The sequence below is a fragment of the Pseudonocardia benzenivorans CB1190 genome (assembly GCF_000196675.2).
Lineage (GTDB): Bacteria > Actinomycetota > Actinomycetes > Mycobacteriales > Pseudonocardiaceae > Pseudonocardia > Pseudonocardia benzenivorans.
This window is the reverse complement of record NC_015312.1, coordinates 286,908-400,716: the sequence shown is the minus strand read 5'-3', so window position 1 is coordinate 400,716 and position 113,809 is coordinate 286,908. Positions and strand designations below refer to the sequence as shown.

At 73.2% G+C, this 113,809-nt stretch carries 105 protein-coding genes, 2 tRNA genes, 1 other RNA gene and 1 riboswitch (1 of these 109 running past the window's edge); of the genes, 53 read left to right on the top strand and 55 right to left on the bottom strand.

Features of this window, described 5'->3' with window-relative positions; genetic code table 11:
- The first annotated feature begins 303 nt into the window (after positions 1-303).
- Complete coding sequence (locus PSED_RS01855) at positions 304-486, top strand: hypothetical protein (RefSeq protein WP_013672570.1); 183 nt, start codon at positions 304-306, stop codon at positions 484-486.
- 151 nt (positions 487-637) lie between these two features.
- Positions 638-871 carry a hypothetical protein gene (locus PSED_RS01850; RefSeq protein WP_013672569.1) on the top strand — a complete coding sequence of 78 codons (234 nt, stop codon included), beginning with the start codon at positions 638-640 and terminating at the stop codon, positions 869-871.
- Positions 872-899: 28 nt separating this feature from the next.
- On the opposite strand, the gene recR is transcribed toward PSED_RS01850, so the two are convergent.
- Both recR and PSED_RS01840 read right to left on the bottom strand, forming a co-directional pair.
- Positions 900-1,517, bottom strand: a complete 618-nt coding sequence (gene recR, locus PSED_RS01845) for a recombination mediator RecR (protein WP_013672568.1) — start codon at positions 1,515-1,517, stop codon at positions 900-902.
- Positions 1,518-1,521: 4 nt separating this feature from the next.
- Positions 1,522-1,842 (bottom strand): YbaB/EbfC family nucleoid-associated protein, encoded by a 321-nt coding sequence (locus tag PSED_RS01840; RefSeq protein ID WP_407692844.1) that lies wholly within the window; start codon positions 1,840-1,842, stop codon positions 1,522-1,524.
- Positions 1,843-1,944: 102 nt separating this feature from the next.
- Here PSED_RS01840 and PSED_RS01835 point away from each other — a divergent pair, with 102 nt between their 5' ends.
- Positions 1,945-2,775, top strand: a complete 831-nt coding sequence (locus tag PSED_RS01835; RefSeq protein ID WP_013672566.1) for an N-acetylmuramoyl-L-alanine amidase — start codon at positions 1,945-1,947, stop codon at positions 2,773-2,775.
- A gap of 20 nt (positions 2,776-2,795) precedes the next feature.
- Here the strand turns inward: PSED_RS01835 and PSED_RS01830 are convergent, their stop codons facing one another.
- On the bottom strand, positions 2,796-3,659 hold the full coding sequence (locus PSED_RS01830; RefSeq protein ID WP_013672565.1) for a LysR family transcriptional regulator: 864 nt from the start codon (positions 3,657-3,659) through the stop codon (positions 2,796-2,798).
- A gap of 58 nt (positions 3,660-3,717) precedes the next feature.
- Here PSED_RS01830 and PSED_RS01825 point away from each other — a divergent pair, with 58 nt between their 5' ends.
- Positions 3,718-4,740, top strand: a complete 1,023-nt coding sequence (locus PSED_RS01825; RefSeq protein ID WP_013672564.1) for a bile acid:sodium symporter family protein — start codon at positions 3,718-3,720, stop codon at positions 4,738-4,740.
- 24 nt (positions 4,741-4,764) lie between these two features.
- Here the strand turns inward: PSED_RS01825 and PSED_RS01820 are convergent, their stop codons facing one another.
- The 3 genes from PSED_RS01820 to ffs all read right to left on the bottom strand — a co-directional run bounded on the left by PSED_RS01820 (position 4,765) and on the right by ffs (position 9,851).
- The gene (locus PSED_RS01820) at positions 4,765-7,143 is read right to left on the bottom strand and encodes an HAD-IC family P-type ATPase (protein ID WP_013672563.1); all 2,379 of its coding nucleotides are present in this window, start codon (positions 7,141-7,143) and stop codon (positions 4,765-4,767) included.
- Positions 7,144-7,231: 88 nt separating this feature from the next.
- The gene (locus PSED_RS01815; RefSeq protein ID WP_049803586.1) at positions 7,232-9,691 is read right to left on the bottom strand and encodes a DNA polymerase III subunit gamma and tau; all 2,460 of its coding nucleotides are present in this window, start codon (positions 9,689-9,691) and stop codon (positions 7,232-7,234) included.
- Between the two features lie 65 nt (positions 9,692-9,756).
- An RNA gene (gene ffs, locus PSED_RS01810) (signal recognition particle sRNA small type) lies at positions 9,757-9,851 on the bottom strand.
- A gap of 73 nt (positions 9,852-9,924) precedes the next feature.
- On the opposite strand from ffs, the gene PSED_RS01805 reads away from it, so the two are divergent.
- A tRNA-Ser gene (locus PSED_RS01805) sits at positions 9,925-10,012 on the top strand.
- 239 nt (positions 10,013-10,251) lie between these two features.
- Complete coding sequence (locus PSED_RS01800) at positions 10,252-10,974, top strand: dienelactone hydrolase family protein (RefSeq protein WP_013672561.1); 723 nt, start codon at positions 10,252-10,254, stop codon at positions 10,972-10,974.
- Positions 10,975-10,977: 3 nt separating this feature from the next.
- Here the strand turns inward: PSED_RS01800 and PSED_RS01795 are convergent, their stop codons facing one another.
- Entirely contained in the window at positions 10,978-11,640 is a 663-nt protein-coding gene (locus tag PSED_RS01795; protein WP_013672560.1) for a FadR/GntR family transcriptional regulator, read from the bottom strand.
- Positions 11,641-11,796: 156 nt separating this feature from the next.
- Here PSED_RS01795 and PSED_RS01790 point away from each other — a divergent pair, with 156 nt between their 5' ends.
- The 3 genes from PSED_RS01790 to PSED_RS01780 are packed head-to-tail and all read left to right on the top strand — an operon-like array spanning position 11,797 to position 14,801.
- Positions 11,797-12,687, top strand: coding sequence for a fumarylacetoacetate hydrolase family protein (locus tag PSED_RS01790; RefSeq protein ID WP_013672559.1), 891 nt, complete (start codon positions 11,797-11,799; stop codon positions 12,685-12,687).
- 30 nt (positions 12,688-12,717) lie between these two features.
- Positions 12,718-13,479, top strand: a complete 762-nt coding sequence (locus PSED_RS01785) for an alpha/beta fold hydrolase (RefSeq protein ID WP_013672558.1) — start codon at positions 12,718-12,720, stop codon at positions 13,477-13,479.
- Positions 13,480-13,511: 32 nt separating this feature from the next.
- A complete protein-coding gene (locus tag PSED_RS01780; protein ID WP_013672557.1) occupies positions 13,512-14,801 on the top strand; it encodes a metal-dependent hydrolase family protein in 1,290 nt (429 codons plus the stop codon).
- A 59-nt stretch (positions 14,802-14,860) separates the two neighbouring features.
- Here PSED_RS01780 and PSED_RS01775 read toward each other — a convergent pair whose 3' ends face one another.
- From PSED_RS01775 to PSED_RS01755, 5 genes are all read right to left on the bottom strand, one after another.
- Complete coding sequence (locus PSED_RS01775) at positions 14,861-15,229, bottom strand: hypothetical protein (protein ID WP_041759181.1); 369 nt, start codon at positions 15,227-15,229, stop codon at positions 14,861-14,863.
- Positions 15,230-15,258: 29 nt separating this feature from the next.
- Positions 15,259-16,371 carry a class I SAM-dependent methyltransferase gene (locus PSED_RS01770; protein ID WP_041759179.1) on the bottom strand — a complete coding sequence of 371 codons (1,113 nt, stop codon included), beginning with the start codon at positions 16,369-16,371 and terminating at the stop codon, positions 15,259-15,261.
- 25 nt (positions 16,372-16,396) lie between these two features.
- Positions 16,397-16,981, bottom strand: a complete 585-nt coding sequence (locus tag PSED_RS01765; RefSeq protein ID WP_013672554.1) for a hypothetical protein — start codon at positions 16,979-16,981, stop codon at positions 16,397-16,399.
- Between the two features lie 112 nt (positions 16,982-17,093).
- Positions 17,094-18,464, bottom strand: a complete 1,371-nt coding sequence (locus PSED_RS01760) for a multidrug effflux MFS transporter (protein WP_013672553.1) — start codon at positions 18,462-18,464, stop codon at positions 17,094-17,096.
- Between the two features lie 187 nt (positions 18,465-18,651).
- Complete coding sequence (locus PSED_RS01755) at positions 18,652-19,362, bottom strand: rhodanese-like domain-containing protein (protein WP_041759178.1); 711 nt, start codon at positions 19,360-19,362, stop codon at positions 18,652-18,654.
- Between the two features lie 114 nt (positions 19,363-19,476).
- A riboswitch (guanidine-III (ykkC-III) riboswitch) is annotated at positions 19,477-19,541 on the top strand.
- Between the two features lie 12 nt (positions 19,542-19,553).
- On the opposite strand from PSED_RS01755, the gene PSED_RS01750 reads away from it, so the two are divergent.
- On the top strand, positions 19,554-19,868 hold the full coding sequence (locus PSED_RS01750) for a DMT family transporter (protein WP_013672551.1): 315 nt from the start codon (positions 19,554-19,556) through the stop codon (positions 19,866-19,868).
- Positions 19,869-19,936: 68 nt separating this feature from the next.
- Here PSED_RS01750 and PSED_RS01745 read toward each other — a convergent pair.
- The 4 genes from PSED_RS01745 to PSED_RS01730 all read right to left on the bottom strand — a co-directional run bounded on the left by PSED_RS01745 (position 19,937) and on the right by PSED_RS01730 (position 21,539).
- A tRNA-Ser gene (locus PSED_RS01745) sits at positions 19,937-20,026 on the bottom strand.
- 10 nt (positions 20,027-20,036) lie between these two features.
- Entirely contained in the window at positions 20,037-20,504 is a 468-nt protein-coding gene (locus PSED_RS01740; protein WP_233899271.1) for an NUDIX domain-containing protein, read from the bottom strand.
- Positions 20,505-20,541: 37 nt separating this feature from the next.
- Positions 20,542-21,003, bottom strand: coding sequence for a nucleoside deaminase (locus PSED_RS01735; RefSeq protein ID WP_013672549.1), 462 nt, complete (start codon positions 21,001-21,003; stop codon positions 20,542-20,544).
- Positions 21,004-21,026: 23 nt separating this feature from the next.
- The gene (locus PSED_RS01730) at positions 21,027-21,539 is read right to left on the bottom strand and encodes a tRNA adenosine deaminase-associated protein (RefSeq protein WP_013672548.1); all 513 of its coding nucleotides are present in this window, start codon (positions 21,537-21,539) and stop codon (positions 21,027-21,029) included.
- Between the two features lie 104 nt (positions 21,540-21,643).
- Between PSED_RS01730 and PSED_RS01725 the strand changes: the two genes are divergently transcribed.
- The 3 genes from PSED_RS01725 to PSED_RS01715 are packed head-to-tail and all read left to right on the top strand — an operon-like array spanning position 21,644 to position 25,231.
- On the top strand, positions 21,644-22,864 hold the full coding sequence (locus tag PSED_RS01725; RefSeq protein ID WP_013672547.1) for a M20 metallopeptidase family protein: 1,221 nt from the start codon (positions 21,644-21,646) through the stop codon (positions 22,862-22,864).
- 46 nt (positions 22,865-22,910) lie between these two features.
- Positions 22,911-24,239 carry an amidase gene (locus PSED_RS01720; protein ID WP_013672546.1) on the top strand — a complete coding sequence of 443 codons (1,329 nt, stop codon included), beginning with the start codon at positions 22,911-22,913 and terminating at the stop codon, positions 24,237-24,239.
- A 44-nt stretch (positions 24,240-24,283) separates the two neighbouring features.
- Positions 24,284-25,231: a prephenate dehydrogenase gene (locus tag PSED_RS01715; protein WP_013672545.1), complete on the top strand. Its 948-nt coding sequence runs from the start codon at positions 24,284-24,286 to the stop codon at positions 25,229-25,231.
- A gap of 25 nt (positions 25,232-25,256) precedes the next feature.
- Here PSED_RS01715 and PSED_RS01710 read toward each other — a convergent pair whose 3' ends face one another.
- The 3 genes from PSED_RS01710 to PSED_RS01700 form a co-directional block, all read right to left on the bottom strand.
- A complete protein-coding gene (locus PSED_RS01710) occupies positions 25,257-25,850 on the bottom strand; it encodes a putative glycolipid-binding domain-containing protein (protein ID WP_013672544.1) in 594 nt (197 codons plus the stop codon).
- 162 nt (positions 25,851-26,012) lie between these two features.
- Entirely contained in the window at positions 26,013-26,201 is a 189-nt protein-coding gene (locus PSED_RS01705; RefSeq protein WP_013672543.1) for an antitoxin, read from the bottom strand.
- Positions 26,202-26,277: 76 nt separating this feature from the next.
- Positions 26,278-27,201 carry an ATP-dependent DNA ligase gene (locus tag PSED_RS01700; protein ID WP_143770747.1) on the bottom strand — a complete coding sequence of 308 codons (924 nt, stop codon included), beginning with the start codon at positions 27,199-27,201 and terminating at the stop codon, positions 26,278-26,280.
- Positions 27,202-27,307: 106 nt separating this feature from the next.
- On the opposite strand from PSED_RS01700, the gene ku reads away from it, so the two are divergent.
- On the top strand, positions 27,308-28,300 hold the full coding sequence (gene ku / locus PSED_RS01695; protein ID WP_013672541.1) for a non-homologous end joining protein Ku: 993 nt from the start codon (positions 27,308-27,310) through the stop codon (positions 28,298-28,300).
- 36 nt (positions 28,301-28,336) lie between these two features.
- Here ku and PSED_RS01690 read toward each other — a convergent pair whose 3' ends face one another.
- On the bottom strand, positions 28,337-29,371 hold the full coding sequence (locus PSED_RS01690; protein ID WP_013672540.1) for an LCP family protein: 1,035 nt from the start codon (positions 29,369-29,371) through the stop codon (positions 28,337-28,339).
- A gap of 272 nt (positions 29,372-29,643) precedes the next feature.
- A complete protein-coding gene (locus tag PSED_RS01685; RefSeq protein ID WP_041760303.1) occupies positions 29,644-30,159 on the bottom strand; it encodes a VOC family protein in 516 nt (171 codons plus the stop codon).
- Between the two features lie 107 nt (positions 30,160-30,266).
- On the opposite strand from PSED_RS01685, the gene PSED_RS01680 reads away from it, so the two are divergent.
- Positions 30,267-31,031: a nucleoside phosphorylase gene (locus PSED_RS01680; RefSeq protein ID WP_013672538.1), complete on the top strand. Its 765-nt coding sequence runs from the start codon at positions 30,267-30,269 to the stop codon at positions 31,029-31,031.
- A 54-nt stretch (positions 31,032-31,085) separates the two neighbouring features.
- On the opposite strand, the gene PSED_RS01675 is transcribed toward PSED_RS01680, so the two are convergent.
- Both PSED_RS01675 and PSED_RS01670 read right to left on the bottom strand, forming a co-directional pair.
- On the bottom strand, positions 31,086-31,883 hold the full coding sequence (locus PSED_RS01675; RefSeq protein WP_013672537.1) for an ABC transporter permease: 798 nt from the start codon (positions 31,881-31,883) through the stop codon (positions 31,086-31,088).
- The gene (locus PSED_RS01670; protein WP_013672536.1) at positions 31,883-32,842 is read right to left on the bottom strand and encodes an ATP-binding cassette domain-containing protein; all 960 of its coding nucleotides are present in this window, start codon (positions 32,840-32,842) and stop codon (positions 31,883-31,885) included. Before PSED_RS01670 ends, PSED_RS01675 begins: the two co-directional genes overlap by 1 nt.
- An 88-nt stretch (positions 32,843-32,930) precedes the next feature.
- On the opposite strand from PSED_RS01670, the gene PSED_RS01665 reads away from it, so the two are divergent.
- On the top strand, positions 32,931-33,686 hold the full coding sequence (locus PSED_RS01665; RefSeq protein WP_013672535.1) for a TetR/AcrR family transcriptional regulator: 756 nt from the start codon (positions 32,931-32,933) through the stop codon (positions 33,684-33,686).
- On the top strand, positions 33,683-34,297 hold the full coding sequence (locus PSED_RS01660; RefSeq protein ID WP_013672534.1) for a hypothetical protein: 615 nt from the start codon (positions 33,683-33,685) through the stop codon (positions 34,295-34,297). The genes PSED_RS01665 and PSED_RS01660 overlap by 4 nt, the downstream gene beginning before the upstream one ends.
- A gap of 9 nt (positions 34,298-34,306) precedes the next feature.
- On the opposite strand, the gene PSED_RS01655 is transcribed toward PSED_RS01660, so the two are convergent.
- Positions 34,307-34,546 (bottom strand): hypothetical protein, encoded by a 240-nt coding sequence (locus PSED_RS01655; protein ID WP_013672533.1) that lies wholly within the window; start codon positions 34,544-34,546, stop codon positions 34,307-34,309.
- 150 nt (positions 34,547-34,696) lie between these two features.
- Here PSED_RS01655 and PSED_RS01650 point away from each other — a divergent pair, with 150 nt between their 5' ends.
- From PSED_RS01650 to PSED_RS01640, 3 genes are read left to right on the top strand one after another with little or no spacing between them, the layout of a single operon-like run.
- Positions 34,697-35,248: a hypothetical protein gene (locus PSED_RS01650; RefSeq protein WP_041759174.1), complete on the top strand. Its 552-nt coding sequence runs from the start codon at positions 34,697-34,699 to the stop codon at positions 35,246-35,248.
- Positions 35,245-36,366 carry a sensor histidine kinase gene (locus PSED_RS01645; RefSeq protein WP_013672531.1) on the top strand — a complete coding sequence of 374 codons (1,122 nt, stop codon included), beginning with the start codon at positions 35,245-35,247 and terminating at the stop codon, positions 36,364-36,366. The genes PSED_RS01650 and PSED_RS01645 overlap by 4 nt, the downstream gene beginning before the upstream one ends.
- Positions 36,318-37,025: a response regulator gene (locus tag PSED_RS01640; RefSeq protein WP_013672530.1), complete on the top strand. Its 708-nt coding sequence runs from the start codon at positions 36,318-36,320 to the stop codon at positions 37,023-37,025. The genes PSED_RS01645 and PSED_RS01640 overlap by 49 nt, the downstream gene beginning before the upstream one ends.
- 23 nt (positions 37,026-37,048) lie before the next feature.
- On the opposite strand, the gene PSED_RS01635 is transcribed toward PSED_RS01640, so the two are convergent.
- A complete protein-coding gene (locus PSED_RS01635; RefSeq protein WP_013672529.1) occupies positions 37,049-37,837 on the bottom strand; it encodes a VldE C-terminal domain-containing protein in 789 nt (262 codons plus the stop codon).
- Between the two features lie 188 nt (positions 37,838-38,025).
- On the opposite strand from PSED_RS01635, the gene PSED_RS01630 reads away from it, so the two are divergent.
- The 6 genes from PSED_RS01630 to PSED_RS01605 all read left to right on the top strand — a co-directional run bounded on the left by PSED_RS01630 (position 38,026) and on the right by PSED_RS01605 (position 44,499).
- Positions 38,026-38,745, top strand: a complete 720-nt coding sequence (locus PSED_RS01630) for a TIGR03086 family metal-binding protein (protein WP_013672528.1) — start codon at positions 38,026-38,028, stop codon at positions 38,743-38,745.
- Between the two features lie 131 nt (positions 38,746-38,876).
- Entirely contained in the window at positions 38,877-39,284 is a 408-nt protein-coding gene (locus PSED_RS01625) for a VOC family protein (protein ID WP_013672527.1), read from the top strand.
- A gap of 305 nt (positions 39,285-39,589) precedes the next feature.
- The gene (locus PSED_RS01620; protein WP_013672526.1) at positions 39,590-40,009 is read left to right on the top strand and encodes an STAS domain-containing protein; all 420 of its coding nucleotides are present in this window, start codon (positions 39,590-39,592) and stop codon (positions 40,007-40,009) included.
- 68 nt (positions 40,010-40,077) lie between these two features.
- The gene (locus PSED_RS01615; protein WP_202946342.1) at positions 40,078-40,758 is read left to right on the top strand and encodes a TetR/AcrR family transcriptional regulator; all 681 of its coding nucleotides are present in this window, start codon (positions 40,078-40,080) and stop codon (positions 40,756-40,758) included.
- A gap of 4 nt (positions 40,759-40,762) precedes the next feature.
- Positions 40,763-42,496, top strand: a complete 1,734-nt coding sequence (locus PSED_RS01610) for an ABC transporter ATP-binding protein (protein WP_013672524.1) — start codon at positions 40,763-40,765, stop codon at positions 42,494-42,496.
- Positions 42,493-44,499, top strand: a complete 2,007-nt coding sequence (locus tag PSED_RS01605) for an ABC transporter ATP-binding protein (RefSeq protein WP_013672523.1) — start codon at positions 42,493-42,495, stop codon at positions 44,497-44,499. Before PSED_RS01610 ends, PSED_RS01605 begins: the two co-directional genes overlap by 4 nt.
- 132 nt (positions 44,500-44,631) lie before the next feature.
- On the opposite strand, the gene PSED_RS01600 is transcribed toward PSED_RS01605, so the two are convergent.
- From PSED_RS01600 to PSED_RS01590, 3 genes are read right to left on the bottom strand one after another with little or no spacing between them, the layout of a single operon-like run.
- Positions 44,632-46,572 carry an ABC1 kinase family protein gene (locus PSED_RS01600; protein WP_013672522.1) on the bottom strand — a complete coding sequence of 647 codons (1,941 nt, stop codon included), beginning with the start codon at positions 46,570-46,572 and terminating at the stop codon, positions 44,632-44,634.
- A gap of 43 nt (positions 46,573-46,615) precedes the next feature.
- Positions 46,616-47,776: a MalY/PatB family protein gene (locus tag PSED_RS01595; protein WP_013672521.1), complete on the bottom strand. Its 1,161-nt coding sequence runs from the start codon at positions 47,774-47,776 to the stop codon at positions 46,616-46,618.
- Positions 47,773-49,161, bottom strand: a complete 1,389-nt coding sequence (locus PSED_RS01590; RefSeq protein WP_013672520.1) for an aspartate aminotransferase family protein — start codon at positions 49,159-49,161, stop codon at positions 47,773-47,775. Before PSED_RS01590 ends, PSED_RS01595 begins: the two co-directional genes overlap by 4 nt.
- 185 nt (positions 49,162-49,346) lie before the next feature.
- Between PSED_RS01590 and PSED_RS01585 the strand changes: the two genes are divergently transcribed.
- On the top strand, positions 49,347-51,374 hold the full coding sequence (locus PSED_RS01585) for a hypothetical protein (protein ID WP_049803275.1): 2,028 nt from the start codon (positions 49,347-49,349) through the stop codon (positions 51,372-51,374).
- Between the two features lie 198 nt (positions 51,375-51,572).
- On the opposite strand, the gene PSED_RS01580 is transcribed toward PSED_RS01585, so the two are convergent.
- The gene (locus tag PSED_RS01580; RefSeq protein WP_013672518.1) at positions 51,573-52,817 is read right to left on the bottom strand and encodes an IS256 family transposase; all 1,245 of its coding nucleotides are present in this window, start codon (positions 52,815-52,817) and stop codon (positions 51,573-51,575) included.
- Positions 52,818-53,001: 184 nt separating this feature from the next.
- Between PSED_RS01580 and PSED_RS01575 the strand changes: the two genes are divergently transcribed.
- Both PSED_RS01575 and PSED_RS01570 read left to right on the top strand, forming a co-directional pair.
- The gene (locus tag PSED_RS01575; RefSeq protein ID WP_013672517.1) at positions 53,002-53,979 is read left to right on the top strand and encodes a DNA polymerase domain-containing protein; all 978 of its coding nucleotides are present in this window, start codon (positions 53,002-53,004) and stop codon (positions 53,977-53,979) included.
- On the top strand, positions 53,976-54,653 hold the full coding sequence (locus PSED_RS01570) for an HAD-IA family hydrolase (protein WP_013672516.1): 678 nt from the start codon (positions 53,976-53,978) through the stop codon (positions 54,651-54,653). The genes PSED_RS01575 and PSED_RS01570 overlap by 4 nt, the downstream gene beginning before the upstream one ends.
- On the opposite strand, the gene PSED_RS01565 is transcribed toward PSED_RS01570, so the two are convergent.
- The gene (locus PSED_RS01565) at positions 54,625-55,800 is read right to left on the bottom strand and encodes an iron-containing alcohol dehydrogenase (protein ID WP_013672515.1); all 1,176 of its coding nucleotides are present in this window, start codon (positions 55,798-55,800) and stop codon (positions 54,625-54,627) included. The two genes, PSED_RS01570 and PSED_RS01565, sit on opposite strands and share 29 nt — an antisense overlap.
- Positions 55,801-55,918: 118 nt before the next feature.
- On the opposite strand from PSED_RS01565, the gene PSED_RS01560 reads away from it, so the two are divergent.
- The 3 genes from PSED_RS01560 to PSED_RS01550 all read left to right on the top strand — a co-directional run bounded on the left by PSED_RS01560 (position 55,919) and on the right by PSED_RS01550 (position 58,081).
- Positions 55,919-56,908 carry an aldo/keto reductase gene (locus tag PSED_RS01560; protein ID WP_041760296.1) on the top strand — a complete coding sequence of 330 codons (990 nt, stop codon included), beginning with the start codon at positions 55,919-55,921 and terminating at the stop codon, positions 56,906-56,908.
- Positions 56,905-57,303: a PPOX class F420-dependent oxidoreductase gene (locus PSED_RS01555; RefSeq protein WP_013672513.1), complete on the top strand. Its 399-nt coding sequence runs from the start codon at positions 56,905-56,907 to the stop codon at positions 57,301-57,303. The genes PSED_RS01560 and PSED_RS01555 overlap by 4 nt, the downstream gene beginning before the upstream one ends.
- Positions 57,304-57,397: 94 nt before the next feature.
- Complete coding sequence (locus PSED_RS01550; protein WP_013672512.1) at positions 57,398-58,081, top strand: 2OG-Fe(II) oxygenase; 684 nt, start codon at positions 57,398-57,400, stop codon at positions 58,079-58,081.
- 10 nt (positions 58,082-58,091) lie between these two features.
- On the opposite strand, the gene PSED_RS01545 is transcribed toward PSED_RS01550, so the two are convergent.
- Positions 58,092-58,238, bottom strand: a complete 147-nt coding sequence (locus tag PSED_RS01545; protein ID WP_013672511.1) for a ClpX C4-type zinc finger protein — start codon at positions 58,236-58,238, stop codon at positions 58,092-58,094.
- A 220-nt stretch (positions 58,239-58,458) separates the two neighbouring features.
- On the opposite strand from PSED_RS01545, the gene PSED_RS01540 reads away from it, so the two are divergent.
- The 7 genes from PSED_RS01540 (at position 58,459) to PSED_RS01510 (ending at position 64,490) form a co-directional block, all read left to right on the top strand.
- Entirely contained in the window at positions 58,459-59,682 is a 1,224-nt protein-coding gene (locus PSED_RS01540) for a CaiB/BaiF CoA transferase family protein (protein ID WP_202946341.1), read from the top strand.
- Complete coding sequence (locus tag PSED_RS01535) at positions 59,682-60,458, top strand: enoyl-CoA hydratase-related protein (protein ID WP_013672509.1); 777 nt, start codon at positions 59,682-59,684, stop codon at positions 60,456-60,458. Before PSED_RS01540 ends, PSED_RS01535 begins: the two co-directional genes overlap by 1 nt.
- 66 nt (positions 60,459-60,524) lie before the next feature.
- Positions 60,525-60,863: a VOC family protein gene (locus tag PSED_RS01530; protein WP_049803274.1), complete on the top strand. Its 339-nt coding sequence runs from the start codon at positions 60,525-60,527 to the stop codon at positions 60,861-60,863.
- Entirely contained in the window at positions 60,860-62,248 is a 1,389-nt protein-coding gene (locus tag PSED_RS01525) for an acyl-CoA synthetase (RefSeq protein WP_013672508.1), read from the top strand. The genes PSED_RS01530 and PSED_RS01525 overlap by 4 nt, the downstream gene beginning before the upstream one ends.
- A gap of 9 nt (positions 62,249-62,257) precedes the next feature.
- A complete protein-coding gene (locus PSED_RS01520) occupies positions 62,258-63,106 on the top strand; it encodes an alpha/beta fold hydrolase (protein WP_013672507.1) in 849 nt (282 codons plus the stop codon).
- A gap of 38 nt (positions 63,107-63,144) precedes the next feature.
- Positions 63,145-63,756 (top strand): RNA polymerase sigma factor, encoded by a 612-nt coding sequence (locus PSED_RS01515; RefSeq protein ID WP_013672506.1) that lies wholly within the window; start codon positions 63,145-63,147, stop codon positions 63,754-63,756.
- Positions 63,753-64,490: a methylated-DNA--[protein]-cysteine S-methyltransferase gene (locus PSED_RS01510; protein WP_013672505.1), complete on the top strand. Its 738-nt coding sequence runs from the start codon at positions 63,753-63,755 to the stop codon at positions 64,488-64,490. The genes PSED_RS01515 and PSED_RS01510 overlap by 4 nt, the downstream gene beginning before the upstream one ends.
- 16 nt (positions 64,491-64,506) lie before the next feature.
- Here the strand turns inward: PSED_RS01510 and PSED_RS01505 are convergent, their stop codons facing one another.
- From PSED_RS01505 to PSED_RS01485, 5 genes are all read right to left on the bottom strand, one after another.
- The gene (locus tag PSED_RS01505) at positions 64,507-65,157 is read right to left on the bottom strand and encodes a GPR1/FUN34/YaaH family transporter (protein WP_013672504.1); all 651 of its coding nucleotides are present in this window, start codon (positions 65,155-65,157) and stop codon (positions 64,507-64,509) included.
- Positions 65,158-65,293: 136 nt separating this feature from the next.
- The gene (locus tag PSED_RS01500) at positions 65,294-66,340 is read right to left on the bottom strand and encodes an alcohol dehydrogenase catalytic domain-containing protein (RefSeq protein ID WP_013672503.1); all 1,047 of its coding nucleotides are present in this window, start codon (positions 66,338-66,340) and stop codon (positions 65,294-65,296) included.
- A gap of 283 nt (positions 66,341-66,623) precedes the next feature.
- Complete coding sequence (locus PSED_RS01495; protein ID WP_013672502.1) at positions 66,624-67,220, bottom strand: dihydrofolate reductase family protein; 597 nt, start codon at positions 67,218-67,220, stop codon at positions 66,624-66,626.
- Positions 67,221-67,231: 11 nt separating this feature from the next.
- On the bottom strand, positions 67,232-68,179 hold the full coding sequence (locus PSED_RS01490) for an NAD-dependent epimerase/dehydratase family protein (protein WP_041759171.1): 948 nt from the start codon (positions 68,177-68,179) through the stop codon (positions 67,232-67,234).
- A gap of 2 nt (positions 68,180-68,181) precedes the next feature.
- A complete protein-coding gene (locus PSED_RS01485; RefSeq protein ID WP_063821884.1) occupies positions 68,182-69,036 on the bottom strand; it encodes an AraC family transcriptional regulator in 855 nt (284 codons plus the stop codon).
- A gap of 433 nt (positions 69,037-69,469) precedes the next feature.
- Between PSED_RS01485 and PSED_RS01480 the strand changes: the two genes are divergently transcribed.
- Positions 69,470-69,871 (top strand): pyridoxamine 5'-phosphate oxidase family protein, encoded by a 402-nt coding sequence (locus PSED_RS01480; protein ID WP_041759169.1) that lies wholly within the window; start codon positions 69,470-69,472, stop codon positions 69,869-69,871.
- Between the two features lie 4 nt (positions 69,872-69,875).
- On the opposite strand, the gene PSED_RS01475 is transcribed toward PSED_RS01480, so the two are convergent.
- Positions 69,876-70,295, bottom strand: a complete 420-nt coding sequence (locus PSED_RS01475; RefSeq protein WP_013672498.1) for a VOC family protein — start codon at positions 70,293-70,295, stop codon at positions 69,876-69,878.
- A gap of 154 nt (positions 70,296-70,449) precedes the next feature.
- Between PSED_RS01475 and PSED_RS01470 the strand changes: the two genes are divergently transcribed.
- Both PSED_RS01470 and PSED_RS01465 read left to right on the top strand, forming a co-directional pair.
- Positions 70,450-71,733, top strand: coding sequence for an alpha/beta hydrolase (locus PSED_RS01470; protein WP_013672497.1), 1,284 nt, complete (start codon positions 70,450-70,452; stop codon positions 71,731-71,733).
- Positions 71,734-71,746: 13 nt separating this feature from the next.
- Positions 71,747-73,888: a bifunctional lysylphosphatidylglycerol flippase/synthetase MprF gene (locus PSED_RS01465; RefSeq protein ID WP_013672496.1), complete on the top strand. Its 2,142-nt coding sequence runs from the start codon at positions 71,747-71,749 to the stop codon at positions 73,886-73,888.
- Between the two features lie 192 nt (positions 73,889-74,080).
- Here PSED_RS01465 and PSED_RS01460 read toward each other — a convergent pair whose 3' ends face one another.
- From PSED_RS01460 to PSED_RS01440, 5 genes are all read right to left on the bottom strand, one after another.
- On the bottom strand, positions 74,081-75,472 hold the full coding sequence (locus tag PSED_RS01460; protein WP_013672495.1) for an alanine--tRNA ligase-related protein: 1,392 nt from the start codon (positions 75,470-75,472) through the stop codon (positions 74,081-74,083).
- Between the two features lie 291 nt (positions 75,473-75,763).
- Positions 75,764-76,273, bottom strand: coding sequence for a nuclear transport factor 2 family protein (locus PSED_RS01455; RefSeq protein WP_041759167.1), 510 nt, complete (start codon positions 76,271-76,273; stop codon positions 75,764-75,766).
- Between the two features lie 108 nt (positions 76,274-76,381).
- Complete coding sequence (locus tag PSED_RS01450; protein WP_013672494.1) at positions 76,382-76,867, bottom strand: peroxiredoxin; 486 nt, start codon at positions 76,865-76,867, stop codon at positions 76,382-76,384.
- A gap of 109 nt (positions 76,868-76,976) precedes the next feature.
- Positions 76,977-78,638 carry an FAD-dependent monooxygenase gene (locus PSED_RS01445; protein ID WP_013672493.1) on the bottom strand — a complete coding sequence of 554 codons (1,662 nt, stop codon included), beginning with the start codon at positions 78,636-78,638 and terminating at the stop codon, positions 76,977-76,979.
- Positions 78,639-78,739: 101 nt separating this feature from the next.
- Positions 78,740-80,167 carry an MFS transporter gene (locus PSED_RS01440; RefSeq protein WP_013672492.1) on the bottom strand — a complete coding sequence of 476 codons (1,428 nt, stop codon included), beginning with the start codon at positions 80,165-80,167 and terminating at the stop codon, positions 78,740-78,742.
- 87 nt (positions 80,168-80,254) lie between these two features.
- On the opposite strand from PSED_RS01440, the gene PSED_RS01435 reads away from it, so the two are divergent.
- Positions 80,255-81,340 carry a lactonase family protein gene (locus PSED_RS01435; protein ID WP_013672491.1) on the top strand — a complete coding sequence of 362 codons (1,086 nt, stop codon included), beginning with the start codon at positions 80,255-80,257 and terminating at the stop codon, positions 81,338-81,340.
- On the opposite strand, the gene PSED_RS01430 is transcribed toward PSED_RS01435, so the two are convergent.
- From PSED_RS01430 to PSED_RS01420, 3 genes are all read right to left on the bottom strand, one after another.
- Positions 81,337-81,837, bottom strand: coding sequence for a nuclear transport factor 2 family protein (locus PSED_RS01430; RefSeq protein WP_013672490.1), 501 nt, complete (start codon positions 81,835-81,837; stop codon positions 81,337-81,339). The two genes, PSED_RS01435 and PSED_RS01430, sit on opposite strands and share 4 nt — an antisense overlap.
- Before the next feature lie 69 nt (positions 81,838-81,906).
- Positions 81,907-82,521, bottom strand: coding sequence for a DUF6328 family protein (locus tag PSED_RS01425; protein WP_013672489.1), 615 nt, complete (start codon positions 82,519-82,521; stop codon positions 81,907-81,909).
- 68 nt (positions 82,522-82,589) lie between these two features.
- Positions 82,590-83,360 (bottom strand): hypothetical protein, encoded by a 771-nt coding sequence (locus PSED_RS01420; protein WP_013672488.1) that lies wholly within the window; start codon positions 83,358-83,360, stop codon positions 82,590-82,592.
- Between the two features lie 519 nt (positions 83,361-83,879).
- On the opposite strand from PSED_RS01420, the gene PSED_RS01415 reads away from it, so the two are divergent.
- Positions 83,880-84,134 (top strand): hypothetical protein, encoded by a 255-nt coding sequence (locus tag PSED_RS01415; protein WP_013672487.1) that lies wholly within the window; start codon positions 83,880-83,882, stop codon positions 84,132-84,134.
- A 90-nt stretch (positions 84,135-84,224) separates the two neighbouring features.
- On the opposite strand, the gene PSED_RS01410 is transcribed toward PSED_RS01415, so the two are convergent.
- The 4 genes from PSED_RS01410 to PSED_RS01395 all read right to left on the bottom strand — a co-directional run bounded on the left by PSED_RS01410 (position 84,225) and on the right by PSED_RS01395 (position 88,919).
- Entirely contained in the window at positions 84,225-84,506 is a 282-nt protein-coding gene (locus PSED_RS01410) for a hypothetical protein (protein WP_143770320.1), read from the bottom strand.
- On the bottom strand, positions 84,503-84,973 hold the full coding sequence (locus PSED_RS01405; protein WP_013672485.1) for a (2Fe-2S)-binding protein: 471 nt from the start codon (positions 84,971-84,973) through the stop codon (positions 84,503-84,505). Before PSED_RS01405 ends, PSED_RS01410 begins: the two co-directional genes overlap by 4 nt.
- A gap of 16 nt (positions 84,974-84,989) precedes the next feature.
- Positions 84,990-87,326 (bottom strand): molybdopterin cofactor-binding domain-containing protein, encoded by a 2,337-nt coding sequence (locus PSED_RS01400; RefSeq protein ID WP_013672484.1) that lies wholly within the window; start codon positions 87,324-87,326, stop codon positions 84,990-84,992.
- A 231-nt stretch (positions 87,327-87,557) separates the two neighbouring features.
- Entirely contained in the window at positions 87,558-88,919 is a 1,362-nt protein-coding gene (locus PSED_RS01395) for an LLM class flavin-dependent oxidoreductase (protein ID WP_013672483.1), read from the bottom strand.
- Between the two features lie 190 nt (positions 88,920-89,109).
- On the opposite strand from PSED_RS01395, the gene PSED_RS01390 reads away from it, so the two are divergent.
- The 3 genes from PSED_RS01390 to PSED_RS01380 are packed head-to-tail and all read left to right on the top strand — an operon-like array spanning position 89,110 to position 91,266.
- Positions 89,110-89,400, top strand: coding sequence for a YciI family protein (locus tag PSED_RS01390; RefSeq protein WP_013672482.1), 291 nt, complete (start codon positions 89,110-89,112; stop codon positions 89,398-89,400).
- Entirely contained in the window at positions 89,397-90,464 is a 1,068-nt protein-coding gene (locus tag PSED_RS01385; protein WP_013672481.1) for a YncE family protein, read from the top strand. The genes PSED_RS01390 and PSED_RS01385 overlap by 4 nt, the downstream gene beginning before the upstream one ends.
- A 1-nt stretch (position 90,465) precedes the next feature.
- Positions 90,466-91,266: a sugar phosphate isomerase/epimerase family protein gene (locus tag PSED_RS01380; protein WP_013672480.1), complete on the top strand. Its 801-nt coding sequence runs from the start codon at positions 90,466-90,468 to the stop codon at positions 91,264-91,266.
- Here the strand turns inward: PSED_RS01380 and PSED_RS01375 are convergent.
- A complete protein-coding gene (locus PSED_RS01375) occupies positions 91,263-91,976 on the bottom strand; it encodes an IclR family transcriptional regulator (RefSeq protein ID WP_143770318.1) in 714 nt (237 codons plus the stop codon). The genes PSED_RS01380 and PSED_RS01375 overlap by 4 nt on opposite strands.
- 146 nt (positions 91,977-92,122) lie before the next feature.
- Here PSED_RS01375 and PSED_RS01370 point away from each other — a divergent pair, with 146 nt between their 5' ends.
- The 3 genes from PSED_RS01370 to PSED_RS01360 are packed head-to-tail and all read left to right on the top strand — an operon-like array spanning position 92,123 to position 95,093.
- Entirely contained in the window at positions 92,123-93,337 is a 1,215-nt protein-coding gene (locus tag PSED_RS01370) for a CaiB/BaiF CoA transferase family protein (protein ID WP_013672478.1), read from the top strand.
- Positions 93,337-93,909, top strand: coding sequence for a carboxymuconolactone decarboxylase family protein (locus tag PSED_RS01365; protein ID WP_013672477.1), 573 nt, complete (start codon positions 93,337-93,339; stop codon positions 93,907-93,909). The genes PSED_RS01370 and PSED_RS01365 overlap by 1 nt, the downstream gene beginning before the upstream one ends.
- A gap of 29 nt (positions 93,910-93,938) precedes the next feature.
- Complete coding sequence (locus PSED_RS01360) at positions 93,939-95,093, top strand: thiolase family protein (RefSeq protein WP_013672476.1); 1,155 nt, start codon at positions 93,939-93,941, stop codon at positions 95,091-95,093.
- Positions 95,094-95,128: 35 nt separating this feature from the next.
- Here PSED_RS01360 and PSED_RS01355 read toward each other — a convergent pair whose 3' ends face one another.
- Positions 95,129-96,190 (bottom strand): methyltransferase, encoded by a 1,062-nt coding sequence (locus PSED_RS01355; RefSeq protein ID WP_013672475.1) that lies wholly within the window; start codon positions 96,188-96,190, stop codon positions 95,129-95,131.
- A gap of 542 nt (positions 96,191-96,732) precedes the next feature.
- On the opposite strand from PSED_RS01355, the gene PSED_RS01350 reads away from it, so the two are divergent.
- Positions 96,733-98,355, top strand: coding sequence for an ABC transporter substrate-binding protein (locus PSED_RS01350; protein WP_013672474.1), 1,623 nt, complete (start codon positions 96,733-96,735; stop codon positions 98,353-98,355).
- 70 nt (positions 98,356-98,425) lie between these two features.
- Here the strand turns inward: PSED_RS01350 and PSED_RS01345 are convergent, their stop codons facing one another.
- On the bottom strand, positions 98,426-99,544 hold the full coding sequence (locus PSED_RS01345) for a winged helix DNA-binding domain-containing protein (protein ID WP_013672473.1): 1,119 nt from the start codon (positions 99,542-99,544) through the stop codon (positions 98,426-98,428).
- Positions 99,545-99,696: 152 nt separating this feature from the next.
- Here PSED_RS01345 and PSED_RS01340 point away from each other — a divergent pair, with 152 nt between their 5' ends.
- Entirely contained in the window at positions 99,697-100,500 is an 804-nt protein-coding gene (locus tag PSED_RS01340) for an MOSC domain-containing protein (RefSeq protein ID WP_173400030.1), read from the top strand.
- Positions 100,501-100,524: 24 nt separating this feature from the next.
- On the opposite strand, the gene PSED_RS01335 is transcribed toward PSED_RS01340, so the two are convergent.
- Positions 100,525-101,463 carry an RNA polymerase sigma-70 factor gene (locus tag PSED_RS01335; RefSeq protein WP_013672471.1) on the bottom strand — a complete coding sequence of 313 codons (939 nt, stop codon included), beginning with the start codon at positions 101,461-101,463 and terminating at the stop codon, positions 100,525-100,527.
- Between the two features lie 100 nt (positions 101,464-101,563).
- On the opposite strand from PSED_RS01335, the gene PSED_RS01330 reads away from it, so the two are divergent.
- Positions 101,564-102,049 (top strand): carboxymuconolactone decarboxylase family protein, encoded by a 486-nt coding sequence (locus PSED_RS01330; protein WP_013672470.1) that lies wholly within the window; start codon positions 101,564-101,566, stop codon positions 102,047-102,049.
- A 62-nt stretch (positions 102,050-102,111) separates the two neighbouring features.
- Here PSED_RS01330 and rox read toward each other — a convergent pair whose 3' ends face one another.
- Positions 102,112-103,539 carry a rifampin monooxygenase gene (gene rox, locus PSED_RS01325; protein WP_013672469.1) on the bottom strand — a complete coding sequence of 476 codons (1,428 nt, stop codon included), beginning with the start codon at positions 103,537-103,539 and terminating at the stop codon, positions 102,112-102,114.
- Between the two features lie 171 nt (positions 103,540-103,710).
- A protein-coding gene (locus PSED_RS01320; RefSeq protein WP_013672468.1) for a non-ribosomal peptide synthase/polyketide synthase crosses the window boundary here: on the bottom strand, positions 103,711-113,809 show its 3' end. The gene runs 13,640 nt beyond the window's last position; the window shows 10,099 of its 23,739 coding nt (coding positions 13,641-23,739); its start codon lies beyond the right edge, outside the window; it ends in the stop codon at positions 103,711-103,713.

The following is a 113,809-nucleotide window of genomic DNA, read 5'->3' as shown; positions in this document are numbered from 1 at the left end:
CTCAGTACGTCGGCACGATTCGCCCCCGCATCAACGGAGGCGGTGCCGACCAGGAGGGAGGCTCCGATGCGCGACACGAGCGACACCGCGACGGCCTCCCCGGACGCGCTCCTCCAGCCTTCGGGAGCCACGCCCGCGAACCGGGCGTTCCGGCTGCCGCACCCGTCCCGGCCCACGCCGGGAGCACCGACCTCCCGGCGACCGGCCGGGTCAGGAGATCACGGGAAGGGGCTACACGATGAAGAAGGCACACCCGGCTGACCGCACGGTTCCCGCCGTTCCGCGCCGCGGCAGGTGGTCGCCATGATCACGATGTTGCTGATCGGCTTCGCCGCCCTCGTCGCGATCGCGGTGATCGTGGGCATCGTCGACGCCGCTCGCTCCGCCGACCGGCGCTTCACCGCCTCCGAGCGCCGCATGGCCTGGGAACGTCGCCAGCAGTACCAGTCCGCGACGGGCTCGGCCCGGGCGGACGAGGACGACTGATCGGGTCGGGTGCCGGCGGGGGGTCGGCACCACGACGGGCCGCCGAGCATCCGCCCGGCGGCCCCTCCCTCCGCGGCCGGTCGCCGCGGGTCCCCGAACGGGTCGTCGTCGACGGGCCGGGTGACCGGTCCGCTCCCGGGAGGTGGTCACGATGAGCATCCTTCTCGCCGTGTCGATCGCCGCGATGGCGGTCGTGTCGGCACTGATCGGCCGCATGATCGCGAAGGAAGAGGTCGAGGCACAGCGCGAGCGCCAGGCCCGCAAGCAGTGGGATCTCTACCGCTGGGAGCAGGAGCTGATCAACACCGCGGAGCTGCGCGGCTGCCCCTCCTGCTCGCTGCTGCGGCGTCGCGCCGACCTGCAGGGCCACGCACCCGAGGGCTGACGCCACGGGAGCGCAGCGGGAGGACGCGTCAGAGTGCGCGGCGGCCGGAGAGCGCCCGTCCGAGCGTGAGCTCGTCGGCGAACTCCAGGTCGCCGCCCATCGGCAGCCCCGCCGCGGGCCGCGACACCGTCAGCCCGGGGAAGTCGCGCAGCAGCCGGACCAGGTACGTGGCCGTCGCCTCCCCCTCGGTGTTGGGGTCGGTCGCGATGATGACCTCGGCGATCTCGGTCTCGTCGGACGCCGGGCCCGTCCCGCCGAGCCGGGCGAGCAGCTCTCGGATCTTCAGCGAGTCGGGGCCGATGCCCCCCAACGGATCCAGCGCCCCGCCCAGGACGTGGTAGCGGCCCTTGAACTCGCGGGTGCGTTCCACGGCGAGGACGTCCTTGGGCTCCTCGACGACGCACACCACCGTCGGGTCCCGCCGCGCGTCGGTGCAGAAGCGGCAGCGTTCGTTCTCCGAGACGTTGCTGCAGACCTCGCAGAACCGCACACCCTGCTTGACCCGCTGGAGCACCTCCTGCAGCCGGGAGACGTCGGCCGGGTCGGCCGCCAGCAGGTGGAACGCGATCCGCTGCGCACTCTTGGGCCCGACGCCCGGCAGCCGGCCCAGCTCGTCGATCAGGTCCTGGACCGGTCCCTCGAACATCGCGTCAGAAGCCGGGCAGGCCCAGGCCGCCCGCGCCGCCGCCGAGACCGCCCGCGAGCGGCCCCATCTTCTGTGCCTGCTCCTGCTGCGCGGCCGCGCTCGCGTCCTGGAACGCGCCGACGAGCAGGTCCTGCAGGGTCTCCACGTCGTCGGGGTCGACGATCTTGGGGTCGATCTTGACGTTGCGGATCTCGCCCGCCGCCGTCATGATGATCTCGACGAGGCCGTTGCCCGCCTGGCCCGTCACCTCGGTCACCTGCAGCTCCTGCTGCGCCGCGACGAGCTGCTCCTGCATCTTCTGGGCCTGCTGCAGGATCATCGACATATCTGGCTGACCCGGTTGCACCAGCGCTCTCCCGTCATTCTCGCCGCGTGTCCGCTGCGGACGACGCCCGGTCGCCAGGGTAGCCGTGCGAAGCTGTCGGCCGTGTCCGCCCCGAGCCGCGCCGTCGTCGTCCTGCTCGCGGGCGTCCTCCTGGCCGGGTGCGGTGCGGCCGCGTCGGCCCCGACCGCCTCGACCGCTTCACCCGCGCCGGTGTCCGTGTCCGACGCCGTTCCCGTCTCCACGGCCGTGCCGGTTCCCGCGCCCGCGGCACCGCCCGCCCCGAGGGCGCGGCACGTCGTCGTCCTCGACCCGGGCCACAACGGCGGGAACGCCCGCGACCGCGCCGCCGTCAACGCCCCCGTTCCCGACGGGCGGGGCGGCACGAAGCCCTGCAACACCACCGGCACCCAGACCGACGCCGGGTACCCCGAGCACGCGTTCAACTGGGACCTGGCGCTGCGGGTGCGGGACGCCCTCACGGCCAAGGGCGTCACCGTCGTCATGACGCGCGACGACGACACCGGCGTCGGTCCGTGCGTCGACGTCCGTGGCGCGGCCGGGGAGCAGGCGGACGCGGACGCGGTCGTCTCCCTGCACGCCGACGGATCGGCGCCCGGCAACAGGGGCTTCCACGTCGCCTACTCCGATCCGCCGCTCAACGCCGCCCAGTCCGGCCCGGCACACCAACTGTCGGCGGACCTGCGCGACGCGCTGCGCGCGGGCGGGTTCGCGGTCTCGGACTACGTCGGCACGGACGGTCTCTCACCCCGCAGGGACCTGGCCGGACTGAACCTCTCGACGCGCCCCGCCGCCCTCGTGGAGTGCGCGAACATGCGCAACGCGGCGGAGGCGGCCCTGGTCGGCTCCCCGGCGGGGCGCGCCCGGTACGCCGCCGCGATCGCCGCCGGCATCGAGGCGTTCCTGAACCGCTGACCGGCGCCGGCTCGTCCGGCTCAGCCGGGCGAACCGGACCGCAGCGATCCTGCGGAGTCGTGGATCGCCCGCGTCATCGCCTCGACCGCGTCGGAGACCTGCCCGGTCGCCCGGCGGGAGGTCTGCAACGTGAACTCGAAGTCGTCGAGCGGCGGCAGCCCCGGCACCCGCACCAGGCCGTCGGGCACGAGCGTCTCCGCGTGCGCCACGACCCCCAGCCCCGCGAGCGCCGCCGCACGCAGCCCCGAGAGCGACGCGCTCGTGCACGAGAGCCGCCACGACAGCCCGGCCGACTCCAGCGCCGCGATCGCCGACGCCCGCGACAGGCTCGGCCGCGGATAGGCCACCAGCGGCACCGGTCCGCCGTCGAGCCGGAACCCCGGTGCCGACACCCAGACGAAGCGGTCGCGCCACACGGTCGTTCCCCGGGGGCGGCCGGGCGAGCGCTTGGCGAAGATCAGGTCGAGGTCGCCCGTGTCGAGAGCGGACTCGAGGTTCTCGCTGAGGCCGACCGTCAGCACCAGGTCGACGGCCGGGTGCCGGCGCCGGAACCCGTCGAGGATCGACGCCATCCGGGTGAGGACGAGGTCCTCCGAGACCCCGAGCCGCAGCCGCCCACGCACCTGCACGCCGCGGAAGTGCGCCACCGCGCGCTCCTGCGTGTCGAGGATCGTGTCGGCGAACTCGACCATCGCCTCGCCGTCGGACGTGAGGGCGACGGAGTGGGTGTCGCGCACGAACAACGTGCGGCCGACGACGTCCTCGAGCCTGCGGACGTGCTGGCTCACCGTGCTCTGCCGGACGCCGAGGGCCTCCGCGGCGCGAGTGAAGCTCAGCGCGCGCGCCACCGCGACGAAGGAGCGGAGCAGGACGGGATCGAGCACGCGGTCATCATAGATTCCGATGGCAGACAGCTCGGCGTGCCCGTTTCCGAATGACCGGATGCCGTCGACCCTGGACGACGTGCTCGCCCGCCTCCGCCGCGTCCGGATCGACGTCTTCATCGTGCTGCTCCTCCTCGTCATCGGGATCGCGGCGCTCGTCCCGGCCCGCGGTGGCGTCGCCACCGGCTTCGGCCACGCGACGACGGTCGCCATCGGCCTGCTGTTCTTCCTCTACGGCGCGCGGCTCTCGACGCGCGAAGCGCTCGACGGGCTGCGCCACTGGCGGCTGCACGGCACGGTCCTCCTCGCGACCTTCGTGCTGTTCCCGCTGCTCGGTCTCGCGGTCTCGCTGCTCCCGGCGAGCGTGCTGCCGCGCGAGCTCGCCGTCGGCGTGCTGTTCCTGTGCTGCCTGCCCTCGACGGTGCAGTCGTCGATCGCGTTCACCTCGCTGGCACGCGGCAACGTGTCCGCGGCGGTCTGCGCCGCGTCGCTGTCGAACCTGCTGGGCATCGTCGTGACGCCGCTGCTCGCCGGCCTGCTGCTCGCCTCGCACGGCGGCATCTCCGGCGGCGCGGTGGCCGACGTCGCCCTGCAGTTGCTCGCGCCGTTCGTCCTCGGCCAGCTCGCCCGGCGCTGGATCGGCGGCTGGGTCGCGCGGCACAAGAAGCACCTGGTGCTCGTCGACCGCGGATCGATCCTGCTGGTCGTCTACGTCGCGTTCAGCGAGGGCATGGCCGAGGGGATCTGGGGGACGCTGTCGGTGCCCGCGCTGCTCACCCTGGTCGCGATCTGCCTCGTCCTGCTGGCCGCCGTCCTGCTGCTGACCTGGTACGGACCGCGCGGCTTCACCCACGCCGACCGCATCACGATCATGTTCTGCGGCTCGAAGAAGAGCCTGGCGACCGGCCTGCCCATGGCCGGCGTGCTCTTCGCGGGCGCCCAGGTCGGGGCGATCGTCCTGCCGATCATGCTGTTCCACATGATCCAGCTGATGGCCTGCGCCGCGATCGCCGGCCGGCTCGCCCGCCGCGCCGAGGCCGCCGAGTCGGGACATGTCGTCAGCGCGGTCTCCTCACGCTGACGACACGCTCGCGGGCCGCCGGCCTCAGTCCGAGGCCGGGGCGGGGGTGGCGCGGGCGAGCCGACGGGTGATCACCAGGTTCGCGACCTCCACCAGCACGATGCCGACGATCGCGACGACCAGCCCGACCAGCATCGTCGCGGTGTTGCCCGCGTCGAGCTGCCAGAACTCCCGGCCGAACGGCAGCGGCGAGAGCAGGGCGTGCGCGAACGCGGCGAGCGAGGCCACGACCAGCACGGCCTTCCACCACACGAACGGCCGGGCGACGACGACGAGCACGCCCGTCGCGATCAGGTACAGCGTCAGCACGGCCGCCGTGCTCTGCTGGATGCTCGTGGCCGTCGGGTCGGTGCGCACGATCAGGTACGTCACGACGGTCCCGGCGCCCGCGATGATCCCCGACGGCGCGGCCAGCCGCAGGACCCGCTTGACGAAGCCCGTCCGGGCCCGCTCGGTGTTGGGGGCCAGTGCCAGGAAGAACGCCGGGATACCGATCGTGAGCGAGCCGATGAGCGTCAGGTGCCGCGGCAGGAACGGGAACGGCACGCCGATGGCGCCGATCGCGATGGCCAGCAGCACCGAGTAGACGGTCTTGGTCAGGAACAGGTTGGCGACGCGCTCGATGTTGCCGATCACCCGCCGGCCCTCGGCGACGACGTGCGGCAAGGTCGCGAAGGAGTCGTCGAGCAGGACGATCTGGGCGACAGCGCGCGTCGCGGGGCTGCCCGAGCCCATCGCGACGCCGATGTCGGCGTCCTTGAGCGCGAGGACGTCGTTGACGCCGTCGCCGGTCATGGCGACCGTGTGCCCGCGCGACTGCAGCGCGCCGACCATGGAGCGCTTCTGTGCGGGGGTGACGCGGCCGAAGACGGTGCCGGCGTCGACCTCGTCGGCGAGCGACTCCTTCGCCTCGGGCAGCTCGCGGGCGTCGACGGGCGCGTGCGCGCCGGTCAGTCCCAGCGACGACGCCACGGCCGCGACGGACACCGCGTTGTCGCCGGAGATGACCTTGACGTCGACGTTCTGCTCCGCGAAGTACGCGAGGGTGTCGGCCGCCTCCGGACGCACCTTCTGCTCCAGCACGACGAGGGCCACGGCCTCGACGTCACCCGGTCCGGCCGGGTCGTCGACGACGCGGGAACCGCGGCCGAGCAGCAGCACGCGCAGGCCGTCGGCGCCGACGCGCTCGGCCTCGGCGCGCTCGGCGCTGTCCTCGGGGAGCAGCACGTCCGGCGCACCGAGCACCCAGTTGCCGTGCTCGGCGAAGCTCGCCCCGCTCCACTTGCGCGCCGACGAGAACGGCTGGGTGGTGACGACGGTCCACTGCGGCGGCGGGCACGCCTCGGCGATCGCGGCAAGGCTCGCGTTGGGCCGCTTGTCGGCGACGCCGAGCGCCCCGAGCACATCGCGGGCGTCGGCCTCCGCGTGCCCGCCGAGCGCGTCGACGCGGGACAGCCGCATGCCGTTCTCGGTGAGCGTGCCGGTCTTGTCCGCGCAGACGGTGTCGACGCGCGCGAGGCCCTCGATCGCGGGCAGCTCCTGGACCAGGCAGTTGCGCTTGCCGAGCCGGATGACCCCGACCGCGAACGCGATGCTCGTCAGCAGCACGAGCCCCTCGGGAACCATCGGCACGAGGGCGGCGACCATGCCGCGCAACGCCTCCGGCAGGTCGTTGCCCACGGTGCGGAACTGGCTCCAGATGATCAGCGCCGCCGCCGGGACGAGCAGGTAGGTGATGATCTTCAGGATGCGGTTGATCCCCGACCGCAGCTCGGAGTTGACCAGCGTGAACTTGCTGGCCTCCTCGGCGAGCCGCGCCGCGTAGGCCTCGCGCCCGACCTTCGTCGCCTGGTGCGCGCCGCCGCCCGCGGCCACGAAGCTGCCCGAGAGCACCTGGTCGCCGGGCAGCTTGTGCACGGGATCGGACTCGCCGGTGAGCAGGGACTCGTCCACCTCGAGCCCGTCCGCGGCCAGCACGACGCCGTCGACGACGATCTTGTCGCCCGGCCCCAGCTCGATCACGTCGCCGAGGACCACCTCGCCGGGCGAGAGCTCGGCCGTCGTCCCGTCGCGACGGACCCGGGGCCGGGCCTCCCCGACGATCGCGAGCCGCTCCAGGGTCCGCTTGGCGCGCAGCTCCTGGAAGATCCCGATGCCCGTGTTGATCAGGATGACGAAGCCGAACAGGCCGTCCTGGATGGGGCCGATCACCAGGATGATCGCGAACAGCACGCCGACGATGGCGTTGAACCGGGTGAAGACGTTCGCCCGGACGATCTCGCCGACGGTCCGGCTGGCCCGGGAGGGGACGTCGTTGGTCTGTCCCGCGGCGACGCGTTCGGCGACCTCGGCGGCCGTCAGCCCCGTCGTGACATCGGTGGTCGGCGACTCGATGGTGGACACGTCGGCGGAGCCTACGCAGGTCGGAGGCCCGGGACGCGGGTGCCAGCACCCCTGTTCCGTCCGATTCACCCTTTTCCGCGGTCAGCGGTCAGGGCCGGTCGATCGCCTTCGCCCCGAGCTCCGCCGCGAGCAGCTCGATCGCCGCCTCCTCGGGGTCGCGGCGCTCGACCGGACCGTTGCCCGAGTCGGCCGCGGCCTCGGCCATCATCGCCTCCTCGTCGTCCTCCGGCGGAGCCTCGTCGGACGGCGGCTCGGGCGGGAGCGGGATGCCGTCGTCGGGGGCGCTGCGCCGGCGCGGGGGCGCGCCGCGCTCGGCGCTCGGCCGACCCTGGTCGCGACGGCCGGGCGGGACGGCGGGTTCGCGGCGCTGCGGGGCGGCCTGGGCTGGCGGGGCCGCGTCGCCGAACTCGCACCGCACCCGCCAGCGGACGCCGAGGACCGCGTTGAGGGCATCGGCGATGATGTCGAGGTTGCTCTGCTCCGACAGCAGGCGGGCCAGCGCGGCAGTGCCCGCGGCGAGGACGAGGGTGTCGTCGGCGACGGTCCGGACGGTGGCCGTGACCAGCAGCGCGTGCGTGCGCATCTTGCGCTGCTTCGTCGCCGAGAGGATCTCCGGCCAGACGCGGCGGACCGCGGCGGCGTCGATCCCGCGGGACATCGGCGCGGGCGGCTCCGAGCCGGTCGGCGCAGGCGCGGGCGGCTCCGAGCCGGTCGGCGCAGGGGCGGTCGGCGCCTGGGCAGTTGGCCCGGGGCCGGGCGGCTCCGAGCCGGCCGGCCCAGGAGAGGTCGACACAGGAGCGGTCTGTTCGGGCGCCTCACGGACCGGTGGCACAGCCGGCTCGGCGCGCTCCGTGCGCTGCTGCGCGGCGGGGCGTTGCTGATCGGGCCGCTGATCGGGCCGCAGATCGGGCCGGGCCGGGGCCGTCGGCGTCCCGGCGGCCGCGGCTGCCGCCTCCGAGGCCCGCTCGGCGGCCGGGTGGTCGCCGCGGGGCGGTTCGGCCGGGGGCCGGCCCGGGCCGGCGGGTGCGGGGCGGTCGGCGGGTGGCACCTCCGCCTGCGGCCGGGCGGGCGCCCGCTCCTCGTCCGCATCGGCTCCCCCGGCCGCCGCGACGGCGCGATCGGGCTCCGCGGGGCGGGCGGACCGTCCCGGTTCCTCGGTGAGGTCGTGCGACGCCTGCGGCACGGCGGGCCCGGGAACCGGCGCAGGCTCCGGAGCCCGGGCCGAAACGGCCGCCGTCGGGCGTGGTTCGGGGGCGGCGGCCTGCTCCGCGGCCGTGGGCGGCTGCGCCGGGGCGTCGGTCCGGCGCTGGGACGGGCGCGCGAACTGCCGCTTCCCTGCGGCAGGGCCCTCGCCCTCGGACGACGCCCCCGGCTCCGGCGGCCCCTCGATCGAGGCCCGGCGCTCCAGCCGCTCGAGCCGTTCGAGCAGCGCGGCGTCGGACGTGGTGGCCGCCGGCAGCAGCATCCGCGCACAGAGCAGCTCCAGGAGCAGCCGCGGAGCCGTCGCGCCACGCATCTCGGTGAGCCCGGTGTGGACGATGTCGCCGTAGCGGGCCAGCGTCGCGGGGCCGATCTTGCCGGCCTGTTCCATCATCCGCGAGATCTCGTCGTCGGCGGCCTCGACGATGCCCTGGCCCGCGGCATCGGGCACCGCCTGCAGGAGCATGAGGTCGCGCAGGCGTTGCATGAGGTCGGCGGCGAACCGGCGCGGATCGTGCCCGGCCTCCACGAGCCGGTCGACCGCCTCGTACACCGCTGCCGAGTCACCCGCGGCGAGCCCGTCGACGACGTCGTCGACCAGCGCGACGTCGGTGACCCCGAGCAGCGCGACCGCGCGCTCGTAGGTGACACCCTCCTCCCCCGCGCCGGCCAGCAGCTGGTCGAGCACGGAGAGGGTGTCGCGCGCCGATCCCCCGCCCGCGCGGATGACCAACGGGTACACCGCAGGCGCGACGGTGACGCCCTCCTCGGCGCAGATCCGCTCGAGCAGCGCGCGCAGCGTGCCGGGCGGGATCAGCCGGAACGGGTAGTGGTGGGTGCGCGACCGGATGGTCGGCAGCACCTTCTCGGGCTCGGTCGTCGCGAAGATGAAGACGAGGTGGTCCGGCGGCTCCTCGACGATCTTGAGCAGGGCGTTGAAGCCCTGCGTCGTGACCATGTGCGCCTCGTCGACGATGAACACCCGGTACCGCGACTCGGCCGGCGCGTAGAAGGCGCGGTCGCGCAGCTCGCGGGCGTCGTCGACACCGCCGTGCGACGCCGCGTCGAGCTCGACGACGTCGATCGAGCCGGGACCCTCCGGCGCCAGGGCGATGCAGGACGGGCAGACGCCGCAGGGGTCGGGCGTCGGGCCCAGCTCGCAGTTCAGCGATCGCGCGAGGATCCGTGCCGACGACGTCTTGCCGCAGCCGCGCGGCCCGGAGAACAGGTACGCGTGGTTGATCCTGCCGGCCGTGAGGGCGACCCCGAGCGGCTCGGTGACGTGCTCCTGGCCCACCACCTCGGCGAACTTGGCCGGGCGGTACTTCCGGTACAGAGCCAGCGCCACGCCCGCGAGGCTACCCACCGGTGCCGACACCGGGGAGGGCGGGCGCCGACCGCGCGGACCGGACACAAAGGGGACTCCGCGCACCCGGCAGAGCCCGTTGACCCTTGCTGCCTTCCGGCCCTGGGGGAGTTCACAGGATGCGCGCCGCGCGGAGTCCGTGGTCGAGTGTAGCGGCTCCCCGCGCGGCGGTCCCGCCGCGGGGGCCACGACGAGCGGTCGCTATGCTCCGACGCGGAGGATTCGCCTAGTGGCCTAGGGCGCACGCTTGGAAAGCGTGTTGGGAGCAATCCCTCAGGGGTTCGAATCCCCTATCCTCCGCCACCCGGAACAGCGACGACGCCGGGCCGCCCGAACAGGGCGGGCCGGCGTTCGTCGTTCGATGGCGGCGCGCGGAAATCCGTGGAGCGCAACGGCGACGACTGCTAACTTGCCGACGACCGTGCGCCGGCCCGAGGAGGTGGTACCCGTGAACGTTTCGACGTGGGTGCTCTCCTCAGGGGTCACGGTCGGGCGGTAGGTCGCCCGGGAGCGCCGTTCCAGCACTCCCGAAGGGCACGACCATGGACCTGAACTTCACCGAAGAGACGCTTCTCGACGACGGCGTCCGCGAACGCGGCTTCCTGCTCGGCGACATCCCTGGCACCCTGTGGTCGCCGGGGTCCGAGAGGGCGCCGCTCGTCCTGCTCGGCCACCCCGGCGACCTGCGACGGATGCACCCAAGGCTCGCGGCGCGGGCCCGGTACGCGGTCGCGCGGGGCTTCGCGGCGGCCACGATCGAGAACCCGGGAAGCGGCGACCGCCCGCGCACCCCCGCGCTCGACGACGCCCGCGCCGACCTGCGGCGGGCGGTGCAGACCGGCGAGAGGGTCCCCGACGACGTCGTCGACGGGCTGGTCCTCCCGCTCGTCGACCAGGCGGTTCCGGAGTGGCAGGCACTCCTCGACGCGCTGCCCGGGATCGACGGCCGGGTCGCCTACACGGGCGGGATCATCAGCATCGGCGTGCGCCTCGCGCGGGTCGAGCCGCGGATCGCGGCAGCCGTGCTGTTCGCCGGGAGCTGGGTGCCGCGCGCCGTCGTCGAGGAGGCCCGGGAGGTCACCGTCCCGGTGCACGTCCTGCTGCAGTGGGACGACGAGGGCAACGACCGGCAGCAGGCCCTCGACCTGTTCGATGCCCTCGGCTCGCCGGAGAAGTCGTTGCACGCCAACATGGGTGGGCACACCGGGGTCCCGGAGCACGCGGGCGAGGACGCCGACCGCTTCCTGGAGCGGCACCTGCGGTAGCGCTCAGCCCCTGCCGAGCAGGTTGTCCGACACGTGCTGCAGGTGCGCGCGCATCGCGGCGCCCGCGGCGTCGGGATCGCGGTCGCGCAGCGCGTCGACGACGGCGGTGTGCTCCTCGTGGTAGCACCGCCGTCGTTCGGGGCTCGACGTCCGGCGCTTGAGCGAGCCCCACACCGGTAGCGCCCGCGCGGTGTTGAGGACGTCGAACATGTTCATCAGCAGACCGTTGTGCGCGGCCTTCGCGATGGCGCGGTGCAGCCGGGCGTCCCACGACTCGAAACCCTCGAAGTCGTCGGACGCGCCGCCGGCGGCGAGGCACTCCCCGATCCGGTCGAGGTCGGCCTGGGTGGCCACCCGGGCGGCCAGCGTGGCCACCTGGGGTTCGAGCAGCAGCCGGACCTGCATGATCTCGGCGGGGCTGGTGTCGGCGGGCGCCCCGTCGACCTGCTGGACGGCGACCTCGGTGAGGAACGTGCCGCGTCCGACGTGCCGGATCACCACGCCGTCGCGTTCGAGGATCTCCAGCGCCCGGCGGATCGCGCTGCGCGGCGCGGCCAGCCGCTCGACCAGTTCGCGCTCGGTGGGCAGCTTCGACCCCGGGCGCAGCGTGCCGTCCTGGGTGCCCTCGGTCAGCAGGGCCCGCAGGGTCTGCTCGACCGTCTGCATGCCCGCCACCCTATCCCCGATGCACCGCGTCGATACCAATTCGGACCAATGATCTCGGCCACCACCAGCGCTCGACCTCCAGCACTCGACAGCCCTCCGAGCGCGGCGTACGGTCGGGTCGACCGAATTGGTTTCATTGGTTCAGATTGGTTGCACATGAAGCTGGTGACCTTCACCGACGCGACCGGCGCTGCGCCGCGCGTGGGGGTGGCCGATGACGGGACCGGCGAGGTCCGCGACGTCAGCGAGCTGCTGCCGGCCGGCGCCGGCGTGCTCGAGGTGATCGAGGACTGGTCGACGCTCGGGCCCGTCCTCGCCGAGCGCGCGCCGTCGCTCGCGGCCCGGCCGCTGGACTCCGTGCGGCTGCTCGCACCGATCCCGCGCCCCCGGCGCAACGTCTTCTGCGTCGGCAAGAACTACCGCGCCCACGTCGCGGAGTTCGGCCGCAGCGGCTACGACAGGCCCGACCGGTCGGAGGACCTGCCGGAGCACCCCGTCGTCTTCTCCAAGGCGACGACGGCGGTCACCGGACCGTTCGACGACGTCCTCGCCCACGCCGGCGTCACCTCGGAGCTCGACTACGAGGCCGAGCTCGCGGTGATCATCGGACGGGGTGGCCGCGGCATCTCCCGCGAGGCCGCGTTCGAGCACGTGTGGGGCTACACGATCGTCGACGACGTCACCGCCCGCGACCTGCAGCGCAGGCACTCGCAGTGGCTGCTGGGCAAGTCGCTGGACACGCACTGCCCGATGGGGCCCTACGCCGTCTCGGCCGACGAGATCGCCGACGTCTCGGCCCTGCAGGTCGAGAGCAGCGTCAACGGCGAGCCCCGGCAGTCCGCGCCGGTGAAGGACCTGATCTTCGACATCCCGGAGCTCGTCGCCACCATCTCGGCCGGCATCACGCTGGAGCCGGGCGACGTCATCGCCACGGGTACGCCCGCCGGCGTCGGGATCGGCTTCGACCCGCCGCGCTTCCTCGCGCCGGGCGACGTCGTCGAGATCTCGGTGACCGGGCTCGGCCGCCAGCGCAGCCGCATCGTCTGAGCCGCCGCAACCGCAACACGAGGGAGCAGAGTGAAGGTCAACGGCAAGGAACTCGCCGTCGAGGTCGAGGGCAGCGGACCCGCGGTCCTGCTGGTCCACGGGCTGGGCGGGACCTCGAACTTCTACCAGGTGCAGGCCGACGCGCTCGCCGCGACGCACACCGTCGTCCGGGTCGACTCCGCCGGTGCCGGGCGTTCCGACCTCGCCGAGGGCATCAGCATCGAGTCGCACGCCGAGGACCTCCTGGGCGTCATGGACGAGCTGGGCATCGAGTCGGCGGCCGTCGTCGGGCACTCGATGGGCACGCTCGTCGTGCGGACGTTCGCCGCTCGCCATCCCGAGCGGGTGCGGTCCCTCGCGCTGCTCGGCACCGTCCGCGAGCCGGCCGACGCCGGCCGCCAGGCCCAGCGCGACCGCGCGGCCGTCCTGCGCGCCGACGGCACCGCCGCGGTGGCGCCGGGCGTCGTCGCCAACGGGCTGTCCGAGACGACCCGCACGCAGCACCCCGAGATCGCCGCGTTCGTCCGCGAGCTCGTGATGCGTCAGGACCCGGAGGGCTACGCGCGCAACTGCGAGGCGCTCGCCGCGGCGACCGACCCCGGGCCCGTCGACCCCTCGCTGCCGCTGCTGCTGATCACCGGCGACGAGGACAAGGTCGGGCCGCCCGACGCGAGCCGCGAGCTCGCCGACGCACACGGTTCGGCGACCGTCGACGTCCTTCCCGGCGTGGGCCACTGGACCGCGCTCGAGGCGGCGCGTCCGGTCACCGACCGCCTGCGCGCCTTCCTGTAGCCAGCGCTTCTCGACGAAGAGGAGGGGCCGCCGTGCCCACCAGCAAGATCCTGTTCCGCGACGTCTCGATCCTCGACTCCACCGGCGCCGACCCGTATCGCGGCGACGTCCTGGTCGAGGACGACCGCATCGCCGCCGTCGGCACCGTCGACGCCGCGTCCGCCGAGGGCGCGCGGGTCGTCGAGGGCCGTGGTCGCACCCTGATGTCGGGCCTGTGCGACGCGCACACCCACTTTTCCTGGAACAACTCCGCCGACCTCGACGGTCTGGGGACCATGCCCGTCGAGGAGCACCTGCTGTTCTGCCTCGAGTCGGCGAAGACCTACATCGACTCCGGCTACACCATGTGCCTGGGCGCGGCATCGGCGAAGGAGCGGCTCGACGTCGTCTGCCGCGACGCGATCGACGCGGGTCGCGTCCCGGGCCCCCGCTACCTCGCGAACGGTCCCGAGATCGCGGTGACCGGCGGCGCGCTGATCAAGTCGATCACCAAGTTCGCCGACGGTCCCGAAGGCATGCGCAAGGCGGTCCGCGAGCTGATCGACATCGGCGTCGACCAGATCAAGCTGTCGATGACCGGCGAGGAGATCACCGGTACGCAGCGCGCCGAGGACACCTACTTCTCCGACGAGGAGGTCGCCGCCGCGGTCGCCGAGGCGCACCGGCGCGGCAAGCGCGTCTGCGCCCACGCCCGCAGCGCCGAGAGCGTCAAGATGTGCGTGCGCAACCACGTCGACGTCATCTACCACGCCAGCTTCACCGACGCCGAGGGCATGGACATGCTCGAGGCCAACAAGGACTGGGTGTTCGTCGCGCCCGGCATCAACTGGCTCGTCGCGACGCTCTACGAGGCGGAGTCGTTCGGGTTCCCGCAGGAGGCGGCCGAGGCCGTCGGCTACAAGAAGGAGCTGGAGACCGCGATCGACGGCCTGCGCGAGATGCACCGTCGCGGCATCAAGGTGCTGCCGGGTGGCGACTACGGCTTCGCGTGGACCCCGCACGGCACCTACGCCCGCGACCTCGAGCACTTCGTGACGCTGCTCGGCTTCACGCCGATGGAGGCGATCATCTCGGCCACCGCGTGGGGCGGGGAGATCATGCTGCGGCCCGACGAGCTGGGCAAGGTGCAGCCCGGCTACCTCGCCGACCTGCTGCTCGTCGACGGTGACCCGCTCGCCGACATCACCGTCCTGCAGGACCAGACGAAGCTGAACTACATCATGAAGGACGGCCGCTTCCACAAGGACGGCAGCACCGCCGACGCGGACTACCCGCCCAACCCCGGCAACGTCGACCGGAACCGGGCACCCGCCGCGGTCTGACCCACCCCATCGGCGCCGCTCGGTGCCCGGGCTCGCCCGGTGCCGGGCGGCGCCGGCGTTCAGGTCGTGGTCTGCGCCGGCAGCCAGCGCAGCGCGGCCTCGACGCTGTCGCCGCCGCTGGTGTTGAAGGCGATCGCCGCTTTCGGGACCTCGCGGCGAATCAGGTTCACCACCTGCTCGAACAGCTCCAGCAACGCCTCGGGTTTGCGGAGCCCGCCGCCGACGACCACGACGTCCCAGGCCCGCGCCTCCAGCGCCGCCGCCACCGTCACCAGTGCCGACGCGTCGAGCGGGACCAAGGTCATCGACGCCTCGAGCCCGTGGTCGCCGAACCGGCGCAGCTCGGCGTCGAGCGCCTGCTGCACGTCGTCGGCCGGGAGGCCGGGAATCGCGTAGGGATCGATGCCGAGCACCAACACACACGCCATCCTCCGACGGTACCGGCGCGTGGCGCAGGTCACCCGTCCTGTCGGCGACCGCCCCGCAGCCGCTCGCGCAGCCGGTAGAGCCCCCGCAGCAGCGGTCGGGTCGCCGCGGCCGCCCAGCGGCGCGGCGGACTGACCAGCAGCAGCCACGACGTGAACACGAACAGCCGGAACCGCGGACCCGACGCGGGGACCTTCCGGTAGCCCGTCATGTCGTAGCCCATCGTCGCCAGCGGGACGAACCCGGCGCGACGCAGGTCGTACTCGGCGCGCTTGGCGTCGTCGTGCAGGTGCCAGACGGTCTCCGGCGCGGCCTCCCGGATGTCGAGGTTCGTCACGAGGACGCCGTCGGGGCCGAGCGCGGCGTGCAGCGTGCGGGCCGTCTCGTTGATGTCCGGGACGTGCGCGAGGGTGTCGATCGCGGTGATCGCGTCGTAGCCGCCCGCGGGCAGCGTCTGGTCGAGCAGGTCGATCGCGGTGGGGTGGCCGCCGCGGCGTTCGATCCGGAAGCGGGCGAAGTCGAGCAGCGTCGACGACAGGTCGGCCATGGTCGAGTCCCAGCCGAGCGCCGCGAACAGCTGTGTGGTGACGCCGACACCGGACCCGAAGTCGAGGTGCCGCCGCCCGGGCGCCCACTCCTGGAGGAACCGCACCGCGACGACGTTCGACGGGTCGGCGTGCCCCTCGGACTGCAGGTACGCCCACCACATCAGGTCGTAGGACCAGGAGCGGGTCGTCCGGTAGAACTCGACGCGGCCACGGTCGCCCTCGTCGCCGCCGGCCTCGGCCCATTCCTGCACGCTGATCTGCTCCCAGTGCAGGCAGCGACGCCGGGCCTCCTCGGGCGTCGTCTCGTAGAAGGTGGCGAGGTCGTCGAGCACGGACTCGCGGACACTGCGGCCGTCGACGCGCAGCACCTCGCGGAACGCGGCCATCTCGGGGCTGGCGACGGCCTCGCGGTGCCAGCGGCTGCGCGTGGACATGTCGACGGGCGGGACCTCGGCGGGGTCGATGTGCACGCCGGACTCGGCGGGACGCTCGACGTTCTGGACTGCGCTCCACAGCTTGTGGCGGATCGCCTTCAGCAGCGGGCGGGAGCGGGCGTTGGTGAGCAGCACGAAAGGCCTCTCGACGGAGACGCGCACGACAGGCCGGTGGGCCCGTGTCGGGTCAGGCCGGCAGCGGCGCGAGGGTGGTGGTGGGGCTCGGGACGGTCGTGTCCCGGGGCGGTCCCCTGCTCGACACCCACCACCGGCTGACGCCCGTGGCCCAGCTGCGGTCGGCGTCCGTCGGGTCGCCGGCTCCGGCGGGGCGCTCCCCCGGCCGGAACGTCAGCAGCGCGAGGACCCGCTCGGCCCGGCCCGTCGACCAGAGCTGATGGCACACCGTGCCGACGACCGCGTGCACGACGAGCGCCGCGACCAGCAGCGCGATCGGCGGAGCAGCATGGCCGGCACCGATGTGGGTGACCGCCTCGGCGCCCACGAACGCGGCCGGTCCGGCGAGCGAACCGCCGGCGCGCGGCCGACGCCGCCGGCGGAGGTCGGCGGGACGTCCGGCCATCGCGGCGGCGATGCCCGAGACCAGCACCAGTGCGGCCGCGCCGAGCGCGAGCCGTCCGACGGATGCACCCGGGACGGCTCCGCCCGTCTCCTCATGGGCGCGGCTCATGGCCTCGTGGGTGAGCGCGTGGGTGATCGACCAGACGACGACGGCGAAGCCCACGGTCACGACGCGTGCCGCCCGTCCGTTCACCTCGTCCCGCTCCTTCCCGTTCGGCCCTCCCCGAGGCTACGGAGAGTTTCGACGAGCAGGGTCAACAGAGGGTAAGAACTCCGGGTAAGAACTCAGTGGGCGTCCGCCACGATCAGCCCGCAGCGCGACAGGTCGGTTGCGCTGCGGAGTCGGCGAGCTCCTGCGGTACGACCGGAACCTCCCTCGGCCGGCGCGGCAGCCGCGCCCGCGACACCAGCTGGACCGTGACGGCGACCGCGAGGCAGATGACCATGACCACGGCCATCGACGGCACCCCGAGGACCGCCGGCAGGATGCCGACGACCGGCGCCACGAACGCCGAGAAGCCGAACTGCGCCACCCCCAGGATCGCCGACGCCCGCCCGGCGGCGTGCCGCTCGACCGCCATCCCGACCGACACGGCGTTGGGCATCACGAAGCCCCAGCAGCTCATGAAGGCGAACAGCGCGGGCAGCGCGACCGGCAGCGGCGCGCCCGCGCGCAACAGTGCCGCGAACGTGAGCGCGGCGAGCAGCATCACCGGCGTCGCGACCGACAGCAGCCGCTGGGCGGTGAACCGTCGCAGCAGCAGCCGGTTGACGTTGTTGGCCAGCACGAGGCCTGCCGCGTTGACGGCGAAGATCGCGCTGTAGGCACCCGGACCGAGGCCGCGCTCGGTCTGCAGGTAGAACGAGAGCCCGGCGAGCTGCGCGATCATCGCGGCGCCGACGGAGCCGAGGACGAGCGCGCTGACGAACACGTGCCTGCGACGCAGCAGCGACCAGAGACCCAGGTGCGACTCACCGTCGGCCTTGCGCCGGGCCCGCTCGGCGGGGGTCGGCGGCGTCCGTCCGCCGATCCGGTCGGGATGGGTCTCGGGCAGGACGAACACCACCAGGCCCAGACCCACGACGCCCAGCGCCAACGTCAGACCGAAGATGAACCGCCAGGACAGGCCCAGCTCGAGAAGGCCGGCCCCCAGGATCGGAGCGATCATGGGCGCCAACGCCGTCGATGCCGCGAGCAGCGAGTAGAACCGGGCGAGCGTCGCACCCGAGTGGACGTCGCGCGCGACGGCGCGGGCGACGGCGATGCCCGCGGCGGCGCTGAAGCCCTGCAGCAGCCGCGCGCCGATCAGGACCTCGATCGACCAGGCGAACGAGCACAGCACCGACGCGACGACGTAGCCCGCCAGCCCGATCGTCAACGGTCGGCGGCGGCCGAAGCGGTCGCTCAGCGGGCCCACGATCAGCTGCCCGACCGACAGGCCGATCAACGTCGTCGCGAGGGTCGCCTGGACCATGCCGTCGGAGGTCGCGAACTCCGACTGGATGGCGGGGAACGCCGGGCTGTAGGCGTCCATCGAGAACGGGCCGAGCCAGGTGAACATCACCGCGGCCGGAAGGATGCGCCGGACCTGTCGGTGAGAGAGCAGTGCCGCGCCGGATCGGGTCACGCCCGGCGCCGCGTCGGGTGTCGCTTCTGGTTCCGAGTGCGTGGTCACGTCACCGTCCGTATGGCCCGGGATCGCCGGGCAAGATTATTTAGTAAACCGCAAGCAATTACGGTGCCAGAGGCGTCCGTTCTGGACCATGGCCGACCGTGGGATCTGTCTCACAGGCACGGCAGATGGTGAAATGAGGGCACGATCAGGCCCTGTCGATCACCCGCCGGCGATCACGCGCCGGCGATCACGCGCTCGCGAGCAGACGCAGCCGCGGGCGCACGGCGGGCGCACCGGCGAGCATCTCGACGACGTCGGCGAAACCGCAGGCGCGCAGGAGCGACGCGGCGGTCGAGGAACGACGTCCGTCGTCGTCGAGCACCGTGACGGTCGCATCGGGCCGCAGCTCGACCAGCCGGCCGAGCAGCTCGTCGAGCGGGATGCGCAGCGCGCCACGCGGCGACGGGCCGCCGCACTCCCGCACGTCGACGACCTGCCCGCAGCCGCCGTCCGCGCCGGGCCGCGAGACGGTGCCCGACTCCACGACGGTGCCCGGCTCCGTGGATGTGCCGGTCCCCGCGACGCACGTCCGGCGCGACACGGACGCGGCGCCGGGATCGGCCAGCCGACCGACGATCGGCCCGAGCCCCTCGGCGCGCAGGAGCTCCGCCGCCCGCTCCGCCGGCCCGACCGGGCCGACGACGACGATCTCGACGCCCGGGGCCAGCAGGCCTGCACAGACGTCGACGAACGCGGGGTCGTCCAGTCCGACGTTGACCGACCCGGCCAGGTGCCCGACGGCGAACTGCCGGTGGTCGCGGACGTCGAGCACGAACGCGCCGGTGCCCTGCGCCCGCACGACCTGGGCGGCCGGGACGGTGGGCAGGCCGGACGACACGACTCCGGCCGTGTCACAGGCCAGGTCACCGGCCTGGTCGTCGGCCACGTCACGGACCACGCGGAGCGTCCTTTGCGACATGGCGCCTCCCCACCTGCCAGCGACGGAATGACCGTACATTACGGCGGGTGCGCGACGCCACCGTCCAGATGTCGGGAGACCGGTAGCCTGGCCGTGGAGCCGCCGCCGCGGCCGCCCCGGACGAGTGCGTCGTACCCGGCACGACAAGACGACGCCCACGGAGGCGTGTCATGGCATGGATCGTGCTGGTGCTGTCGGGGATCCTCGAGACGGTGTGGGCGAGCGCCCTGTCCCGGTCGGAGGGCTTCAGCCGGCCGCTGCCGTCGGTCGTGTTCGGCGTCGCGCTGGTCGCGAGCATGGTCGGGCTGGCGTGGTCGCTGCGGACGCTGCCGGTCGGGACCGCGTATGTCGTGTGGGTCGGGATCGGCGCGGTCGGGACGGCGCTCTACGGGATGGTCGTCCTCGGCGAGCCGGCGACGCTCGTCCGCTTCGTCTGCCTGGCCGCGATCGTCGGGGGTGTCGTGGGGCTGAAGCTGGTGTCGTGACCGGCGCCCGAGACGACGAACGCCGGGCGCTCTCTGATCGGGAGGCCCGGCGTTTCGCCTGTTCAGGCTGGCGGTAGCGGTGGGATTTGAACCCACGGAGGGCGTGAACCCTCACACGCTTTCGAGGCGTGCTCCTTCGGCCGCTCGGACACGCTACCGCCGACGAGCTTACCCGGCGCCCTCCACGACCCCGGCGCCGGGGAGGGGCCGCTGCGCCGCCCGCCACGCCGCCAACCCGATCTTGACGAGACTGACCTGTGCCAACCCGCTCACGGCGGCGACGGGCACCCACGCCGCGGCGTCGCTGGAGCCGTCGACCTCGTCGCGCAGCGTCCCGCCGACGACCGTGCCCGAGTAGATGATCCGGATCGCGTGGTGGTCGATCTCCGCGCCAGTGTGGTCGCGGACGACGTGGAGGGAGTCGACGGTGAGCAGGTCGTCGACCCGGACGTCGAGCCCGGTCTCCTCGGCCGCCTCACGGACGGCGGTGTCGAGGGGGTCCTCGCCGTGCTCCAGGCCGCCACCGGGGAGCGTCCAGCGCGAGCCGAGCGCGGGCGTCAGCCGGGTGAGCAGGACCCGGCCGTCCTCGACGCAGACGACATAGGCGGCCACACGTTGCACACGAGGCTCCGGCACCGGACGACCCTAACCTCGGCAGCCGAGGCGCCGGGCCTCAGCGGAGCTCGCCGAAGAAGTCCTCCAGGAGCGCGGCGCACTCGTCGGCCAGCACCCCGCCGACGACCTCGGGGCGATGGTTGAGCCTGCGGTCGCGCAGGACGTCCCACAGCGATCCGGCGGCGCCGGTCCGCGGCTCCCAGGCCCCGAACACCACCCGCGGCACCCGGGCCAGCCAGATCGCGCCGGCGCACATCGTGCACGGCTCCAGCGTCACGACGAGCGTGCAGCCGGTGAGCCGCCACTCCCCGAGCACGGCCGCGGCGGCGCGCAGCGCGAGGATCTCGGCGTGGGCGGTGGGATCGCCCAGCGCTTCACGGGCGTTGCAGGCGGTGGCGACCTCCGCGCCCGACGCGTCGACGACCACGGCGCCGATCGGCACGTCACCGGTGCCGAGCGCGCCACGGGCGACGTCGATCGCGCGCCGGACGAGCCGCTCGTCGTCGGGTCCGGGGATCACGCCACGAGCATGCCCGGCGGCGTTCAGCGCGCGTCGACGACCGCGGCGAGCGCGTCGGCGAAACCGCAGCGGCGGCCGATCGCGGCGAGCTGCTCGTCGGGATAGAGCTCGAGCTCGTTGACCAGCACCTCGAGCTCCTCGGCCGGCAGCCCCAGGTCGGCCAGGATCGCGAGGTCGCCCTCGGGCCACAACGCGTCCTCACCGTCGGACGGCAGCTCGACGCGCAACAGGTCGAGCACGTCGGCGGCGACGTCGTAGTCGAGCGCGGCCACGGCGTCGGACACGAGGAGCGACACCCCGCCGGGCACCGGGCGCAGCAGCACGAAGAACTCGTCGTCGACGTCGAGCAGCCCGACGACCGCGCCGGTGGAACGCAGGGCGCGCAGCTCGGTGATGGCGGCGTCGAGATCGTGCAGGGCGGCCACATCCAACGATATGCACCGCCAACGGCCCTCCTCCCGGATCGCGGCGACCGCGTACCCGGGCAGGGCCTGGTCACGCGTGTCGTCGCGCGCCTGGACGCTCTGCACCGCCATGGCACTACCGTAAGCCTGTGACGTCTTATGGTCCACGTCACAGCCGCAACTTCGCTCTCCTGTCACCCGGTGGCAGTGCGGCCGAGCAGTGCGAGGATCACCGCATGTCCCCGGCCGACGCGCGTCTCGACGACCTCCACCGCCGTGCGCGCGCCCTGCAGCCGCGGACCGTCGCCCTACGCCGAGCGGTGCACCGCCACCCGGAGATCGGGCTGCACCTGCCGGGCACGCAGGACGCCGTGCTCGGCGCCCTCGCCGACCTCCCGGTCCGCATCCACCTCGGGCGCGAGGTGAGTTCGGTCGTCGCCGTCCTCGACGGCGCCCGGCCGGGCCCGACGGTGCTGCTGCGGGCCGACATGGACGCCCTGCCGCTGCACGAGGACACCGGCGTCGAGTTCACCTCGACGGTCGACGGCGCGATGCACGCATGCGGGCACGACGCGCACGTCGCGATGCTGGCCTCGGCGGCCCGGCTGCTGGCGGAGTCGCGCGAGGACCTGGCGGGGCGGGTGCTGCTGATGTTCCAGCCGGGCGAGGAGGGCTTCCACGGCGCCCGTCACATGATCGACGAGGGTCTGCTCGGTCCGGGTGGCCCCGCGGGCATGCCGGAGGCCGCCTACGCCCTGCACGTCAGCGCGACGTTGCCCAGCGGCGAGGTGCACACCCGACCCGGCCCGATCATGGCCGCCGCCGACACCGTGACCGTGACGGTGACGGGCCGCGGCGGCCATGCCTCGGCCCCGCACGACGCGGTCGACCCGGTCCCCGCCGCCGCGGCCATGGTCGGTGCGCTGCAGACCATGCTGACCCGCCGTGTCGACGCCCACCAGGCGGCCGTGCTCACCATCGCCCGGATCACCGCGGGGACCACGAACAACGTCATCCCCGAGTCCGCCGAGATGGAGGGCACCCTGCGGACGATGGCCGAGCCGGTCCGCCGGCTGCTGCACGACGAGATCCAGCGCGTGTGCCGGCACACCGCGCTGGCCCACGGCTGCGAGGCCGACGTGCGGATCAGTTCGGGCTACCCGGTGACCGCGAACGACCGGCAGGCGGCCGCGCAGGTCACGGATCTGGCGGGCCGGCTGCTCGGAAGCCGCCGCGCCGTCGAGATGCCCGACCCGATCATGGGCGCGGAGGACTTCTCCTACGTCCTGCGCGAGGTCCCGGGGGCGCTCGCGTTCCTGGGGGCGTGCCCGCCCGGGGTCGATCTCGCGACGGCACCGTCGAACCACTCCAACCGGGTCGTCTTCGACGAGTCCGCGATGCCCACGGGCGTCGCGCTGTACGCGGGCCTGGCACTCGAGGCGCTGGCGGCGAGCTGACCCCCCGGCGCACGGCGGCCTCCCGGCGGGGAGGCAAGCTTGGCCCGTGACGTTCTCGATCCGCGACCTGTCCCTCGACCTGCGCTCCGGCGAGCTCTCCCCCACCGAGCACGTCCGCGACGTCCTCGACCGGCTGCGCGGCGACACGACGAACGCGGTCGTCACGCTCGACGAGGAGCGCGCGCTCGCCGACGCCGCCGCCCGCACCGAGGAGCTGGGCCGCGGCGAGTGGCGCGGGCCGTTGCACGGGGTCGCGGTCGGGGTGAAGGACATCATCGACGTCGAGGGCCTGCCGACACGCTGCGGCTCGGCGGTCCTCGCCGACGCCGCCCCCGCGGAGGCCGACAACCCGGTCGTGGCGCGGCTGCGGGAGGCGGGCGCGGTCGTCGTCGGGAAGCTGCACACCCACGAGTTCGCCTACGGGCCCACCGGCGACGTCTCGGTCTCCGGTCCCGCCCGCAACCCGCACGACCCGACGCGGATCACCGGCGGCTCGTCGTCGGGATCGGCGGCGGCCGTCGCGGCCGGGCACCTCGCGCTGACGCTGGGCACCGACACGGGCGCGAGCGTGCGCGTCCCGGCGGCGCTGTGCGGGGTCGTCGGGCTCAAGCCGACGCGCGGGCGGCTCTCGACCGAGCGCGTCTTCCCGCTGTCGGACACGTGCGACCACGTCGGGGTGCTGACCGCCGACGTGCACGGCGCGAGCGTCGTGTGGGACGTCCTCGCCCGGCCCGACGGCACCGGTGGCGGCATCCAGCAGCCGGGGGTCTCGGGCGTGCGGATCGGCGTGCCCACCGGCCCCTACTGGGAGGCCGCGGACCCGGTGATCGTCGAGACGACCCGCGACGCCGTCGCGCGGCTGGAGAAGGCCGGTGCGCAGATCACCGAGATCGAGATCCCCGCGATCGACGAGCTCGCCCCGCTGTACTTCACGATCGTCAACGCGGAGGCGTACGCGACCCACCGGGACCTGCTCGCCGCCCGCCGCGCGGACTACCAGCCGGCGACGCTCGAGCGCCTCGAGCCGAACGCGAACCTCACCGCGACCGAGTACATCGACGCGCAGCGGGCCCGCGTCCGGCTGACCGCGGAGATCCGGACGGCCTGCGACGGCATCGACGCGCTCGTACTGCCGACGACGCGGGTGCGCGCCACCCCGATCGGCGCGGAGTCGGTGGAGGTCGGCGGTCGCGACGTGACGGTCCGCCCGGCCCTGCTCGCGCTGACGCTGCCGTTCAACCTGACGGGCTGGCCCGCGGTGTCGGTGCCCGGCCGGGTCGACCAGGGCGAGCTGCCCGTCGGCGTGCAGATCGCCGGGGTGCGGCTGGAGGAGCGCGGCGTGCTGCGGGTGGCGGCGGCGATCGAGCGGTCCTGAGCCGGGCGCGGGCGGCGACCCGCCCCCGCGTACCGTTCCGCCGCATGGGTGAGCGCGCACTGTGCGTCGTCGGAACGGGCCTGATCGGCGGGTCGCTGCTCCGGGCCGCCGACAAGGCCGGCCGGACCACGTGGGGCACGAGCGCGTCGGAGGGCACGGCCGAGCAGGCCCGTGCCGACGGCTTCGACGTCACCACCGACCTCGACGCGGCCCTGCGCCGGGCCGCGCAGGCCGATGCGCTCGTCGTGCTGGCGACACCGTTGCCGGTCCTGCCCGAGGTGTTGCGCCGCGTCGACGCCGTCGCCCCGACCGTGCGGCTGACCGACGCGGTCAGCGTGAAGGTCGCGGTCGCCGACGACGTCGCGCGGTACGCCCCGCGGGCCCGCTACGTCGGCGGCCATCCGATGGCCGGGACCGCCGAGTCGGGCTGGACGGCCGCGAGTGCCGGGCTCTTCACCGGCGCGGCGTGGGTCGTGATGGCCGACGACGGGCTCGACCTCGAGGTCTGGGCCGACGTCGCGGAGCTGGCCTGGGCGTGCGGGTCGCACGTCGTGCCCGCGGCCGCCGACGAGCACGACCTGGCCGTCGCCCGGATCAGCCACCTGCCCCACCTGCTGGCCGCGGTGCTCGCCGCGGTCGGCGCCGGCGAGCCCGACGACGACCTGCCGCTCGCGCTGTCGGCCGGCTCCTTCGCCGACGGCACCCGCGTCGCGGGGACGCGCCCCGAGCTGGTGCTGGCGATGTGCGAGGGGAACCGGGACGCGCTGCTCGCGGCGGTCGACGAGGCACTGGGCCGGCTCGGGGCGATGCGCGGGGCGCTCGCGTCGACCGGGGGCCTCGCGGCCACCGTGCAGGCCGGCTACCTCGCGCGGCAGCGCTGGGCGGCGACGCGCGACCCGCTCACCCAGCGGGTGTCGCTGCGACCGGGGGTCCTCGCGGAGCTGCGGGAGCTGGGCCGGCGCGGCGAGGTCGTCGTGGGCTGGAACGACTGACCGACCGGGACGACTGACCGAAGGGTCAGGCCACCGGTTCGATCGCCCTGACCCGGCGGGCCAGCCCCGGGTAGTGGTCGACGATCCCGTCGGCGTCGACGGTGAGGTCGGCGCTGAACTCGCCGGAGCTGAAGTTGACCACCGCGGGAGCGTCACCGTCCACGACGGACACCGTGCGATAGTGCTGGTCGACCAGCTCGACCGAGAGCGTCGGCAACGACACGAACAGCACGGGGATCACGTGGTCACCGTGCTCGGTGTGCAGGCCCAGCCTGCGGATCGGGAGCGTGTTGAACAGCGGGCTGCGCTCGAGGTCGACGTCGATCGCGCCGTCGTAGTCCGACCGCGTGCTGCCGGAGCCGTCGTCGAGCAGCCAGAAGCCGTCCTCGGTGCGGTTCATCGTCAGGTGCCGCTCGCGCTCGGCGGTCGCCGCCGTCACCGACAGGCGCTCGACGGAGTGGTCCTCGTTGAGCGTGAGCCGGTACGACGCCGTGAGCTCGCCGTGGGGGCCGGTCCGCACGACCCGGCCGAGCGCGCGGAAGCCCGTGGGTCCGATGAGGACCCGGGCGCCCTCCAGGCCGACCTCGTCCTCCGCCTGCCACGTCACCATGCCGCTCATCGCTCTCCCTCGCCGGGGCTCGGTCGGCGCTGCGCGCAAGCACAGTGCCGACCCTTCGCTCGCCAAGGCTCGCTCATCGGCCACACGGTAGCCGGTTGCGAGCATCCGCTCCTGCCCAGGGGAACCGGGCAGGAGCGGCGTTCACCGCACGATCACGGCAGGTCACTGCCCGGGAGCGGGCGGTTGATCGGGGACGAAGTCCTTGATCTTGTCGACGACGGTGTCGACCTGCTCCGCGTGCCCGTACTTGTCCTTGACGACGTCGCCCAGCTTCTCGACGCCCGCCTCGATCTTGTCGCCGTGCTCGTTGAGCAGCTCCTCGGCCTTGCCCTTGAGCGCGTCGAAATCCATGTGTGCCCCCTTCTCGTGCTGTCGGGGCACCATCCTGGCGCGCACCCTGCCCGGGTGACAGCACCGGGTGCCACTGTCAGCCGGCGGGCGCCGGGAAGGGGTCGACGTCGGCGGGGTCGAGATCGTCGCGCAGCCCCCGGAACTCCGGCCGGAGCAGCCGACCGCCCTCGGTCCCCGCGTGCGCGACCTCGGCGACGACGAGCGGCTCGCACCACCGCGCGCCCGCCCCGTCGACACGGGGAAGGGGCTCGTCGAACGGGGGCGCGACCGTCGTCAGGCCGTCGAGAGCGCCGTGCAGGATGCGCTGCACCGCGTCGCCCGCCAGCCCCGCGGTGACCCGGCCCGCGAATCGCAGGCCGTCGCGCCCGGGCACGCCGACCAGCAGCGCCGCGATCCGCGTCGGGTTCGAGCGTTCCGGGCGCCAGCCGCCGACGACGCACGTCCGGGTGAGCCGGTGGGTCACCTCGATCCAGGCCGTACGCCGTCCCGGTGTGTAGGGGCTGTCGGCCCGTTTCGCGACGATCCCCTCCATCCCCCGCTGCGCCGTCGCGGCGAGCAGCGCGCTGCCGTCGGTGTAGGACGGCGAGAGCGAGACGGCGGGCACGCGCGTCAGGTCCAGGCGTTCCAACGTGCCACGGCGCTCCTCCAGCGGCCGCGCGGTGAGGTCGACGCCGTAGAGGCGCAGCACGTCGGACACCATGAAGGTGACCGGCCGGGCTGCCGCCCGCGCAGGGCTGACGGCGCCGTGGATGCGCTCGGTGAGCGCGGTGAAGCTGGGGACGCCGCGGTCGAGCAGGACGACCTCGCCGTCGAGCAGCAGGTCCGGGGCGACGGCGTCGAGCCGGGCGAGCTCAGGGAAGCTGCCCGCCACGTCGCGCCCGCCCCGGGTGAGCAGCCGGACGAGCCCGTCGCGGACGTCGGCGAGCAGCCGCATGCCGTCCCACTTGACCTCGTAGACCCATCCGGGGCCGGTCGGGAGCGCGCCGGGGGTGGCGAGCATGGGCTGCACACCGTCATGCTGTCACCAGATGTCGTCACGCTGCGCTGTTCGGGTCGGTTCCAGGCGTGCCGGACGGCCGACGGGGAAGGCTGGGTACAGGTACGCCATGCGTGCGATGTGGAGCGGAGCGGTTTCGTTCGGGCTGGTCAGCGTGCCGGTGAAGCTGTACTCCGCGACGACCAACCACGACATCCGGTTCCACCAGGTGCACGCCACCGACGGTGGTCGGATCCGCTACAAGCGGACCTGCTCGATCGACGGCGAGGAGGTCGAGTACGCCGACATCGTCAAGGGCTACGAGACCGAGGACGGCGAGCTGATCACGCTCGACGAGTCCGACCTCGACTCGCTGCCGGTGGCCACCGGGCACGAGATCGACGTTATCGAGTTCGTGCCGTCCGACCAGATCGACCCGCTGCTGTTCGACAAGAGCTACTACCTGGAGCCGGAAACCAAGGCCGCCAAGCCCTACGCGCTGCTGCGCGAGGCGCTCACCGACACCGACCGGATGGCGGTGGTCAAGGTGGCGCTGCGGCAGCGCGAGACGCTGGCGCTGCTGCGCGTGCGGGGCAAGGCGATCGTCCTGCAGACGATGCTGTGGCCCGACGAGGTCCGCGAGCCGGAGTTCGACATCCTCGACGCCGACGTCGAGCTGCGGCCCCAGGAGCTGCAGATGGCGGCCTCGCTCGTCGAGAGCCTCGGTGCCGACTTCGAACCGTCGGACTTCACCGACGAGTACCGCGACGCCGTCGCGGAGATGATCGACCGCAAGCGGACCACCGGCGACACCCGGCCCGCGCCGGTCGAGGAGAAGCCGGCCGACGACGGCGACAGCATGACCGACCTGCTCACGGCCCTGCAGCGCAGCGTCGAGGCGGCCAGGGGCGGGCCGGCGAAGAAGGCCGACACCGCCGCGGGCAGCGACGAGACGCCGGCCCCGGAGAAGGCCCCGGAGAAGGCCCCGGAGAAGGCCGGGCCCGAGGAAGAGGAGAAGCCCAAGACCCGCGCCCGCCGGTCGACGAAGAAGGGCAAGGCCGCCGGGGACGACACGGCCGCCGAGGAGACCGCGCCGCGCAGGCGGACGCGCAAGCCCGCCTGACGACGACCGTCCGTCGCGGGTCGGTCCCCTGCGGCCTCAGGGTCCCAGCGCGGACTTCGGCGGCGCCTGGTCCTTGGCGAGCGCGCCGAACAACGCCTGCGCCCGGGTCTTGTCCCAGCGCACGACGGACTCGCCGCCGATGGTCGGCGTGCTGCCGACGGGGACGGTCGTCGCGACACCGCTGCCGCCCGAGACCCCGCGCATCGCGAAGCCCAGGCTCGCCAGGTTCCAGATGTGGTCGGAGTCGTCGACGGTGATCGCGCCGGTCACGGCGCTGCCCAGCGGGACGACCCGGAACGGGTTGACCAGGGTCGCCGGGCTGGTGGCCTTGCTGATCAGGGCCGAGAGGAACGCGCGCTGACGAGCGACGCGATCGAAGTCGGAGCCGGGCGTCGCACGGGTCCGGACGTAGCCCAGCGCGGTGCCGCCGTCGAGCTCCTGGCACCCGGCCTTGATGTCCAGGCCCGCCTTCGGGTCCTTGATCGCCTCCGGGATGCACATGTCCACCCCGCCCACCGCGTCGACCGCGCCGACGAAGCCGCCGAAGCCGATCTCGGCGTAGTGGTCGATGTGCAGGCCGGTGGCCGCCTCGACGGTCTGCACCAGCAGCCGCGCCCCGCCGAACGAGTACGACGCGTTGATCTTCGCCGAGCCGTGGCCCGCGATCGGGACGTAGGAGTCGCGCGGGATGCTCACGAGCACGGGGCCGGAGGCACCGTCGTGCAGCAGCATGATCGTGTCGGTGCGCTGGCCGACGTCACCGCCCGTCGCGAGCTCCTGCTCCTGCTCGCTGGTGAGTCCAGCCCGGCTGTCCGAGCCGACGATCAGCCAGTTCGTGCCCTCCGACGTCGCGGCGCTGTCGGCGGGCAGGGCGTCGGTGCGCTGGAGGTTGACGTCGAGGTAGACGCCGAACCCGATGAGCAGCAGGAGCAGCACGGCGACGACCGCGAGGATGCGGCGACGCCACCGGCCGCGGCGCTTCGGGCGCGCGGCGGTCGCGGGCGGCGGCGGGCGCCGTGCCGGGTCGAGCCGGACCGGCGGGCGGTCGCCTGCCGGGGTGGTGGGCAGCACTCGCGTCGATGGCCGGCGCCCCGGCGGAGGGGGCACGGCCTGGCGCGGTCGCTGCGGCTGCCCCCAGCCGGGACCGGGGCCGCGACGAGGGCGCGACGGAGGCGGAGGTGGCGGGGGGCCGCCGCGACCGACGGGACGCGTCGGGCCCTCGTAGCCACCGTTCATGTCCACTCTCACCCCGTCGACGCGTGCGCTCGGCGGGCCCGGTGGGCCCCGGTCCAGAGTGCCACGGACGGTGCGAAAGGGTCGGTGGGGGCAGCCCCCGGTCCCCGCTACAGGAGCGGCTCGCCCTCGAAACGGCCCAGCTCCTCGCGGTAGAACTCGATCCCGACGCCGTTGGGGTCGCGGATGTAGAGGCTGTTCTCGACGCCGCGGTCCGGCCCGAGGTAGTCGATCCCGGCCGCGTCGAGCTTGGCCTTCGCGACGTCGAACTCCGCGGGCGACGTCGACAGCGCGAGGTGCTGCACGGCGCCGATCGTCTCGTGGAAGTCGGGATGGTCGTGGCCCGGGAAGTCGAAGAAGCCGAGCAGGTTGCCGTTGCCGATGTCGAAGAAGAAGTGGCTCGATCCCGCGTAGTCGCGGTTCTCCACGAGCTCGACCAGCGGGAACCCGAGGGTGTCCTGGTAGAAGCGGATCGTCTCCTCGACGTCGCGGCAGATCAGCGCCAGGTGGTGGACGCCGCGCACCGTGGTCGCCGGGCGCTCGGCGGCGGGGTGCAGGTACTTGTCGCGCAGTTGCGCGCGGCGCTCGCGGACGGCCTCGAGCTCTGCTCCGGCGGGCTGTGGCACGGTCGGCTCCCCTCGCTCGACGTCCCGGCGACCGCCGGGGCACCCACCGTACGACCGCGGCGGTTCCACGTGGAACACGATCGGGTGACTGTCGGCATGATCCACGCGTGGACCTCCCCGAACCGCCGCCGCTGTACGAGGACGACCTCGACGAGTCCGGCATCCTCGATCCCGCCCGGCTCGCCCGCAGGGCGCGGGTCCCCGAGGCGGCCGTGCTCTGCTTCTTCCCCGAGGTCGTGGCCGGCCTGGCCGATGCGGGCGCCCGCCGGATCACGCGGCTGTCGTCGGAACGCGAGACGACGGTGTGGGAGACCGAGATCGACGGGCGTCCCGTCGCCGTCGCCCATCCGGGGATCGGGGCGCCGTTGGCGGCGATGACACTGGAGGAGCTCATCGCCATGGGCGCCCGCCGGATCGTCGCCGTCGGCGGGGCGGGGGTGCTCGTCCCGGACCTGGTCATGGGGCACGCGGTCGTCGTCGGTAGCGCACTGCGCGACGAGGGCACCTCCGCGCACTACCTGCGCCCGAGCCGGGTCGTCGATGCCGACCCACGGGGGGTGGCCGTCCTGCAGCGGACGCTCGACGCCGCGGGCCTGCCGCACGTCACCGGACGGACCTGGACGACCGACGCCGTCTACCGCGAGACGCCCGCCCGGGCCCGGCGCAGGCGCGAGGAGGGCTGCCTGACCGTCGACATGGAGGCGTCGGCGTTCATCGCGGTCGCCCGGTTCCGCGGGGTGCGCTTCGCCCAGGTGCTGCTGGCCGCGGACTCGCTGGCCGGTCCGGAGTGGGACGCCCGCGGCTGGACGACGGCCCGCGCGGCGCGGGCCGGCCTCACGTCGGTCGCGTCTCGCGCAGCGTTGGCGCTGTAGGGCGTCGGTCGCGGCTCGCGCAGCGTCGGCGCCGTGGGGCGTCGCTCACAGGGTTCACATGGTCGCCCTGCGGATCGAGCGGATGCCCACCCACAGGCCGATCGCCGCGGTGACCAGCGCCGCGACCAGACCCCACAGGATCCGCACGTCGTCGAACGAGCCGGCGAACAGGACGCGCTCGGCGTCGACGACGTAGGTGAGCGGGTTGAACCTGGAGACGACCTGCATCCAGCCCGGTCCGGTCTCCAGCGGCAGCATCATCCCGGACAGGATCAGCAGCGGGAACAGCAACGCCTGCTGCACCGCCCAGAAGATCCACTCGCTCTTGCGGGCGGCGATCGCGAGCGCGTAGGACAGTGCGCCGACCCCGACACCGAAGACCCCCAGGATCAGCAGCCCGACGACCACGTGCAGCGGGTGGAGCACGAACCCGAACGGGATCGCGACCAGCGTGATGATCGCGGCCTGCACGACGAGCGGGGTCAGCTCCTTGAGTGCGCGCCCGATCATCAGCGACGCGCGCGACAGCGGCGTCGCCAGGATCCGCTCGAATGCCCCGGTCATGATCTCGAACTGCAGGTTCGCGCCCGTCATCGACGTGCCGAACATCGTGATCATGACGACGACGCCGGGCAGGAACCACTGCAGCGACGACCCGCCGAACAGCGCGCCGTCGCCGGCGAGCCCGGCCAGCAGCGGCCCGAACAGACCCAGGAAGACCAGCGGCTGCAGCAGCGAGAAGATCAGCGAGAACGGGTCACGGACGATGGTGAGCGTCTCGCGCCACCACACGTGCCCGATGTCGGTGAGCACGCTGGTGCGGACCGATGCGGGCGGGGCGAGAACCGCCATCAGGACTCTCCTTCGCGCAGGCTGCGGCCGGTGAGGTTGAGGAAGACGTCGTCGAGGGTGGGACGCCGCGCCGCCGCGGCGACGACGTCGAGGCCCGCGTCCCGCAGCCGGGCGAGGACCCCGGGCATGGCGTGCGATGCGGCGTCGACGCGGACGGAGAGGGCCACCCCGTCGTCGTCGGGGCGCTCCTCGAGGTCGCTGCCCTCGGCCCCGAACAGGGCCCGGGCGGCCGCGGCCTGGTCGGGCCGGACGACGACGGTGAGCCGGTCGCCCGCCTGTTTGGCCTTGAGGGTCTCGGCGGTGTCGTCGGCGATGATCCGGCCGTGGTCGATGATGACGACCCGCTCGGCCATGGCGTCGGCCTCGTCGAGGTAGTGGGTGGTGAGCACGATCGTGGTGCCGCGCTGCTCGCGGATGCGCATGATGTGGTCCCACAGGTTGGCCCGGTTCTGCGGGTCCATCCCGGTGGACGGCTCGTCGAGGAACAACAGGCCGGGTGCGTGGATGAGGCCGAGCGCAATGTCGAGCCTGCGCTTCTGGCCGCCCGACAGCGAGCTGACCTTGCGCATCCGCAACGCCTCGAGGTCGAGCGTGCGCAGCAGCTCCTCGCCGCTCTCGGCCGCCTCGGCCCTGCTCATCCCGTAGAAGCGGCCCTGCATGAGCAGCTCGTCGCGGACCCGGTAGTTGTGGCCGGCGCCGTCCTTCTGCCCGATGTAGCCGATGCGCCGCCGGACCTCCGCCGGGTTCGCGACGACGTCGACCCCCGCGACGGTCGCGCTGCCGGACGTGGGCGGGAGCAGACTGGTGAGCATCCGCAGGGTGGTCGACTTGCCCGCGCCGTTCGGGCCGAGGAAGGCGACCAGCTCCCCCTCGGCCACGTCGAGATCGATCCCGCGCACGGCCTCGACCGTCTCCTTGCCCACCCGGAACGTCCTGGCGAGCGACTCGGTGTGGATCATCCGACCTCCGAACTCCGTACGGCGTACCGCGTCAGCAGTCCGATACGGTACACCGTACGAAGTGAGTGCGTGAAGAGAGGCTCGCGAAATGGACGAACCAGACACGGAGTGGGGCACGGCCGAGGGCCGCGCCATGATCCGGCTGCTCTGGGACCCGCCCCCGCCACCTGCCCGCGGCCCGCGCCAGCGACTGACGCTGGACCAGGTCGTCTCGGGCGCGATCGAGGTCGCCTCGCAGCAGGGCGTCGACGAGCTGTCGATGCGCAAGGTGGCACAGCACCTCGGGGTCGGGGCGATGAGCCTCTACACCTACGTGCCGGGCAAGGAGGAGCTGTTCGAGCTGATGATCGACCGCGCCTGGGCCGGGCGCGCCCTGCCCGACCGCACCCTGCCGTGGCGGGCGCAGGTCGAGTTCCACGCCCGCGAGGCGTGGGCGATGTACCAGGCCAACCCGTGGCTGATCCGCTCGAACCTGTGGCGCATGCCGTTGGGCCCGCACGTGCTCGACGCACAGGAGGACCTCTACCGCGCCGTCCTGCTCACCGGGCTGCCCGCGACGACGGTCGCCCGCGTGGCGGGCCTCGTCGAGGCGCACGTCTTCGGGGCGGCCCGCTCGGCGGTGACCGACACCAGTGTCTCGGCCCGGACCGGGGTGACCCAGGACGACTACTGGGAGTCCCGGCAGAGCTTCTGGGGCACCTACTACACGCCCGAGCGGTTCCCGGCGATGACGCACATCTGGGAGCAGGGCGGTTTCGACGAGGAGTACTCCGACGCCGCATGGGAATTCGGGCTGCGGCTGCTGCTCGACGGCGTCGAGCGCATGGCGGACGGGGAACGATGACCGGGACCACGACCACGCTCGACCGGTTCGACGGCCACATCGCGGGGCTCGGGACGGCCGCGGGGCTGCGCGTCGTCGTCGGGCGCTGGAGGCGGTCGCCGCTGGGCGCGTTCACCGACGTGATGGCCGAACGCCCCGACGGGCACCGGCTGCTCCTCGCGCCCGGTCCGGCGGTGGCCGAGTTCGTCGCGGCGACGTACACGTTCGACGAGGTGCGGGTCGTCCCGGTGGCGGCGACCGTCGACGGCCCCCGCTGGACCGTCCGCGCGGGCCCGCTCGCCGCGACGTTCCGCACCGGCGGGCGGCCCCCGCTCGGGCTGCTGCTCGCGGCCGTCCCCACCCCGCTCGCGACGTCGATCCCGTGGGTGTCGGCGATCGACGTCGTCGCCCGCAGGGTGCTCCCCGGCGTGCGGACGCGGGGCAGCGCCACTGGTGACCGCGACGAGTTCTACTGCGCCCGCGACATGCACCGGATCGTCGCGGCGTCGGTCGCCTGGGACGGCGTCGACCAGGGGGCGCTCACCCCGGTCGACCCGCCGGTGCGGTTCGGCTTCGGGTCGACACCGGCGGGCCCGTCGGTGGTGCGGGTGACGACGCTGATCAGGCGCTAGAACGCACCGTCAGCCCAGCAACAGACCGGCGGCGACGGCCAGCGCGACGGCCGCCACGAGCCCGCCGGCCGTCCCGGTAGAGGCCGTTCGGCCCAGGGCTGATGTTGCCGACGGCCGCCGAGTGCAGGATTCCGTGTCCGTCTGCACGCCGGCCCCGGCCGGCTGACCGCACAGCCCGGGCAGCGAACCGAAGCCGCCGAAGCCGAGCAGGCCGGCCAGCAGGACGGCGAAGATCCGTTCGATGCTCACGTCCCGGCTCCTCGGCGTCGGGCCGCCGGGGCCGCTCGTCCGCTCGTCGGCGGCGGTCCTCCCCGGCTGATCCCGCCGAACCGCCCACGGGTGGGCCCGGCACCGGGTCCGGGCCCACCCGATCTCCACCCGGTCTCCACCCATGGGCCGGTGTCCGGCGGGACCGAACCGAGCAGGCTCGACGTCGTGAACATCGAGCAGATCCTCATCGCGGTCCTCGTCCTCGGCTGGATCGTGTACCGGCAGGTCGTGGGCCAGTACGCCAGCGGGACGAAGCTCACCCTGCTGCCGCTGCTGCTGATCGTCCTCGGGCTCTACGCCGTCGTGGAGGCACACCCGACGATCACCGCCGCGGGGGGCGCGCTCATCGGCGGGGAGCTGGTCCTCACCGTCGTCCTCGGCTGGCTGCGCGCCCGCGCCGTCAGCCTCGAGACGCGCGAGGGCTTCCTGTACCTGCGCGGCGGCGTGCCCGCGCTGGCGCTGTGGACGATCTCGATCGCCACCCGCGTCGCCATCGAGATCGGCGCCCACCATGTGGACGCCGCCACCGCGGCCCTCGCGACGTCGACGGTCGCGCTGTCGTTCGGCCTGAGCCTCGCGGTCCAGGGCATCGTGCTGCGGCAGCGGATCCGGCAGGACGGGCGGCCGCTGCGCGACGGCCGTCGCGCGGAGCGCATCGGCCGGGCCACACTCGGACGGTGATCCTCGATCCGCGACCGGGGCCGTTCCGGCGGGTCGGCTCGCTGGCATGGCTCCCCGTCATCCTGGGCGCGGCGGTCATCGGGCCGCCGCGCCTCGGGCTGTCCGTGCTGACGGTCACCGGCTGCCTGCTCTCGATCGCCGGTTGGACCGCCATGGCGACCCGGCCGGCGTGGCCGCCCTGGCTGGGGCCGGCGTGGATCGTCGCCGTCGCGGCGGGCGGTGTCCTGCTCGTCGCCGACATCGGGCACTGGTCGGTCCCGATCACGTTCTGCTACGTCGCGGTCGGCGCCGCGGGCAGCCGGCTGTCGCTCCCCTGGGCGCTCGCGGTGCTCGTCGCGACGGACACCGGGCTCGCGGTCGCGATGCGCGGGGAGAGCCTGCTCTCGATCGGCGTCGTCGTGCTGTCGATGGTGAGCGTCCTGCTCATCGGGACCGCCCAGCGCGCCGCGCGGCGCCGGGCCGAGGACCGCGAGATCGCGCAGGCCTCGGAGGCGCGGGCCGACGAGGAGCACGCCCGCGCCGCCGCGCTCGCCGAGCGGGCCCGCATCGCCCGCGACGTCCACGACGTGCTGGCGCACTCGCTCTCGGCGCTGGCCGTGCAGCTGCAGGGCGCGAAGCTGATGGTGCAGCGCGACGGGTCGCCGGCCGACACCGTGGAACAGATCGAGCGTGCGCACCGTCTCGCCGTCGAGGGGCTCGCCGAGGCCCGGCGCGCCGTGCACGCGCTGCGCACCGAGCCCGTCGACCTGCGCGAGGGGCTGCAGGCGCTCGTGGCCGAACATCCCGACGCGACGCTCGACGCCGAGGACGTCGGGCTGTTGCCGCCCGAGGTCCGCGAGACCGTGCTGCGGACCGCGCAGGAGGCGTTGACCAACGCGCGCAAGCACGCGCCGGACGCGCCCGTGCGGGTCCGGCTCGCCCGGGACGACGATGCGGTCGTCCTCGACGTCCGTGACCGGGCCGGTGCGCCGCCCGCACCCTCGACACCGGGCGGCTACGGTCTGGTCGGGATGGGCGAACGCGCTGCGCTGATCGGCGCGCACGTCGACGCGGGACCGACGGAGGACGGATGGCGGGTGACCCTGACGGTTCCGGCAGCGGCCACGACGACGGCGTGACGGGCGGCGACGGGACGGGCCGCGCGCTGCGCGTCGTGCTGGCCGACGACCAGCGCATCGTCCGCGACGGGCTCGCCACCCTGCTCGGCCTGCTGCCGGGCATCACCGTGGTCGGGGCCGCCGCCGACGGCGAGGAGGCCGTCGCGCTGGTCGACCGGCACCGCCCGGACGTGCTGCTCACCGACCTGCGGATGCCCGGCTGCGACGGCGTCGAGGCGACCCGCCGGGTCCGCGCGGCCCACCCCGGGACGGCCGTCGTCGTGCTGACGACCTACGTCGACGACGACGCCATCGTCGCCGCGCTGCGGGCCGGCGCCGCGGGCTGGCTGTCCAAGGACGCCGACGCCGACGCGATCGGCCGCGCGCTGCATTCGGCCGCCGACGGCCAGGGCACGATCGACGCCGGCGCGCTGGCCCGGCTCGTCGCCGCGTCCCAGCCCGCGCCGGCAGGGGGCGAGCCGCCGGACGGGCTCACCCCGCGCGAGGTCGAGGTGCTGGCGTTGATCGCGCAGGGGCTGTCGAACCGCGAGATCGCGCGTCGGCTCGTCGTCGGCGAGGCGACGATCAAGACCCACGTGAACCACCTGTTCGCGAAGGCCGGGCTGCGCGACCGCGCCCAGGCCGTCAACTACGCCTACCGGCACGGGCTGGCGGACTGACGGCCACGGCCCACAGGCGCCGGCTACTGGTCGGCGCTGGTGGCGCGCTGCAGCGACAGCGTGCCGTCGGCGGGACCCGTCGTCTCCCACTGCCCGGAGTCGGCCGTCCAGGTGCGCCCGTCGTAGGTCACCGAGTCCAGGCCGAGCCGGGCGGCGTGCGCGACCAGCCACGACGCGATGGCCCAGCCGCGCTGCTGCGGCTGCGGCCCGGAGAGCTTGGTCGTGCCCAGCTCGTTCGCGGCGACGGTGGCGACATCGGCGCCCGGGACGGTCAGCGGAACGTCCCGGCAGCGCAGCGCCGCGGGCGACTCCCCCGTCAGCGCCATCGCCATGGCACGCGCCTGCGGCTCCCACTGCGCGTAGGCCTGCGGTGCCGCCGAGCGCTGCACCACCTGCGCGGCCTGGGTGACGCTGATGTCCTGCCAGTCGGGCTGTTCGCGCAGCTTCCGGTAGAACGCCGTCGCCGCGTACACGGGGTCGGTGACCTGCGCGTACGTTCCCCAGCCCTGGCTCGGGCGCTGCTGGAACAGGCCTGCGGAGTCGCGGTCGCCGTCGGGCAGGTTCTGCAGCCGGGACTCCTGCAGCGCCGTCGCGATGGCGACGGTCACCGCGTGGTCGGGCAGGCCCTCGGCGTACCCGACGCCCGCGATCGTCGCGGCATTCTCGGCCTGCTCGATCGACAGCGTGATGTCGCGGTCGCCGGAGACGACGCACCCCGGCCTCGGCTTGTTCACCGCCCGCCAGACGACGACGCCGATCCCCACCGCGATCGCGAGCACGACCACCAGCAGGACCGCCGTGCCCTTGCGCACCCACTCTCCCCCGGGTCGTCGCGAACGTGCCCTCGCAGGGCCAACGCGCCCCACCCGCTCATCGTGCCCGAGGCGCTCCTCCCCGGATCGGGGCGCCCACCGGTGTCGCGGCTGCAGGTCGTTCCGCCCGGCTCGCCGGGGTGGCAGCATGCCGTCGGCACCCGGCATCCGGACCAACGGAGGGACGCGTGAGCGAGGAGAAGCCGCCCGACGCCGGGCTCGACGAATCCGCGCTCGACGTAGCCGGGCTCGACGACGCCGCGCTCGACGACGTCACCCCCGACGACGCCGCACTCGACGACGCCGCACTCGACGACGCCGCGCTCGACGACATCGTCCGGCGCTTCCGCCGACGGTCGGAGCGCTTCGCCGCCACCGTCGCCGGGGTCGCGGAGACCGCGTGGGGCAACCAGTCGCCGTGCGCGGAGTGGACGGCGCGGGACGTGGTCGGCCACGTCGTCGACATGCACCAGGCAATGCTGACACCGGTCGGGCGCGCCCTGAGCCCCGCACCCACGGTCGACGAGGACCCGCTCGCCGCCGTGCACGCCGCCCGCGCCGACGTCGAGGCCGTGCTGGTCGACCCGACCGTCGCACGCACCGTCGTCGGCACCCCGATGGGTCAGACGACGGTCGCCCGGCACGTCGACGAGGTCGTGAGCGCCGACCTCGTCCTGCACGGCTGGGACCTCGCCCGCGCCACCTTCCAGGACGACACGATCGACCCCGCGGAGGTCGAGCGGATGTGGCCGACGGCCGTGGCGATGCCGGCGGAGATGCGGACGCCCGATGCCTTCGGGCCGGGGATCGTCGTGTTCGGGCCGCGGGTGGCCGTACCCGACGACGCGCCCCTGCAGGACCGGTTGCTCGGCGAGCTCGGTCGCGACCCCGACTTCACCCCGCGCTGAACCCCCTCGTCCGGCCGCGCCGACCGGCACCGCCCGCGACACTCCCCCGGCACCGATGAGTTCGGGGACACTGCGTCGTTCTTCCCAGTGCGCCGCACCGCACCGGGCGGCCGTGTGACGAGGAGACGCTGATGGACTGGAAGCTGGAGGTCGTCGTGCTGCCCGTGGCCGACGTCGACCGGAGCCTGGCCTTCTACGCCGAGCAGGTCGGGTTCGTCGTCGACGTCGACCGGCAGGTCAGCGACACGATGCGCATCGTGCAGCTCACCCCGCCGGGCTCGGCGTGCTCGGTCACGTTCGGCACGGGTCTGGCCTCGACCGAGCCGGGTTCGGTCAAGGGCCTGCAGATCTCGGTGTCGGACGTCGAGGCCGCGCGGTCCCAGCTGGCGGAACGGGGCGTCGACGTCACCGAGGTCCGGCACGTCGGCGAGGACGGCACGTGGGCTCCGGGCAAGGGCGGACCGTGGAACTCGTTCTGCTTCTTCGACGACCCCGACGGCAACGGCTGGGCCTTGCAGGAGCGCCCTTCCGGACCCTGAACGTCCACAGGGTACGGTCTGGGTAATCGTGCGGCACCGCACGAGGTTCCGCGACCCGGCCGCGCCGTCCGGGGGGTGCGGGCGAGGGTGACCCTCTCGCCCGTGCTGCGCAGCCGGTCGCGGAGACGTGCGGTCCGGGAGCCGCCCTGCGAGCCACAGCGACCAGGGCGGACCCCGGACCGGACGGCGGGACCTTCGACCCTCGTGTGTGCGCCGCTCATTTCCTAGCGTCGAGGCGTTCACCCGAGCGGGCAACGATGCCCCGGGGGCCACCAACGGGGGCGGCCACCCGAGACGGGGGAGGAATGCACGCGACGTTCACGATGCAACTGGCCGTCGAACGGTCGGGACGGGGACACATCGTCAGGGCTGCGGGCGAGCTGTCGGGACGCACGGGCAGTCGGCTGGTGCGGCTCGTCGAACGGCTCGTCGAGGACACCCCGCGGCCCGCGGGTCCCGGCGCACTGATCATCGATCTCGCACAGATCCGCCGGTTCGACACCGACGGCGTGGAGGCTCTGCACCGGGCGTTCGGGCGGGCCGGGTCGGCAGGCGTCAGCATGTTCCTCACCGGCCTGGAAGGACGCCGGTCGCTGCTGCCGCACGACGTCGACGGGTTGCTCGACCGGCTCCCGGTCCTCGACGACGTCGAACTCGCCGAGCTCGACAACTTCTCGCACACCGGCCGAACAGGAGTCCGCCACCTGGCGATCGTGGGCGGCTGACCAGCCGGTACTCCGCTGACGGCGAACTCGTTTGTTACTGAGTTCGCACTCAGTTAGTGTCCGGCGCCGTGAGGACGCGAACGGGCCGGGCCAGCCGCATGCCGCCCGACGAGCGCCGGGCGGCGATCGTCGAGGCGACGCTGCCGCTGGTGCTGCGCGACGGGCCGTCGGTCAGCACTCGCCAGATCGCCGAGGCCGCGGGCGTCGCCGAGGGGACGATCTTCCGCGTCTTCCCGGACAAGGACGCGCTGATGCGCGCCGTCCTGGAGCGCGGGTTCGACCCCAGGGACGCGATGGCCGCACTCGCGACCGTCGACCGGAGCCTGCCCCTGCGCGAGCGGCTGATCACCGTCGTCGAGATCGTCCAGGAGCGCCTGCGGGGCGCGTTCGGCCTGCTCGGCGCGCTCGGCCTGCACCGGTCACCGCGGCCTCCCGAAGGCTGGGACGCGCACCGCCGCGACGAGGCGAACGAGGCGTTCCGCGCCGCGGTCGCCGACGTCGTGGCCGGCGACGGCGAGAGCCTGCGCGTCACGCCCGCCGAGTTCGCCCACACCCTGCGCCTGCTCACGTTCTCCGCCACCCACCCCCTCATCTGCGAGGGCCGGCCGATGACCGCCGAGGCGATCGTCGACGTCCTGCTCGTCGGGATGGCCGCGCGGACGAACCCCACCCCCGGGTCCCCGACCCCCGACGCCGATCCGGCCGGCACCCCGGTCGCGAGCCACCACGCCCGAACGATCGAGGTCTGAGAAGATGCTCGTCCGCCTCCTGCGCACGCACCTGCGCCCCTACGCCCGTCCGTTGACGCTGGTCGTGCTGTTGCAGCTCGTCGGCACGATGGCCTCGCTCTACCTGCCCAGCCTCAACGCCGACATCATCGACAAGGGCATCGCGCTGGGCGACACCGGCTACATCGTCCGCACCGGCGGCTGGATGCTGCTGGTCACGCTCGTGCAGATCACCTGCTCCATCGCCGCCGTCTGGTACGGCTCGCGCACCGCCATGGGCTTCGGCCGCGACGTGCGCACCGCCGTCTTCCACCGCGTCGGCGAGTTCTCCGCCCGCGAGGTCAACCGTTTCGGCGCGCCCTCGCTGATCACCCGCAACACGAACGACGTGCAGCAGGTCCAGATGCTGGTCCTGATGTCCTGCACCATGATGATCGCGGCCCCGATCATGTGCGTCGGCGGTGTGATCATGGCGCTCAACGAGGACATCGGGCTGTCCTGGCTCATGGCCGTGTGCGTGCCGGTGCTGGTCGTCGCCATCGGGCTCGTCATCGTCCGGATGGTCCCGAAGTTCCGGCTGATGCAGACCCGCATCGACACCGTCAACCGCGTGCTGCGCGAGCAGATCACGGGTATCCGGGTCGTGCGCGCGTTCGTCCGCGAGCCGGTCGAGACCGAGCGGTTCCGGCGCGCCAACGCCGACGTCACCGACGTCGCGATCGCCGCGGGGCGGCTGCAGGCGTTGATCTTCCCGATCGTGATGCTCGTGCTGAACCTGTCGAGCGTCGCCGTGCTGTGGTTCGGCGCCGGGCGCATCGACACCGGCGAGATGCAGATCGGCGCGCTGACCGCCTTCCTGGCCTACCTGCTGCAGATCCTCATGGCCGTCATGATGGCGACGTTCATGGCGATCATGATCCCGCGCGCGTCGGTCTGCGCGGAACGGATCACCGAGGTGCTCGACACCGAGTCGTCGGTCGCGCCGCCGGCCGCGCCGGTCACGCCCGCCGGCCGGGAGGGCGTGCTCGAGTTCGACCACGCGACGTTCGCCTACCCCGGCGCCGCGGCGCCCGTCCTGCGCGACATCACCTTCACCGCGCTCCCCGGCCGCACCACCGCGATCATCGGCAGCACCGGCGCCGGGAAGACGACGCTGATCTCGATGGTCCCGCGGCTGTTCGACGCGACCGGTGGCGCCGTGCGTGTCGACGGCGTGGACGTCCGCGAGCTCGAACCCGAGGACCTGTGGGGCCGCATCGGGATCGTCCCGCAACGGCCGTACCTGTTCACCGGCACCGTGGCGAGCAACCTGCGCTACGGCAACCCCGCCGCGACCGACGACGAGCTGTGGGAGGCGCTGCGGATCGCGCAGGCCGCGGACTTCGTGTCCGCCATGCCCGAGGGGCTCGACTCCCCCATCTCGCAGGGCGGCACCAACGTCTCCGGTGGCCAGCGGCAACGCCTCGCCATCGCGCGGGCACTGATCCGCAGACCGGAGATATACCTCTTCGACGACTCCTTCTCCGCGCTCGACCTCACCACCGACGCCAGGCTGCGCGCGGCGTTGCGCCCGGTCACGGCCGACGCGACCGTCGTCATCGTCGCCCAGCGGGTGTCGACCATCGCCGACGCCGACCAGATCCTCGTGCTGGACGACGGGATCGTCGTCGGGAGCGGGACACACGACGAGCTGCTGCAGACGTGCCCGACGTTCGTCGAGATCGTCGAGTCGCAGCTGTCCGCGGAGGCGGCCGCATGACCACCACGACACCCGCCCCCGGCGGCAAGCCGAAGCAGGACGCGGAGACCGGCAAGGCCGCCCGCGGCATGGCCAACGCCCGGCGCGGCGGTGGCCCGCCGTGGATGGGCGCCGGCATGCCGGCGGAGAAGGCGTCGAACTTCGGGCCGTCGGCCCGCCGGCTCGCCGGGCTGCTCACCCCGCACAAGTTCGGCGTCGCCGTCGTCGTCGCGCTGGGCGTGATCAGTGTGGCGCTCAACGTCATCGGCCCGAGAATCCTGGGCCACGCCACCGACCTGATCTTCGCCGGGGTCATCGGCCGGCAGCTCCCGGCCGGCATGACCACCGCCGAGGCCGCGGCCGCCGCCCGGGCCCAGGGCAACGGCACCGTCGCCAACGTGATCGAGGCCCAGCAGGTGGTGCCCGGGGCCGGCATCGACTTCCACGCCCTCGGCCTCGTGCTGCTCGGCGTCGTTGTGATCTACCTGGGCGCGTCGGTGTTCGGCTACGTCCAGGGCTACGTGCTCAACGGCATCGTCCAGCGCACCGTGTTCGTGCTGCGGCGCGAGGTCGAGGACAAGCTCAACCGGCTGCCGCTGAGCTACTTCGACCGCCAGCAGCGCGGCGAGGTGCTCTCCCGCGTCACCAACGACATCGACAACATCTCGCAGAGCCTGCAGCAGACCATGAGCCAGCTGATGATCTCGCTGCTCTCCGTCGTGGGTGTGCTGATCATGATGTTCCTGGTGTCCCCGCTGCTCTCGGTGATCGCGCTGATCACGATCCCGGTGTCGTTATGGCTCACCAAGACGATCGCCAAGCGCTCGCAGAAGCAGTTCGTCGCCCAGTGGCGCCACACCGGCGCGCTCAACGGCCAGATCGAGGAGGCCTTCACCGGCCAGGAGCTGGTGCGCGTCTTCGGCCGCCGTCGCGAGGTCGAGGCGTCGTTCGCGGCGAAGAACGAGGAGCTCTACCAGGCGAGCTTCCGGGCGCAGTTCATGTCGGGGATCATCATGCCGTCGATGATGTTCATCGGGAACCTCAACTACGTGCTGGTGGCCGTCATCGGCGGGCTGCGCGTGGCGTCGGGCGCGATGACCCTCGGCGACGTGCAGGCGTTCATCCAGTACTCGCGCCAGTTCACCCAGCCGCTCACGCAGATCGCCTCGATGGCGAACCTGCTGCAGTCGGGGGTGGCGTCGGCGGAGCGGGTGTTCGAGCTGCTCGACGCCGACGAGCAGTCGCCGGACCCCGTGCAGCCGTTGCGCCGCAAGGAGCGTCGCGGCCGGGTGGCGTTCGAGGACGTGTCGTTCCGCTACGTCGAGGACTCGCCGCTGATCGAGGACCTGTCGCTGGTCGCCGAGCCCGGGCAGACCGTCGCGATCGTCGGCCCCACCGGCGCGGGCAAGACGACGCTGGTCAACCTGGTGCTGCGGTTCTACGAGCTCGACAGCGGCCGGATCACCCTCGACGGCGTCGACATCGCGAAGATGGCGCGCGCGGACCTGCGCTCCGGGATCGGAATGGTGCTGCAGGACACGTGGCTGTTCAACGGCACGATCCGCGACAACATCGCCTACGGCCGGCCCGGCGCCACCGAGGAGGAGATCCTCGCGGCGGCCACCGCGACCTACGTCGACCGGTTCGTGCGCAGCCTGCCCGACGGCTACGACACCGTCATCGACGAGGAGGGCAGCAACATCAGCGCGGGCGAGAAGCAGCTCGTGACGATCGCGCGGGCCTTCCTCGCCGACCCCTCCCTGCTGATCCTCGACGAGGCGACCAGCTCCGTCGACACCCGAACCGAGGTGCTGGTGCAGCGGGCCATGGCCGCCCTGCGCAGCGACCGGACCAGCTTCGTCATCGCCCACCGGCTCTCGACGATCCGCGACGCCGACCTGATCCTGGTCATGGAGGCGGGACGCATCGTCGAGCAGGGCACGCACGACGAGCTGCTCGCCGCCCAGGGCGCGTACTACCGCCTCTACAACGCCCAGTTCCTGGCAGGCGTCGACAGCCCGTGAGCGGGGGGCCGGTCCGCTGGGGCCGGCCCGCTGGGGCCGGCCCGTATTGCAGGAACGGCACTTTCCCGCAACTGGGTTGCGGGAAAGTGCCGTTCCTGCACGCTGGCCGGGCCACGCTGGCCGGGCCGCGCTTCACTGGTTCGCGTCCCCTTCGCGGCGCAGGATCTGGGCGACGACGCGCATCAGCATCACCGACGTCACGACGAGGCCGATGTAGCCGATCGCCGTCAGCGCGCCGGTGGCGTTGCCCGCCGGCGCGAGCGTGACGCCCACGAGCATCAACGCCGAGGCCAGCAGCCCGACCGAGGCGACAAGCGCGAACGTCACCCGGTCGACCCACCGCGCGGCGGTCCGGCTGCCCGGACCGGAGAACACGTCGACCTGCAGGCGCGCCTGGCCCGACCGAAGCTGCAGCCCGAGATCCTCCACGAGGCCGGGCAGCGCCCGCAGCGACGGCAGGTTGCGCACCACCTCCTTGCGCACGATGTCCTGCGTGCCCTCCGGACTCAGGTCCAGCGTCGACCCGAGCTTCGACGCGGCGGCGGTCGCGAGGTCGACCTGCGGGTCCACGACCCGCAGCGTGCCCTCCAGGGTGACGAGCGCCCGGCCGAGCAGGGTCAGCGTCGGCGGCACCGGGATGCCGTGGTGCTGCATGATCGAGATGACGTCCTGCATGCTGCGCGGGTCGAACCCACCCGCGTGCATCTGGGCCGACAGCACCCGGCTGATCTCGGCCTCCAACGCCTGCGGACGGATCGCGTCGCCCGCCGCTCCCGCCAGCGGCCGCAGCGCGCGGACGATCAGCCCGGGCTGCCCGGTGGCCATCCCGGCGGCCATCAGCTGCAGGGCCTCCATCGTGACCGGGTCGATGATCCCGACGGCGCCGAAGTCGATGAGCCACAACGTTCCCGCACGGTCGATCAGCACGTTGCCCGGGTGCGGGTCGGCGTGGAACACCCCCGCGGCCATGACCTGGGTGAGGAACGTGCCCAGCAGCCGCTCGGCGAGCTCGGCGCGCGGGACGCCCGTCGCGTCGACGGCGGCGGCGTCGGACACCGGTCGGCCGTCGACACGCTGCAGCACGAGCACGGCGTCGGTGCTGATGTCGGTCACGACGTGCGGCACCTGCACCCCGGGTTCGCTCGTCGCGGTGGCGAGGGCACGGGCGCTGGCGGCCTCGGCGAGGTAGCTGAGCTCCCCGTCGACCGAGCGGATCAGCTCGTCGGCGAGCGGGGCCAGGCCGAGCGACCGCACCGCCGCCGAGCGCCGGGACGCCGTCCGGCTGGCCCACCGCAGGACCGCGGAGTCACGCGCGACGCCGACCTCGATCCCGGGCCGCCGCACCTTCACGACGACGGGCTCGCCGTCGCGCAGCCGGGCCAGGTAGGTCTGCCCGATCGACGCCGCCGCCAGCGGCTCGTCGTCGAACTCGGCGAAGACCTCGGCCACCGGCGCCCCCAGCTCCTCCTCGACGCGCTCCTTGATCAGCGGGGTCGGCACCGCCTTGACGTTGGCCTGCAGGTCGGCCAGCGCGTCGACGACCGGCGGCGGCAGCAGATCCGAGCGGGTCGAGGCGATCTGCCCGAACTTGACGAACATGCCCCCGCAGTCCTCGAGGAAGCGCCGGATCCGCAGGCCCCCCTCGGGGCTCGACAACGCAGCCCGCGACGCGAGCCGTGGCCCCGCGAGGCCGTTCCTGCGGGCGATGCGCACGACCTCCCACAGCCGGCCGCCGACGGTGAGGAACGTCCTGACCCTGGTCCGCAGCGAGCCGCGACGCGCGGTGCGCCGCGGCCGCAGCACGGCCTCGAGCGCGACGCTGATGATCAGCGTCGCGAGGACGGCGAACCCGAACGCGACGAGCAGGACGTCGGACGCGGTGGACGTCGGGTCGTTGCCGACGAGCGTCGCCGCGACGGCGAGCCCGACCAACGTCCCGAGGACCCCCGCCGCGGCCGCCCGCCAGAACCCGCGTCGCACCCCGAGGATGCGGCCCGCGACCAGGCTCACGAGGATCACGACCACGACGAGCAGAACCGTGTCCCAGAACGACAGGTCCAGGGTGAGCGTCATCGCGACAGCATCCTCCCGAAGCGGATCTCGGGGAACCCGTCGATCAGGCCCGCAGCGCCTCCAGCCGGCGCTGGATCTCGTCGAGGATCGGGGCGGCCGTCGCGAAGTTCAGGCGGAGCCGTCCCGACGACCCGGTGCCGAAGCCCGGCCCGCCCTCGAGCCGGACGCCGGCGTCGCGACGCGCGTCGGCGACCGGGTCGGGGCCCGTGAGGCCGAGGAGCGCCGCGTCGAACCAGTACAGGTAGGTCGCCTCCGGAACCGGGTCGTCGCCACCCAGCCCCGCGAGCCACGTGGCGACCCGGTCGCGGTTGCGGCGCAGCACGACCCGCAGCCGGCGCTGCCAGTCGTCGCCGTGCGCCCAGGCCGCGAGCGTCGCGGCCACCGACAACGACGAGACCTCCCCGAACAGCGACGACGGGTGCGCGTCGCGCACGCCGCGCAGCGTCGGCGGACCCCAGTGCCCCACGGCGCAGTGCAGCCCGGCCAGGTTGAACGCCTTGCTCGCCGACGTCAGCGTCACCGTCCGGGCGGCCGCGTCGGCCCCCAGCGAGGCGAACGGGACGTGCTCGTACGGGTCGTGGACCAGTTCCGCGTGGATCTCGTCGGAGACCACCAGCAGGTCGTGCCTGCGCGCGATCGCCGCGATCTCGGTCAGCTCGTCGCAGGTCAGGACGCGACCCGTCGGGTTGTGCGGGTTGACGAGCACGAGGACGCGGCAGGAGCGGGCGATCTCGTCGAGCGCCGGGAGGTTGGGGTCCCAGCCGTGCTCGGTGAGCCGGAACGGGACGTCGAACCGTTTGCGCGCCATGGCCTCGATCGTCGCGAGGAAGGGCGGGTAGCCCGGGGTGTGCACGGCGACGCCGTCGCCGGGCGACGACCCCAGGTGCAGCACGAGCTGCAGGCCCTGGATCAGGTCGGTGTGCTCGCGGACCTCGTCGGCGGGGAACGTCCAGCCGAACCGGTCGGCCATCCGGTCCGCGAACGCCGCCCGGAGCGGCGTCCCGGTCGTGAGCCACTCCGGATAGCCCAGATCCCCGGCACGCACGACATCGACGATCGCGTCGGTGACCTCGGCGGGCGGCGCGAAGTCCATGTCCGCCACCCACGCCGCGACGACACCCGCGCCGGCCGCGCGCCACTTGATCCCCGGCCTGCGCGCGACGTCGGCGAGATCGAGGTCGTCGAAGAGCGGGTCCGACGTCACAGCAGCGACCAGGCCTCGGTCAGGACGCCGCGCAGGATCTGCTCGATCTCGTCGAACTCGGCCTGGCCGCAGATCAGCGGCGGGGCGAGCTGGACGACGGCCTCGCCACGGTCGTCGGGGCGGCAGTACAGGCCCGCCTCGAACAGCGCCGACGGCAGGAAACCGCGGACCAGCCGCTCGCGCTGGTCGGCGTCGAGCACGGCCTTCGTGGCGGAGTCGGTGACCAGCTCGACCGCCCAGAAGTACCCGTCGCCGCGGACGTCGCCGACGATCGGCAGGTCGCGCAGCCGGTCGAGCGTCGCGCGGAAGCCGTCCTCGTTGTCGAGGACGCGCTGGTAGAGGCCCTCGCGCTCCATGATGTCGAGGTTCGCGAGGCCGACGGCGGCCGACACCGGGTGCCCGCCGAACGTGTACCCGTGCGGGAACGCCACCTTGTCGGCGAGGAACGGCTCGATGACGCGCTCGCTCGCGATCATGGCGCCGAGCGGGCTGTAGCCCGAGGTCAGGCCCTTCGCGCAGGTGATGATGTCGGGCTGCAGGCCGAACTTCGCCGACGCGAACGCCGCACCGTGCCGGCCGAAGCCGGTGATCACCTCGTCGGCGACGAGCAGGACGTCGTGCCGGTCGCAGATCTCGCGTACCCGGGCGAAGTACGACCTCGGCGCGGTGAAGCAGCCGCCGGAGTTCTGCACGGGCTCGATGACGACCGCCGCGACCGTCGCCGGGCCCTCGAAGAGGATCGCCTCCTCGATGCGGTCGGCGGCCCAGCGCCCGAACGCCTCGGCGTCGTCCGCGTGCTGCGTCGCGCGGTAGATGTTCGTGTTGGCCGCCCGGAACCCGCCGGGGGTGAGCGGCTCGAAGTCCTGCTTCATCGCCGGGACGCCGGTGATCGACAACGCCCCCTGCGTCGTACCGTGGTAGGCCGTCATCCGGCTGATGACCTTGTGCTTCGTCGGCTTCCCGAGCAGCTTGAAGTACTGCTTGGCGACCTTCCACGCGCTCTCGACGGCCTCCCCGCCACCACTGGTGAAGAAGACCCGGTCGAGATCGCCGGGCGCGAGGTCGGCGACGCGCTCGGCCAGCTGGATCGCCGGCGGGTGCGCGTAGCCCCACACCGGGAAGTACGCGAGCGTCTCGGCCTGCCGCGCCGCGGCCTCGGCGAGCTCCCGACGGCCGTGTCCGACCTGGACGACGAACAGCCCCGAGAGCCCGTCGAGGATGCGGCGACCCCGGTCGTCGTAGATGTACGCGCCTTCGCCGCGGGTGATCACCGGTGCCGGCTTCTCGGCATACCGGCCCATTCGCGCGAAGTGCATCCAGAGGTGGTCGGCGGCGTTCCGGCCGGCGGTGACGGCGTCCGGTGCGGGCTTCTCGGCGAGAGTCAACGTTGTCCCTTGGGTCGGTGCGGCCGGTCCGGTCCAGGATGACCGCCCGCCGGCGGAACGCAAACCCTCCGGTGGAGGAGGCCGCAGGACGACCGCGACCCCCGTCTCGGTCGAGACGGGGGTCGCGGGCTCAGGCGAGCAGATCAGACGATGTTGATCGGGAACTTGCTCGCGGGCTTCGTGATGTGCCCGAGGATCCCGTCGAGCAGCTTGTCGAGGTCGACGTGCTGGCGCGCGGGCGAGTTGGTCCCGCCGTTGCCGCCACGCGGGTTCCCGTGGTGCTGACCGCCCTGCGGCTTGCCGTGGTGCGGACCGGCCTGCGGCTTGCCGTGCTGCGGACCGGCCTGCGGCTTCCCGTGCTGCGGACCGGCGTGGTGGTGGTGACCGGCGTGCTGGTGGTGGTGACCGTGCTGGTGCCCGGCGTGCTGGTGCCCGCCGCGGGGGTCGGCGTGGCCGCCACGCGGGTCCCAGCTACCGCCGTGGTTGTGCCCGCCGCGCGGGTCGGCGTGGTTGTGACCGGCGTGCTGGTGCTGGTGACCGCGGTGGTGCCCGGCGTGCTGGTGCCCACGAGGGTCACCGTGACCGCGCGGGTCGCCGTGGTGGTGAGCGTGATGCCTCTGGCCGCCGTGCTGGTGACCGCCCTGCTGGTGACCGCCGCGGGGGTCGCCGTGACCGCCGCGCGGCCCACCCTGCTGACCGCCGCCCTGATGACCGCCGCCCTGCTGGCCGCCGCCCTGCTGGCCGCCGCCTTGCTGGCCGCCGCCACCCTGCTGACCGCCGCCGCCTTGCTGGCCACCGCCCTGATGACCGCCGTGGCCGTGTCCGCCGCGCGGCCCACCCTGGCCGCCGCCCTGCTGGCCGCCGCCCTGCTGACCACCACCACCTTGCTGGCCGCCGCCGCCCTGCTGGCCGCCGCCCTGACCGCCGCCACCTTGCTGACCACCACCCTGCTGGCCGCCGCCCTGACCGCCACCACCTTGCTGGCCGCCGCCCTGATGACCGCCGCCCTGCTGGCCGCCGCCCTGCTGGCCGCCACCCTGGCCACCACCGCCCTGCTGGCCGCCACCCTGCTGACCGCCAACGTGCTGACCGCCACCGCCCTGCTGACCGCCGCCACCCTGCTGGCCGCCACCCTGGCCGCCACCCTGCTGGCCGCCACCACCTTGCTGGCCGCCGCCGCCCTGCTGACCGCCACCGCCATGCTGGCCGCCACCCTGGCCGCCACCCTGGTGGCCGCCACCACCTTGCTGGCCGCCACCACCTTGCTGGCCGCCGCCACCCTGCTGACCGCCACCGCCCTGCTGGCCGCCACCCTGGCCGCCACCCTGCTGGCCGCCACCACCTTGCTGGCCGCCACCACCTTGCTGACCGCCACCCTGGCCGCCACCGTGCTGGCCGCCGCCGTGCTGGCCGCCACCGCCATGCTGGCCGCCACCGCCCTGCTGGCCGCCGCCACCTTGCTGGCCGCCGCCTTGCTGGCCGCCGCCACCCTGCTGGCCGCTGCCACCCTGGCCGCCACCCTGCTGACCGCCGCCGCCCTGCTGACCGCCACCGCCCTGCTGACCGCCACCGCCCTGCTGGCCGCCACCCTGGCCGCCACCCTGCTGGCCGCCACCCTGCTGACCGCCACCGCCCTGCTGACCGCCACCGCCCTGCTGGCCGCCGCCCTGCTGGCCGCCACCGCCCTGCTGGCCGCCACCGCCCTGCTGGCCGCCACCGCCTTGCTGGCCGCCGCCTTGCTGGCCGCCGCCCTGCTGGCCGCCACCCTGCTGACCGCCACCGCCTTGCTGGCCGCCGCCACCCTGGCCGCCGCCTTGCTGGCCGCCGCCCTGCTGACCGCCGCCCTGCTGACCGGATTGGCTACCGCCGCCCTGGCCGCCACCCCCACCCGGTCCGGCGGCCTGGGCGACCGCGCCGCCCATCAACAAGAGGCTGCTCGAGAGAGCCGCCACGTAGGCACTGCGACGAAGGTTCTTGTGCACCGAGTGGTCCTTCCGGATGAGACGCCCGGTCGGGGCCGGGGTCGTCGTTGTTTTCGGAGAAGTCGAGGGGAGTGCGTCACTCCGATTGCCACTCGGTCGTTCCCTGAAAAACTCCTGTTACGACGCCGTGAAAAGTTGCGCCGTACGGCGGTCGAAGTTCGTCGGATATCGACGCAACCTCTCCCACCGCCACGCGTCACACCGCCGACAGGGCTCTGGCCTGCACATTGACGTCTCACGTCGCATCGATCAGCCGAGCAGAAGAAGTCATTGCACCGAAAAGCGCAATATCTTCGGCGCCTTGTGGTCGGCCACCCGGCAGGTCTTTGGACCCAATTCGCCGCCCTTGCCCGCCAGCTCGCCCACGACAGGGCGACGGCGCCGCACGAGGATGACGCCCCGTGGCGTGGTGTAGATCGTGCGCGGCGGTCAGCTTGGTGGTGATGATGCCGCGACGAGCTCGGCCCGCGCTACCTCTTGCTTCGCGTCGCTGGCGCGGAGGGCGGCCATGGAGCCTTCGGAGAGGTAGCGGCGATCCGAGACCTGCCACTCGTCGTGGGCCTCGACCAGGACCGCGCCGGCCAGGCGCAGCAGCGCGGCCGGGTTGGGGAACACCCCGACCACGTCGGTGCGGCGTTTGATCTCTTTGTTCAGCCGCTCCAGCGGATTCGTCGACCAGATCTTCTTCCAGTGGCTGACCGGGAACGCGGCGAAGGCCAACAGCTCCGGCTCGGCCTCGCGCAGCATCGCCTCCACCACCGGAAACTGCTGCCCGAGCATGGCCGCGACGACCTCGAAGTGCTCGCGGACGTGTTCGGCGTCGGGCTGGGCGAAGATCGTGCGCACCGCCGCGGCGACCATCTCCGCGCTCCCTTTCGGGACGCGGGCCAGCACGTTGCGCAGCAAATGCACCCGACACCGCTGCACCGAGGAACCGGCGAACACAGCCTGGACGGCGTGCCGCAGCCCGAGGTGGGCATCGGCGATGACCAGCTGCACCCCACCGAGCCCGCGCGCCTTCAACGAGCGCAGGAACTGCGTCCAGAACGCGCCGTCCTCGGAGTCGCCCACGGCGAACCCGAGGACTTCGCGGCGCCCGTCCGCGGCCACCCCGGTGCCCACGACCACGGCCTGGGACACCACCCGGCGGTTCACGCGCGCCTTGCAGTAGGTGGCGTCGAGGAACACGTAGGGGAAGGCCTGGTCGGCCAGGGAGCGGTCGCGGAACGCTCCGACTTCGTCGTCGAGGTCGGCGCAGATCCGCGACACCTCGGACTTGGAGATCCCAGTGTCCGCGCCCAGGGCCCGGACCAGGTCGTCGACCTTGCGGGTGGACACGCCATGCAGGTAGGCCTCCATGACCACCGCGAACAGGGCCTGGTCGATGCGGCGGCGCCGCTCCAACAGCGACGGGAAGAACGAGCCGGTGCGCAGTTTCGGGATCCGCAGCTCCAGGTCCCCGACCGTGCTGGTCAAGATGCGCGGACGGTGCCCGTTGCGCTGGGCGGTGCGCGCGTCGCTGCGTTCGTGCGGGGCGGCGCCGATCACCGAGGTCAGCTCGGCCTCGATCAACGCCTGATAGATGGTTTCCGCCGCCGTGCGGACGCGGTCTTCGACATGGGCGGCCTTGAGTGTCTCCAGCACCTCGAGCAGGGCAGACTGGTCCAGGGTCATCGTGCGTCGTGTCCTTCCGCGAGCACCTTTGAGCCGGTCTCGCTGACCGTCGCACGATGGCCCCCCACAACGCGGTCACCCACGCCGTCATCAGGACCGACGTCCTACACCACGCCCTGGGACACAACTCGCACGCGCGAGCGGGCCTGGTAGGAACGGACATCTCCGACACGGGAGGTCCCCGATGGTCCGCGGCCCCGCAGAGACGCGTGACGGCGTCGAGCTGACCAACCTCGACCAGCCGCTGTTCGACGGCGCCGGGGCCACGAAACGCGACCTCGTCGACCACCTCTACGCCGTCGCGGACCGCATCCTCCCCGAGCTGCGCGACCGCCCGCTCTCGGTGATCCGCGCCCGCCCGGGGTCGCCGCCGTTCATGCAGAAGAACCTGCCGAAGTACGCGCCCGAGTGGATGCGGTCGACGACGGTGTGGGCGCAGACGTCGCAACGCCAGGTCTCCTACGCCCTCGTCGACGACCGGCGCGGCCTGCTGTGGTTCGCCAACCAGCGCGCGATCGAGTACCACCCGACGCTGATGCGTGTGGGCGACCGGCACGCCCGGCAGCTGGTGCTCGACCTCGACCCGCCGGAGGGTGACGACTTCGCCGCGGTCGTGCGGGCGGCGCGGCTCGTCGAACAGGCGCTGGCCGAGTCGAACCTGTCGGCGGCGGTGAAGACGAGCGGCGCGAAGGGGCTGCACATCGTCGTCCCGCTGGCCGGCGACCCGGAGTTCGACGACACCGCTGCCGCCACCCGCGCGCTGGCGGCCCGGGCCGAGGCGGTCGACCCGTCGGTCGCGACGACGGCGTTCATCAAGGACGACCGGGACGGCAAGGTGTTCCTGGACCCGACGCGCGTCGGCGGGGCGACGATCGTCGCCGCCTACAGCCCGCGCGCCCGGCCGGGGCTGCCGGTGTCGTTCCCGGTGGCGTGGTCCGACCTCGGGGACGTGCACCCGGGTGACTTCACCGTCGCGACGGTCGCGGACCTGTTGGGCGACGCCGACCCGTGGCGTGATGCGATGCCGGAGCCGCAGCCGTTGCCCGACGATCTCGTCGAGCTCGGGCGCACCATCCCGGTGCCCCGGGTCCAGGCGATGCACGAGGGCAAGCGGCGCAAGCGCGCACGTGAGCAGGCCGCGAAGAACGAGGAGACCGGATGACCCGCACGACCGTCGTGTTCGACTTCGGGGGCGTGATCACCACGTCCCCGTTCGACGCCTTCAACCGCATGGAGGCCGAACGCGGACTGCCGCGCGATCTCGTCCGCCGGATCAACACCGTCAACCCCGACACGAACGCCTGGGCGCAGTTCGAGCGCGCCGAGATCGACGAGGCGCGGTTCGACACGCTGTTCGCCGAGGAGGCCCGGGCGCTCGGCTACGACCTCCCCGGCCGCGACGTGCTCGCCCTGCTCTCCGGCGACCTGCGCCCGGCGCTCGTCGAGGCGCTCGACCGCCTGCGCGCCATGGGCTACCGCCTCGGCTGCATCACCAACAACGTCCCGGCCGGGCACGGCGCGCAGATGTCGCCGACCGCCCGGAAGGCCGAGGCGATCGCTGCGGTGATGGCGCGGTTCGACCACGTCGTCGAGAGCAGCAAGGTGGGTGTCCGCAAGCCCGACCCCCGCGTCTACACGATGGCCTGCGACGCGCTGGGGGTCCGCCCCGAGGAGTGCGTCTACCTCGACGACCTCGGCATCAACTGCAAGCCGGCCGCGGCGCTGGGGATGCTCGCGATCAAGGTGACCAGCGCGGAGCAGGCGTTGGCCGACCTGGAGCAGGCGCTCGGGCTCGGCGCCGGCGCGCTCACCACACCGTCTCGAGCAGCCGGGTGATGGTCGCCTCGTCGACGGGCCGGGGCGACTCGCGCACCACCAGGTCGCCCATGGACGTCTTCGCGACGACCTGGATCTTCTCGCGCGGGATGCCGTAGTCGGAGACGCGACGCGGCACGCCGAGGTCGTCGAGCAACCGGTCCAGCGCGTCGGCGGCCGCCTCGCCGGGTGCGGCGACGCCGGCCTCGACGAGCGTGGTCGCCATGCGTGCCTGTGCCTCCTGCGTCACCGGCTCCAGGAACCGCATGACGTGCGGCAGCATGATGCACGACGTCACGCCGTGCGGGATGCCGAGCGCGCCCAGCTGGTGGCCGATGGCGTGCGAGAGCCCGAGCGAGACGTTGTGCACGCCGATGATCGACATCCAGGCCGCGATCTGGCAGTTCAGGGCGGCCTCGTGGTCGTGGGGGTCCGCGACCGAGCGCGGCAGGTTCGCGGCGAGCAGGCGCAGCGCACCCGTCGTGAGGGCCGAGGTGAACGGATGCGCGTTGTTCGCGTAGGAGATCTCGACGGCGTGGTCGAGCGCGCGCACGCCGGTCTGTGCCCACAGGTCGCGCGGCGTGTGCGCGGCGAACTCGGGATCGAGGAACACGACCTGCGGCGTGAGCTCGAGGTACGAGGTGAGGTCCTTGGTGTCGCGCTCGTGGTCGACCGAGCCGCAGAAGCCGTCCCACTCGGCGGCCGAGAGCGTCGTCGGGACGGCGAACGTCGGGAGTGGGGTGGCCTCGAGCGGTCGGATCCGCACGGTGTCGGGGTACTCGAAGACGAGCGCGTACTCCGCGAGCCCCTCGACGGTCGTGATCCCGTGCGCCACACCGAGTGCGGCGAGCTTCGCGGCGTCGACCGGTGAACCGCCGCCGACGGCGATCAGCACGTCGGCACCCGACTCGCGGGCCTGCACCACCAGCTCGGCGACCCGGTCGACGGGGTTGTGCGCGAGCACCCGGTCGTAGACGCCGACGGCCGAGTCGCCCAGCTCGTCGACGAGGTCGCGGAAGTGGGCGCTCGAGCCGACGGTCCGGCCCGTGACCAGGTAGGCGCGGGAGAGGCCGCGGCGCCGCAGCTCGTCGCCGATCGCGTGGACGGCACCGGCCCCCTGCACCACGCGGTCGGTACGCGGCATGTCGAACACGATCGGCTCGGCCATCAACGGTTCCTCCTCGAACCTCGACGTCCCGACGATTCTGGCCCGACACGGCGACACCCACTCGGGAGACGGGCGTCACACCCGCAGGGTGCGCCGGGTGGGCATAGCGTGGTCGGACGTGCCCCTTCCCACCCGAACCCTCGGTTCCCTGACCGTCAGCGCGCTCGGCCTCGGCTGCATGGGCATGAGCCAGGCCTACGGCCCCGCCGACCGCGACGCGTCGCTCGCCACCCTCAACCGCGCCATCGACATCGGCGTGACGTTCCTAGACACCGCCGACGTCTACGGCAGCGGGCACAACGAGGAGCTGCTCGCCGAGGTCCTGCGCACCCGTCGCGACGAGGTCGTGCTCGCGACGAAGTTCGGCATCGTCGTCGGCTCCGACGGCCGGCCCGGCGGGCTCGACGGCCGCCCCGAGCGAGCCCGCGAGGCCTGCGAGGCGTCGTTGCGCCGGCTCGGCGTCGACCATGTCGATCTCTACTACCTGCACCGCCCGGACCCGACGGTGCCGATCGAGGACTCCGTCGGAGCGATGGCCGAGCTGGTGCAGGCCGGGCTCGTCCGACACCTGGGGTTGTCGGAGGCCACCGCGCCGACCCTGCGCCGGGCGGTCACCGAGCACCCGATCGCCGCGTTGCAGTCGGAGTGGTCGCTGTTCACCCGCGAGCTCGAGGACGACGTCGTCCCGACGGCCCGTGAGCTCGGCATCGGCCTCGTCCCGTTCAGCCCGCTGGGCCGCGCGATCCTGACCGGCCGCGTGTCGGGGGATACGCCGTTGGGCGACAAGGACATGCGCGCCACCATGCCGCGCTTCCAGGGCGAGAACCTCGCCCGCAACCTCACCGCGGTCGAGACCGTCGCCGAGGTCGCGCGGGAGCACGGGGTCACCCCTGGGCAGGTGGCGCTCGCGTGGCTGCTCGCGAAGGGCGACGACGTCGTCCCCATCCCCGGCACCAAGCGCATCGAGTACCTCGAGGAGAACGCCGCGGCACTCGACGTCACCCTCACCGACGCCGACGTCGCCCGGTTGGACGCGCTGCGCCCGGCGGGCGAGCGCTACCCCGACATGAGCCGCGTCGGCCACGAGACCCCGGAGCGTGCGGCATGACCGACGTCGTCCCCACCGAGTTCGCCGACCTGCTGGAGCGACCGCTCCTCGGGCATCTCGCGACCGCCCGGCGCGACGGCGCGCCGCAGGTCAACCCCATGTGGTTCCTCTGGGACGGCACCCATCTGCTGTTCACCCACACCAGCAGGCGGGCGAAGTTCCGCAACGTGGCCGCGGAACCGCGGGTCGCGATGTCGGTCGTGGACCCGGACAACCCGTCGCGGTACCTGGAGGTGCGGGGAACGGTGGAGCGCGTCGACGAGGACCCGACCGGCGCGTTCTACGTGACCCTCGCGCAGCGGTACTCGCGTCCACCCAGGCCGCCCGCCGATGCGGCCGACCGCGTCGTGCTCGTCGTCCGCCCCGAGTCCGTCAGTTTCCAGCGGCCGCGCTGACCGCAGCGTCACGGCACCGCAGCGTCACGGCCGGGTGCAACGGAACCGGGCCGGCGGGGTTCTGCACGGCACCCGACCGGACGGAGGCACACCCGTGCAGCTCGACTGGCCCGCGATCGCCCACGCCCTCGACGAGGAGGGCGTCGCGACGACCGGCCCGTTGCTGACCCCGAAGGAGTGCGCGGACATCGTCGCGATGTTCGACGACGACGCGCGCTTCCGCAGCACCGTCGTCATGGCCCGGCACGCCTTCGGCGAGGGCAGCTACCGCTACTTCGCCGATCCGCTCCCGCCGCTGGTGCAGACGCTGCGGAAGGAGCTCTACCCGCCGCTGGCCGCGATCGCGAACCGGTGGGCGCCCCTGCTGGGCGAGCAGACCTTTCCCGAGGACCTCGACGGTCTGCTCGCCCGGTGCGCCGCGGCGGGTCAGGACCGGCCGACGCCACTGCTGCTGCGCTACGGCCCCGGGGGCTACAACTGCCTGCACCAGGACGTCTACGGCGACGTGACCTTCCCGCTGCAGTTCCTGATCATGCTGGGCCGCCCGGACGAGGACTTCACGGGCGGCGAGAGCGTGTTCGTCGAGCAGCGGCCCCGCCAGCAGTCCCGCGCGACGGTGCTGCGCCCCGGCCAGGGCGAGGCGGTGATCTTCCCGGTCCGGCACCGGCCGCGGCGGGGCAGCCGGGGGTTCCACAAGGTGCAGCTGCGGCACGGGGTCAGCGCCGTGCACAGCGGCGACCGGCACGTACTGGGGATCGTCTTCCACAACGCCCGCTGACCCCGCGGGCTCACGGCTGCTCGTCGGCCTCCTCGACGGCCTGGCTCGCGGTGCGGATGCACTCGTCGCAGATGGCGGCGTCGACGCCGACGACCAGGCGGTGCACCTCGTCGGCGCCCCTGCCGCAGAACGAGCAGCGCGGGTCCGGCGCGGTCATGGCATCAGCTCCTCCGGAAGGTGGCGGACCCGCTCGTCGGCGGGGTGGAGCGCGAGTATCGCCTCTTCGCCCGCCGCGACGTAGGCCCGGTACCACGCGCCGTCGTCCAGTGGATGCGGAGCACCTGCGTCGGGTCGACCTGATCGACCGTGACGACGTCGCTGAGCTGCATCCTCGTGCCGTTCCTGTGCCACCGTGGGGCCGCCGCCTGATGGTCGAGATGAGGGGAGCCCTCTTGCAACCGCTCACCGACGTCGTCGTCGTCGACTTCACCCGCTACCTGTCGGGGCCGTACTGCACGATGATCCTTGCCGACTACGGCGCCGACGTCGTCAAGATCGAGCGGCCCGGCACCGGCGACGAGTCCCGGCACATGGCGCCGTTCGTCAACGGCGAGAGCTACCCGTCGGCGATGCCCAACCGCAACAAGCGCTCACTGGCGCTCGACCTGTCCCGCGAGGAGGGCCGGGCCGTCGCCCGCGACCTCGTCGCGAGGGCGGACGTCGTCGTCGAGAACTTCCGGCCCGGCGTGATGGCCAGGCTGGGTCTCGACTACGCGGCGGCCAGGGCGCTCAATCCCGACGTCGTCTACTGCTCCGTGACGGGGTTCGGGCAGACCGGCCCGGAGAGCCACCGCGCCGGGTTCGACATCATCGCCCAGGGCATGACGGGTTTCCTGCGCATGACCGGCGAGCCGGGCGGGGAGCCGGCCAAGTTCGGCGTCGCCGTCAACGACCTCGTCGCCGGGATGACGGCGGCGACCGCCGTGCTCGCGGCGTACATCCGACGACTCCGCGAGGGCGGCGGGCAGTACATCGACGTCGCGCTCGTCGACGCGGGCCTCGCGCTCACGGTCTGGGAGGCCGGGGCGTGGTGGGGCAACGGCGAGGAGCCGCGCCCCGAGGGCAGCCGGCACCGGCTCAACGCGCCCTACCAGGCGTTCCGCACCCAGGACGGGTACGTCACCGTCGGGGCGAACAACGACCGGCTCTGGCAGCGCCTCTGCGACGACGTACTCGAACGGCCCGACCTGCGCGACCGCCCGGAGTACAAGGACGTGCGCGACCGGCCGCGACATGTCGACCAGCTGACCGCGGAGCTGCAGGAGATCCTCTCGACGCGGCCGACCGCGCACTGGGTCGGCGCGCTCGACCGGGCCGGGGTGCCGGGCGGGCCCGTCCTCACCTACAGCGAGGCCCTGGCGCAGGCCCAGGTCGCCGCACGGGAGATGGTCCTCGACGTGACGCACCCCGTGATCGGGCCCATGCACGCGCTGGGGGTGCCCGCGAAGATGTCGGAGACGCCCGCGTCGGTGCGGACCCCCGCGCCACTGCTCGGCCAGCACTCCCGCGAGGTGCTTCGGGGACTGGGCCGTACGGACGCGGAGATCGACGCCCTCGTCGCCGACGGGGTCGTCGAGGAGAAGACGGAGGTTCGGAACTGATGGCAGGACTTCGCCTCGACCGGCACGGCGACGTCGCCGAGCTCGTGATCGACCGGCCCGAGAAGCGCAACGCCATGTCCCACGAGATGTGGTCGTCGATCCCGGCGCTGGCCGCAGAGGCGGACGCCGACGAGTCGGTGAAGGTGCTCGTGCTGCGCGGCGCCGGGCCGCACTTCTGTGCGGGCGCCGACATCGGCGAGTTCCGCACTCGCCGCGCCACTGCCGAGAGTGCCCGCGACTACGGGGAACGGGTCGAGGCGGCGGCACACGCGTTGTCGGGCATGGCGAAGCCGTCGATCGCGATGGTGCAGGGGTTCTGCATCGGCGGCGGCTGCGAGCTGGCGCTGGCCTGCGACATGCGCTTCGCCGACTCGTCCGCGGAGTTCGCGATCACCCCGGCCAAGCTGGGCATCGTCTACGGGTTCGACTCGACCCGTCGCCTCGTCGCGACGACGGGCCCCGCCTTCGCCAAGTACCTGCTGTTCTCCGGCGAGCGGGTCGACGCCGCGCACGCCCTGCGGGTCGGCCTGATCGACCGGCTCGTCGAGCCCGCCGACCTGCAGAAGACCACGGCCGACTTCGCGACGACGATCGCCGGCCGGTCGCAGGTCTCGGTCCGCGGGGCGAAGCTGCTGATCGAGAAGATCGTCGCGGGCGAGGACGTGCCCGACGAGGAGGCGTCGTCGTTGCCGCTGCGCGCCGTCGAGAGCGACGACTACCGCGAAGGGGTCGACGCGTTCCTGGCCAAGCGACCGCCCGTGTTCCGGATGCGCTGACGTGCTGACCATCGACATCGCGTCCGCCGACCGGGAGGCCACGCACCGACTCCTGGTGGGCAGCCGGTGCAGGCCGGTGCGCTGCTCGTCACGTTCCTGCGCCGCGGGGGTGCCGACGTCGAGCTGCTCGAGGACATCCTGACCTCGGACGGACGTCCGGGCGAGGGGCCCGGCTCGACGACCGGCGACAGCCGCGCGATCTCCCGGTTCGTGGCGCGCACCGGTGGCGGCCTGCATCATGTCGCCGTGCGCGTGGACGACATCGAAGCCGGGCTCGACGGGTTGCGGAAGGTGGGGGTCGGGCTGCTCGACGACCACGGCTGCCCGGGCTCGCGGCGCTCCAGGATCGCTTTCGCCGACCGGCGGACGACCGGTGGTCTGGTCCTGCACCTGGTGCAGCGGTGACCGCGCTGCTCGGCCCGGACCGTGGCGACGACCGGCCCGCCGTCACCGTGGGGGACCGGGCGCTGCGCCGGTCCGAGCTCTGGGCCGCGGCCACCGCCGTCGCGGCACGCATCGCGGGCGCCCCGGCCGTCGCGGTGCACGGCGACGCGAGCCTGGAGACGGTCGTGTCGGTCGTCGGCGGGCTGCTCGCGGGTGTGCCCGTCGTGCCCGTGCCGTCCGATGCCGGGACGTTCGAGCGCGCCCACGTGCTCGCCGACTCCGGCGCCGCGCTCTGGCTGGGCCCGCCGACCGAAGGCGTCTCCCTGGAACGCGTGGCGGTCGATGCGACCGCCCGCGGAGGCGCCCTGCCCGCCGAGCCGGACCCGGACGCAACAGCCCTGATCATGTACACCTCCGGGACGACGGGGAAGCCCAAGGGCGTGATCATGTCCCGGCGGGCCATCGCCGCCGACCTCGACGCGCTCGCCGACGCGTGGGCCTGGACGGCCGACGACACCCTCGTCCACGGCCTCCCGCTCTTCCACGTGCACGGCCTGGTGCTCGGCACGCTCGGCGCGCTGCGCCACGGCTCCCCGCTCGTGCACACCGTGCGCCCCAGGCCCGAGGCCTACGCCGCCGCGGGCGGCACCCTCTACTTCGGCGTCCCGACGGTCTGGTCGCGCGTCGCCGCCGATCCCGCCGCCGCGCGGGCGCTGTCCGGCGCGCGCCTGCTGGTGTCCGGTAGCGCGGGCCTGCCCGACCGGGTCGCCGAGACCCTCACCGCGCTCAGCGGCTGCTCCCCCGTGGAACGCTACGGGATGACGGAGACGCTGATCACCGTCGCCGCGCGGGCCGACGCCCCGGTCCGCACCGGATGGGTCGGCACCCCCGTCGCCGGCGTCGAGTCACGGCTGCGCACCGAGCACGGCGACCCCGTCCCGCACGACGGCGCGACCGTCGGCGACCTGCAGGTCCGCGGCGCCACGATGTTCGACGGCTACCTCGGCCTGCCCGAGGCCACCGCCGCGTCGTGGACCGACGACGGGTGGTTCCGCACGGGCGACGCCGCCGTCGTGGCCGAGGACGGGCGGCACCGCATCGTCGGGCGCATCTCGGTGGACCTGATCAAGACCGGCGGCTACCGCGTGGGCGCGGGCGAGATCGAGGCGGCGCTGCTCGACCATCCGTCGGTGCGGGAGGCCGCAGTCGTCGGCGAGCCCGACGACGACCTCGGCCAGCGGATCGTCGCCTACGTCGTCGGTGACGACGTCCGCCCCGACGAGCTCATCGCCCACGTCGCGGGCGGGCTGTCGACGCACAAGCGCCCGCGCGAGGTGCGGGTGCTCGAGTCGCTGCCGCGCAACGCGATGGGCAAGGTGCAGAAGACACAGCTCGGCAAGGGGTAGGAACTGCCCATGCGTTCTGCCCCCGTCGACGGTGCCGCGCTCGAGTACGACCGGACCGGCTCCGGTGCCCCGGTCGTCCTGCTGCACGGCTGGCCCGGCGACCGGACCGACCATGCCGAGGTGGCGGCACTGCTCGCGGGCGACGCCGACGTCGTCGTGCCCGACCTGCGCGGGTTCGGCGGATCCGACCGCGACCCGGGGGGCGACCACGCGCTGGCCGCCCAGGTCCGCAGCGTCGTCGGGCTGCTCGACGAGCTGGGGTTCCCCGACGCCGTCGTCGCCGGGTACGACATCGGGAGCCGGGTGGCCCAGCAGCTCGCGGCCGAGCACCCGGACCGGGTGCGCGCTGTCGTCGTCACCCCGCCGCTGCCCGGCGCGGGACGTCGGGTGCTGGAACCGCAGGCGCAGCGCGAGTTCTGGTATCAGGCCTTCCACCAGCTCGAACTGGCGGAACGGCTCGTCGACGGCAGGCCCGACGCCGTGCGCGACTATCTCGCGCACTTCTGGAACCACTGGAGCGGACCGGGGTTCACCCCGTCCGACGCCCGGCTCGACCACCTGACCGCCCGCTACGCGGCGCCGGGCAGGTTCACCGCGTCGGTGGGCTGGTACCGCGGCGGATCGGGCACGGTCGCGCGGGCGCTCGTCGAGCAGCCGCCCGAGGCCCCGCTCCCGACGCCCGCGATCGTCCTGTGGCCCGAGTTCGACCCGCTGTTCCCCCGGGAGTGGTCCGACCGGGTCGGCGAGTGGTTCGGCGCCGCCGACGTGCGGCCCGTCGACGGCGTCGGCCACTTCGTGCCGGTCGAGGCACCCGAGCTGTTCGCCGCCGCAGTGCGGGAGGCCGTGGCGGGCGGCTAGGGCCGCAACCGATCGCCCGTCGTGGTGTTCTGCAGGACATGACACCCGACGAGACCGCGGACCGGCTGCGCCGCGCGCTGGCCCGCGACCTCGACGCCGGGTTCGCCGAGGTGGTGCGCGTGCACGGCGACGTCGTGCACTCGGTCGCCCGGGCACTCACCGCCCGGGCCGCCGACGCCGAGGACCTGGCGGCCGAGTCGCTGCTGCGCGCCTACCGCGCCCTGCGCGGCTACGACGCCGGCCGGGTCGCGGCGCTGGCCGTACGTCCCTGGCTGCTGACGATCGTCCGCAACGCCGCCCGCAACTCCGCTCGTGACGCATCCCGGCGACCCGCCCCGCCACCCGCGTTCGACCCGGTCGAGCCGGCCTCGGAGATCGCCGGGCCGGCCCAGGAGGCCCTGCGTGCCGACGACCGTCGGCAACTCACCGCGGCGCTCGCCGCGCTGCCCGAACCCCAGCGGTCCGCCGTCGTGCTGCGCCACGTCGTCGGGCTGCCGACCGCCGAGGTGGCCCAGGTACTGGGCTGCGCGGGCGGAACCGCCAAGTCACATGTGTCCCGAGGACTACGACGACTCCGGACGCTGCTCACCGAACCGGCCGATACCGGTGCGGCACAGCGGGTGTCCGTGTCGGGAAGGAGCGCACCATGAACGACTCCCTGCTGTCGGCGCTGGCGGGCCTCGCCGCGCCCGCGCCCGCGACCCTGCCCGGCCGGGTGTTCACCGGCTGGACGAGCGCCCCGAGCCGGCTCGGCGACGTGTTCGTCGCCGTCACCGCGCACGGGGTGCAGTTCGTCCGGCCCGCCGGGTCGGCCGACGAGTTCGCCGCCGCCTACCGCGACCGCTTCGACCGGCCCCTGCGCCGGCTCGACCGGCTCCCGGCCGGCGTCGGCCCGGCCCTGCGCGGCCGCGCGGGACGACCCCCGCTCGACCTGCACGCGTTGTCGGACTTCGAACGCGACGTCCTGGCCGCGACGGCCCGGATCCCGGCGGGCCAGACCCGGCCCTACGGCTGGGTCGCGCGGGAGGCGGGCCGACCCCGGGCGGTGCGGGCCGTCGGCACGGTGCTGGCCCGCAACCCGGTGCCGCTGCTGGTGCCGTGCCACCGGGTCGTGCGTGCCGACGGCGCCGCCGGCGACTACATGTTCGGCCCCGCGCGCAAGGACGCCCTGCTGCGCGACGAGGGGGCGAACCTCGACGAGGTCGCCGCCCTCGCCCGTGGCGGGGTGCACTACCTGGCGAGCGACACCACCGGGATCGTCTGCTTCCCGACCTGCCGCGACGCCCGCCGGATCACCCCGGCGCACCGGCACGGCTTCCCGACGGTGGCCGCCGCCGTCGCCGCGGGCTACCGGCCGTGCCGGACGTGCCGCCCCGCGGCCTGACTCCCGTTACCGAGGGTCAACCCCTGATCGGCCGTCCCAGCGGTCGTGCCGAACCGCCGAGGTCGCCGTCCATCCCGTCGAAGTACAGGTAGACGCCGACGAGGCAGAACGCGAACACCGCGACGCCACCCCAGGTGAGGAGGGTGGTTGAGCCCGCGAGCACGCCGCCGAGGACGAGCGCCACCGCCGCGTCGACGAGCACGAACAGCAGGGTGAACGCCAGCGGCAACCGCAGCGTCGCGAGCGTGAGCGTCAGGAAGACGACCAACCATGAGATGAGGAAGGTCGCCTGGATGGACTGGACCTGCGACGCCGCCGCCGTCGCGTCGGACGAGACCCCGAACAGGCCGTTGACCAGCCCGAAAACGAGGACTCCGAAGCTCATCCAGAACGCCCCGAAGATCGCGAAGATGCTCGCGACGGCGCTCTGCCCGAGGCGGGCGGCCCAGAGCGCGCCCACCCAGACACCGATGCCGTTGACGAAGAACACCGCGGAGATCAGACCGCCCGGCAGATCGCGGGGCAGGAATCCGACCAACCACAGTCCGAGCGAGATGCCGCCGACCAGGAAGGTCGGCAGTGCGATGAGCGCCGGGTTGCCCGCAGGCGGCGCCGGTGCGGCGGGCGCCGGTGCGGTGGCCGGTGGCGCGTCCGGGTCGAGAGACATGGGGGACTCCTCGTCGAGTCTGTGGAGCGGGGACGGAGGCCGGGCAGCCGGTGCACCACCGGAGGCCGGACAACCGGAGGGCGGGGCCACTGGTGGGTGGCGATGGTCGCCTTGGCGACCATTGCCACCCACGGGATCAGCCCGGGGTGATGACGACCTTGAGCGCCTGGTTGGCCGCGGCGTTCTTGAACACGTCGTACGCCTCGTCGATCTGGCTGAACGTGAACGAGTGGGTGCCCATCTTCTCGGCCGGGATCCGGCCACTGGCGACCATCTTGAGCAGGGTCGGGATCGAGACGGTGTCGACCAGCCCCATCGTCATGGTCACGTTGCTGATCCACATGTCCTGCATGGGCAGCTCGACCGGGGTGCCGTGCACACCGACGTTGGCGATCGTCCCGCCCGGACGGACCAGCGAGGCCGCGGTCAGCAGGGTCTCGGGGTAGCCGACGGCCTCGATCGCGACGTCGACGCCCAGCCCGTCGGTCAGCGCCGTCACGTCGGCCACGGTGCCCGGACCGACCTCCACGGCGTCGGTGGCGCCGAACTCCAGGGCCTTCTCCAGCCGGAACTTGTTGGAGTCGATGGCGATCACCCGCGAGGCGCCCCACAGCCCGGTGGTGAGCACAGCGGACAGCCCCACCGCACCGGCGCCGACGACCGCGACGGTGTCACCGGGACGCACCCGCCCGGCCAGGACGCCGACCTCGTAGCCGGTGGGCAGGGAGTCGGCGAGGAAGATCGCCTGGGCGTCGGTGACGGTGTCGGGGACGGCATAGAGCGAGGTGTCGGCGTAGGGGACGCGGACGTACTCGGCCTGGGTGCCGTCGATGAGGTGGCCGAAGATCCAGCCGATGCCGCCGACGGTCTGGCAGTGCGAGGGCATGCCGCGCTGGCAGTACTCGCAGCGGCCGCACTTGGTGATGGCGGGGACGAGGACGCGGTCACCGACGGCGAAGCCGCTGACCGCGTCGCCCACCGCGGTGATGGTGCCGACGGCCTCGTGGCCGAGGATGCGCCCGTCGGTGACGGCGGGGACGTCGCCCTGCAGGATGTGCAGGTCGGTGCCGCAGATCGTGGTGGTGTCGACGCGGACGACGACGTCGGTCGGGTCCTGCACCGTCGCGTCGGGGACGTCCTCCCAGGCCTTGTCGTCGGGGCCGTGGTAAACCATCGCCTTCATCTGGAACCTCCGCGTCGGGGATGCTGCCCGCACGACGGTAGGAGCCGATCTGCCGAAGGACTGTCGCGATCTCGGACGGTTCGCGGGGCGACGCGGCGCCCGGATCGGCGGAGCGTCCCGGACCCGGGACAGTCCGGGGGCCACGGGCGCTCCCGCGCCGGACGGGGATCCCTGTCCGAAAGGTCGGCTGCCACCGTAGCGCGGGCGCCGACCGGCGACGACCTTGTGTGAGGACGACGACGCGCGGCGCGAGCCGGGAGGGACCACCCGCGGTCGCGGCGCCTCAGCGGCGGACCGTGTAGTGCAGGTGCAGGACACGGTCGCCCTGCACGACCTGGTCGGGGTCGTCGAGCAGCACGGTGCCGGTGTGGCTGCCGAAGTAGCGCACCCCCTCGCCCAGCACGACCGGGACGACGTCCATGGCCACCTCGTCGACCAGCCCCGCGGAGAAGGCCTGCCCCCCGAGGTCCCCCGCGGTCACGCAGACGAGCCCGTCACCCGCGAGCTCCTGGGCCAGCGCGACGCCGGCCTCGACCGAGCCGGCCGTGTGGAACGGGGCGTCGGGATGCTCCGCGACCCAGCTCTCGGGCAACGGCCGGTGGGTGACGACGACGAGCTGGTCACCCGCGGCCGGTTTGCCGTCCCAGCCGTCGGTGGTGTCGAACAGGTGCCGGCCGATGAGCGTGACGTCGATCCTGTCCCAGAACGGCTGGACGTGGTCGAACGAGGCCCGCGAGACCGGGAAGGTCCATCCGCTGGCGTGTGCGGTCAGCTGGGTGTCGCCGTTGAAGTACCAGTCGAAGAGGGGTCCGACGGTGTCGTCGGGAAGGGCGACGAACCCGTCCACCGACACCACCCCGTGCATCACGACCCGTGCCATGCCGGCTCTCCTCACGCCTCGTGGTTCCGCAGCCAGGCCACGTAGTCGGGCACAGCGCGTTCGACGTCGTACTCGGGCTCGAAGCCGGTGTCCTGCCGCAGCCGGGTGATGTCCAGATGGCCTGCCGGGCGGTCCGGGCTGTGTCCCGGCGGCAGCTCGATGCGCGCACCGGGGACGGCGGCGTTGATCGCGGCGACGACCTCGGCGTAGCGCACGAGCCGTCCGGCGGAGACGTTGTAGGTGGCGTGGTTCAGCCGGTCGGCGAGCACGAGCAACGCGACGGCCCGGCCGCAGTCCTTGACGTAGCAGAGGTCGGTCGCGTCGTCGGCGTGCGCGGGCGGCCGGGGCGGGGTGAGGTCGGGCTCCTCCCCGCGGACGGCCGCGCTGAGGAGTCGCGGGAGCGCGAAGAACGGCGAGTCGGGCAGACCGAGCGGGCCCCAGATCGTGCCGATCCGGAGGTTGACCACGTCGAACCCGGCATGTGCCGCGGCGAGCGTGCTGAACAGCTCCGCGGTCTTCTTGAACACGGGGATCCGGTGCGCGGCGACCACGGGCAGCGGGACGTCCTCCCGGAACGCCGCGCCGCCGAGGCCCGCGTACACCGCGATCGAGCTCGCGACCGCGAAGCGCCGCACTCCCCACGCGGTCGCGGCGGCCAGCGCGTTGAGCAGCGCGGTGCTCTCGGCCCGCAGGTACGCGACGGGATCCGGCAGGTCGAACGGGGCGGCGGCGAGGTGCACGACCGCGGTCACCGGATGACGTTTCCCGATGTCGAGGAAGGCGGCCGCGTCCGTGGTGTCGAGCGGTTCGACGACCAGGCGGTCGTCCGGTTCGGCGGAGAGGAAGTCGGGCAGCCGGGTCGAGCGGTGCGCGGAGACGACGACCCGCTCACCCAGGTCGAGCAACGCCCGCGCGGTGTGCGAGCCGATCGACCCCAGCCCGCCGGTCACGAGGATCATGCTCACGACGCTAGGCCCCGCGCGCCCTCCGCTCTTGTACGGAACGGCCATCTCCCCCGCAGCATCGGCAGGTACGACGCGGCGTGGTCGTGGTCGTCGCCGCCCGCGCACGCGGACCGGTACTGCGCGAGGAACTCGCCCGGGGGCACTCCGGTGAGCCTGCGGCACTCCCGGGTCAGATGGGCCTGGTCGTGGTACCCGGCCTCGACCGCCCAGCCGGCGAGGTCGCCCGGCGCACCGCGGTCGACCGCCACCTGGACCCGGGCGGTGAACCCGTGGAACCGCAGGATCCGCTGCAGTTCCTTCGGACCCGTCCCCACGGCGGCGCGGCACCGCCGGCGCAGCTGGCGCTCGGAGATCGACAGCAGGTCGGGCAGCACGGCCGGGCCGCCGCCACGCCACGGCATCAGGTTCCGGACGGCCTCGGCGACGAGCGGGTCCGGCTCACCGACCGTCCTCGCGACGAACGCCTGCAGCCGGTCGAGCGCGACCTCGGGCGTCGGGGCCTCGCCGAGCAGGTGGGTGAGGCGGTCCGGGTCGCGCCAGAGCTCGGCGCCGGGCACGTCCTGGTCGGCCAGTTCGTCGGCGGGCGGTCCGGCGAGGCCGCCCAGCACTCCGGGGCGCAGCCGGACACCGACGACGGTCCCACCCGCAGGGATGTCCCGGTACGTCGCGGCGGTCAACGGACCGAGGAGCCGGGGCGCCTCGCCGAGGACGCAGCGGATCTCGGCGCCGCCGTGCGGCACGTACCGCTGGGCGAGCGGCTGGTCGCCGACCTGCTGGATCCAGACGGACGACGCGACCGCGGCGAGCGCCGGCACCGGCACCCGGTCCACGTACGACGATCCCGCGGCCACCCCGACATCATGGCCGGGCCCCGCCACGACGTCGATCCGGCGCGGCGCAGGCCCGCCCGACACCGCCGGGCGAAACTCGGGCCTGCCCCCCGCAGGAGGGGGCCCACTCGATCGTCCCCGGCGCCCCGCGGGGGGAGAGTTCTCCACATCGTTCTCCACAACGTCCACCACGTTCACGACATCCACCACAGATCGAGTGCACGACCAGCGCCCGGGCCCGCAGAGGACCCGGGCGCCGACGTGCGGCGACCCCGTCGCCGTGGCCCGTCGACCTCGTCGTGTTCGTCTACCGCAACCGGCCCTTCGTGTTCTCGATCTCCGCCTGCTCCGACAAGACCGACCGGGCGACGACCCTCGCCGGCCCGCTCGACGTCACGAACCCTTCGGCCCTCTGTTGACCAGGACACGGGCTCAGCAGGCCTACGATGGCGCTGTGAGCATCGCGGTGGCCGTCGACCGGCTCGGCGAGACGATCGCCGGGTACGGGTTCGCCTACCTGCTGACCATCGGCGACGACGCCCGCCCGCACGTCACGGCCGTGTCCCCGACCTGGTCCGACGGGCGCGTGCGGGTCGCCGACCCGGGTAGGCGGACGCGCGCGAACGTCGCCGAACGGCCGCAGGTGACGGTGGTCTGGCCGCCGCCCACCCCCGACGGCTACTCGCTGATCGTCGACGGTACGGGCACGCTCGACGGCGACCTGCTCCTCGTCGCCGCGACCCGGGCCGTGCTGCACCGCCCCGCCCCGGCCCCTGTCGCGGCGGACTCCGACGAGCCGCCGTCCGAGGGCGCGTGCGTCGCCGACTGCGTCGAGCTGACGCTCCCCGGCAGCTGAGCGGTCAGGTCGCGAACAGCCGGCCGAGGTCGGCGAAGGCCTTGAACTCCAGCGCGTTGCCGGCCGGGTCGAGCAGGAACATCGTCCACTGCTCGCCGGGTTCGCCCGGGAACCGCACGTGCGGCTCGATCACGAACGACGTCCCCGCCGCCCGCAGCCGCTCCGCGAGGTCCTGGAAGCCCGCGACGTCGAGCACCAGCCCGAAGTGCGGGACCGGGACGTCGTGCCCGTCGACGGGGTTCGACGCCCGGCGCGCCGGGGCACCGTCGACCTGGTGGGTGACGACCTGGTGGCCGGCCATGTCCCAGTCGATCCAGCGGTCGGCCGAACGTCCCTCGCCGAACCCGAGCACGCCGCCGTAGAACGCGCGGGCGGCGGCGAGGTCGTCGACGGGGATCGCGAGATGGAACGGCGGACGGGTCATAGGTTGCCTCCCTGGGTATCGATTGTGCAGCAGTGGGATACGTCGCGCTGATCATGCGCGACCATTCGGCTGCGGACTCTTCGGTGATCGTGTCCGCCCTGTCGCACCGTCCGGTGTGGTCAGGTGGGGGGGCCGGACCGCGGGGAGTGCGTCGATGGGTGATCTCTCGCTGATCAGCGGCTGGCTGCCGGTCACGCTCCTCGTGCTCGGTGCCGTCGCGCTGTTCTTCCTGCTCGCCCGCGGTGGCCGGGCATCGGTCATCACGATCGTCGTGGCCGCGGTCCTCGCGGTGCTGACGTACTTCCTGCTGAACTGGCTCGTCCTGGACGTGTTCGACCTGCTGCCGGAGCCGCTGCCCGGCGCGGTACGGCTCTGGATCGCGGTCGGCGTCGGGGTGTTCGTGCTCGGCGTCGGCAGCATGGTCGCGTCGTCGGTCGGCCGGAAGGTCACCGCGATCGTGTGCACGGTCGTCGCGCTCGTGGTGGCCGCCTCGCAGATCAACGTCTACTTCGAGGAGTACCCGACGCTCGGGACACTGCTGGCCAGCGACGAGAACGACGTCTCCGCGTTCGCCGCCGCCAACAACCTCAAGTCGCAGAACGAGAAGACGCCCGTCGTCGACCGGTGGCGCGGTGACGACTCCGGCCACAGCCGGATCGAATCGGCGCCGATCCCGGGCACGGTGTCGGGCTTCACCGCGCGGCCGGCGTGGTTCTACCTGCCCCCGTCCTACGCCGGTCCGAAGCCGCCGCTGCTGCCCGTCCTGATCCTGGTGTCGGGCCAGCCCGGCGGACCGCAGGACTGGGTCGTCTCCGGCGGGCTGCAGAAGCTCATGGACGAGTTCGCCGCCCAGCACAACGGGCTCGCGCCGGTGACGGTCGTCGTCGACCCGAACGGCGCCGAGGACGGCAACACGATGTGCATGGACTCCGACATCGCGAAGGCCGACACCTACCTGACGGTCGACGTCGTCAACTGGATCACGGCGAATGTCGGCATCGACTCCAACCACGCGCACTGGGCCTTCGGGGGCTGGTCGTTCGGGGGGACCTGCTCGATCCAGATGGCCACCCGCCACCCGGACCTGTTCCCCTCCTTCATCGATCTCGCCGGCGAGCGCGAGCCCGCGATCAGCGCCGACCGCGCCCAGACGGTCCAGCTCGCGTTCCACGGCGACACGGCCGCGTTCGACGCGCTGACCCCGCTGGCCCTGCTGTCGGAGAAGACCTACCGGGACAGCTGGGGCTTCTTCGCCGCGGGCGGCGACGAGCCGCAGACCGAGTCGTGGATGACCGAGGTGTCGACGGCGGCGAAGAACGCGGGGATGACCGTCACGACACAGGTGGTCCCGGGTCAGGGCCATTCGTGGGGGGTGCCCACGGCGACGTTGGTGCCCGCGTTGAACTTCCTGGCCCCGCGCATGGGGTTCACGAAGTGACGGCGGGGCCCCGGTGAGCACCCCACCCCCACCCGCCGCGGTCCAGGGCGGCTTCGAGGCCTGGGCGTCGCGGGCGGCCGCGGCGCTGCCGCACGCGTTGCGGCGCATCCCGTTCACGATCGGCGTCGTGGCGGTGTCCCTCGTGTTCGGGCTGCTGACCCGACGCATCTGGGAGCCGACGTGGCAGGCGCCGTGGTTCCCCGACGTCGCGTACGGGGTGCCGGCCCTGCAGGAGGGGAAGATCTGGACCCTGCTCACGGGCTGGGTCTTCGCGCTGACCCCGGGGCAGTACGTGAGTGGGCTGATCCTCTTCGCGCTGCTCGTGGGCGCGTGCGAGCTGCGGCTGGGGTCACGGCGCACGGCGATCAGCGCGATCGCCGGTGAGGTCGGCGGGGTGCTCGTCGCGACGTTGCTCGTGTGGGCGCTCTCGTCGACGACGTGGGTGTGGGCCCGCGACCTCGCCGGGGCCCGCGACGTCGGGTTCACCACCGGGATGCTGACGGTCGTCGCCGTCACCTCGGCGACCCTGCGCTCGCCGTGGCGGCTGCGGGTGCGGGCGGCCCTGTGGTTCTACGTGACCGCCGCGTTCCTGTTCGAGGGCACGCTGTCCGACGTCGCGCACGCCGTCGGCGTCGTCGCCGGGCTGCTCGTGGGGCAGTGGCGCTACGGCGTCGAGCCGGGGTTCGGGCCGCGCACGCGGCGCGAGACCCGCATGATCGCCTTCGGCGGGCTGATCCTGATCGGCCTCACCCAGGTGATCGTGCTGCTGTTCCCCGGCCGCGGCCCGTTCGGGGCGACGTCGGGCGCGGCGGGCCCCATCACCGACGTCCTCGTCGAGCTGGCGCTGATCGCCCTGGTGGCCAACGCGCTGCGCAACGGCAAGCGGTGGGCGTGGTGGGCCACCGTCGTGCTCGGCGTCCTCAACATCGTGGAGGCCGTCCTCGCGCTGGTGCTGATCGTCGGCGGGAAGCTGCCGCAGGGCGCACCGATCGCGCTCGCGGGCGGGTTGCTGTGGCTGGGTCAGCTCGCCCTGATCGTGCTCAACCGGGGCGCGTTCCGGGTCCCGTTCCGACGGCGGGTCCCCGGTGGCGTCGGCGCCCTCGACGCCGGCGGCGAGGGCCTGACCAGGGCCAAGGCGATCCTCACGACCGTCGGCGGCTCGACGATGTCGTGGATGACGACGTGGCCGCAGATGCGCTACCTGTTCACGGCCGACGGCCGCGGCTACATCGGGTACGAACGGCACGCGGGCGTCGCGCTCGCGCTGGCCGACCCGGTCGTGCCGCACGACACCATCGCCGACGCCGTCTCCGAGTTCACGACGATGGCCGAGCGCGGCGGCCTGATCCCGTGCCTGTTCTCCGTCACCGACGTCGCGGCCGACGCGGCCAGGGCCGCGGGCTGGCGCACCGTGCAGATCGCCGAGGACACCCTGATCGACCTGCCCGGGCTGGCCTTCAAGGGCAAGACCTGGCAGGACGTCCGGTCGGCGTTGAACAAGGCCAAGCGGGAGTCGATCGAGTTCCGGGTCGTGACGCTCGCGGAACAGCCTTTCGCGATCCTCGCGCAGGTCAGGGCCATCTCGGAGGCCTGGGTCGGCGACAAGGGTCTGCCCGAGATGGGCTTCACCCTCGGCGGCGTGGAGGAGGCGCTGGACCCGGCCGTGCGCGTCGGCATCGCCATCGACCCGACGGGCTCGATCCACGGCGTGACGTCGTGGCTGCCCGTCTACGCGCCGGGCGGTGTCGTCCGCGGCTGGACGCTCGACGTCATGCGCAGGCGCACCGACGGGTTCCGGTCCGTCATGGAGTTCATGATCGCGTCGGCCTGCCTGGAGTTCCGTGAGCAGGGCGCAGAGTTCGTCTCGCTGTCGGGCGCGCCGCTCGCCAGGGGCGACGTGTCCGAGGCGGAGCTCGACCGCACCGACCGGCTGCTGGAGCGGCTCGGCGGCGCGCTGGAGCCGTTCTACGGCTTCCGCTCGTTGCACGCGTTCAAGGCCAAGTTCCAGCCGCGGTACGAACCGGTGCACCTGGCGTTCCGCGACGAGGCGGACCTGCCCAGGATCGGCGTCGCGCTCACCCGCGCCTACCTGCCCGATGCCACGCCGTGGCAGTTGATCGCCGCCACTCGATCGGGCGGTCACGAACAGTTGTGAAACAGGGGGTTGCCCCTCGACGATCACCGCGGTACTTTTTCCCGCACACGGGGGATGCGTACTTGGGACGCCTTGTCAGGTTCAATTCCTGAGTCCTCCACCAATCGTCGAAGAATGGGTCGCCCGCGAGCGGGTGGCCCATTCTTCGTTTCACGGTGACGTCCGGCCGCGGCGGCGCCGAACCGGGCGCGGTCAGCCCGCGGCCCGCGAGCGCGCCTTCTGCGCGTCCATCAGCGCGTCGAAGTCGGCCTGCCAGGTCTCCTCCAGCGCGATGCCCTGGCGGTGCGCCTCCTCCACGGAGAGCTCGATCGGCATGCCGAACGTGTCGTGCAGCTCGAACAGGTGCGCACCCGAGATCGCAGGCTGCGTGCGGCCGAGCCGGCGCACCATCGACAGCCCCTTGCGCAGGGTCCGCGCGAACAGCTTCTCCTCCTTGGCGATCACCGCGACGATGTCGGCCTCCCCGGCCGCGATCTCCGGGTAGACGTCCGAGTACACCGACGCGACGACCGGCACCAGCTCCGCCGCGACGCCCGCCGTCAGGCCGAGGTCGAGCCCGAACCGCATGGCCCGGCGGAGCAGCCGGCGCATCACGTAGCCCTGCTTGGAGTTGCTGGGCCGCACCCCGTCCGCGGCCAGGAAGACCGCGCCGCGCAGATGGTCCACGACGACGCGCATCGCCGTTGTGGCCTCGGCGTAGCTCTTGCCCGTGACCTTCTGGAGCTGCTCGACCATCGGCCACAGCAGGCTCACGTGATAGACGTCCGGACTGTCGATCGCCGCCGCGGCGATCCGTTCCAGCCCGCCGCCGAAGTCGACGTTGTGCTTGGGCAGGTCGACGACACCGGTCTCGGTGCGCCGGTAGGTCATGGAGACGGAGTTGCCGATCTCGAGGAACTGCCCGCCGTCGGAGTTCTGGTGCGGATACCGGCCGTAGGCCGTGTCGTGCTCGACCTGGGGGAAGTAGTAGAAGATCTCCGAGTCGGGTCCGCCGGGGTCCTCGACGGGCATCTCGTCGGGCCCGCCGAAGCGGCTCCACCAGTTCTTGTGGCCGTAGAACGCGATCCGCGCGCCCTGGTTGCCGACCTCGTTGCCGTACTCCTCGGTGTCGAGGTCGATGCGGTCGAAGCTGATTCCCCGCTCGCGGAACAGCCGCTCCCAGATGTCGGCGCTCTCGTCGTCGCGCGGGATTCCGTGCGCGGAGTCGCCGATGAACGCGGTGACGTAGATGCGTTCCGGGTCCAGCCCGACGACGTCGACGAGGAAGTACCACACCATCGGGATCTGCTCGGCCTTGGAGTAGTCGCCGAGGCTCCAGTTCCCCAGCATCTCGAAGAAAGTGGTGTGCCGGTTGTCGCCGACCTCGTCCATGTCCTGGGCCCGCAGGCACGGCTGGACGTCGGCGAGCCGCGCGCCGTCGGGGTGCTCGGCACCCAGCAGGTACGGCAGCAACGGCTGCATGCCACTGCCGGTGAACAGCGTCGTCGGGTCGTCGCGCAGGACGAGCGGCGCCCGCTCGATCACCGCGTGCCGCTGCTCGCGGAGGAGATCGAGATACGCCTGGCGAATCGCGCGCGCGTCCATTTCGCCGACCCTGCCACGCCGCGGCGACGACGGGAAGGGGATTCACCGGAAGCGATTCCGCCGTCCACCGTAACCGTTCCGGCCCATTTCCCGAGTCCGAATACGGGGCCATATCCCGGCCGACGCGGGAGGTCCGATGCGCCCGCCCACGTCCGCGCGGCGGCGGCCGTCGTGACCGCACCTGGAACGGATGGTCGCCGAGAGCCGCGAGGTCGCGCCGCACGACGTCGCCGGGCTCGCCGCGCCCGGGCCAGCGTCGTCGACGAGATGGCCCGCGCGCGCCGACCGTCGTCAGACGGCCAGGTCCTGGGTGGTGCGGATCCCGGCGGGCGGCATCCCGATCGCCGCCAGCATGCCGGCGTGGTCCCACAGGCTGCGGTGCGAGCGGATCCACGTCTCGGTCCGGCCCGCCCTGCTGCGGTGCTTGGCCGTGACCACCGAGACCACCGTCGTCTCGACGCGGCGGTGCGTCGGCGCGATCCCGGGCAGCAGCCACGGCAGCTCGCGGTCGTGGGTGAACGTGACCGCCGACTCGGCGACCACCCGCCGCTGGTCGGACGTGCGGGTGACCCGGCGGAACTCGAGGTCGTCAGGCAGGTGGGGCCACACCTCGCCGGTGAGGTGGTGTGCGAGGGCCTGCCTGCCGTCGGCACCCGTGCCCGCCGGGACGTGGCGCACCTCGCAGTCCTCGGTCACCAGCGCGAGCGCCCTGTCCAGGTCCCGGTCGACGTAGACGGCCGTCCGGAAGTCCTCGGCGAGGCCCTCGATGACCCACATCAACTGCTGGATCTCCATGGTCATGGCGGCCCCTCCCCGACGTGCCCGACGTGCCCGGCGCCGTCGACGATCTCGATCGTCACACGCGTCGCGCGCGGGCGGCAACCGACCCGCGGTCGGCTCCGGTTCGGCTCAGAGGCTCTTGAGGACCGCGTCGGCGGAGCTCACCACGACGTCGGAGGGCACGGCCTCGACCCAGATGTCCTGGACGACACCGTCCCGGAGCACCGCCGCGTAGCGCTTCGACCGCAGACCCAGCCCGAGACCCGTCGCGTCGAGCTCCAGCCCGACCGCCCTGGTGAAGTCGCCGTTGCCGTCGGCGAGCATGACGACCGAGTCGCCCACCTCGCGCGAGCGGCCCCACGCGTCCATGACGAACGCGTCGTTGACCGACACGCACGCGACCGTGTCGACGCCCTTGGCGCGCAGCTCGTCGGCCCGCAGGACGTACTCGGGCAGGTGCCGGTCCGAGCACGCCGGGGTGAACGCCCCGGGCACGCCGAACAGCACGACCGTGCCGGTGCCGAGCGCCTCGCGGCTGGCGACGGGCGCCGGCCCGTCCTGGGTCATCGTCCTCAGGGTGACGTCGGGGATCGTGTCGCCGGTGGAGAGGGCCACTCTGCTTCCTCGCTGCCTTGGGTCGTCGCGGCGCACGGAGGGGGACCCGTGCGAGACCGACCCTCGCCCGCGGACGCCAGCGGCACAACCAGCTGGGAAGTGATCCGGCTCACCTGCCGACGCCGACGCGCTCGCCCGCGGGCGCGACGACCCCGGCCGCGTACCGGAGGAGCCCGGCCGGGTCCGCCACGCTGCCACGGTGCCCGACGTACCCGTCCGGCCGCACGGCGAGCAGCGTCCCGTCGACGGCCGCGTACGCCGCCCGGAACTCCCCCGCGGCGTCGCGCAGGGTGGGCGTGACCAGCCGCGGGGCGTGGACCCCTGAGGCCAGCACGGCGTGCACGACGAGGTCGTCGCCCAGCACCGACCGCGCCGCGTCGGCGACCTCGTCGAGCCCGGCGGCCGTCGTGTCGGTGTCGGCGTAGAGCAGCAGCGCGTGCCCCGGTACGCGGAACAGCTCGAAGAGCCGCACCGGGAACTGCACGATGTCGCGGACCAGGCCGCGGGCGTCCGGCGCGCGGTCGCCGGCCTGCGGGGCGCCAGCGGGCAGGGACTCGTCGACCTCGCCGACGATCGGGCTGCCGCGATACCCGACCAGCAGCTGCGCCTCGCGGCGGACCGCGGCGAACGGGTCGGCCGCGTCGAACCGGACGCCGGTCGTCGCGGCCTGCACCGTGCGGCCCACGACCTCCTCGCCGACCGGACGGCGTTCGGCGTCGTAGCTGTCGAGCAACCCCGGCGCGGCGGTGCCGTGGACCGCGGCCGCCAGCTTCCACGCCAGGTTCACCGCGTCCTGGATGCCGGTGTTCATGCCCTGGGCGCCGGTCGGCGGGTGGATGTGCGCGGCGTCGCCCGCGATGAACGCCCGGCCCGCGGAGTAGGCGCCCGCGATGCGGTGGCTGATCCGGAACACCGACGACCAGCGCAGGTTCCGCGCGACCGTCGGCTCGGGCGACATCCGGTCGATGACGGCCTGGATGTGGTGCAGCTCGGGGGCGCGGCCGGCCTCGAAACCGTGCGCGACCTCGCCGGCGGCGGGCGCGGCCGACGACAGCTCCGGCGGCACCAGCATCGACATCCGGTAGCGGCCGCGGCCCGGCAGCGGGATGCACACGAGCAGGTCGACGACCGTGCCGTCCTCCTCCCGCATCGCGCGCACCCCGTACCCGCGCGGGATCGACCAGTCGACCTCGACGTCGCCGAGCATGTACTCCTCGGCGAACGCCCCGCCCTCGAAGCTCAGCCCCAGCACCTTGCGGACGGTGCTGTGCGCGCCGTCGCCGCCGACGAGATATGCCGCGCGGACGGTCTCGGGACCGCCGGGCCCGACGAGCTCGGCGGTGACCCCGTCGTCGTCCTGGGTGAACGAGACCAGCTCGACGCCCCGTTCGGGGACGACGCCGTGCCGGGCCAGCGCCTCGCGCAGCAGCCGCTCGGTCTCGTACTGCGGCAGCGCCATGAAGCCGTACGGCATGTCCGGCGGCAGCTCGAACTGCATCGTCGCGACCCGCTCGCCGTTGCGGTAGACGAACTGGCCGAACATCGGGATCGCGGCGTCGAGCATCGCGGGGAGCACGCCCGCGGCCTCCCACAGCTCCAGCGTGCGCGCCTGCACGCCGACGGCCTTGGCGTACTGCGGCGGCTCGGTCAGCTTGTCGACGACCCGGCACGCCACCCCGCGCCGGCGCAGCTCCAGTGCCGCGGTCAGCCCGATCGGACCGGCGCCCACGACGAGCACGTCGGTCGCGGCTGCGGAGGACTCGGTCGCCATGACGCCCTCGTCTCGGTCCGGGCCGGCCCCCGATGGCCGACGCACCTGTTCGTCGAGTCGGGACGAGTCGTCCGATCGTTACCGAACCGACCGCCTCGGCGTCACCAGGATCCGCGGTGGTCCGGCAGGGCGAAGATGATCGGCAGCGCGACGAGCAGCAGCACCGCGAAGGCCACGAACACGTAGGCCTGCGTGAGGCCGGGGTTGGCCGCGACGGACAGGATCGCCGTCGTGAGGGAGATGCCGGCGATGCCCCCGGACTGCCGGAACATCGCGCGCAGCCCCGCGATCGCGGAGATCTGCTCCTTGGCCAGGTGCATGGAGGCGTTGTTGCTCGACGGCGCCGCCGTACCCATGCCCAGCCCGGCGACGCCGGCGGTGATCGAGAGCCACAGCTCCGCCGACATCCCGCCCGGCGGCGGCACGGCCAGCAGGCCCGTCCCGACGGCCATGAGCGAGTAGCCGATGAGCATCAGCTTCCGGGTGCCGACGGTCCGCAGCAGTGCCACCGACAGCGACGACGTCGCGATCATGGCGATGGCCCGCACGGACAGCAGGCTGCCGGCGACGAGCGGGCCGAGACCGTAGCGGTGCTCGGCGTAGAGCGGCACGAGCGTCGCGAAACCGAGCGCGCCCGCCCCGAAGAGGACGTTGACCGCGTTGAGCGGCCCGAACGTGCGTCCGCGCAGCAGCCGCATCGGCACCACGGCGTCGGGTTCGACGCGCGCGTGCCGCAGGAACCGCCACACCGCGACGACGGTGACCAGCGCCGCCACGCCGACCAGCAGGTACCGCATCACCGGGTCGCCGTCGCCGCCGAGGGCGGTGATCGTCGTCATCCCGGCGAGCAGGACCAGGGTGAGCAGGCCGATGCCGCGGAAGTCGATGGCCGACGTCTGCACGGGCCGGGCGGCGCCGCGGCCGATGAGGAACAGCCCGCCGACGACGATCACGACGCCGATCGGCAGGTTGACGAAGAAGATCGCCCGCCACGACGTGTAGGTGACCAGGACGCCGCCGACGACCGGCCCGACGATCGCGCCGATCGGGAAGATGCTGGTGAACATGCCGATCGCGCGGTCGCGGTTGCGGCCGAAGCGCTCGGCGACGATCCCGGTGGCGGCCGGCATGATCGCGCCCGCGGCGAGGCCCTGGATCGCGCGCACCGCGATGAGGAAGGCGATGTTGCCGGCGAGGCCCGCGCACAGCGAGGTGATCGTGAACATCGCGACGGCGGTCAGGAAGACGGTGCGCCTGCCGAACTGGTCGCTGAGCCGTCCCGCGATGGGCAGCGCGACGATCTGGCCGAGCGAGTAGATCGTGATCGTCCAGCCGACCCAGCCGAGGGACCCGCCGAGGTCGGCCTGCATGGTCGGCAGCGCGGTGGCGACGGACGTCTGGTCGATCGAGCCGAGCAGCAGGGCGAGGCCGACGATGCCGAAGACGAGCCAGCGGCCGGGTAACGGCTCGTCGGAGGAGACCGATCCGACCGCCGGTGCCGTTCGGGGACCAGGGTCGGAGCGCAACATGCGATCCACGCTAATTGCTTGCTGCTAAGCAAGCAAGATCGGGGTACCGTGACCCGCGCGACGCCGCGTCCCGACCCAGGAGGTCCCGTGCCCGACCTGCCGCTCATCGTCGGCACCTACACCACGACGCTCGGCCACGTCCACGGACACAACGACGGCATCCTCGGAACGACCCTCGACACCACGACGGGGACGTTCGGGCCGGTCACGTTGCTCGCCCGCACCCGCAACCCGTCCTACCTCGCGCTGTCCCCCGACGGCAGCCGGCTCTACGCCGCCGACGAGTCCGCCGATCCCGGCAACCGCACCGGCGGCACCGTGAGCGCCTTCGCACGCGACCCCGGCACCGGCGCACTCACCGCGCTCGACTCGCGACCCTCCGGCGCGGGGACCTGCCATCTCACGATCGACCCGAGCGGCCGGTTCGTGCTCACCGCCAACTACCACTCGGGGTCGGTGTGCGTCTTCCCCGTCACCGAGGAGGGTCTCGGGGAGCCGACCGCCGACGTCACGCACGAGGGATCGAGCGTCGACCCGCGGCGGCAGACCGCCGCGCACGCCCACATGGTCGCCTTCGACCCCGTGACCGGCCTGCTGTTGGTGCCCGACCTGGGGATGGACGCCGTCGTCGGCTACGTGCTCGGCGACGACGGCACCCTCACCGAACGCCCCGCCGCGCGCATCGACATCCCGGCCGGGCACGGTCCGCGCCATCTCGCCTTCCACCCGGACGGCGAGCGGCTCTACGTGCTGTGCGAGCTGGGCAGCACGGTCGTGGCGGCACGGCGCGACGGCGAGGGCTACCGGCGGACCGCCGTCGTGCGGACGATCCCCGACGACGTCACGACGCTCAACCAGACCGCCGCGATCCGGGTCAGCCCGTCGGGGCGCTGGGTGCTGGCGTCCAACCGCGGGCACGACAGCATCGCCCTGCTGCGCGTCGACGGCGATTCCGACGAGCCCGTACTTGCGCACACCGAGCCCGGCCGCGGGAGCTGGCCGCGCGAGCTCGCGCTGAGTCCGGACGGGCGCATCGTGCTGCTGGGCAACCAGGACAGCGACGACCTCATCGCCTTCACCCTCGACGAGGACAGCGCCACGCTGACACACCTGGGCACGCTCGAGACGGCGAACCCGGTGTGCGTGGCGTTCCCGTCGCCGCCTGCCACCTAACCCGCGGCGAGGAGGCGGTGCCCGGGGTCGTCGGGGGCCTGGGCACCGCGGGCGAACGCGTCGAGCCCGCCCCACTCGGGACCGACCGTCTCCCGCAGGCTCCAGTCGTGGACGACGACGCGCTCCGCGATCCGCCACACCCCGTCGCGTCGCGAGAGCCGGTCGACGTAGCGTCCGCCGAACTGCCCGATCGACACGGGCGGGCCCGGCCTGCGGTGGACCGCGACGAAGTAGGTCTCGGCGCGGGCGTCGTCGCCGTCGAGCTCGATGGCGACGTTCGTCAGGTGGTGCTGCGTGACCAGCTCGTCGCGACCGGGCTGGGCGAGGATGAACTCGGCGAACTCGTGCCCGTTGCCCTTGAACATGCCGTGGTCGTCGGTGGCGTCGGGGTGGTAGACCGAGCGCAGCAGCGCGAGGTCGCCCCGGTCGACGGCCCGGCAGTACCGCAGCAGGACGTCCCGGATCTCCTCGCGCGCAACCAGGTCTGCGACGTCCATCGCCCTGCCACCTCCACGTCGGGTCCGCGGCGAGAATCTCCCGTCGCGGCGCGGCGGGTCAACGGGCGGTCAGTCCGCGACGCCGCGCTCCGCGACCCCGACCCGTCCGGCGACCTCGCGCCGGGCGCCGCTGCGCGACCACGCGTCGGACGGCTGCCACCGACGCGAACCCGGCTCCGGCAGCCGCGGTCGGGCCCGTGACGGGTGCCGCAGCCGCAGCGGGACCGCGATCCACAGCACGAGGGTGATCAGGACGAGCGCACCGGCCCCGGCGACGGCGGGCACCCTGCCCAGCGCCATGTCGAGGACGAGCATCACCCCGCAGCACAACGTCAGCGCGAACGCCGCGAGGCCGGCGATGACCATCCGGTGGCCCAACCGGACCAGCTCGCGCTTGCGGTTCTGCTGGAAGGCCACCCGGTGTGCGGCCACGGGCGCGATGATCAGCGTCGCCGACATGGCCGCGCAGCCGAGGGTCGCGACGAACAGCCCGTGCTGGACGTCGTCGAGACTGCGGAACCGCTCCGAGAACGACAGCGTCAGCAGGAACCCGAACAGGATCGGCACACCGGCGAACACGACGCGCAGTTCCTGCAGCAGCTCCGCGAAGTTCCGGTCGGCCCGGTTGAGCGGGCCCTCGGAACGATGTCGCGTGTTCCAGGCCTCGTCCCCGGGCACGGTCATCCACTCCTCCTCGATCGACGAGGAGGTACGTACCCGTTCCGTCACGGCTCACACGAACGAGTGACAGGTCACTGCATCGCGGGCAGCGGCGCCTCGCCGGTTGCGCGGTCCTCCCGACGGTGCCGCCCGCCGTCCGCGAGCATCGGCCGCCCGCGGACCTCCAGCGCCGCGACGACCGGCCGCGGCACGGCGAAGCCGGTGCGCCGCTCCAGCTCCGCGAGCCGCTGCGCGACGCGCCGGTAGGCGGTCCGCCGCTCCTCCTCGAACGGCGACTCCCGGGCCGTCGTCAGGAGCCGCAGGGCCTGGCCGAGCAACGCCCGCTCACCCGGCCGGAACCGGGCCCACCGCGCCCGTTCCGCCGCGTCCTGCGCCGCGGTCCACGCCCGTTCCGCCGCGCCCGCGGCCCGGACGAACTCGGCCGCCGCGGCCGGGCCCGGCCACGACTCGGTGCGCAGCGCGGTCGCCTCGGCGAAGGCGTCGACGAAGCGTGCCGTCGCGGGCCACGAGACGTCGCAGAGCGCGGGCCTGGTGAGCACCTCGCCCGGGTCGCACTCGAACGCGGCGTACGCACGAGCCGTCTCGTCGTACCGGGCGACGGCCGCATCCCAGCGGGCCCGGCCGTCGTCACGCGCCCGCGCTGCCGAGAACCAGGAGACCAGGGACCTGACCAGCAGATACACCAGCGTGGCGAGGAGCACCGTCGCGACGAGCGCCGCCGGCCCGAGCAACCAGTGCAGGTCGAGCCCCGTCCAGTCCGGCAGGCCCCCGCCGCGCCCCTCATGTATCCAGGGCGGCCCACCATGGCCGTGCCCGTGGCCACCGACTCCCCCATCCGGCATGCGCACCTCACCTCGCCCGCGTGGCCGTTCATGACACCACGGGACGAGGCTCGTGCTCCATGATTCTCAGCGTTCCCACATCGGCGCCCGTACGAGGAACAGTTCTCCGACCGTTGCGATCTCGACCTTCGCGCCCATGCGGGAGATGTCGTCGTCATCGCGTGCGGACCGGACCCGCGGGGGTCCGGTGCAGAGCCGTTCGTCGCGTCGTTCCCGTCGCTACGGACCCGCTGACGTGGGAGATCAGCTGGCCCGGACGCGGTAGGCGCGTCCGGTTTCGCCGATATGCGTCTGGTGACGGTCCTACGCTCGGTTCGTGTCTCGTCTGCTGCTGGTGGACACCGTCCGCCGACGCGGCCCCGCTGCAGAAGTGGGGTTCTCCCCCTCGGAACGGGGGCGCACTCGATCGTCGCGAGGCCTCCGCGACGGCAGAGTTCTCCTCAACACGGAAACACCCCCCACAGCACGAACCCCACCGCACGAACCCGGCGCACGAACCCCACCGAGACGAGGCCCGAAATGTTCAAGTCCCACTGCAGCACCAGCAAGCACCACAACGACGACTACGGCAAGCACTGCGACGACAACTGGTCCGACAAGCACCACAACTGGGACGACAAGTACTCGCACTGCTGGGACAACGGCCGCTACGACGACGACTACTGCGACAAGTCCTCCTACAGCGACTCCCACTGCCACGACTCCTACGACAAGGGCTGCCACGACAACTACGACCACTCCTCGTCCTACGGCAGCCACCACGCCTACAACTGACCTCCCACGACGAGCGCCCCGGACCCACGCAGGGTCCGGGGCGCTCGTCCGTCGGGGGGCGGGCCCCGTCGCGCAGACGTCGGGGAGGCGTCAGTCGAACGGGCCGTCGAGCAGGCCGCTCGCCGGGCCCACGAGCCAGTTGAACGACGGGGCCGGGACCTCGGACTCGGTACCGTCGGCGCCGGTCGGGCCGTTGCCGTTCGCCGCGTCGACGAACGAGTCGGCGGCTGCTCCGCCCGTCGCGCCGACGGCGCTGAGGGCCTGGGACGCGTCGCTCGGGGGCTGCTCGTCGGCGAATGCGGTGCCGGCGGGCAGTACCACGCCGCCGAGCGCCAGCGCGGCGATGATCACCTTCTTCACGGGGTGCCTCACATGTTCTCCGCGCCGGCCTTGATGGCCTCGCGGATGCGGTTGTAGGTGCCGCAACGGCAGATGTTGCGGATCTCCTCGATGGCGTCGTCGTCGACGTCTCGGCCCTCGGCCTTGCACTGGTTGACCTTGGCGACCGCCGCCATGATCTGGCCCGGCTGGCAGTACCCGCACTGGGGGACGTCGCGGTCGATCCAGGCCTCCTGCATCGGGTGCAGCGTGTCCCCGTCGGCGAGACCCTCGATCGTCGTGACCTCGTCGTCGGCCGAGATCGCGCCGACCGGCACCGAGCAGGGGTTGAAGGCCTTGCCGTTGATGTGGCTGGTACAGGCCTTGCAGACGTTGATCCCGCAGCCGTACTTCGGCCCGGTCACCCCGAGGATGTCGCGGATGACCCAGAGCAGCCGGACGTCGTCCTCGACGTCGACCGTGACGCGCTCGCCGTTGAGCGTGAAGGTGTGCGTGGACATGGCGCTCCCGGTCGGGTCAGTAGGTGTGGTCGAGGCCGTCGGTCGGCGACTCGGGGATCGGCGGGACCGTCGGCTTGGGCTCGAACGGGAACGGGTCCTTGTGGTTGATCGGGAAGTACTCCGGCACCGTCCCGGTCGCCCGCGCGTAGGCGTTCGCGATCGCGCCGCACGTGGCCGCCAGCCCGAACTCACCCGCGCCGCCGGGCTCGTCGGCCTCGGAGTCCAGGATGATGATGTCGAGGTCCGGCGGGGTGTTCCACTGCCGCGTGTAGAAGTAGTTGTCCCAGCTGGCCTCGACGAAGTGTCCGTCGTCGAGGTGCAGGCTGGAGGTGAGGATCAGCGCGAGGGCGTCGTTGATGCCGCCCATCATCTGCGCCTCGAGGCCCTTGGGGTTGATCACGAGACCGACGTCGACGGCGAAGGTCACCTTCGTGACGCGAGGCCCGGTCACGCCCTCGCGGATCGGCCGGTTCACCGTGTCGGGCCGGCAGTCGATCTCGACGAGCGCGGCCGTCACGCCCTTGTACTCGGTGTGGATGCCGAGCCCCTGCGCCGTGCCCTTCGGCATCGACCGGCCCCACCGGCCCTTCTTGGCGACGGCGTCGAGCGCCGCCCGAAGCCGGTCGGTCTTGAGGAAGCCGCGCCGGAACTCGTAGGGGTCCTTGCCCATCGCGTCGGCGATCTGGTCGACCATGACCTCGCGGGCGGTGGCCACGTTGGGCGAGTAGATGTTGCGCATGGAGGTCGTGTTGAACCGCATGTCGACCTCGTTGAGGAACCGCGTCGACACCCCGAACTCGTACGGCGTCACCTGCGTGAGCTCGAAGATGCTCTCCGAGAGCGTCAGGTTCCCCAGCGGGGCCTTGACCGCGGCGGCCGACACGGGTTCGCCCAGACCGGGGTTGATCTGCGTCGCGACGCTCGTGTGCCGCTGCTCGTAGCTGACCACCGAGTCGCCGTTGATCTGCGCCCGGACCCGGCCCGTCGACATCGGGTGCACGCGGCCCTGGCGGGAGTCGTCGGCGCGGGTCCACATGAGCTTCACGGGCTTGCCGAACGCCTTGGAGCACTCGGCCGCCTCGAGCGCGGCGTCGTAGAACAGCTTGCGGCCGAACGACCCGCCGCCCTGCGTCACGTGCATCGTCACGGCGCCGACCGGCAGCCCGCAGATCTTGGCGACGTCACCCTGCGCGGCGATCGGGTTCTTCATCGGACCCCAGAGCTCGGCCCGGTCCTTGCGGACGTCGGCGATGCAGCAGTTCGTCTCCAGCGAGCTGCTGCTCGCGAAGTAGAACGTGAAGGAGCGGTCGATAGTCCGGCCGACGCCGGCCGGCACGGCCATCGGCAGCTCCGCCGCCTTGACCCGCTTCAGTACCGAGTCGTCGTTCTCGCCCGCGACGGTCCCCCGCTTCCAGCTCACCTTCAGCGCGTTGACGGCGTCGATGGCCTGGCCGAAGGTGCGTGCCCGGACGGCGACGCCCGTCGACACCGGCTCGACGTCGGTGACGCCCGGCATCGAGCGGACGTCGTCGATGTTGTCGACATCGCCGGGCGTGCCGTTGAGGTCCGGCGCGCGGCAGATGACGGTCGGGAGCGCGTCGGGGATCTGCAGGTCGGTAGCGAAGACCTTCCGTCCGGTGACGATGTCGCGCGCGTCGGTCTTGTTCTGCGCCTTGCCGATGACCGTGAACGACTCGCGTGCCTTGAGGACCACCTCGACCTGCTGCGTCGTCGAGCTGGCGGCCTTCTCGGCGAGCGCCGAGAACGGGATCGACCGGCCGCCGGAGCCGAGGACCAGCCCCTTGCGCGCGGTGACGGTCCGAACGTCCTGCGCGAGCAGCTGGGCGCCGGCCTCCAGGAGCCGGCCCTTGGCCAGCGCCGCCGCGACCCGGATCGGCGTGTACGTCGTGAAGGTGGTGCTGGACCCGCCGGTGATCTGGTTGAACAGCAGCTCGGGACGGGCGTCGGCCAGGGTGACCTGCACCTGGTCGACGTCGAGGTCCATCTCCTCCGCGATGATCATCTGGGTCGACGTGATGATGCCCTGCCCGTTGTCCGAGCGGGGCAGCGCGAAGGAGACGGTGCCGTCCTTGTTGACCTCGACGCGGATCAGGTTCGCGGTCGGGCGTGCGGCGTCGCGGAGGGCGTCGAGGAGGTCGTAGGCCTCCGGCGTCTGCGGCGGGGAGGGGATCGTCGCGAACGCCTCGGAGGCACCGAACACCTGCTCCCTGGCGAGCTCGGCGGCGACGACGAGCGTGGGGGCGGCGATCAGGTAGCCGAGGAACTTCCGCCGTCCGACCGACCGGTGCAGTCCGGTCTCCTTGGGCGGTGACGCGAGTCTGTGGTGGGCCATGCGTGTCCTCTGCTCTGGGGACGACCCGGTCGAGGGGGGGTGACCGGGTACGAGCCCGACAACGAGGACGGGATTCGACGGTGACGTGACGGATCGCCACCGAAATGTTGGTTACTCAGCGGTACACACAGCACATCCGCGGGTCAGGCCCTACGTTTGCATCCGCAAGATGTCTCGGCCAGAGGACAACCGCGGGCCCAAGTCCACCCGACCGAGTGAGCTGTGAGCGGATCAGCGGCGGAACGAACCGGCCCGGTGCGTCTCCGGGATGCGGGACGTGCCGAAGAGCTTCTCGCGGAACGTGCCCGGCGTGTACTCGGTCTTGTACCGGCCGCGCTCCTGCAGGACCGGGACGACCATGTCGATGAAGTTCTCGTAGGTCTCGTGCGCCACGATGCGCGCGATGTTGAAGCCGTCGAGGTCGGTCTCGTCCATCCAGCGGATGAGCTCGTCGGCGATCTGGGTGGGGCTGCCGATCAGCGCCATGTTGGTGCCGCACAGGGCCTTCTCCTCGAGGACCTGGCGGACCGTCCACTTGTTGCCGCGGGTGAACATCTCCAGCGCGGAGCGGTTGGAGTCGTTCTCCTCGTACTCGATCGGCTTGTCGACGGGGTACTCCGACAGGTCGATGCCCATGAGGCCCGACATCGTCGAGATCAGGCCCTCGAACGACGAGTACTTCAGGTAGTCGTTGTAGCGGGCGCGGGCGAGCTCCTCGGTCTCGTCGACGAACACCGAGACGCCGGCGAAGAACTTGACCGAGTCGCGCGGGCGGCCGGTGGCCTCCAGCTCCTTGGTCACCACGGCGATCTTGTCGCGGACGATGTCGATCGTCGTGCCGTTGAGGTAGATGCCCTCGGCGTGGGTGGCGGCGAACTGCCGGCCGCGCGTCGAGCCACCGGCCTGGAACAGCACGGGCGTGCGCTGCGGCGACGGCTCGACGGCGTGGATGGCGCTGAAGCGGTGGAACTCTCCGTCGAAGTCGATGCGGCGGATCCTCGACGGGTCGGCGTAGACGCGGGTGGCCTTGTCCTTGGGCAGCGAGCCCTCGCCCCAGGACTCCTCCCACAGCCGGTAGACGCCGTCGCAGAACTCGTCGGCCATGTCGTAGCGGCGATCGTGCGGGATCAATCCGTCGAGACCCATCGCGCGGGCGCCGCTGCCCAGGTAGCTGGTGACGATGTTCCAGCCCAGCCGGCCCTCGAGCAGGTGGTCGAGCGTGGAGAGCCGGCGCGCGAACTGGTACGGGCGCTCGTAGGTGGCACTGCCCGTCATGGTGAAGCAGAGGTTCTCGGTGACGGCGGCCATGCCGGGGAGCAGGACAGCGGGGTCGACGCTCGGGGCCTGCGAGCCGTTGCGCAGCGCGCCGTCGGCGTTGCCGCGGTAGACGTCGGGCATGCCGTAGACGTCGGCGATGAAGAGGTTGTCGAACAGGCCGCGCTCCAACAGCTGCGCGTACTCGGCCCAGTACCGGATCGACGTGTAGTCGACCGCCTTGTCGCGCGGGTGGGCCCACAGCCCGAACGACTGGAAGCTCGGGTTGCCCTGCTCGAGCGCGTTGAAGCGGATCTCCTTGGCGCGGCCTGCGGACACGCCTCCTCCTTCTCCGGCCGCGTCGTCGTCGGCCCCTCGATCGTCCTGTTCGATTCGCCACAATCACGAGTCGCTGAGTGAGCGTAACAACCATCAAGTGAGAATTGGAAGCCGCCGAACCCTGGACGTGACCGACGGCCCGGGGGAATGATCGGGCCGGTACCCGCCGGACGGATCGAGGACGACCGCCATGTTCGTGTGCCTGCTGACGTACCACCGCGAGATCGACCGGGACGGCCCGCTGTTCGCGGCCCACAAGTCCTTCGTGCAGGAGAACGTCGACGCGCACCGGTTCCTGTTCTCCGGTCCGCGCATCGGCGCGCCCGGTGGCGTGATCGTGGCCCACGGACAGGACGAGGCCGCTGCCCGCACGATCTTCGACGGCGACCCGTTCGTCGTCGACGGCACCGCCACCTACGAGCTGGTCCAGTTCACGGCCGGTCTCGCAGACCCGGCGCTGAACCTGGAGGTGCCGGCGTGAGCCGCAGCGACGTCCTGCTGGTGTGCAGCCAGTTCGGTTGCACGCTGGACTTCTTCGATGCCTCGACACTCGAGAAGCTCGAGACGGTCGAGGGCCTCGTCGCCCAGCCGCACGAGATGGCCTTCGACGCCGGCCGCCGACTCGCCTATCTCGCCCACACCTACCGGGCCGGCGCGTACAACGAGGGCAAGCCGAAGGCGCACGAGATCTCGGTGATCGACGTCGACGCACGCAAGGTCGTCGACATCATCGACATCAGCCCGTACGAGGCGCCACACGACGTCGAGTTCGACCCGGCGGCCGACCTCATCTACACCGGCGTCGAGACCGGTGACGGCGGCAACGGCATCGTCGTGCTCGACGCCGCGAGCCGGCAGGTCGTCGCCAACATCCCGCTGCAGGCCCGCAACGCGCACTGGATGGCGATCACGCCGGACGGGTCGAAGGCCTATGTGGCGCACAAGGAAGCGCCGGTCATCTCGGTCGCCGACCTCCGGGAACGTCGGCAGCTCACCGAGATCGCCTCGCCCGGCGGCGCGGAGGAGATCGACTGCTCCCCCGACGGCCGGTTCGCGTTCGTCGCCACGCCGATGATGAGCCTGGTCATCAACGTCTCGCAGGGCCAGCTCAACAAGGCCGCCCCGCCGCCCGGCACCCCGACCCCGCGGCTGCTGAAGATCGACACCGCGACCGACGAGGTCGTCGGCCGGCTCGACTTCGACGAGTACGTGTCCGCGCTGCGGGTGGCGCCGGACGGGCGCGTCGTCGTCACCGAGTTCCTGTTCCCCTCCCCCGACAGCCCGCCGGGGCCGGTCAGCGGCCGGGTCAACGTCGTCGATCCGGACTCGATGACACTGCTCGCGGCGGTCGAGGTCGACGAGCTGCCGTTCACCACGCGGTTCTCCGCCGACGGGAACACGGCGTTCGTCGCCAACCTCAAGACCGGCTCGGTGAGCGTCGTCGACCTGACGACGTACGAGGTCGTCGCGACGCTCGACAACAACATCGGGCCGGGCTTCGGCGGGACGCACGGTATGGCGCTCGTGCCCGCAAAGGCAGAATGACGTGGGCCTTCTCGACCGCACCGACCTCGTCGCCAGCTACTTCACGCTGACCGGCGAACACATGAGCAAGCCACCGCGACACTCGTTGCGCGACAGGGTCCGCGCCGCCGAGGCGGCCGGTTTCACCGGTCTCGCGCTCGCGCCCGCCGAGGTGGTCGCGGCGGGGATCGACGCCGTCGTCGCCGCCCTCGGCGGTTTCCCCGCGCCGGAGATCGAGCCGCTCAAGGGCTGGGACTCCGGCGGCCGTGACGACGAGGAGGCCGTCTTCGCGCTGGCCGACGCACTCGGCTGCCGCCAGGTGACGACGATCCAGCTCGCCGCTGTGGAAGAACCCCGGCTCGCGGAGCGCTTCGCCGGCATGTGCGCGCGGGCCGCCGAGCACGGGCTGACCGTCGGCTTCGAGCCGCGCGCCAACTCGCCGGTGTCGACACCCGCGGCCGCCGCCGCCCTGATCACGGCGTCGGGTGCGTCGAACGCCGGGATCGTGCTCGACGCCTACCACGTGCACCGAGCGGGCGTCGGCCCGGAAGACCTCGAGCCCTACGCCCACCTGGTGGTGTCGGTGCAGCTCAACGACATGCTCGCCACGCCACGGCCCGATCCGGTCGAGGACGCTCTGGAGTTCCGCCTCACTCCCGGGGACGGGGTGATCGACCTGCACAGCTGGCTGATCGAGCTCGACCGCCTGGGCATCGACGCGCCGCTCGCGGTGGAGGTGCTGTCGCGCGACCACAACGCGCTGCCGCTCTCCGAGGCGGCCGGCCGGGCCGCCGCGGGTGGGCGGGCCGCACTCGCCGGTTAGGACGGCTCCCGCACCCACGGCTCGATCCGGCGCGCCGCCTCCTCGAGGTCGGGCAGGATCTTCTCGACGACCTCGGTCGGCATCCGCGTCGTCGGGCCGGAGAGGGTCACGGCCGCGACGATCCGCCCACTTACCCGGACCGGCGCCGCGACCCCGGTGACGCCGGAGATCAGCCCGTCGGCCTGCACGGCCCAGCCGTTCTCGGCGGCCTCGCGCAGCCGGCCCAACAGCTCGACCCGCGACGAGGTCGCCCGCGCCCGGTCGATCAGCGCGGTCTGCTCGGCGGCGGACAGCTCGGCCATGAGGACGTGCCCGGTGGCGGTGCCCACCAGTGGGATCGCGTCGCCGACCGGCACGACCCGGCGTAGCTCGTGGCGGCTGTCGACCGACGCGATGCACACGCGGGTGTCGTCACGACGAACGTGCAGCGACGCCGTCTCGCCCGTCCGGTCGCGCAGCTCGGCGAGCACCCGGTGGATCGTGGCCATCGCGTCGCCGCCCTCCCGGGCGTCGCGGACCAGCTTGAACATGCGCGACCCGAGCAGATACGAGCCGTCGTCCAGACGGTCGAGCATCTGCTCCTCGGCGAGATCACGCATGATCCGCGAGACCGTCGAGATGGAGAGCTCGGTCCCGGCGCTGACCCGGGCCGCGGTGGCGGGCCCGCGGGATGCGGCGACGGCCTCGAGGATCGCGACCACCCGCTGCATCGAGCGCACCGCCACTCCCCTTCCGATCACGTGCGAGCCTACTGGCCGACCTGGCCTTGACTGACGTCCGACTCGTTCCTACCGTATTTCCATCTGGCAAGCGTAGTTCTCATCCAGTGAGCGTGGGAACTAGGAGCGGGGGATTCGTGGCAGGACGCGCACTGGACGGCGTGACGGTCGTCGACCTGACCCAGATCGTCAGCGGCGCCGTGACGAGCATGATGCTCGCCGACTTCGGCGCCGAGGTGATCAAGGTCGAGCCGATCGGAGGGGAGACCTACCGAAGGGCCGGCTACGAGCTCCATGGCCCCGGCGGCTCCACCAACCTCAACATCCTGCGGTTCACCCGCGGGAAGAAGAGCATCGAGCTGGACCTCAAGTCCGAGCGCGGCAAGAAGATCCTCGCCGAGCTGATCAGCCAGGCCGACGTGCTCGTGGAGAACTTCCGGCCGGGCGTCCTCGCCCGGCTCGGGTTCCCGTGGGAGCGGCTGCAGGAGCTCAATCCGCGACTCGTCTACACGTCGATCAGCGGCTTCGGACACGACGACGTTCTTCCGAGCCCGTACCGGGACCGGCCGGCCTACGCGATCATCGCCGAGGCGATGGCCGGGCTCACCCATCTCGCGGGTGAGAAGGACCGTCCACCGGCCTGGATGGGCTTCGCCATGTCGGACATCTTCTCCGGGACCTGCGCGTTCGCCGGCACGCTCGTCGCGCTGCGCGACCGCGACCGCACCGGCGAGGGCACTCGTGTCGACATCGGGATGTTCGACGCCTCCCTGCTCATGAACGATCTGCCGATGGCCTACCAGGAGCACCTCGGTGAGTCGATGGGTCGTGGCCAGTACGCGCTGCAGTCGCCGTGGGGGCCGTTCGCCACCAGCGACGGATACGTGATCATCGCCGTGCTCAATCCGCGCGAGTGGGCGGCGCTGTGCGCGTGCATCGACCGTCCCGACCTCGTCGACCATCCCGATCTGGTCACCGGGCACATGCGTTCCAAGGCACACGAGTCGATCGTGCGGCCCGCGATCGAGGGATGGACGAGTGTGCGCACGCGCTCCCAGGCCGTCGCGGAGCTGCAGGCCGCGAAGGTGCCCTCGGCCCCGGTGAACACCACGGAGGACCTGCTCGACGACCCGCAGGTCCTCGCTCGCCAGATGCGCCAGGAGACCACGAACCGCGACCTCGGCGTCGTGCGCACGATCGGCAACCCGATCAAGGTGGCCAGCTCGCTCGTCGGCCAGGAGCCCGCCTCGCTGCCCGCGCTCGGGGAGCACACCGACGAGATCATGCGCAGCCGCCTCGGCCTCGACGACACCGAGATCGCCGCGCTCCGCGAGTCGAAGGTGGTCGGCTGATGCCGTTCGCGCACGCCGCCGACCCCCGCGTCACACCCGTCGACGATCCCGAGCCCGAGGTCGCCGAGATGCTCGCCAAGACGATGGGCGACGACCGCGGCGTCCCGCTGGCGATCTTCCGGACGATGGCCCGGCACCCACGATTGATGAAGCGGTTCAACGTCCTCGGCGGCTTCTTCCTCACCCGCGGCGAGCTGCCCGCCCGCGAGCGCGAACTCGTCGTCCTGCGCACGGCGTGGCGGTGCGGCTGCGTCTACGAGTGGGCGCAGCACGTCCTGATCGGCGGGAAGTCGGGCCTGACCGAGAAGGAGATCGAGCGCGTCGCGACCGAGTCGGACGAGTGGTCGCCGCGCGACCTGACGCTCCTCCGCGCCGCCGACGAGGTCCTCGACGCCGTCGATGTCTCCGACGCCACCTGGGCCGCGCTCGGCCACGACTGGACCGACGTGCAACGCGTCGAGCTGGTCGTGCTCGTCGGGTTCTACCGGATGGCCGCCGGGTTCCTCAACGCCACCGGCGTCGTCAAGGACGCCGACCTGCCCGACTGGCCCCACTCACAGGGGTCGACCTGAGGCCACGCCCCCGACAAGGAGAAACAGCAGTGAGCCTGCGCGAGGTCGCCATGACCGGCATCGCCACCACCCCGTTCGGCAAGCACCTTGACCGCACCCTCGGCTCGCTCGCCGCCGAGGCCGTCACGGCGGCGCTCGACGACGCCGGTCTGACGCCGGGCGACGTCGGGTCCGCCGTGTTCTCCAACGCAGCCGCCGGTGTGCTGTCGGGGCAGGAGATGATCCGTGGACAGGTCGCGCTCAAGGGCACCGGGCTCGAAGGCATCCCGATCCTGAACACCGAGAACGCCTGCGCCTCCGGCAGCTCCGCGGCCCACCTGGCCTGGCTGTCCGTCGCGTCCGGGCAGGTCGACGTCGCGATCGCCGTCGGCGCCGAAAAGCTGTTCCACGCCGACAAGCAGCGCTCCTTCGCCGCGATCGAGTCCGGCACCGACCTCTCCCTGAACCGCGACGGCGAGGACGTCGAGGGCGGCTCCGTGATGATGGGCGCCTACGCCGCCGCCGCGCGGGCCTACGCCGCCGCCCACGGCGACATCACCGAGGCACTCGCCGCGATCGCCGTCAAGAACCGCGGGTTCGCCGCCGACAACCCGCACGCCCAGTTCCGCGCCCCGATCACACGCGACGACGTCGAGGCCAGCCGGCCCGTGGCCGACCCGCTGAAGCTGCTCACCTGCTCCCCGCTGACCGACGGCGCCGCCGCCCTCGTGTTCACCGCCGCCCGCCCCGGCGACCGGGTCCGCGTCGCGGTGTCGACGCTGGTCAGCTACCGCGAGGGCGACTCCGTCGTCGAGCGGGCGTCGGCGCAGGCCTACCGGCGCAGCGGACTCGCGCCGTCGGAGATCGACGTCTTCCAGCTGCACGACGCCTGCGCCTACGCGGAGATGGTCCAGTACGAGCAGATCGGGATCGCCGAGCCCGGCAAGGGTGCCGCCGCCGTGCTGGAAGGCCGGACCGGGCGCGACGGCGACGCGCCCGTCAACACCGACGGCGGGCTGCTCAGCCGCGGCCACGCCCTCGGTGCGACGGGCCTCGCGCAGCTCGCCGAGCTCGGCCGCCAGGTCCGCGGCGAGGCCGGTCCACGGCAGGTCGAGGGCGTCCGGCACGCCCTGTCGGTCAACTCCGGTGGCTGGATGGGCGGGGACTACGCGACGTCCGTCGCGACCCTCCTCGTCGCGGCGTGAGCACCCGCTCGGGCTGAACCGGCCCGTGGGTGGCGTTACCGGACGTGGCCGGTAACGCCACCCACCGCGGGCACGGCTTCGATCGCCGTGGCGGCGCCGGGGATGGGGGTGACGGCGACGACGTCGAACCCGGCCGACCCCAGCAGGGCCCGCCACTGGCCCTCGGTCCGCTCCGGGGCGGCGTGCGCGACCAGCATGTTCATGTCGGCGCGGGCGAGCAGCCGGTGCTCGGGGACCGCGCGCATGCGGTCGGGCATCAGCCGCTCGACGAGAAGCAGCCGCGCTCCCGGACCGATGGCCCGGCGCACCACGGCGAGGATCTCCGCGGCGCGGTCGTCATCCCAGTCGTGCAGGACGCTCTTGAGGACGTACAGGTCGGCTCCTGTGGGGACCTCCTCGAAGAAGCTCCCGCTCACGATCTCGCAGCGGTCGCGGACGCCCATGCCGTCGAGGTGCCCCGCCGCGGCGTCGACGGCGTGCGGGAGGTCGAACAGGATTCCGGTGCTTCCCGGGTGCGCGCGAAGGATCGTGCCGAGCAGCTCGCCGTAGCCGCCCCCGATGTCGGCGACGCGGCGGTAGCGGCCGAAGTCGTGACCCGCGACGACGGCCCGCGCCGACAGCCGGGTCAGCTCGGCCATGGCCGAGTTGAACGTGGCGGCGCGGCGTGGGTCGTCGCGCAACGGTGCGAAGCCGCCCGCACCGTGGGCGATCTCGCGTCCGCTGCGCCCGGTGCGGACCGCCTCGGGCATCAGGCCCCACTCGTCCCAGACGTCGCGACCCTGGTAGATGGCCCACGACCGGACGGTGCCGTCGACGTCGGCGCGCAACAGCCCGCCCATCGGTGTGAGGGCGAACCCGCCCTCGCCGTCCTCGGTGAGGACGTCGATCGTCACCAGGGCGCGGAGCAGCCGGTGCAGGGAGGGGGCGTGGGCCCCGGTCGCCTCGGCCACGTCGGCCGCCGTCCGCGGCCCGTCGGCGAGCAGGTCCGGCACCCCCAGCTCGGCCGCGGCGCGCAACGCCTGCGGCATCCACGCGCTGTTGACGATCTCGAGGAGCCGTGCGGCGTCGGCTCGGCTGTCGGACACGGTTTCGGACACACTCCACCTCCGGTGCGCGTCGACGCCGCGACGATCCTCGGCAACAGGGCGATCCGGACGCAAGTCCTGGCGCGCGCTGGTGCCGCCGACCCGCCGGGCGCCGGCGGCACCGTCTTCACCCGGACGCACGTAGATAAATGCGTTCCGGATATTCCCGGGAAGATCCGGCAACATCAATTGTGGAGCGACCGGAGGATGGCGGCCAAAGGACCTGACTATCCGTGCACGGATTCCTGTCGTTGGCTGCACGGGGACCCACCGTTCTGCGCAGCAGTCCTCTCACCTGCAGATATGGCAGTCACTTTCGACCGTTTCATCCCTTTGGCGAAGTCTCGGGCTCGATCGGCTCCGCATTGTGGGTGGCCCCGCTCACTGTTATCGTTTTCCCGGCCACATTCACCGGGTCAACGCGCAACGCAATTCGGTCGAGCCGCCGAGCGCACACGTTCCGACCCCGACCCACGGCATTTCCGGACGAAGACCCGGGGAAATGCTCACCGGGCCCCGTTCCGTACAACGACGTCACGGACGAGGAGATCACAGTGCGTGTCCGCAGGAGAACGAGGACGGTCGCGCTCGCCGCGGCGGCCGTCGCGACGGCGCTGGCGCTCGCCGCGTGCGGCAGCTCCCCGACCGCCGAGAAGGCACCCGGCAACGCCGGGCTCGACGTGTCGCACCCGACCGGCGGGGACAAGGAGACCGAGGGCACGCCGACGCCGGGCGGCACGCTGGTCGTCGGGATGTACACCGAGGCGCGGTCGTTCGACCCGACGATCGGCTCCAACCTGATCGCGTCGGCCGTCTACGACTCGCTGCTGCGGATGGACGCGGCGGGCAACCCACAGCCGTTCCTCGCGGAGTCGATGACCACACCGGACCAGGGCACGACCTGGGTGCTGAAGCTGCGACCGAACGTCACGTTCCAGGACGGGACGCCGTTCAACTCGCAGGCGGTGATCTTCAACGTCAACCGGCAGCTCACCAATCCCGCCGCGCTCGGCCACCTCTACACCGAGCCCATCGCGTCGATGGACCCGACCGACGACCTGACGGTGACCTTCCACCTGAAGCGGCCCGTCGGCTCCTTCCCGGTCGACTTCGCACTGCCGTTCTCCTCGGGCAACCTCGGCACGATCGCGTCACCGACGGCGATCCAGAAGGAGGGCGCGAACTACGGGCGCAACCCCGTCGGCGCCGGCCCGCTCCAGTTCGTCGACTGGATCCCGAACAACAAGATCGACGTCAAGCGGTTCCCGAACTACTGGCAGAAGGGCAAGCCGTACCTCGACGCGATCCAGTTCCGGCCGCTGTCGGACACCGACACCCGCTACGCCTCCGTCGTCAACGGCGACATCGACCTCGACATCGGCGGCTTCTTCCAGGAGGTCCAGCGGTCGTCGGCCGACCCGAACCTGCGCACCTACTACGGCCCGGGCGGCGACGGCGAGTTCTTCTACCTCAACATGCACAAGGCGCCGTTCGACGACCCGCGGATGCGGCAGGCCGTGGCGATGGCCATCGACCCGAAGGCGCTCAACGCCACGCAGTACGGCAACGTCGGCTCGCTGGCGACGACGGCGTTCGCGCCCGGCGACCCCAACTACAGCGCCAAGGCCGCCGACGCCTATCCGAAGTACGACCCGGACAAGGCCAAACAGCTCGTCGCCGACTACAAGGCGAGCGGCGGCGACCCCTCGGTGGAGATCGAGGAGGGCACGTCGGCGGTCAACATCCAGTACGGCCAGTTCATGCAGGCCCAGCTGGCGGCCGTCGGCATCGACGCGACGGTCCACACCGACGACATCTCGACACTGATCACCACCGTCGTGCAGGGCGGGCAGTTCCAGATGGTCCAGTGGATCAGCGGACCGTACGAGAACCCGTACCCGTTCATGTTCAACCAGTTCCACACGGGCGGTATCAACAACTACGGGAAGTACTCGAACCCGAAGGTCGACGCGCTGCTCGACGACGCCGTCGGCACGTCCGACCCGGCCGAGCGGGCGAGCGACTACCAGCAGGCGCAGGAGCTGATCAACGCCGACCTGCCCGTGCTGTGGATGGCCCGCGCCGCGAAGGCGGCCATCGCCCGGCCGAACGTGAAGGGAGTCGAGCGCTACCTGTCGAGCGAGCTCTGGTTCGCCGATACGTGGAAGAGCAGCTGACATCCGGCTCGACGAGCGATGACCCCGTGCGGCCCGTGCCCGCGCGGGGTCATCGCACGTCCCGGGGTCGTCAGCGCGGTGACGCCGCGACCCGGACCCGCCGGCTCTGGCCGTCGGACAGGAACCCGGCGACCGCCCCGGCCTCCTCGGCGACGGCCGCCCGGTCGGCGCGGGTGAAGCGGCGCAACGGGTTCACGACGACCGTCGACGCCTCGACGGCCCAGGTCGCCGCGACCCGGCCATCGACCAGGACGACACGCTGCCCCGCGACCGAGAGCCCGCGGTGCGCGTCGTCGACGATCCGGCTGCGGTCGTCGTAGCCGAGGATCGCGTTGTCGAAGGCCGGCAGGAACCGCACGGGGGCCGGGGTGTCGGGATCGGGCCGCGGCGCGTCGGGGAGGTCGAGCAGCTCGCGGCCGCGCTCGTCGTGGAAGGAGACCAGCTCGGCGCGGACGGCCGCGACGGCGGCGGGCAGCCCGGCCAGACCGCACCAGGCCCGCAGGTCGGCCGACGCCGCGGGCCCGTAGGCCGCGAGGTACCGACGGACGAGCCGCTCCCCGACGGGGTCGGTCCCCTCAGGTGCGGGCGGGTCCGGCTCCCGGCCCAGCCACGTGGCGAGCGGGAGGTGCCGCACGCCCGCGGACTCGCGCCAGAGACCGCGCGGGGGCAGCTGCACCATCGGGACCAGCACCGACGCGACGGCCTCGCCCAGGACGCGCGGGCCGGGCCCTGGCCGGCGTCGCGCGAGCGCGCTGCCGATCTCCGACTGCGTCCGCGGCCGCCCGTCGGCGGTCAGCTCCCGGCCGGCCGCGGCGAGCTCGTCGAGGTCGATGCCCTCGAGCTCGCGCCGGTATGCCCCGAGCATCCGTTGGCGCAGCATCGCGTCGTGGCGCGCCCGCCAGCCCAGCGCGTCCTCGGCGGTGACGAGATGGATGGTGCGGCGCATCAGCGTCGTCCGCACGACGCGCCGGTCCAGGAGCAGCCGGGACAACGTCGCGGGGTCGAAGGCACGCACCCGCGACCACAGCCCGATGTAGGGCTCCTGCGGCTCCTGCGCCTGCAGGCCGCCGAGGTGCGCGACGGCGTCGAGGACCGGCATGTCGGCGCGGTCGAGCAGGAGCTGGCGGGCGAGCGCGGCGCGGTTGAGCGCGCGTGAGGACAGCCTGCCGCCGGAGTCGATCGTGGTCACGACGCGCGCCGCCCGACGGGCGAGAAGGGACGACCCGGCATGATCCGACCGTATCGCCCGGGGCCGACGCGATCATCGGAACCGGGACTCGGCGCGCGCGACGGGCGGTCGTACGTTTGACAAGTCGCCACCCGGTGACCGACGGTGATCGGATGCAGGTCACCACGATGTGGCGCTATCCCGTGAAGTCGATGCTCGGCGAGCAGGTCACGGAGGCGCGGCTGGACGAGGCGGGCGTGTCCCGCGACCGCAGGGTTGCCGTCATCGATCAGGACACCGGCCTCGTCGCCACTGCCAAGCACCCGCGGCTGTGGCGGCACCTGCTGAAGTACACGGCGTCGGTCCGCGGGGACGGCGTCGTGATCACCTCGCCGTCCGGGTGGGCGCTCGACGCGACGGCCGCCGGGGTCGACGAGAAGCTCTCCGCCGAGCTGGGACGCGTGGTACGCGTCGCGACCGAGCGCCCCGACGGCGCGACCGTGGAACGTCCGGACCCGGAGGACGTCCTCGCCGAGGGCGTCGAGGCGGCCGTGCACGCGGAGACGCTGGAGATCGGGCAGGGCTCCCCCGCGGCGACGTTCGTCGACTACGCGCCGGTGCACCTCATCTCCAGCGCGACGCTCGACGAGATCGGCGTCGAGCACGTCCGGTACCGGCCCAACCTCGTGCTGCAGACCCCGCCTGGGACGCCGCCGTTCGTCGAGAACTCCTGGCTCGGCCGCGAGCTGCGGATCGGCGACGACGTCGTCCTGCGGCTGGTGCTACCGACGCCCCGCTGCTCGGTGCCGACCCTCGAACACGGCGACCTCGGCCGGTCCCCGCAGGCGGTGCGCGCCCTGCTCGCGGCCAACCGCGTCGACGTCCCCGGGTTCGGGACGCTGCCGTGCGCCGGCTGCTACGCCGAGGTGGTCCGGGGCGGCACGATCCGCGTCGGCGACGAGGCCACCCTGGGCTGACCTCCACCGCGGCCCGCCGGGGCCTCAGCGCCGCAGGGCCGTCTCGCGGTCCATGTGCGACAGCTTCTCCGGGTTGCGCACGGCGTAGAGGCCGGTGACGCGGCCGTCGTCGATACGCACCGCGACGACGCTGTCGAGCTCACCATCGAGCCGCACCACCAGCGCGGGACGGCCGTTGGCCTGCACGGGCTCCATCGTGATGCCCCCGGCCACCCGGGCGAGCCCGCCGATGAGCAGCCTGGCCACCTTGTCGGCGCCGACGATCGGCCGCGGCACGGCCTGCTTGATCCCGCCCCCGTCGCCGAGCAGGACGACGTCCGGGGCGAGGAGGTCGAGCAGCCCCTGGAGGTCGCCGGTCTCGACGGCCCGCCGGAACGCCTCGAGTGCGTCACGGGTCTCCGCCTCGGAGACCACGCTGCGGGGGCGCCGCGCCGCCACGTGGGCCCGCGCCCGGTGGGCGATCTGGCGGGTCGTCGCCGGGGTCCTCCCGACGGCGTCGGCGATCTCGTCGTACTCCAGCCCGAACACCTCGCGGAGCACGAACACCGCGCGCTCGGTGGGGGCGAGCGTCTCCAGGACGAGCAGCATCGCCATCGAGACGCTCTCGGCCAGCTCGACGTCCTCGGCGACGTCGGGGGCGGTGAGCAGCGGCTCCGGCAGCCACGGCCCGACGTAGGACTCCTTGCGACGGCCCATGGTGCGCAGGCGGTTCAGGGCCTGCCGGGTCGTGACCCGCACGAGGTAGGCCCGCTGGTCGTGCACGGTCGCGAGGTCGACCTCGACCCAGCGCAACCACGTCTCCTGCAGGACGTCCTCGGCGTCGGCGGCCGACCCGAGCATCTCGTAGGCGACGGTGAACAGCAGGTTGCGATGCGCGACGAATGCGGCGGTCGCAGCGTCGGGCTCCACGTGGCTCCCCCTCCGGTCGGAGTGGACTGTCGCCCAGGAGACACCGGACCCCACCCTGGTGTGACGTGACGCGTGTCACCCCCGGCACCTGTCACGCGGGCGGCCCGGCCGGCATCTGGTGTGCGTCAGGAACGACAACGAGAGAGGCCACACCATGGAACCCCGGATCGATCTCTTCGCCGACCGGACCGCCGCCGCGTTCGGCAAGCGCTTCGCCAACGCCTCGCTGGTGATCGCCAACTCCTCGCTGCCGAAGTCGACCCAGGAGCTGGTGTCGTTGCGCGCCAGCCAGATCAACGGCTGCGGCTTCTGCACCGACATGCACACCAAGGACGCCGCGGCCGCCGGCGAGACCGCCCAGCGGCTGCACCTGGTCGCCGCGTGGCGCGAGGCGACGGTGTTCGACGACGCCGAGCGTGCCGCGCTGGCCTTCGCCGAGGAGGGCACCCGGCTCGCCGACGCCCACACGGGCGTCTCCGACGACACATGGGCCCTGGTGCGCAAGCACTACGACGACGAGCAGGCCGCGGCGCTGGTCTGCCTCGTCGCGCTGATCAACGCCGCGAACCGGATCAACGTCATCGCCCGCACCCCCGCGGGGTCCTACGAACCCGGGATGTTCGCGGCGATGGCGGGCTGACCCGGGCGGATCGGGTCCGCCGCCGCGGCCTGCGGCAGCGGACCCGACCGCCCCGCGGTGCCTCAGGCGGCCGGCGCACCGAACCAGGTGGGCAGGTGGTCATCGAGGTCCCGTTGGTCGTCGCCCACCCAGACCACGTGGCCGTCGGGGCGCAGCAGCACGGCCGGCACGTCGAGCTCCTCGCTCCCGTCGACGACGTGGTCCACGCGACCGGCCCACCCGTCGACGGAGAGCGCGCCGGTCCCGTCGAGCAGCAGGCCCCGGCCCGCCCGGGTCAGCTTGTAGAGCCGCCCGCGCTTCAGCTGCAGGTCGCGCAGGCGTCGGCCCAGCAGATCGTGCCCCTCCCCGACGGCGTATCGGACGTCGAGCGCGGTGATCTTCTCGGTCAGGTACCGGTTGACCTCCTCGAACCGCATCAGCTCCTCGACGAGCCTGCGCACCGCCCGCGCGCCGGGCTCGGTGGACATCAGCTCCATCTGCGCCCGGGTGTTGTCCAGCACGGCGGCCGCGACCGGGTGCCGCTCGGACTCGTAGGTGTCCAGCAGCCCGTCGGGCGCCCAGCCCGCGACCGCGGCGGCGAGCTTCCAGCCCAGGTTGAACGCGTCCTGCAGGCCCATGTTGAGCCCCTGACCGCCGGTCGGCGGGTGGGTGTGCGCGGCGTCGCCCGCCAGCAACACGCGGCCGTCGCGGTAGTGCTCCGCCTGCCGGGTCCCGTTGCCGAAGCGCGAGAGCCAGCGCGGCGAGTGCACCCCGAAGTCGGTACCGGCGACGGCCCGCAGCTGCGCGCGGAAGTCGTCCATCGTCGGCGGCACCGAGCGGTCCGCCGCCATTTCGCCCGCCGGCACGACGACGCGGTACACCCCGTCGTGGACCGGGCCGAGGCCGAACCGCAGCTGCGTCCTGCGCACCTGCGTCACGACCTCGACCACCTCCTCCGGCGGCACGCCGACCTCCATCTCGCCCAGCAGCGTCTCGACGGTGCTCGGCTGCCCCGGGAACGCGACGCCGAGCAGCGCGCGCACCGTGCTGCGGCCGCCGTCGCACCCGACGAGCCAGCGCGCCCGCTCCCGTGTCCCGTCGGAGAGCTCGACGGTCACCCCCTCGTCGTCCTGGCTCAGCCCGACGACCGCCACGCCGCGCCGGATCTCGGCCCCGGCCCCGGCGGCGTGCTCGGCCAGCAACCGGTCGGTCGTCGGCTGCGGGATGCCGAGGACGTAGCCGTGCGCGGTGTCCAGCTGCGGCGGCTCCGGCGCCGGGATCGCGGCGAAGAAGCCGGTGAGCGGGTAGGTCGTGCCGTGCTCCAGGAACACCTCCAGCAGCCCGCGCTGGTCCATGATCTCGATACTGCGCACGTGCAGGCCCAGCGACCGCACCATCAGCGGCGGCTGCGGCTCCTTCTCCACGACGAGCACGCGCACCCCGTGCAGCCTCAGCTCACCCGCCAGCATCATCCCGGTCGGCCCGCCGCCCGCGACGATCACGTCGATCACGAATCCCCCGTTCCGCGACGCCGGGTATGGCTGCTGATCAGCGCATATCCCGACGTCGGGCGACGAGTCTGAACCACGTCGGGGGTCTTGCCGCAAGCCCCCCGACGCGCTATACGTTGAATACGGGAGGAGGCGTGAGCCCCCTCCCGTTTCGTGTCGCGGCCCGCCGGCTCACGTCGCGAGCGCCGCCGCAAGGGCCGGCGCCAGCTGCGCCAGCACCGCATGGTCGAGCAGCTGGGAGTGTCCGCAGGCGACCTGCTCGACGTGCAGCTCGCCGCGGACGTGGTCGCGCCAGCCCGCGGAGGCCGACCCCGAGAACCCCTGCTCGGGCACCGTGGCGTCGACGAAGAACACGTCGGCGTCGAGCACGCCGGGCCGCGCCGAGTCGATCATCCGGTCGCTGTCCAGGTAGTTCGCGACGACGGCGGCGACCTGCTCGTCGGTCAGCACCGCGGCCACACCGTCGCCACCGGCCCGCAGCAGCGCCACGGCGTCGTCGAGGCCCGGCTCGGCACCGGCCGGCGGTTCGTGCCCCAGCTCGCGCAGCAGCCCGCCGAGGTCCGTCGACGACGTGCCGCCGGACCGGTGCGCGTCGAGCATGCCGACGAACGTCACCTCGCGACCGGCGGCGCGCAGCCGGCACGCCAGCTCGTGCGCCAGGAACCCGCCGAACGACCAGCCCAGCAACCGGACCGGGCCGGTAGGCGCGATCTCGGTGACGTGCCGCGCGTGCTCGTCGGCGAGCGCCGCGAGGGTCGTCGGCAGGTCCGTCGCCCGTGACAGCCGCGGCGCCTGCAACCCGTAGAGCGGGACGTCGTCGGGCAGGTGCCGCTTGAGTGCGGCGAACTGCCACGTCAGACCCGACGCGGGCGGGAGCACGAACAGCGGCGGCGCCGAGCCCCCGACGCGCAGCGGCAGGACGGGGGCGAGTGCGTCGGCACCGCCCCGGTCGCCGTCGACGAGCCGGGCCATCGCGGCCACGCTCGGCGCGGTGAACAGTTCCGCGATCGTCACCTCCACGCCGAGCTCGCGGCGGATCGCCGCGGCCAGGCCGACGAGCATCAACGAGTGCCCGCCGAGCGCGAAGAAGTCCTCGTCGGCGCCGGGCGCCGGGATCCCCAGCAGGTCGCCGACCAGCACGGCGAGGGCCCGCTCGGTCCGCGTCGCCGCCGGCCTGCCGACGCTCGCGGCCGCGAGCGGCGCGGGCAGCGCGGCCCGGTCGAGCTTCCCGGACGACGTGCGCGGCAGCTCGGGCACCGGGACGTAGGCCGTCGGCAGCCACTGCTCCGGCAGCCGGGCCGCGAGGTGGGCCCGCAGCGCCGCCGCGGCGAGCACCTCCCCGCCTGCCGGCACCACGTACGCGACGAGCAGCGGCCTGCCCGGAGTGTCCTCACGCACCACCACCGCGGCGTGCGCGACCTGCGGATGGGTGGCCAGCGCGGCCTCGATCTCGCCCGGCTCGATGCGCAGCCCCCGCAGCTTGACCTGGTCGTCGGTGCGCCCGAGATAGGTGAGACGCCCGTCCGGTCCGCGCCGAACGAGGTCACCGGTCCGGTACATCCGGCTGCCGTCCGGGGCGGCGACGAACCGGGCCGCGGTGAGCCCGGGACGGCGCAGGTAGCCGCGGGTCAGGCCGGCCCCGGCCAGGTACAGCTCGCCCGGCACCCCGACCGGGCAGGGCAGCAGCGCGCCGTCGAGGACGAGGGCGCGGGTGTTGGCGACCGGCCCTGCGGTCTCGGTCCGGGTGTCGGTCCCGGGACCGTCGCCGGGCACGCTGTGCCAGCCGTAGGCGTCGACGGTGAACTCGGTGGGCCCGTAGAGGTCATGGACCTCGACGTCCGGAAGCGCGCGCAGCTGCTCGCCCAGGGCGGCCGGCAGCTGCTCACCGCCGACGACGACCACCCCCGGCCGCCGCGCCGCCGGCTCCAGGAACCCGAGCGCCGCCAGTTCGCGCAGGTAGGTAGGGGTGAGGTCGAGGAGGTCGACGTCGTGCTCGGCGACGTGGGCGCGCAGCGCAGGCGGGTCGAGCAGCAGCTGCTCGTCGAGCACGTGCAGCTCGTGCCCGGCGAGCATCCACATCAGCGGGTCCCAGGCGCCGTCGAAGGTGAACGACGCGGCGTGCGCGACCCGCAGCCGGTCGCGGCGGAGCCGGGCCTGGGCGGGCCCGACGAGGTCGGCGCGGTGCGACCCGTAGAGGTTGGCCAGCCCACGGTGCAGGCCGGTCACGCCCTTCGGCCGGCCGGTCGAGCCGGACGTGTAGATCACGTACGCCGCCGAGTCGGGATGCGGCGCCAGCGGCGCCGTCGGGGCGGGCAGCGGTTCGCGGTCCAGCAGCAGCCTGGGCACCCCGGTGTCCGGGACGGTCCCGGCCCACTCCGCGGTGGTCACCACCAGTGCCGGGCGCGCGTCGTCGAGCACGAAGCGGGTCCGTTGCTCGGGCTGCCGGACGTCCAGGGGCAGCGCCGTGCCGCCCGCGGCGAGGACACCCAGCAGCGCGGGCACGGTCTCGGCACGCGGCAGCGCCAGCGCGACGACGACCTCCGGCCCGACACCCCTGCCGCGCAGCAGCGTCGCGATCCGGCCCACCCGGTCGGCGAGCTGCGCGAACGTCAACCTGCCTGCCGTCGTCGCCAGCGCCGGGGCGTCCGGCCGGTCGGCGGCGACGGCCTCGAGCAGCTGCGGGACGGCCACCCCGCCCGACCGGTCCGGCCCGACGAGGACGCCGGGTTGCGCCCGCTCGTCGTCGGTACGGACGTCGATCCGGCCGACGGCGACGTCGGGGTCCGCCGCCACCGCGCGCAACAGCCCGACGAACCGCTCGACGAGCCGGTCGGCGGCGGCGCGGTCGCCCAGGCCGGGCCCCCACTCCACGACGAGCGTGACGCCAGCGTCGCCGTGGTCGAGTGCGGTGACGTCGAGGTCGAACTTGGCCCCGACCTGCGACTGCGCCGCCCACCGGGCGGGCAGCCCGCACACCGCCGGCTCACCACCGGGTTGGGCGAGGTAGCCCAGCATGACGTGGAACAGCGGGTTGCGGCCGGTGGTGCGGGGCGGGTTGACCGCCTCGACCACCCGCGGGAACGGCAGCGTCGCCTGCTCGAACGCGGCCAGGTCACCCGCGCGCACCCGCCGCAGCAGCTCGACGAACGTCTCGCCGGCGGTGAGCCCCACCCGCAGGACCACCGGGTTGACGAAGAAGCCGACGAGCTCGGCGAGCTCCGGCTCGGTGCGCCCGGACGTGGGGGTGCCGATGGCGATGTCGTCGCCCGCGCCGAGCCGGTGCAGGAGGACCGACAGCGCCGCGTGCAGCAGCATGAACAGGCTGGCGGACTCGCCCGCCGCGAGCTCACGCAGCGGTCGGACGAGGTCGGCCGGCAGGTCGGCCTCCACGGCGCCGCCCGTCGCGGTACCGGCGTCCGCGGGCAGCACGCCCGACAGGTCGATGTCGGTCGGTAGCCCGCGCAGCTGCTCGCGCCAGAACCGGACGGCCGCGGCGTGGCCGCTGTCCGGGTCGTCGGGGTCGCCGAGCAGCTCGGCCTGCCAGCGCGCGTAGTCGGCGTAGCGCGCCGGCAGCGGCGCCCACTGCGGCACCGAGCCGGCGAGCCGGGCGGCGTAGGCCGTCGACAGGTCACGCAGCAGGATCCTGTCGGACCACTCGTCCATCGCGATGTGGTGCAGGACCAGCGCGAGCACCGTGTGTCCGTCGGAATCCTCGGCCACGGCGACGCGGATCGGCACCTCCGCGGCCAGGTCGAAGGGCCGGTGCAGGGCGTCCGCGACGTCGTCGGTGACGGGCACGTGCGCGGCGGGGAGGACGTGCTGGCCCGCGTCGTCGACGAGGGTCCGCAGCGCCTCGTGGCGCGCGACCACGTCGGCGACGGCGGCCTGCAGGACGGCCCGGTCCAGGTGCCCGGCCAGCCGCAGGACCAGCGGGTACTGGTACGCCGTCGAAGCAGGGTCGAGCCGGTGCAGCAGCCAGAGCTGGTCCTGCGACGGCGAGCGCGGCGCGAGCTCGACCCGGCCGGGCTCCGGCGCGGTGGCGACGAGCGCGGGGCGCGCGGGGCCTGCCGCGGCGGTTCCGGCGATCCGGGCGGCGACGCGTTCGGGGGTGCGGCCGTCGAACAGGTCCCGCAGCGAGAGGTCGGCGCCCAGCTCGGCGCGGATCCGGCCGAGCAGCCGGATCGCGACCAGGGAGTGGCCGCCGCGGTCGAAGAAGTCGTCCTCGACGCCGAAGGCCTCAGGACCGTCCGCCGGGACGTCGAGGACCTCGCCGAACAGGGCGCACAGGGCGCGTTCGGCGGCGGTCGCCGGCGGGCGTCCCCCGCTGCTGACGGACACGGCCACGGGCAGCCGGGACGTGTCGAGCTTGCCGTTGACGGTCAGCGGCAGCGCGTCGGTGACGGCCCAGGCCGTCGGCACCATGTGGCCGGGGAGCACGTGTTTGACGGCGCGCTGCACCGTCGCGGGGTCGAGTGCCGCCTCCTCCCCGACGAGGTAGGCCGCGAGGCGCTTGCCGCCCACGCCGTCGGGTTCGGCCAGCACGGCCGCCTGCCGTACTCCGGGCGCGGCGGCGACGGCGGCCTGCACCTCGCCCAGCTCGATCCGGTGGCCGCGGATCTTGATCTGGTCGTCGGTCCGGCCGAGGAAGTCGATGTTGCCGTCGGCGCGCACCCGCACGAGGTCGCCGGTCCGGTAGAGGCGACCACCGGGCACGAAGGGGTCGGCGACGAACCGCTCGGCGGTGAGCCCGGGACGGTTCAGGTAGCCGCGCGCGAGCCCGACACCGGCGATGTAGAGCTCCCCCGGCACGCCGACGGGCACCGGCCGCAGCCACGCGTCGAGCACGTGCGCCGTCGTGTTGTGGATCGGGCGTCCGACGGTCGACGTCGCGCTCTCCGTGGTGCCGGCGCCGAGCGTGTTGATCGTGTACTCGGTCGGCCCGTACAGGTTGTAGCCGAGCACGCCGTCGGTGTCGCGCAGCGTGGCCCAGAGCCGCTCGGGGACGTTCTCGCCGCCGAGCAGCACCAGCAGCGGTCGGTGCACGCCGGCGAGCAGCCCCTCGTCGAGCAGCGCCTCGGCGTAGGTCGGCGTCACGTTGACGACGTCGATGCGGTGCCGCGCGCAGTACGCGACGAGCGCGGTGGCGTCGCGGCGCAGCTCCTCGTCGGCCACGTGCACGTGATGGCCCTCGACGAGCCAGAGCAGCTCCTCCCAGGACATGTCGAAGGAGAACGAGACGGTGTGGGCGATACGCAGGCGGCGACCGGCCGCGGCGACGACCGGCGCGAAGATCGACTCCTGGTGGTTCTGCAGCATGTTGGTCAGCCCGCGGTACGGCGTGACGACCCCCTTGGGCCTGCCCGTCGAGCCCGACGTGTAGATCACGTAGGCCGGGTGGTCGAGGTGCCCCGGCCCGCGCGGGCCGGGGCCGTCGGGAGTGTCCCCGTCTCGTGAGCCGCTCAGGGCGAGGTCCACGACGGGAACGCCCCATCCCGCGGTCCGCGGCGCCACGGCGGACGTGGTGAGGAGCAGCACCGGGGCCGCGTCCGCCACGAGGCCGCGCAGCCGCTCGTCGGGATGGTCGAGCTCCAGCGGCAGGTACGCGGCGCCCGCGCGCAGCACGGCGAACAGCGCGACGACCATGTCGGTCGAGCGGGGCAGCGCGAGCGCGACGACGCGCTCCGGACCGGCGCCGTGCCCGACCAGGAGCCGGGCGGTGCTGGACACCGCGGCGTCCAGCTCGCGGTAGGTCAGCGTCGTGTCACCGCAGGTCAGAGCCTCGGCATCGGGGGTGGCGGCGGCCTGCTCGGCCAGCAGCTCGGCGATGGTGCGGTCGGGGAGCGGCCGCTCGGCGCCCGCGGGCGCGTCGTCGGCCGGGATCGGGACCGCGGCGAGGGGCGAGCCCGCGAGATCGGCGTCGGCGAGGTACGTCAGCACCGACTCCAGCCGGCCGAGCAGTGCCGCGGCCTCGGTGGCGTCGACGAGATCGGGACGGTGCTCGAGCTTCACCCACAGCCGCCTGCCCGGCATCACGACCCACGTCAACGGGTAGTGCGTGGCGTCGACGCTCCCGACCCCGACGATGCCGTTGCGCGTCTCCAGGTCGGAGAACGTGTCGTCGTCGAGGAAATTCTGCAGGACGTAGAGGTTGTCGAAGAGCTGGCCGCGGCCGACGGCCCGCTGGATGTCCCCGAGCCCGAGGTACTCGTGCTCCATCGCGTCGACGCGGTCGCGCTGGACCTGCCGCATCGTGTCCGCGACGCTCGCCGCCGGGTCGAGCCGCACCCGGGCGGGCACGGTGTTGAGGAAGACGCCGACGACGTCGTCGATGCCGTCGAGCTCGGTGGGGCGACCGGCGACCGTGGTGCCGAGCACGACGTCGCTGCTGCCGGTCGCGTGCCCGAGCACCAGCGCGAGCGCCGTGCTGACCAGCGCGTTCAGGGTGACGCCCTCGCCGCGGGCCTGTGCCGTCAGACGGGCCGTGACGTCCTCGGGGACCTCCACCGAGAGCCGCTGCGCGAGCACGGGTTCGCTGCCCGCCGCCTCGGGGCGCAGCAGCGTCGGTGCGGGCAGGTCGGCGAAGGACTCCCGCCAGAACCCCGCCGAGGCCGCCGCGTCGCGGGCACCGATCCAGTCGAGGTAGTCGGTGAACCGTCCCCGCGGCGGCGGGCCCGGCTCGCCGCGGTAGGCGTCGAAGAGCTGGGTGAGCACCAGCTCGCGCGACCACCCGTCCCACAGCAGCAGGTGGTAGGTGAACAGCAGCCGGTCGCGGCCACCGGGCAGGTGCAGCACGGTGAGCCGGGCCAGCGGCGGTTGGCGCAGGTCGAACGCTTCCGTGCGGTCCGCGGCGGTGAGCTCGTCGACCCGCCGGGCGGCGGTGTCGGGATCGAGACCGTCGAGGTCGATCTCGGTCAGCCGGGCACCGAGCCCGTCGCCGACGAAGGCGACGGGCCGCCCGTCCGCGACGGTCGTGAAGCCGAGCCGGGTCGCCGCGTTGGCCGCCAGCACGTGCTCGAACGCCGCGGCCATCCGTCCCGCGTCGAGGCGCCGGTCGAAGTCGAACGCGTTCTGCGCGAGATAGACGTCGGCGTCGGCGGCCAGCTCGGCCTGGACGAACAGGCCCTCCTGCAACGGGGACAGCGGCCAGACGTCGGTGACCGCGACCGACGTCCCGGCCGTCACGGCGTCCACCTCGGCGGCCGTGAGGCCACGGTGGTGGACGTCGGCGGGGGTCAGCCGGGCGGTGCCGCCGGCGGCGGCCGCCAGCTCGCGCAGGGCATCGGCGAACGCGTCGCCCAGCTCGTCGGGCGCGGTGATCCCGCCGTCGAGGTAGGTGAGCACGACCTCCAGCTCGGGCCCGTCCGGGCCGTCCTCGCAGTAGGCGTTGACCTCCAGCAGGTACGGCGTACCCATGTCCGGCGACGGGCCGACGCGCAGCGCCCCGCTCTCCGGTGCGGCGCCCCACGCGACGACGTCGCGCGCCGCGGCGAACCGGCCCAGGTAGTTGAACAGCACCTGCGGCTGTCCGAGTCGGGCGAGTGCGGCGGCGGTGCGGGCGTTGCAGTAGCGCAGCAGCCCGTAGCCGCGGCCCCCGTCCGGCGCGGCGCGCAGCCGGTCGCGGACGGCACCGACCCGGTCGAGCGGCTCGCCGTCGGGCACCGGCAGCCGGACGGGCGCGATGCTGGTGAACCAGCCGACGGTGCGCGCGAGGTCGACCTCGGCGCCCGGCAGGTCGTCGCGTCCGTGCCGTTCCAGGTCGACGGCGACGTCCCCGTCGGCGACGCCCTGCGCGGCGCGCCACCGGGACAGGCCGACGCGCAGGCCCGTCAGCAACGTCTCGGTGACGTCCGCGCGGGCCGCGGCCGGGACGGTCGTGAGCAGCGGCTGCGTCTGCGCCGCGGTCAGCCGGAACCGGTGCTCGCGGGTCTCGCCGATCGTCCGCCCGACGAGCAGCTGCTGCGGGTCGAGCTCGGCGCCGGCGGCCAGCACCTCGGTCCAGTGCGGGAACTCGGCGAGCCGCTCCTGCTGCGCCGACGACTCGTTGAGCAGCCGGGCGTGGGTGCGCAGGGACGTCGCGACCGGCTCGAGCACGGGCACTCGGCCCTGCGCGACGGCCTCCCACGCCGTCCGGGCGTCCTCGTCGAGGATGCGCCAGGACACCCCGTCGACGGCCAGGTGGTGGACGACGAGCAGGAGCCGCCCCGGCTCGTCGCCGCGGTCGACGAACACCGCGGCGAGCATCCGGCCCGCGTCCGGCGCCAGCCGGTCGGCGGCCGCGTCGGACACCGTGCCCAGCAGCTCGGGAAGGTGGAGCCCGCGGCCGTCGACGACGGTGAGCACGTCGTCGAGGGCGGGCAGGTCACGCACGGTCTCCAGCGCCCACAGCATCGGCGCGGGCCGCGACAGCCGCAGCCGCAGCGCGTCGTGCCGGCGCAGCAGCGCGGTGACGACGGCGCCGATCTGCTCCGGCGTCGCGCCCGCCGGGGTGACGAGCAGCTCCGACTGGTTGAACCGGTCGATGCGCCCGCCCAGCTCGGCCAGCCGGTGCACGATCGGCGTCAGCATGACGGGGCCGATCGCGTCCGGGTCGTCCTCGTGCCGGTCCTCGTGCCGGTCGTCGTGCGACGGCGGTGCCGCGCCGCCGCCGGGTGCGGCCAGCGCCGCGAGCGCGGCGGGTGTGCGGTGGGTGAAGACGTCGCGCGGGGCGATCCGCAGATCCAGCCGCTTGCACCGGTTGACCAGCTGCAACGCGATGATGCTGTCCCCGCCCGCGGCGAAGAAGTCGTCGTCGACGCCGACGGGGACGTCGAGGATCTCGCCGAACAGGGCCGCGAGCGTCTCGGCGGTGACGCCCGGGGCGGGTGGGCCCGCGGCGGCGGGCGCCGCGGGTGCTGCCGGGGCGGCGATCGCGGGCAGCGCGTCGCGGTCGAGCTTGCCGTTGACGGTCAGCGGGAGCCGGTCGACGACGGCGTAGAGCGCCGGGACCATGTGCGCGGGCAGGACGGTCTGCGCGTACCGGCGCACGGCGTCGGTGTCCAGCGTCGCGGGCGCGACGAGGTGCGCGACGAGCCGGGGGCGCCCCTGGGCGTCGTGCTGCACGCCGACGGCCGCGCCGTCGACGCCGTCGACCTGCAGCAGCGCCGCCTCGACCTCGCCGGGCTCGATGCGGTACCCGCGCAGCTGCACCTGGTGGTCGGAGCGGCCCAGGTGGACGAGCTCACCGTCGTCGGTCCACCGGGCCAGGTCGCCGCTGCGGTAGAGCCGCTCCCCCGGCACGAAGGGGTTCGCGACGAAGCGGGCCGCCGTCAGACCGGGCCGATCGAGGTAGCCGCGCGCCAGCTGGCTGCCGGCGACGTACACCTCGCCGACGACGCCCGCGGGGACCGGCTGCAGGTACTGGTCGAGGACGTGGACGGCCAGCGTCGGCAGCGCGACGCCGATGACGCTGTCGGGCCGCGTCGCGTCGGCGGCGGTGAGCGGCCGGACGGTGACGTGCACGCAGGTCTCGGTGATGCCGTACATGTTCGTCAGCCGCGGCGCCGTGTCGGCGTGCCGCGCGTACCACGGTGCGAGCCGCCGCAGGTCGAGCGCCTCACCGCCGAACACGACGTGGCGCAGCGCGAGCGGCCGGTCGTCGTCACGGTCGGCCGCGACCAGCGACCGGAATGCCGACGGCGTCTGGTTGAGCACCGTCACGCGCTCGTCGGAGAGCAGCGCGCGGAACCGCTGCGGGTCGCGCACGACGTCGTCGTCCACGACGACGAGCCGCCCGCCGTGCAGCAGCGCCCCCCAGATCTCCCACACCGAGAAGTCGAACGCGTAGGAGTGGAACAGGGTCCACACGTCGTCGGGCCCGAAGCCGAACCCGGACGTGCCCTCGAACAGGCTGGTCACGGCGCGGTGCGGCACCGCGACACCCTTCGGCAGCCCGGTCGACCCCGACGTGTAGATCACGTAGGCGTCCGCCTCCGCGCTCCCCGCCGGAGCCGGCGGCCGCGAAGGACGCGGGAATCGGGCGGGGTCGAGCCCGTCGAGCGTCAGCACAGCGGGCCCGTCGGCGGGCAGCAGCGCCGCCGTCCCCTCGGCCGCCAGGACGCAGTCGGGCCGGGAGTCCGCGAGGATGTGCGCGACGCGCGACGGCGGCGAGCCGGGGTCGATCGGCACGTAGCACGCCCCGGCCTTGAGCACGCCGAGGACGGCGACCACGACGTCGGCCGACCGGGGCAGCGTGATCGCCACGCGCGTCCCGGCCCGCACCCCGTGCGCCGCG

Excerpts from the sequence above, each read along its gene's own strand:
- PSED_RS01795 (WP_013672560.1), bottom strand. The coding sequence starts at position 11,640 with ATGCAGACGGTCGAGCAGACCCTGCGGGCCCTGCTGACCGAGGGCACC.
- PSED_RS01340 (WP_173400030.1), top strand. The coding sequence starts at position 99,697 with ATGCAGGTCACCACGATGTGGCGCTATCCCGTGAAGTCGATGCTCGGC.
- PSED_RS01715 (WP_013672545.1), top strand. The coding sequence starts at position 24,284 with ATGGGTGAGCGCGCACTGTGCGTCGTCGGAACGGGCCTGATCGGCGGG.
- PSED_RS01515 (WP_013672506.1), top strand. The coding sequence starts at position 63,145 with ATGACACCCGACGAGACCGCGGACCGGCTGCGCCGCGCGCTGGCCCGC.
- PSED_RS01365 (WP_013672477.1), top strand. The coding sequence starts at position 93,337 with ATGCCGTTCGCGCACGCCGCCGACCCCCGCGTCACACCCGTCGACGAT.
- PSED_RS01490 (WP_041759171.1), bottom strand. The coding sequence starts at position 68,179 with ATGATCCTCGTGACCGGCGGGCTGGGGTCGATCGGCTCGCACACCGCG.
- PSED_RS01475 (WP_013672498.1), bottom strand. The coding sequence starts at position 70,295 with ATGACCCGTCCGCCGTTCCATCTCGCGATCCCCGTCGACGACCTCGCC.
- PSED_RS01705 (WP_013672543.1), bottom strand. The coding sequence starts at position 26,201 with ATGGATTTCGACGCGCTCAAGGGCAAGGCCGAGGAGCTGCTCAACGAG.
- PSED_RS01855 (WP_013672570.1), top strand. The coding sequence starts at position 304 with ATGATCACGATGTTGCTGATCGGCTTCGCCGCCCTCGTCGCGATCGCG.
- PSED_RS01750 (WP_013672551.1), top strand. The coding sequence starts at position 19,554 with ATGGCATGGATCGTGCTGGTGCTGTCGGGGATCCTCGAGACGGTGTGG.
- PSED_RS01375 (WP_143770318.1), bottom strand. The coding sequence starts at position 91,976 with ATGCAGCGGGTGGTCGCGATCCTCGAGGCCGTCGCCGCATCCCGCGGG.
- PSED_RS01605 (WP_013672523.1), top strand. The coding sequence starts at position 42,493 with ATGACCACCACGACACCCGCCCCCGGCGGCAAGCCGAAGCAGGACGCG.
- recR (WP_013672568.1), bottom strand. The coding sequence starts at position 1,517 with ATGTTCGAGGGACCGGTCCAGGACCTGATCGACGAGCTGGGCCGGCTG.
- PSED_RS01840 (WP_407692844.1), bottom strand. The coding sequence starts at position 1,842 with ATGTCGATGATCCTGCAGCAGGCCCAGAAGATGCAGGAGCAGCTCGTC.
- PSED_RS01670 (WP_013672536.1), bottom strand. The coding sequence starts at position 32,842 with ATGATCCACACCGAGTCGCTCGCCAGGACGTTCCGGGTGGGCAAGGAG.
- PSED_RS01800 (WP_013672561.1), top strand. The coding sequence starts at position 10,252 with ATGGACCTGAACTTCACCGAAGAGACGCTTCTCGACGACGGCGTCCGC.
- PSED_RS01725 (WP_013672547.1), top strand. The coding sequence starts at position 21,644 with ATGTCCCCGGCCGACGCGCGTCTCGACGACCTCCACCGCCGTGCGCGC.
- PSED_RS01600 (WP_013672522.1), bottom strand. The coding sequence starts at position 46,572 with ATGACGCTCACCCTGGACCTGTCGTTCTGGGACACGGTTCTGCTCGTC.
- PSED_RS01420 (WP_013672488.1), bottom strand. The coding sequence starts at position 83,360 with ATGCCGGATGGGGGAGTCGGTGGCCACGGGCACGGCCATGGTGGGCCG.
- PSED_RS01640 (WP_013672530.1), top strand. The coding sequence starts at position 36,318 with ATGGCGGGTGACCCTGACGGTTCCGGCAGCGGCCACGACGACGGCGTG.
- PSED_RS01545 (WP_013672511.1), bottom strand. The coding sequence starts at position 58,238 with ATGACCGCGCCGGACCCGCGCTGCTCGTTCTGCGGCAGGGGCGCCGAC.
- PSED_RS01665 (WP_013672535.1), top strand. The coding sequence starts at position 32,931 with ATGGACGAACCAGACACGGAGTGGGGCACGGCCGAGGGCCGCGCCATG.
- PSED_RS01520 (WP_013672507.1), top strand. The coding sequence starts at position 62,258 with ATGCGTTCTGCCCCCGTCGACGGTGCCGCGCTCGAGTACGACCGGACC.
- PSED_RS01445 (WP_013672493.1), bottom strand. The coding sequence starts at position 78,638 with ATGGCGACCGAGTCCTCCGCAGCCGCGACCGACGTGCTCGTCGTGGGC.
- PSED_RS01470 (WP_013672497.1), top strand. The coding sequence starts at position 70,450 with ATGGGTGATCTCTCGCTGATCAGCGGCTGGCTGCCGGTCACGCTCCTC.
- PSED_RS01850 (WP_013672569.1), top strand. The coding sequence starts at position 638 with ATGAGCATCCTTCTCGCCGTGTCGATCGCCGCGATGGCGGTCGTGTCG.
- PSED_RS01430 (WP_013672490.1), bottom strand. The coding sequence starts at position 81,837 with ATGGACGTCGCAGACCTGGTTGCGCGCGAGGAGATCCGGGACGTCCTG.
- PSED_RS01510 (WP_013672505.1), top strand. The coding sequence starts at position 63,753 with ATGAACGACTCCCTGCTGTCGGCGCTGGCGGGCCTCGCCGCGCCCGCG.
- PSED_RS01425 (WP_013672489.1), bottom strand. The coding sequence starts at position 82,521 with ATGACCGTGCCCGGGGACGAGGCCTGGAACACGCGACATCGTTCCGAG.
- PSED_RS01660 (WP_013672534.1), top strand. The coding sequence starts at position 33,683 with ATGACCGGGACCACGACCACGCTCGACCGGTTCGACGGCCACATCGCG.
- PSED_RS01460 (WP_013672495.1), bottom strand. The coding sequence starts at position 75,472 with ATGGACGCGCGCGCGATTCGCCAGGCGTATCTCGATCTCCTCCGCGAG.
- PSED_RS01675 (WP_013672537.1), bottom strand. The coding sequence starts at position 31,883 with ATGGCGGTTCTCGCCCCGCCCGCATCGGTCCGCACCAGCGTGCTCACC.
- PSED_RS01455 (WP_041759167.1), bottom strand. The coding sequence starts at position 76,273 with ATGACCATGGAGATCCAGCAGTTGATGTGGGTCATCGAGGGCCTCGCC.
- PSED_RS01730 (WP_013672548.1), bottom strand. The coding sequence starts at position 21,539 with ATGGCGGTGCAGAGCGTCCAGGCGCGCGACGACACGCGTGACCAGGCC.
- PSED_RS01620 (WP_013672526.1), top strand. The coding sequence starts at position 39,590 with ATGCACGCGACGTTCACGATGCAACTGGCCGTCGAACGGTCGGGACGG.
- PSED_RS01505 (WP_013672504.1), bottom strand. The coding sequence starts at position 65,157 with ATGTCTCTCGACCCGGACGCGCCACCGGCCACCGCACCGGCGCCCGCC.
- PSED_RS01790 (WP_013672559.1), top strand. The coding sequence starts at position 11,797 with ATGAAGCTGGTGACCTTCACCGACGCGACCGGCGCTGCGCCGCGCGTG.
- PSED_RS01500 (WP_013672503.1), bottom strand. The coding sequence starts at position 66,340 with ATGAAGGCGATGGTTTACCACGGCCCCGACGACAAGGCCTGGGAGGAC.
- PSED_RS01555 (WP_013672513.1), top strand. The coding sequence starts at position 56,905 with ATGACCGACGTCGTCCCCACCGAGTTCGCCGACCTGCTGGAGCGACCG.
- PSED_RS01625 (WP_013672527.1), top strand. The coding sequence starts at position 38,877 with ATGGACTGGAAGCTGGAGGTCGTCGTGCTGCCCGTGGCCGACGTCGAC.
- PSED_RS01405 (WP_013672485.1), bottom strand. The coding sequence starts at position 84,973 with ATGTCCACGCACACCTTCACGCTCAACGGCGAGCGCGTCACGGTCGAC.
- PSED_RS01710 (WP_013672544.1), bottom strand. The coding sequence starts at position 25,850 with ATGAGCGGCATGGTGACGTGGCAGGCGGAGGACGAGGTCGGCCTGGAG.
- PSED_RS01540 (WP_202946341.1), top strand. The coding sequence starts at position 58,459 with ATGAGGGGAGCCCTCTTGCAACCGCTCACCGACGTCGTCGTCGTCGAC.
- PSED_RS01535 (WP_013672509.1), top strand. The coding sequence starts at position 59,682 with ATGGCAGGACTTCGCCTCGACCGGCACGGCGACGTCGCCGAGCTCGTG.
- PSED_RS01495 (WP_013672502.1), bottom strand. The coding sequence starts at position 67,220 with ATGGCACGGGTCGTGATGCACGGGGTGGTGTCGGTGGACGGGTTCGTC.
- PSED_RS01570 (WP_013672516.1), top strand. The coding sequence starts at position 53,976 with ATGACCCGCACGACCGTCGTGTTCGACTTCGGGGGCGTGATCACCACG.
- PSED_RS01575 (WP_013672517.1), top strand. The coding sequence starts at position 53,002 with ATGGTCCGCGGCCCCGCAGAGACGCGTGACGGCGTCGAGCTGACCAAC.
- PSED_RS01400 (WP_013672484.1), bottom strand. The coding sequence starts at position 87,326 with ATGGCCCACCACAGACTCGCGTCACCGCCCAAGGAGACCGGACTGCAC.
- PSED_RS01565 (WP_013672515.1), bottom strand. The coding sequence starts at position 55,800 with ATGGCCGAGCCGATCGTGTTCGACATGCCGCGTACCGACCGCGTGGTG.
- PSED_RS01700 (WP_143770747.1), bottom strand. The coding sequence starts at position 27,201 with ATGCTCGCCACCCCCGGCGCGCTCCCGACCGGCCCCGGATGGGTCTAC.
- PSED_RS01330 (WP_013672470.1), top strand. The coding sequence starts at position 101,564 with ATGGAACCCCGGATCGATCTCTTCGCCGACCGGACCGCCGCCGCGTTC.
- PSED_RS01610 (WP_013672524.1), top strand. The coding sequence starts at position 40,763 with ATGCTCGTCCGCCTCCTGCGCACGCACCTGCGCCCCTACGCCCGTCCG.
- PSED_RS01415 (WP_013672487.1), top strand. The coding sequence starts at position 83,880 with ATGTTCAAGTCCCACTGCAGCACCAGCAAGCACCACAACGACGACTAC.
- PSED_RS01440 (WP_013672492.1), bottom strand. The coding sequence starts at position 80,167 with ATGTTGCGCTCCGACCCTGGTCCCCGAACGGCACCGGCGGTCGGATCG.
- PSED_RS01775 (WP_041759181.1), bottom strand. The coding sequence starts at position 15,229 with ATGGCGTGTGTGTTGGTGCTCGGCATCGATCCCTACGCGATTCCCGGC.
- PSED_RS01580 (WP_013672518.1), bottom strand. The coding sequence starts at position 52,817 with ATGACCCTGGACCAGTCTGCCCTGCTCGAGGTGCTGGAGACACTCAAG.
- PSED_RS01390 (WP_013672482.1), top strand. The coding sequence starts at position 89,110 with ATGTTCGTGTGCCTGCTGACGTACCACCGCGAGATCGACCGGGACGGC.
- ku (WP_013672541.1), top strand. The coding sequence starts at position 27,308 with ATGCGTGCGATGTGGAGCGGAGCGGTTTCGTTCGGGCTGGTCAGCGTG.
- PSED_RS01825 (WP_013672564.1), top strand. The coding sequence starts at position 3,718 with ATGCCGTCGACCCTGGACGACGTGCTCGCCCGCCTCCGCCGCGTCCGG.